Source organism: Collimonas arenae, assembly GCF_000786695.1.
In the GTDB taxonomy this organism is placed as follows: domain Bacteria; phylum Pseudomonadota; class Gammaproteobacteria; order Burkholderiales; family Burkholderiaceae_D; genus Collimonas; species Collimonas arenae_A.
The window spans coordinates 114745-230087 of sequence record NZ_CP009962.1 but is presented as its reverse complement, the minus strand read 5'-3'; the positions used below and the strand labels follow the sequence as shown (position 1 = coordinate 230087).

Genomic DNA, 115343 nt, shown 5'->3' with positions numbered 1-115343 from the left:
TGGGCAAGTTCCGCTTGGGTAAGTCCCGCACTGTGTCGCACACCTTGCAACACCTCACGAAGCGCTTCATATCGTTGACTATAAATCATGGAATGATGCTATAGTCCGTTTTGGAATAATCCATTTTGGACTATTTGTGGCCCAAAAGCTTACGTAGAAAAAGGGGGCGAATTACGGGGAACAGATCAGCCTCGATTCCGTGCTAAGGGACGCAATGGCGAATTGATGAATAACGACGCTGCTACTACAAGGCTAGTACGCCTGAGGTTGTCACGCAGGCGATCCTTATGTGGTGAAAATTAAAGACATAAAGCCCTCCAAACAGCGATCTGCCAAAGCCCGCTTTCATCGTTTTTGGAGTGCCGCAAGTTGCGAGGACCAACATGAACCAACTCAACGCCTACTTCTCCCTCAAAAACAAAGTCGCCCTGGTCACAGGCGCTGCACGCGGCATCGCGCTCCACATCGCCTGCGCTCTCTCCACCGCCGGCGCCCGATTGGCTATCCTGGACGTGCGCGAGCAGGAGGGGCAGGTCGTCGCCTGGTTGCTTGGCAGCGCACAGGGGCGGGCCAGGTTCTGGTCGCTCGATGTCAGCGACCGCAAAGCAGTGCAACAAGTGATGGCGGCGGTGGAGGGCCATTTCGGCCGTATCGATATCCTGGTCAACAGCGCCGGCATCGATGCGGATAATCCGTCGGCGCAGGGACTCTCGCTGGCGCAGTGGGAGAAGGCCATGTCGGCCAACGTCAACGGCAGCATCTTGTGCTCCAAGCATGTGATCGCAGCAATGGAGCGGGCTGGTGGTGGTTCTATCGTCAATGTGCTGTCCTTGTGCGCTTTGGAGGATGAGCGACATGAAGCGGCGGACCATGCGGCGAAAGCGGCGCTCCGGATGGCCAACATGAATGCGATGCGCTATGCGGCGCGCAATATCCGCGTCAATACGATCCATCCTGGGTTTTCACGGCCACCGGCGCTGGTGGAGGCTTTGCGTAAGCAAGGCGATCTGACGCAGAGGCTGGTTGATTTGGCGGAGGTGCAGATGCTGACGGGGCGGGGTTCGGCGACGGATGTGGCGGCGGGGATTCTGTATCTGGCGTCGGATGCGAGCCGGTTTGTCAGCGGGACGGAGCTGGTGATCGAGGCGGGGTATGGCGGCCGCTGAAGCAGAGAGGGAATGAGTTAGGTTTTGCAGCGACACAAAAACAAAGAATGTTTATGTACACGCGTTAGCCAAATTTTTACATTTTTTCTGGTGTAGATAGCGTTATGGCCCCAGATCTGGCGCTTGCAATGCGTTATTGCAATGACCTAACCCCGATCTCCTGCTTGGACCATCGGCATGGATCTTTCAGTATTACTCTTACCATCTGGCCCCTTTTTGCTTGCGGATTCGATCAACTTAGCCAACCTTATACGAAGTATCCCCGCTCAACGCCAACGGCAGCGCTCTCGCCCACCGGTTCGCCGAAAGCGAAAAGGTCAGCGAGCGAACCTGGTGATACCACCCCGCCGGCACATACAGGAGCTCACCAGGCTGCATGATGCATTCGATCATTGCTGCCTGGCGGGCAAGCGGAAATTGCTCGAAATCCGGCGCCTCGGGATCAAACGGCGAGCCGAACAAGATGGCGTTCGCCTCGCGCGGATATAGGAACTCGTCGTGGTGAGGCGGCGACAGGAAAATACGCTTGCTGCCCCAGATCTGTGCGAAAACATTATCGTCGTAGTCGCAATGCAGCGGCGTCACCGTTCCCGATGGGCCAAGCCAAAAGCGTGGCGGGCCCATTTTTTTAAAATAGGCGGGCCAGTAGCACAAGGCATTCAATTCGCGCAATTCGAGATTGCCCAGATACGGTGGCAGGTCCTGCGTGTTATTTGCGACAAGCTCAAGGTACGCCAGCAGCGACATGTCTTGCATCGCCCGGTCAGGCGCGAACGCGGTATTGATATAGTCGCCAACCCGCGCGCGCACGTGCAGCTCGCCAAAGCGGTCGCGCAGCGTTTGTGGCGTGAGAGCGGATAGCGGCCACTTGCCCACGAGCCCGGTGATGACGAATGGCAAGCCTTTTGCTGCATGCATGCGGAAAGCAGCAGCGTCGAGCGTGCCCATGCGCGGCACTTCTGAAATGACAGGCAGGTCGCGGCTCGCGTGCTTGATCGCCTCACGCATTTCCTGTATCGAAGTGACGCCGCGAACCAGCGCGTCCTTTCGCTCTCGCGCCTGTTTTTTGGCAATGGCTTCTTCGGGCGAGATGGCCGTCGATGACGGGCGGGGTGGCAGTAATCTTGGTGATCGGGATTTCTCTGGCCGCTCTTGATTATCGGCTACCTGCTTTTTCATATTTCATTTTCTATCACTGTGCAAATTGTCTATTAATGGAGGAGCTGGGGTCATGTCTTGAAATGACGCATTACCGAAATACGAGTACGAGACGCCTTCTTCGGTCTCACTAACGGTGATCATGGCCAGTCCCTCTCTGGAAATTTGCATAATTCACTTGCGAATTATGCAATTAAGAAACGATAATTTGCCGCAACATTATTAATCTATGGGCTAACCTAGATTTTCGCGAAAGCACAATAAGATTCCAGGGAAATATGATCGCTGATTCAATGAGTGCCGACAAGCCAAATGATATTTCCAATGGGCCGCAGCTTTACAAGACTATTGAAATTGACCCGCCATTTTTTGCGGTGTCTCTTTTCAAACTCGCTATCATGTCTATCTTCACGGCGGGGTTTTATGAGATCTATTGGTTTTATCGAAACTGGCGGATTATCAAAGTCCGCGAGAAGTCCAATATAGCCCCAGGCGTTAGATCCGTATTCTCGATCTTTTTCTGCTATCAATGCTTTTCCCGCATTCACAAATTTGGCGCTCAGATCGGAGTGCGAGCAGTTGTGCCCCCCATCGTATGGACTGCGGGGTGGGTGCTAATTGCAGTCTCGCCCCAACTTGGAGGACGGTGGCTGTTACTCTACTTGCTTTCATTCATTTACTTGCTCCCGGTGCAGGCACATGTAAATCGGATAAATGCGGCAACACCCTCTCCTCACGCTGAGAATTCCAAATTCAGCCGATCGAATTGGATCATTATTGTCATCGGGGCAATCATGTGGACACTCATAATTGTTGGGGTCAACCAACCCAGATTCTAGCGGCTGGATACGTCATAGCTTGTTAAGGGTGAACTGCTAAGACTTCGCTGAGTAAAAACGATAAATAGCCTGATAAGGCACACGCGTTTCCTGCCCAAGATGTGCCTGGTCGCAGCCGTCGGACGGTGCAGCACCACCGAGAGTCTGCAAGCGCTGGATGCTTTTCGTCATGCCGAAAACGCCGATGCCGGAAGTCGATTTGGCGCTCAGCAGCAGCCATGCAATATCGTTTGCATCCGGGCTCTTGCTTTGCGCCTGCACAGCGCCGACCACCTTGCTGCCATCGGTCGATTCCCAGGTCGGGCCGGCATAGTGCTTGCCTATTTTCTTGCCGTCCTGGTCGAACAGATCGGCCTGTGGCGCTACGAAATTCCACACGAATTTTCCGGCGTCGGTTTTCGCTTCGCCGCATTGGTAAATTTGCACGCCGGTCGCCTTGGCTTCCAGCGACAAGGTCTGGCCGGGTGCGACATTCAGGTTGTCCGGGACCGTAATCGGTGCGATCGCCGGCGTGGTTGCGCAAGCGGTCAGCAATGTGCAGCATGCCAGCGTGATGCCCGATATCTTTCTCAACATTTATTTTCTCCGCAATAGGGAATGAACAGGTTTAGTTACCTACAGGCATCAGCATTGTATGCCTATATCTGTCCACCCACTTGCGGCTGCCTAGGCGCGGCTTTTAAACCAGGCGGCAGTCACCGCATCCGCCGGGAAGAACGACTCTATCCGCAGCTCGTGCACGGTGACGTCGTGCGGCGTGCCCATGGTGGTGATCGAGGTGAACAGGTTCAGTTCAACGTCATCCTTGCGGATCGTCATCGCCAGGAACGGCAGCACGCGCGTGTCGAGATTCGGCGCTTGCGTCGCGGCTTTGACGCCAGGAAGCGCTACCAATTGCTCCAGCAATCCGGTGGCTTCGCTGCCGGGGCCGTCGCTCATGGCTTCGCGCTGGATCCAATGCAGCAGATCGGCGCTGACGTCTTGCCAGTTGACGAGGTATTTGCGGATCGCTTGCGGGTCCAGCATCAGCTTGAGGACGTTGACGCCTTCACGCGGGATTGGCTGCGCATCCGGCATGTCCAGCAGCCAGCGGATCATCATGGCGGCCGGGCCGTTGCTCATGACCAGGTTCCACAGCCGGTCTACCACCAGCGCCGGGTACGGTGCCTGCTGGGCCAGCATGAAATCCAGCGCCTGCTTGACCGAGGCCAGTTCCGGATCGGACAATTTACGCTCCTGATAGGCCGGTGCGAATCCCGCCGCCAGCAGCATCACATTGCGCTGGCGCAGCGGGATGTCCAGCACCGTGCCGAGTTTGAGGATCAGTTCCCGGCTCGGTTGCGAGCGCCCGCTTTCCAGGAAACTGATGTGGCGCTGGGAGATCTGGCTTTCGGTCGACAAACGCAGCTGGCTATAGCCGCGTTTGTCGCGCCAGTAACGCAGGGCCGCTGCAAAGTCGTTGAAATAGCGGTTGCGGGCGGCCCGCTCGGAGTCCTCTTTGCTACCCGCTTCCGCTGCCAGTTGTGATGCACCCATAAGTTGCCTCCGAAGAATTATCCGCAGTGTAGCGTGCTATCCGCCGCTATGCAGGAAGCGCCATTGCATCCAGGAAGCCGGTGACCTTGCTGATGCGGCCGTCGGCGGCCACCACCGCGATGTCGGTGCCGTAAGCCACCGGTTCCGCACCGTCGGCCCCTAGGGTCCAGAAAAAGCGCACCACATCGTTGTGGCCATCCTGTTTGCCATGCAGTTTGAAACGCAGCCCGGCAAACTGTTGCTGCACCGCGCCGATCATGGCGTCCAGGCCGTCGTGGCCGGCGCTGCGCGCCATCGGATCGAGATACACGGCTTCGGGCGTGAATACTGTCGCGATCAGGGCGCGGCGGCGGGCGACGTCGGTTTCGCTCCAGGCTGCGATGTAGCGGCTGGCGATAGCGTGGGCCTGGTCGGCAATGGTTGCGCTGTGATTGAGTTCAGTCATGATCGTGCTCCATCAAAGTATCGTTGGTTTAGGGAGAATGTTTTGTCGTTGTCGACAGAAACATTCTCCGCCCGCCAGGGAGCACGGTCGATTACGTCTCAGGTAATCAAACTGAGGAATGCCGGATAGCCTGCGCTATGGCTTGGCAGCAGGCGGTTGCAGCACGCCGGCCATGGAAAACAGCGCCAGCTGCGCCGGCCCGGCACCGGGCGCTTTGAGCAGTGCGGTGATGGGTGCGTCTTCGAGGTTTTTCTCAGATTTGAAATGACGGCCGCCATCGCTGCTGGACAATAGCGTGCCGCCCATGCCGCCAATCGCCAGGTTTTGCCCCGATCCCGATAGCCGGGCGACGTCGGTCAGCGATTGCGTGGTGCCGGAGGCGATCGCTTGCCAGCTCTTGCCATCGTCGGTGCTGCGGATGATGTGGCCGCGCATGCCGACCGCCACCACGGTGCTGACGCCATTGTCGGAAAACGCCACAGCGCTCCATAGCGAGCCTTTCTCGCCAGTGTCGATCACCTCCCAATGCTTGCCGCCGTCTTCCGAACGGAACACCGTGCCGGCCTCGGCCATGATCAGCAGCGCGCCGCTTTGAGTGGCGAGAATCCGGTACAGATGCCGGTCGGCGGCGTCGCCATCGCTCAGCTTCACTTGACCCCATGTCCGGCCGCCGTCGGCGGTGCTCAGCGCCATGCCGAACAAACCCACTGCCAGGCCGTTGCTGGCGTCGCCAAACCAGATCGACAAGATCGGCTGCTCTTCGCCGTATTGCTGGCGCAAGAGCTTCCAGGTATCGCCGCCGTCGGCGGTTTTCAGGATCACGCCATCGTGGCCGGCGGCCCAGCCGTTGTTGCGGTCGATGAAGACCACCGAGGTCAGCATAGTGCGGGTCGGCACGCTGCGGGCCTGGCGATATGTCTTGCCGTCGTCGGAGAGCAGAATGACGCCGTGATCGCCGACGGCGATGATCCGGCCGCCAGGCCCTTCTCCGGCGACGGTTGCCGCCAGCAAGGAAGTGCTGGCGGCCTGCGCACGAATCTGTGCGGGGCGATTGGTGGGCCAATCGGAGGTGACGGACTCCGCGGCGTGAGCAACTGTGCTGAAGGCCGACAGCGCCAAAAAGGCTGCGCTTAGCCAGCCGGTCAATGGCGTCTTGTACTTACGCGAGATGATTGGCATTGATCGCATGGATATTCTCAATGAGCGGCAAAAGATGGCGCGCGCAGTGTGCCGGAACGACGGGGAAACAGACTCTCCAGCACCACCGCAAAAGCCGGCAGCAACGTCACCGCCATCACCATGTTGACCAGGAACATGAAGGTCAGGAGCTTGCCCATGTCGGCCTGGAATTGCAGCGGCGAGAACGACCAGGTCGCCACGCCTATCGATAGCGTCAGCGCGGTAAAGATGGTCGCCACGCCGGTTTCATGCAAGGTGCGCTCTACCGCGCTGCTGATATCGACGCCGGCGCCGAGATGCAATTGCAGGCGGTTGTAAATATAGAACGCGTAGTCGACGCCGATGCCGGTCGCCAGCACCATCACCGGCAAGGTCGCCACGGTGAGGCCGATATTCAAGTCCTTCATGAACCAGTAACCCAGCCAGGTGGCCACCGTCAAAGGCAGGCAGCAAGCCAGCATGGCGCGCCAGTCGCGATAGGCCAGCAGCACCAGTATCAAAATCGCCGCGTACACGTATAGCATCATCGGCAGTTCGCTGCGTTCCAGCACTTCGTTGGTGGCAGCCTGGACCCCGGCGTTGCCGCTGGCCAGGCGGATCTTGACTCCGTTCAGCTGGTTGTTGCGGCGGAATTCTTCGACGGCTGCGACTACGCCTTTGATGGTGGTCGCCTTGTGGTCGCTCAGGTACAGGTTGACGCCTTGCGCCCGGCAATCGGATGAGGAGAAACCATGCAGCTGGTTATTCGCGCTGCCGAACTGCGAGCCAAGACCGCGCGCATCGCGGGTGATGGTGTTCATCTTCGGATTGCCTTCGTTGAGGCCGGCGTTGACGCCCTTCAGCACATCGGCCACAGAGCGCACCGACATCACGCCGGGGACGCCACTCATCTGTTGCGCAAAATCGTCCATGAACAATTGCGCGTCGGGTCGCGCGCAGGCATCCAGCTTGCCGGTCGGCGCTACTTCAAACACGACGGTCAGCCAATCCAGGCCGACATCGAAACGCGCCGTGATATCGGCGGCGTCGCGGTTGAAACGCGCCTCCGGTCGCAGCTCGGCAGCGCCGGCTTGCAGACTGCCGACATGACGTCCCTGGCTTTGCCAGACGGCGACGCCGAACAGAGCGGTTCCCAAGGCCACCACGATCCATGCATTGCGCGGCCGCGCTACCAGCGCCAGCCAGCTCAACCAACGGCTATGCTGCTCGCGGCGGCCGATGGCGCGTTGCGCGTAATCGCGCGAAAAACTAAAGCACGAAGCTGCAATCGGCAGCATCACCAGGTTGGTGACGATCTTGTAGCCGACGCCTATCGATGCCGCAATCGCCAGTTCGCGGATCATCGGAATCGGAATCAAGGTCAGCGTGATGAAGCTGATGAAGGCGGTCACCAGCGCCAGCGTGCCCGGTATCAGCAGGCCGGTGAAGCTGTGGCGTGCTGCCTGTTCGGTATTCTTGCCGTCGGCAATCTCGCGTACGATGAAATTGATCTGCTGTACGCCGTGCGACACTCCGATGGCGAACACCAGGAACGGCACCAGGATCGCCAGCGGATCGAGGCCGAAACCAAGCAGCCGCAAAGTGCCGAATTGCCACACCAGCGAACTGAGCGAACACACCAGCGGCAGCAAGGTCAGCCGCAGGGAGCGGCAATACCAGTACACCGACAAGCCGGTCAGCAGCAAGGCGATGCCGAAGAACACCATGACCTTGCTGGCTTCTTCGCCGATATCGCCGATGGCTTTGGCGAAGCCGATGATCTGGATATCGACGTCGGCATTTTCAAACTGTTTGCGTACCTTGTTTTCCAGCAGTTGGTTGAAGGCGCGGTAATCGAGCGGCTGGCCGGTTTGCGGATCGCTGTCTTGCAGCTCGGCCAGCACCATGGCGCTGGTCTGGTCACGCGACACCAGGTTGCCGAGATAACCGCCGGCGACGACGCGCTCACGGATGTCGGCGATCACTTGCGGATTCAGCTTTTCCGGGATGATGTCGCCGCCGGTGATCGGCAGCGCCTTGAAGCCCTCCTCCGTGATTTCGGTGAAGAACACGTTCGGCGTCCACAGGGACATGACGCTGCTGCGGTCCACGCCTTGCAAATAATTCACCGCATCGGTCACACCCAGCAACTGGCGCAGCACCGGCGGATTCCATATCGTGCCTCGGCGCGCATGCACCACCACGATCAGGCGGTTGGCGCCGAACAGCGCTTCCCGGTACTGGTTGAAGGTCTTGATATATTCATGCTGCTGCGGCAAGGTCTTTTCGAAACCGGCCGACATGCGCAAGCCCAGCGCCAGCACCGCCATGCATACGGTGAATACCGCAAAGGTCAGCAGCACTGCAAAACGCCGTTTGAAGAGAACCGACTCCAGCCCCGCAACCAGCCTGTGCAGCCGGCTTTGCGGCGGGAGATGTTGACTTGAACCGCTCATGCTTGCATCCAATCCGTGATCAGAACGAGGTCGTGAAACTGAAGGTGGCGAAGTCCCGGTCACGCATCAGGTTGGACTGGCCGCCGCCGTAATTGTGGGTGTAGTCGACCCGCATCTTGGTCGACGGCTTGGTCTTGAAGTCAATCGTCAGGCCAGCCACCACCGCGCCGGCGCCCTGCACGAAACCCGGCAAGGCGCTGGCGGAGACGCCGGACATGCCGTATGACAGCGACAGGTCCGGCGCGTAGGATGCCTGGCCGCCGAAGGCTGCCGGATAGTTGACGGCGATCTGCGCCACCAGGCCGCTGGACAATTTGGTCGGCACCTTGTAGTCAGACGTGACTGAATAGGGAATGCCCTGATCGAGGCTGAGATCAGGATAGTAGGCCGCCGCCAGCTCGGAAGTGAATGAACCCTCGGTCGCACCCAGCGCCCGCAGCAAGCCGCCGAAGCTGCCGCCCGGGGTAAAGATATTCAAGGCGGTCAGATGGAACTGGTATTTTTTCTGGTCGACCGCGCCGCGGCAGACATAGCCAGTAGGACGATAGTTGGCCGGATTCAGGTCAGCGTTACAGTAGTACGGATTGGCCGGATTGCTGACAATGGTCGGATCAATGGGAATACTTTCCTTCGGCCGGAACGAGAGCTCGGTGCCGAATGCCCAGTCGCCGGCGCGGGTGTTGTAGGACACGCCGAACAGATTACGGTCTTCGGCATAGTCCAGGTAGATGTCCTGCCAGCCGAACGGATTGGCGGTGGTGCTTTGGTTGACGCGAATGCTGGCGAATGGAATTTTGTCGTGATAGCGCACGTAATAGAATGCCAGCTCATCCCCGCTATCCGGAAACGTGTAGCGCGTGGATAAACCGAACTGGCCACTGTTCTTCGGATTGTGATCGACGCCGCGCGGAATCACGCTGCCGCTGTGAACCAGCGGACCATACAGCGGATTCAGATTGGGATCGGCCAGTTCGCCGGCTGTCAGCTGGCGATTGAACGGCAATCCGGTGCTCGGGTTAATGCCGATGATGCGGGTGCCGGTATCGCCGACCGTGCCGGGCGGCGCTGGCGGCAGGCCAAGCGGGCCAGTGACGGAATTAACCAATGAAGTCGGCAGGAAGGCGCCGGTGGAACCGCGTCCGACAATGTCGCTGGTGGAAAAGAAGGTGCCGACCGGATCGAATTCGTAGCCGTTCCAGCGGGTCTGGTAATAGCCTTCGACGCTCAAGCCTTTTGCCACCTCTGCGTTGAGCGACAGGATGGGCGCCGGCCGGAATATTTCCTTCAACTGCACGCCCGGACTGTGGGCTCGACGGACATCGATAGCGTTGATCGAATTGATCCCGCCCGGAATGAAAATATCCTCGCCCCAGCTGATGACCTGGTTACCGACCCGCACCCGCACCGGATGCTGGTCTATCTCGAATTCCTTGTTGACGTAGGCATCCAGCAAGCGGATATCGTGCACCGCGTGACTGCGGGCATCGGGCTCCAGATCGGCATAGCTGGTATGGTCGGCGGCAAAATCGTAGGACCAGGCGGCGCGCATCAGGCCGCTCCAGCCGTCCGGCGCTTTCAGGTATAGGTCGTGGACGCCGCGCAGGGCGGCGGAGAATACCTGCCCGCTTTTATAGTTGAGATTGCCGTTGTCCTGGTTCAGTCTGGTCAAATCATACGACTGGTTGAAATTGGCCGGATCGCGGCGTGCAATTTCGACCTGGCCGGAACTGGCGCAGCCGCCGTTATCCTGGCCGATGAAGCTACAGTTCGGGCTTGAGGTGCGCACGCCGAGGCCGAAGGAAACCGAAGAATCGAAGCTGCCGCTCAAGCCATTTCCCAGATCGAATTGCTCGGCACGGGCCGAATGGCCGAATACCGTCGTACTGCCCCACACCAGCGCTACCACCATGCCTGGCTTGAAACTGGATAGCCGGCCTTTTCCCCTGGCATTGCCTTTGTCTTTGCCCTTACCATTGCCCGCCATCTTCTTCATTCCTGTCTCTCCCCGGGATGCGAATAAACTGCGCGATTTTTATTGGCGGTGAGCGCTCATGCCGGCGCTGCCGCGTGTGCAAGGTTCAATACGTTGTCAGCGCGTGGCGAAGCGGCGCAAACCGTCGGGTTCAAACATCGATTCCTTGACCCGCCCATCGCGGCCGGCGAGCCAGTCGGACTGCTTTTGCCCGGCCGGAATCCGTTCGGCGATGTAGCGGCCCAGCGACAGGTCATGGCTGGCGTAGCCTTCCTGCACGCAAGCCGGCAATTCGGTCGCCATCACTACGCCGCTTTCCATGACGCGCTGGACTTTGCCCTGGCCGTCGTACAGGTCTTGCACCAGGATCTGCCAGGAATCCTCATCCAGGTAAAAGGTGCGCTTGGGGAAGGTATGGCGCGCGCCCTGCTTGACGGTGGCTTCCACTTCCCACACCCGATGGGTTTCATAGCGCGTCAGGTCGCGGTTGAGGAAGTTCGGCTGCACCACGTCGCTGATCTTGGCCTGCACCGAATTGACCTTGTTCCAGTTGTAGGGAACGATCATTTCCTTCTTGCCGACCAGCTTGTAGTCATAACGGTCGAGCGGGCCGTTGTACATGGTGTACTGGTCGATGGTTTCCAGGTTTTCATCGTTGAGGATAGGCGCATCGTAGGAATAAGTCGGCGCGCGGCGCACCCGGCGCTGGCTGGCGAAGTAGAGCCAGATGTCGTTGGGCTTGCCGATATAACCGTGCGACAGGGTGACGTCGCCGGCGAACTGGGCCGGCGCAATGTAGGGGCTGAGGTAAAGCGACTCGACTCCCTTGGCGCCGGCGATGGTGTTGTTCTTGGGTTCCGACAGCGGGAACATGATGTAGTCTTCCTGGATCAGCGGTTCGCCGATGCTGCTCCCGCCTTTCGGCGGCACCACCGTCGCATAGGCCCAGGTCAGGCCCTCGCCCTGGTAGCGCATCTTGAAATTCCACATGGCTTCGACGCCGTTGGCTGGCAGCGGGAACGGATAGCCTGCTGTCTTGGCTTCCGCCAGCTCATAGCCGTTGGCCGCTATCTTGGCAAAGCCGACGTTTTCCTTGGTACGCTGGTAGACCACGTCCGGATAACCGCAGGAGCGGTGCGTTGGATACACATCCATGCGATAGCCCTTGATGCTCTTGATCAGTTGCACCTGGCCCGGCGACAATCTGGCGGCATATTTATCGACATTGGCGACGGTGATCGAGAACTGCGCCTTGTCTGCGGCATACGGGTCCGGCCGTGGTTGCCCGGCTTTGTAACCGGCTTGCGGATTGACGTCGCCGCCGCTCCAGGCGGGAATGGTGCCGTCCTTGTTGCCCGCCTTTTCCGCGCCTACCGGCGTCAGGTCGGCGCCCAGTTTGGCGGCCTGTTGCGCCCACACCAATGGCGCCAGCAGGCAGGCTACAGATATCATCAGCACGGAAGCTTTCGGTTTGATCGAGTACTTTTTCATTTTTAGTTCTCCTCGCAGGTCAAAGCAAAAAATCGAAATCTTTATTCAATCCGGACCCGCTTGCCCGGCGCAAAGGCAATCGCCACCAGCGGTATCCCCAGCAGCACGGCGATTCCCAGCACCATGCCGAAGTGCGCCGGACCCAGTGCAGTCAGGAGCCAGCCGGCCACGGTAGTGCCGACGGCAACGCCGACCAGCGTCACCACCACGGTGCGCGACACCAACGAACCATCCGCATCAATCTCGGACAGCAGGCCAGTCAGGAACGGCGTCAAGGCATAGAAGCCGACGTTTAGCAGTAACTGGCTGGTGAAGTAAGCGCCACCAGTGCGGGCCGAGAAAAACCACATCACCGACACCGTCATCAGTAACTGCGCCGCAACGATAATCATGCGGCGATGCCGGTGACTGCCACGCAATGAGGACGCCACACATCCGAGAAAGCCTAGAAACGAAGAAAGCGACAACAGGATGCCGATGGTCGAGGTCGCCAGCCCGGCGTGCTGCCCGGCCAGTTCCGTGACCGCCCACTGGCCTGCCTGGACGCCGTAGATAAGAATGGTGAGTAGCCAGACTGCCGCGATACGCAACCACGGCAAACCAGTATCCGACGATTTTTTCTGGTCGGCATGATCGTGGACGATGGCGCGGCCTGCCTGCAATAACACCGGCGCCGTACATACGACCAGCGCCGCCATGGCAAGGAACAACCACTGCGCAGCCCAGCGTTCCGGGAGATAGGAAATGCCGATCAGCAGCGCGCCGTTGACCAGCCCCCCGATCAGCACGATGACGCCCCAGATGCGCTCCGCCGATGGCTGTCTGGCGACCCTGGCGGCCACCAGCATGAACAGCATGCCTTCGAATACGCCCGCCAGTCCGCGCGCGACGCTGACTGCCTGCGTCGTCGCCAGCAACGCGCTGGCTACCTGCATCGCCACGGTGCCGCATACCCCGATCCGGGCAAAGCGGCTGGCGTAGCGCGCCACCCAGTGCGGCAGCAACATGCAGCTGAACGCCATGCCGAGCATTTCAAAACCGGTCATCATGGTGCCCTGGCCTTCATCCAGGCCGAAACGCAACATCAGGCTGGAGACGATGAACGGGGTCAGGATGGTGCCGTTGATGGCCACCGCGTAGACAATCGCCAGCCGCAACATCTCGCGCGGCGCTGGCGCCGAGGGCGACAGTGGCGTACCGGCGCCGGCGGCAGCGACGCCGGTATGCAAGGACGGAGCAGTAGCCGAAGCATGTGCTGCAGTTGAAGCCATGTTGTCATCTCCCTTGGACGGGTGTTTTATGTTTGTACAGCGGGATCATGCGTCCTGCGTCGGCGGCCATCCGTCTGTTGCGGAATTCTGCCTCCTTGTTTGTTACTGAATGTTTGCAGCTACAGCGTTGCAACCACGTCGCTGCCGCTACCAGCGCACCACCTGGCTGGTCAGGCCGCGCTCTTCCAGATAGCGCTTGCGACCGGCCTGGCCCTTCTTTTCAAACCAGTTGATGATCTTGCCAATTTTGTTCGGGAACAGCATCGCCAGCCGGACCAGGATGGCGTCCGACATTTTCGGATAACGTTCATAACGCGGATCCTGCAGCATGCGCAGCATTTCATCCGCCACGTGCGAGGGACTTTGCGGCGGATCGATAAAATTCAGCGCACTGCCGCCGGTCAGCGCTTCATGCCGTAGCTGCGCAGTATCGACCGAGGATGGCAAGATGCCGCCGACCTTGATGCCCTTCTTTTCAAAATCCACCGCAATCGACAAGGTCGCGCCGCGCAAACCGAACTTGGTGGCACTGTACAACGGACTCTCCGGCATCGGCAAGACGCCGCCCAGCGAAATCGTATTGATCATGCGCGGATCGGGCGCCAGCTTGAGCAGCGGCACCATGATGCGCGCCAGCAGCAAGGGCGTGACTAGGTTGATTTGGATATCGCTTTCGATATGGTCCAGCGCATACTCGTCGAAGCGGTCGGTACGCACCACGGCGGCGTTGTTCAGCAGAATATCGAGATGGCCGAATTTTTCCTCTACCGTTGCGCGGATATGTTCCAGCAAAGGCCGCTGGCAAAGGTCGCCGACAATCAGCAACGGCGTCTGCTTGAGGCTGGCCGCCAACTCATCCAGTCCTGCCTGGTTCAAATCGCACAGCACCAGCCGGATGCCGGCGGCGTCCAGCCGCTTGGCGATTTCACGGCCGATGCCGCCGGCGGCACCCGTCAGCAAGGCTACCCGTCCGGCAAATTCTGGACCGAGCTTCATGCCGCTTCCTTCAAGGTGTTTTTCTCGCGTTGCGCCGTCTGTTCCGATTGCGGCTTGAGCATCGGTTTGTAGTCGCCGTCCTGCAAGGCCGGCCAGCCGATGCGCTTATGCAGTTTCTTCAGATAGCGTTTTAGCGCATGCACTTCCAGATAGACGGTATGCCGTTGCGACTTGATGAATTTGATGCCGCCCGACAGATCTGGATCGTCATGGGCGATCAGCTCGTCGAAGGCACGCACGCGTTCAGGCCCTGCGCCTTGCTCGCGCAGATAGCTGGCGATCAGGTGGGCTTGCGCATCGAACAATTTGAAGGCGCTGGAATTGGTTTCTATATAACCGATGCCGAACAGGTTATGGTGGATGCGGCTGAATACCGACAGATACATCTGCGGCCGCCCGCCTTGCCATTCAAAATATTTCCCGGCATAGGGCGCGCTCCATTTGTAACCGGTGGCGTACAGCACCAGGTCCAGTTGCTCGCGGCTGCCATCCTTGAATACCACTTCATCGCCATCGTAGCGCTCGACATCCGGGCGCACCGCGATATTGCCGTGCTGCAGATGGTGCAATAGCTGGGTATTCATCAGCGGATGGCTTTCAAACAGCTTGTGGTCCGGTTTCGGCAGGCCGAAGCGGGTCAGGTCGCCGGTGATCATCTTGAGAATACCGCTAAATACCGGCCGCTCCATCCACATTGGCAGTTGCGGCCCTTTTTCGGCAAACTCGTCGGCAGGCACGCCGAACAGATGCTTGGGAATGAAGTGATAGCCGCGCCGCATGCTGATGAATGCGGTATCGGCGTAGGTGGCGGCGTCGCAGGAAATGTCGGCGCCGGAATTGCCCGCGCCGACCACCATCACCCGCTTGCCCTTGAACTCCTCGCCGCGCTTGTAGGTGACGGAATGGCGGATCTCGCCATTGAACTGGCCCTTGATTTCCGGCAGGCTGGGGTCCCAGTTGCAACCGGTGGCGCAGATCACGGCGTGGTAGGTGCGCTGCTCGCCGCTCTCCAGCGTGACTTGCCAGCGGCCGTCCGGCAATTTGTCGATGGCGCGCACCGAGACGCCGAAACGAATGTTGTCGTAAAGGCCAAACGCACGGGCGAACGATCTTACATAGCTGACAATTTGCTGGTTGGTCGGATAGTCGGGATATTCCTTTGGCATCGGATAGTCGGCGTAGCCGGACAGGTCGCGCGATGAAATGAAATGCGCCGATTCATACATCGGGCTGCCGGGATTGTTCATGTCCCAGATGCCGCCGACATCGCTGTGGCGTTCGAACTGCTCGTAGCTGATGCCTTGCCGTTTAAGGGCGCGGGCGGCGCTCAGGCCGCCGGGGCCGCCGCCGACGATGCACACTGCTGCGTTATTGCTCGACACGGATGAAGCACTCATGGACTCTCTCCTGAACATCGCTGGAAATCATTGGAACGCGGTGTAATTCTTTGGCTTGAATTCATTTATTCGATTTACCTGAATTCTTTGCGTGCCTCAAATGTATCCAAGTCCAAGGCGCGGAGTGAGGGCCGAAACGGACGGCGAAAGGGTCTTAAACGGACAGAATATTGTCCGTTGCATGCTTTGCCACTAGACATCCCTTGCACTTGTCACCACAATGGAAAACATGAAACCGACCGCTAAAGCCGCCGCCAAACCGGAACGCCTCGACCCGCGCTATTCGACCGCATCGATCAATCCGCTAACGCCGCGATACCTGTCGATCGTGGCGCATGAGCGCGGCTACGACACCGCCTCGCTCTGCCGCGGACTCGGCTTCACGGCGGAGGACCTGAACCAGCCCAATTTCAAGATTTCCTACCGCCAGGGCAGCATGATGATTCGCCGCGGCCAGAAGCTGATCGGCGATACCGGGCTGGGACTGGCGGTCGGCAGCCGCCAGACGCTGGTGTCATGGGGGCTGGTCGGCTTCGGCATGATGACCTGCGCCACGCTGGGCGAAGCGAGCGAAATGGGGATCCATTACCAGAAAGGCGCCGGCTCGCTGATCCATATCGCCATGGAACTGAAAGGCCAGCAGGTCGCCATCCAGGCCGACCCGCAATTCTACGATCCCGACATTGAAATGTTCCTCATCGAAGAGGCGTTTTCCAGCATGATCAATATCGTGCGCCACCTGGTGGGGCCGCAGTTCACGCCGTCGGCGGTTGAACTGGTATACCAGGCGCCGCCGCACGCCGCCATCTACGATACGATTTTCCGTTGTCCGGTACGCTTCGGCTGCTCGCGCAACCGCCTGATCACGGACGTCAACTGGATGAATTATCCGCTGCCGACCTACGATGCGCTGGTAGCCAAGACGGCCATAAAACTGATCGAAGAGAATCTGACGGTGGAGCAGGAAAAGGTCGATCTTTCGACCACCATCGAGCGCGCGATCCGTGACAATCTGAAGGATTTGCCGACCCTGCAAAGCATCGCTTCGACGCTCAACATCGGCGAACGAACTTTGCGGCGGCGCTTGAACGATGCGGGATTTTCTTACCAGAGCCTGCTTGAATCGGTGCGTAAATCGCGCGCATTGGAATTGCTGTCGCATTCGAAATTTTCAGTGGCGGACGTGGCTGCCGAAACCGGCTTTAAAGATGTCCGCAATTTCCGCCGTGCCTTCAAACGCTGGACCGGCGTGGCGCCGACTGAAATCAGGGAGTAACATAGCCGCTTCATTCGTGGAGAGAACCGGCATGCGCAACGCATCTTCCTTTTACTTGTCCGCTTTGCTGTTGAGCGCCGTCCTTTCCGCTTCGGCCGCCGAGATTGCGCCAGCCGCAACATACGGGCCCGAACTGCAGGGCTTCGACTACCCTTACCCCCTAAAGCATTACGCTTTCGAATCGCAAGGCGCGCATGTGCAGATGGGTTACATGGATGTCGCTGCCAGCGGCAAGGCTAACGGCCGTACTGCAGTGCTCTTGCATGGCAAGAATTTTTGCGGCGCGACCTGGGAACAGACAATAAAAACCTTGAGCGCCGCCGGCTACCGCGTAGTGGCGCCGGACCAGATCGGCTTCTGCAGCTCCAGCAAACCGGAGCACTATCAATACTCATTCCAGCAACTCGCCATCAATACCCATGCCTTGCTGGAGCAGCTAGGCATACACAAGGCAATCATTGTCGGTCATTCCACCGGCGGCATGCTGGCGACGCGCTATGCGCTGCTGTATCCGCAACAGGTAACGCAACTGGTGATGGTGAATCCTATCGGTCTCGAAGACTGGAAGGCGCTCGGCGTACCTTACCGCACGGTGGACCAGTGGTATCAGCGCGAGTTGAAGCTGAACGCCGACGACGTCCGCAGTTATGAAACGAAGACCTACTATGTCGGCCGGTGGAAGCCGGAATATGAACGCTGGGTGACCATGCTGGCGGGATTGAATCAGGGCCCCGGTCACAAGCTAGTGGCGTGGAATTCGGCGCTGATCTACGACATGATTTTTACCCAGCCGGTGTTCTACGAATTCAAGAACCTGAGCATGCCTACCTTGCTGATGATAGGAGATGCGGATAACACGGCAATCGGCAGTGACATCGCGCCGCCGGACGTCAAAGCAAAAATCGGAAAATATAACGTCCTGGGCAAGCAGGCCGCCAAGCTGATTCCGCAGGCGACGCTGATCGAATTTTCCGGCATGGGGCATGCGCCGCAGATGGAAGATTCGGATGCGTTCCACAAGGCTTTGCTGGAGTGGCTGGCGAAACAGTGATTTGGCGCTGTACCGGCTTGGGTGTAAAAAGCCGGACCAGGCAGTGAGATGAGCGCTGCAAGCAAGAAAGTTCTTGGTGCTTGCAGCGGCCCATGATGGTCGTGTTGCGTTTGTTAGTTGATGTTTGTTAGCTGATGTTTGTTAGTTGATTATTCCAGCCCGTTCAATTTCCCCTCTATCGGGAACAAGGTTCAGCTATCGTTTTGCTTCGCCTTTCCCATTTGCCACAACAAGAAACTATAGATATCGGCAGACAAGGCATAACGCTGTGTTGCCGTACTGCCGATGCCGTGGCCGGCTTGCATGTCCAGCCGCAGCAGGATCGGCTTGCCGCTGTCGGTGGCGGCTTGCAGGCGCGCCGCTGTTTTAGCGCTGTGCCAGACATCGACGCGCGGATCGTTCATGCCATGCACCAGCATGATCGCCGGATAGGCCGTGTTGTCCTTGATGTTGTGATAGGTGCTCATTGCCAGCAAACCCGGGAATTCGGCCGGATTCTTGGCGCTGCCGAACTCGGAAATGTTGGTGATGCCGTTGGCGCTGTCTTCTGCGCGCACGGCGTCCATGATGCCGACATTGAAGATAGCGGCGGCAAACAGCTCCGGCGCTGTGGTCACGGTACGGCCGACAAAGATGCCGCCGGCGCTGGTGCCCATCACGCCCAAGGTCTTGGGCGTGGCATACCCCTCGGAGATCAGGTATTTGGCGCAAGCCACGCCGTCTTTCCAGGTGTTAGGCTTGGTGGCCTTGAAGCCGGCCCGATACCAGTCGTCGCCATAGACGCCGCTGCCGCGCACATTGGCGTACGCCAGCACGCCGCCGCGCTCAAGCCAGGCCATGCTGGCCGGTGAAAAGTAGGCTGTTTGCGAGAATCCGTAAGCGGCATAACCATCCAGCAGGGTCGGATTGCTGCCGTCGCGCTTCAAACCTTTCTTGTAGAGCAGGGTCATCGGCACCATGGCGCCGTCATAACTCGGCACCTTGACGTCGACCACTTCTACGTCGGGCAGGCTAGGCATCGGCGGATTCACGCGCAGGCCGGGATCGCTGGAAACCATGCCCTTCAACAGCAAGGTGCGCGGCAATTCGGTCCAGCCGTTCAGGGTGTACAGCACGTCGCTGTAGGCATGCGCCGGATCGTTCTGCAGGCTGGCGGCGCCTTTGAACGGCGCCGGAATGGCTTGGCCCTTCGTATCGCCTGCGGCATAGCGGCGCAGCACGATCGAAGTGCCTTCGCGTACTTCAGCCATCAGCGCGTCGCGCGTCAGGGAAAACTTCTCCAGCACGGCATCCTTCGGCGCGGCCGCAACTTCACGAGCCAGCTTCAGGTCGGGATGGCGCAGATCCAGCTTCAATACGCGATTGCGCGGCGCACCGGCGTGCGTCAGCAGATACAGGTCGTTGCCTTTCAATGCTGCGTCGGTGATCTTGTCGTCGAAGCTGGAGATTTTCTTCCACGTTACAGTCGGCTTGTTGAGGTCGGCGATATCGGCGACGAACAGATAACCTTCCGGCAAGGTAGTGTCGGTGGTGCGCGCAACCATCCAGCGGCTGCCCGGATTGAAAATGATGGTGCCGACATCGAGACGAGCCAGGCCGAGATCGGTAGTGACGGTCGGGCCGAACACTGCCTTCGCTTGCGACGCTGTATCGCCGACCTTGAGCCACATGACCTTGCTGTCGAGATAAGTTTCGGAGTCAGGCTCGCCCGGTTTCAACGCTTTGAGCTGGTTGTAGGTCAGCGACTTGCTGTCCGGCAGCCAGCCGAGCAACTCTTCATGCACGCGCGGAATCGGCTCGCCGACATTTTTTCCGGTTTGCGTATCGAGGATATACAGCGAGGCGTCCTCGGAACCGCCGGCGGACACGCCATAGGCTACATGCTTGCCATCCCAGGCCGGCACAAAATAGTTGATCGCATGCGGCACGCCGGTGCGTTCGGCTTCGAGTTCCGGATCGACCAGTACGCGTTCCGGGCCTTTCAAGCCGTCGCGCGTCATCAGCTTGAATTGCTTGCCGCCGCGGACGCGCTTGAGATAGTAGATGTGATCTCCCGGCATCCGCGTCACTGCCCGGATATCATCCCCGGTAGCCGCCGAAATCTCGGCGATGCGTTGCTCCAGCGTGTTGCGCAGATCGATACGGTCCAGTTCCTTGCGTGCAGCAACACCCTGCTCTTTCAGCCAGGACTGGACCTTGGGGTCCTTGATATTTTCGAAATAACGGTAAGGGTCTTTTACCGTGACGCCGTCGATGACATCAGTCACCTCTTGCACCGGAGCGACGCTGACCGCACTGGCAGAGACCGGTAAAAAAATTGTCGTCGCGGCCACGATGAACGAGGACGCTGCAATTGATAGCAAGGAAAGCTTGAAAGGGTTGTTCTTCAATGACATGAAAATCCTGCCTGGGTTAATTAAGTTAATCAAGGATGATTGCTTTTCTTGTGAAAAATTAATGTTTGCCGGCCGGGGTTATACCCCATTGCGACAACATCCACGCCATCTCGAATGATCTTTCCTTGATGGCGTCATAACGCCCCGAAGCGCCGCCGTGGCCGGCGCCCATATTCACTTTCAGCAGCAGGGTGTTGTGATCGGTTTTCATCGCCCTTAGCTTGGCGGTGTATTTGGCAGGCTCCCAGTACATGACCTGGCTATCGTTGAGGCCGGTGGTGACCAGCATCGCCGGATAGGCTTTGCGCTCGATATTGTCGTAGGGCGAGTAGCTGCGCATGTAGTCATAGGCGGCCTTCTCGTTGGGATTGCCCCACTCCAGATATTCGCCGGTGGTCAGCGGCAGGCTGGCGTCCATCATGGTGTTCATGACATCGACGAACGGCACTGCGGCATGCACCGCATGGAACAGATCGGGACGCATGTTGGTGACTGCGCCCATCAGCAGGCCGCCGGCGCTGCCGCCTTCGATGATCAAGCGCTGCGGGCTGGTCCAGCCCTGCTTGACCAGACACTCTGCACTGTCGATAAAATCGTTGAACGTGTTTTTCTTGTTCATCAGCATGCCGTCGTCATGCCAGTGCTCGCCCATGTCGTTGCCGCCGCGAATATGCGCTTCGGCAAACACCACGCCGCGGTCGAGCAGGCTGACGCGGCTGTTGGAAAAGGTCGCCTCGGCCGGAATGCCGTAGGACCCGTAGGCATAGAGCAGCAAGGGCGCCGAGCCATCCAGCTTGATGTCTTTTTTAGCGACAGTCCAGAGCGGCACCTTGACGCCATCGCGCGCGGTTGCCCAAAGGCGTTTGGTTTCGTACAGCGACGGATCGTAGCCAGGCACTTCCTGTTGTTTCAGGATTTTCCGCTGGCCGCTTGCCATGTCGACATCGAACACCGTCGGCGGCGTCACCGGCGACTGGTACATCAAACGGTACTGGCGCGAGGTGAATTCCGGCGTACCGCCTGAGTGCGAGGTATATACCGTTTCGTCGAACTGCACCGTCTTCCAGCTATGGTCGGCAAAGTTATAGATGCGCGAACGTTCCTGCGCATCGCTTTTCTCGCTGACCACCATGAAATCCTTGAACAGTTCGAACGATTCCAGCAAGGTATCCGGATCGTGGGCGATCAGTTCTTTCCAGTGCGCCGGGTCCGGCGTCGCCAGCGGCGCCGTCACCAGGCGGAAATTCTTGGCGTCCTTGTTGGTCAGGATGAACAGCTCGCCGTCGCGATGATCGACATGGTAGCGGTGCCCGCTTTCACGTCCCAATACCGAATGAAATTCGCCCAGCGGCTGGTCGGCCGCCAGCAGGCTGACTTCGGTGGTATCGGTGCTTTCCGCCTGGAGTTCGATGAATTTGCGGTCGCTGCTGTTGCCGACGCCGATATTGAATTGCTCCACTTTTTCGCGATAGACCTCCTCCGGCTTGCCGCCCAGCTTCAGGCGCAGCAACAGGTCGGAGCGTTTGGTGGTGGCGTCTTCCTGCGTCATGAACAAGGTCTGGCTATCGGCGGCCCATGCCAGGCTGGTCACGCGCGCCACAGTATCGGCCAGCAGCTTATCGTTGCTCAGATCCTTGATATGCAGCTGGTACTGGCGATAGCCGGTGGTATCGGTGGAGTAGGCCAGGAAACGGTCGTCCGGACTGACGGCGAAGCTTTCGACCTCGAAAAATTTCTTGCCTTTGGCCAGCTGGTTTTCATCCAGCAATATTTCTTCCCTGGCGCTTTCGTCGTAGGCGAAATCCGCATCGGCCTTGGCCAGGCGGCGGCAAATGATCGGATACTGCTGGCCGGCTTCGGTGCGGCTGTAGTAATAGTATTTACCGCGCCGGGTCGGCACCGAAAGATCGGTTTCCTTCATCCGGCCCTTCACTTCCTTGTACAGCGTCTTCGCGACCGGCGTCAGGTCCTTGGTCATGACCTGGGTGTAGGCGTTCTCGGCCTTCAGGTAGGCAATCACTTTGGGATTGGTCTTTTCACGCAGCCAGTGATAATCGTCGGTGACGATCTCGCCATGGCGGCTCTCTTGCCAGGCCTGCTTGGCGGCGACCGGCGGGGTCAAAGGTGTCGAAGGAGTCAAAGGAGATGCCGCGGAAGAGGAAGTGGTGGTCATGAGAGCCAGGATAAATACGCCCAAGGTAGGAGCGCGTTGCTGAAGAAAGAACATATAGTACAGATCCTTGTATGGATAGGCATGGATGTGCGTCAGGACAGGCGCGGATTTCGCGCAATCCGAACATGCAACTCTGTTGCATGTTGCTAAGTTACCTGCAATCTGCCGAAAAGACAATACGCATGGCGACGGAACTCCGCTGCGTCGATTGCATTAGCTGGATTGGCCGGATTGGCCGCCGCGGGTAGAATATCTTTCCACTATTCTTAGCTTGCAGTCAGATGACTACTCCGTCGCCAGATTTACATCTTGTCCGCTCACTGGAAGAACGCGCTCTGAATGCATGGCCCGCGCAACAATCGGCACTGTGCGGCGGCTGGCTGCTGCGTCTCTCCGAGGGGTATACCAAGCGCGCCAACTCGGCCAATCCTCTGCATCCGACTGCGGCCTTCGCCGACACGCTGCGGGTGGTAGAGGATTTCTATGCCCGCCACGGCCTGCCGCCGATCTTCCGTATTACGCCGCTGGCCGCCGCGGGTACTGCAGAGGCGCTGGAACAGGCCGGCTATCGCATGGTTGACCCGACGCTGCTCATGACGATGCCGTTGGCGGCCACCGATTGGTCTGCACGGGATGTACTGATTGAGCCGACCGCCACGCCCGAGTGGAGCAGCGGTTTTGCACAAGCCAATCGTGTGCCGCTGGCGGCGCAGGCGGTGCATGAACGCATGCTCGCTGCGATCGCCATGCCGGCTGCGTTCGCCACATTGATGGATCAGGGCCGTCCGGTCGCCTACGGCTTGGCCGTGGCGGAGAACCGCATGGTCGGCCTGTTCGATATCGTAGTCGCTCCGGAAGCTCGCCAGCGCGGTGTAGCGACCCGGCTGGTGAACGGTTTGCTCGGCTGGGGGAAAACACAGGGCGCAAGCTCGGCCTATCTCCAGGTGACGGCCACCAACCTGCCGGCCACTGCGCTGTACCGCAAGCTGGGGTTTAATACGCTCTATCAATACCATTACCGGATACGTTCATAAGCGATGCAAGCTCACACCCCGCAATCCCAGGCCGCCGCCATCCTGGCCGCGCGCCGTCAACTCGGCGAACAAGGCCCGCGCCTGCCGCTGCACCTGCGGCCGCAGGATGTCGAAGCTGCGCTGGCGATCCAGGCGCAGGTCACCGAACATGCCGGCGACCGCATCGGCGCCTGGAAATGCGGCTTGCCGGTGGAAGGACAGCCGGTCGTCGCGCCCATCTATGCCGGCACCATTTACGACAAGAACCCATGTCTTGCCTGGACCCGTGGCGGCCAGGTAAGAGTCGAGCCTGAGCTGGCGTTTGTCCTCGGCCATGACTTGCCGGCGCGCGCAGCGCCCTATACTGCAGAAGAGGTCGATGCGGCCATCGCCAGCACCCACCTTGCGCTAGAGCTGATCGACAGCCGCTACACCGAACCGGACGCTGCCGGTTTTATCGAAAACCTGGCTGACGGCCTGCTCAACCAGGGACTCTACCTGGGTCCGCAGGTAGACATGGCGCAGGCGCGCTCTGCCAGCGAACTGGCAATCTGCATCAGCACTGGCGACAGCGACCATGAAGTCACACGGCTGCAAGGCCGCCATCCCGCAGTGCACCCACGCGCGCCGCTGTACTGGCTGGCCGAATTCCTGCGCAGCACCGGCCGCGGCCTGCGAGCCGGGCAGGCGGTGATCACCGGTTCGTACGCCGGCAGCTTCGATTTGCCGCCAGCGCAGGAAATCACCATTCACTATGGCGAACTGGGACAGCTGAACGTATTGTTTACGCCGAGATGAGTACAGCAGGCCGTTTCCGTCCACGCCTGACATTGCAAACCCTGAGCCGCGGCGACGGCTTGCTGGGGATGCGTCCTTCCGGCCCGTTTGGACCGCGCGGGCCGAATGTCACGGTGGCGCAGATCATCTGGACCTATGTCGCCGACGATGGCTTCCATTGGGAAACAGCGGCGCCGACCACCTTGCTGAACCGCCGCCCGGCCTCCTCGCAAATCGTTGAAAACAGCCAAGGCCAGCGTGTGCTGGTGCGCGATCTCGGCGCTGAAGCCGACGCTCTGGATCTGGTGTGGGAGCTGGGCCTGCATCCGCTGCCCATCGATACCTTGCAATGGCGCACCGAAAGCGCGGAACAGGATGCGGCCAAGCATCTCAGTTCCTTGTGGACGCTGGTGCAGGAAGATTTTTTCGGCGATTTCTGGGCAGAGCAATTGCCCGATCTGCAGGCCAAGGGCTGGGCCATCGTGGTGCGCCCCGGTTTTGCGCACGAAAGCGTGGCGGTCGATGCCTGGCACCTGACAGTCAGCCCCGATACCGGCGAAGTACTGAGCAAGGAAGTCGCGGCCCGCATGCGCGGTCGTGAACAGACGATCACAGCCTTGGGCTTGCCTGCCGGTGAAGGCTCCTGGCTGCTGACGCTGGGTATCGAAATCGACGGCGAGATGATCGACCTGGTGCCGCTGCTAGCGCATCTGCTGCAACGCGACGGCCGCTGGCTGGACGCAAAGAAGCTTGCCCTGATCGATGATCACGACCTGATCATGTTGCGGGCTCCGGGCGGCAAACGGATCGAAGCGCTGGCCGCACCGCTCAAGGTGATTGTCGGCAGCATGCTGGAACTGCTGAGCGACCCGGTACGCAAGGAAGGGCCGTTGCCACTCTCCTCCTGGGACGCATATCGGCTTGAAAGCATGCGCCTGAGCCTGCTTGAAACGCAGCATGCGCGGGCCGGCGTCCACGGCAGCTGGCAACTGCAAGGAGATGCCGGTTTGCGTGTGCTGGCCAAACGGCTGCAAGGCGCTGGAACGCCGCAGGCTGTGGCCGCGCCGGAGGGACTCGGCGTCACGCTGCGCCCCTACCAATTGCACGGCGTCGCCTGGCTGCAATACCTGCGCGAACATCATCTGGCCGGCATCCTGGCCGACGACATGGGCCTCGGAAAAACCGCGCAGGCGCTGGCGCATCTGCTGATCGAAAAACAGACCGGCCGCCTCGACCTGCCAGCGCTGGCGGTATTGCCGACCTCGCTGATATTCAACTGGCAAGCCGAAGCCAGGCGCATGGCGCCGAGCCTGCGCGTCCTTGCCCTGCAAGGCCCGGAACGGCATCGCGATTTCCCGCATATGGCGGGATACGACCTGATATTGACGACTTATCCGCTGCTGTGGCGCGACCGCTCGGCGCTGGAAGCGCAGGCGTATCACATGCTGATCCTGGACGAAGCGCAAACCGTCAAGAACGCCACCGCCCGCAGCGCCGGCGCAGTACGAAGACTGCGTGCACGCCACCGCCTGTGCATCACCGGCACGCCTTTGGAAAATCATCTGGGCGAGCTCTGGACCCAGTTCGATTTCCTGATGCCCGGCTTCCTCGGCGACATGCGCAGCTTCACGCGACTATGGCGCAAGCCGATCGAAATCGGCGGCCAGACCTTGCGCGCGCAACTACTGGCGCAAAGGGTCAGACCCTTCATCCTGCGCCGGCGCAAGGATGACTTAGCCAGCGAACTGCCGCCGCTGAGCGAAACCATCAAGCGCGTGCAACTGCAAGGACGGCAACGCGATCTCTACGAGAGCGTGCGCGTGGCGGCCGACGAACAGATTCGCGGGGTCCTCAAGCGCAAGGGCTTTGCCGGTGGCCAGATCACGATTCTCGACGCCTTGCTCAAATTGCGGCAGGTATGTTGCGATCCGTTCCTGCTAAAAAACATGCAGCATGAACCGGATATGGAGCGCGCCAAGCTGGAACTGCTGCGCGATATGCTGCCGGCGCTGGTGGCGGAAGGCCGCCGCGTCCTGATATTTTCGCAATCCACCGAAATGCTGGACCTGATCGCTGGCGAACTCGACAACTTGCAACTGCCGTGGCTCGCCCTGACAGGCAAGACGCCGCCCTCGCAGCGCGGCGCGCTGGTGGCACAGTTCCAGAGCAAGAGTGTGCCGCTGCTGCTGATCAGCCTGAAAGCCGGCGGCGTCGGCCTCAACCTGACCGCCGCCGACACCGTGATCCATATGGACCCGTGGTGGAACCCGGCGGTACAGGAACAGGCCACCGCACGCGCCCACCGCATCGGCCAAGATCAAACCGTGTTTGTCTACAAGGTAGTGGTTGAAGGCAGCATCGAGGAACGCATCGTCGACCTGCAAGCCCGTAAGAGCGCCCTCGCCGAAGGGGTATTGGGCAGCGATGCGGCGCTGGCGACCAAATTCAGCAGCGAGGACTTGCAATTGTTGCTGGCGCCGTTGAGCTAGGGTCACTACAGGCAAATGTTACAGATAGGACTTGCGCAAAATTCCGCTAGCGGCGTTATGCCTCCTAGTTGCACCTTCGTACTATCTTCGTCGGCATGCCTTGCTGACGAAATTTTGCGTAAGTCCTGATAGAGATTGCGCCGGACATCAGGCGGCAATCAGCTCAAGTTGCTTACCCAGCGCGCTCATCGCATCTCCGATGCGGTCAATCTTCGTGGTGTGGTTGAGATCTATCAGGCGATTGATTTCCTGCGGCGTGGTGTCCATCATCCGCGCCAGGGCAGAGGGGCCGATCTTTTTTGCAAGCATCTCGTTCAGCAATAGTATTTTTGCGCGGGCGCTGAGAGGCAGATCCACCAGGCGCTCGCCAGGCCGCGCTTTCGACGGCGATGGCACCGTACGTTTTTCATCGAAGTAAACGCGCATTGCTTCGAGCAGTACGTCGCGCGCCATTGCCATGGCTTCCGTTTCATCGTCACCTTGCGTGATCGCTTCAGGAATGTCACGAAACGTCACCACAAAGCCGCCATCCTGGTCGGCGCTAAAGACTGCAGGGTATTTCATGATTGTTCCTTTTGGAGATGAGGGCACTGTCCGCAAGCGACGCTTCCTCGGAAGCGATTCACTTTAGATTGAGTTGTTTTTTTACGCCTTCGACAAGTCCTGTTTTAAGTTCCTTGGAGGGATGTCGGGGCAAGAAGCTTGTCCTGCCTTTCAGGGTCACTTTGGTATGGTTCGCCCCCTCTACGAAAGTCGCTCCTTGCTGTCTGAGCCACTTAACAAATTCGCTCTGCTTCATTAAACGCCTCGCAACCAATATTAATCAAAATTGTTTAAAAAAACAAGAAGACATTAAACATATTTGATTAATATAAAACACCCCTGCGATAATCCGTTGAATTGGATAGCAATACAAGACAAAGCATAAAAATTTGCGGTCAAAGCCATTTTCCAGTCTTGTCTCCGAATCAATTGCCAGTTATCGAATTGAGAGGCATCGCCCTCCGTCACGACGGCGGACACGTGAATGGTAAGATGATTGCCTCGCAAACCGGAAACCGGCGCGCTTTTCACCTCAAACACGTATCAAGCTCCATCTTAAGGCCCTTCATCATGTCATTTTCATCACTGGGTCTGTCTCCCGCTCTCCTGCAAGCTATCAGCGCCCGCGGCTACCTGACGCCAACCCCGGTCCAGACAGCTGCCATTCCGGACATACTGCGCGGCGGCGATGTCCTGGCTGCGGCCCAGACCGGTTCGGGAAAAACTGCGGCGTTTGCGCTGCCGCTACTGCAGTTCTTGCAGGAAGCCCCCGCCGAAAAACCGCGAAGGCTGCGCGTACTGATCCTGGTCCCGACCCGTGAACTGGCGCAGCAAACCGCAGAAACCATCCGGACGCTGGCGCAAGCCTGTCCCTCGTCCTTGAAAATCGCCGCCTTGTTTGGCGGCGTCTCGATCAATCCCCAGATGATGGATCTGCGCGGCGGCGCCGATCTGGTGGTAGCGACGCCAGGCCGCCTGCTCGATTTGATCGAGCACAACGCGCTCAGCCTGTCGTCAGTCGCATCGCTGGTGCTGGACGAGGCCGATCGTTTGCTGGACATGGGTTTCGCCGATGAAATCACACGTATCCTGGCGCTCTTGCCGACGCGACGCCAAAGCCTGTTTTTCTCTGCAACGTTTCCCACAGCGGTGCATGCGCTGGCGGCCAGGATGCTGCACCAGCCCACCCGCATCGCCGTGCCTGCACTGGCGCAGAACCAGCCGGATATCGAGCAGCGCGCGATTGTGGTCGACGCTGGCCGCCGCACCCAACTGCTGCGGCATCTGCTGAAAGAAAACAAATGGGGCCGGGTGCTGGTGTTTGTCGCCACCAAGTATTCCGCCGAACATATTGCAGACAAGCTGCATCGCGCCGGCATCAAGGCCGCCGCCTTTCATGGCGAATTCAGCCAGGGTGCGCGTGATGAAGTACTAGCCGATTTCAAGGCCAGCAAATTGCAGGTGCTGGTAGCCACCGATGTCGCCGCACGCGGCATCGACATTGCACAGTTGCCCGTCGTTCTGAACTACGATTTGCCGCGCTCAGCGACGGACTATACCCACCGCATCGGCCGCACCGGCCGCGCCGGAAAGAGCGGCATCGCCATCAGTTTCGTGAGCGCCGATACCGAAGCGCATTTCCGGCTGATCGAGAAACGCCATCATCTGAAATGCGAACGTGAGCAGATTGCCGGTTTTGAACCGGTCGATACCGCCGCGCCGGCGAACGTTTCATCGGCGACAGATACGGTCAACGGCGGCATCAAGGGTAAGCGCAAGAGTAAGAAGGACAAGCTGCGCGAGGCGGCTGCACAGGATCAAAACGACTAATCGCGCACTACAGGAATGCCGCAGGCGATACCCCAAAGCGCAAGGCAAGCGCCTTGGCCTGCCGTGCGTTAATTACGCGCTTCTCATTGAGAATAGCGCTCACCACGGACTGGCCGCCGATTTCTTCAGCAAGGTCAGTCTGTTTCAATCCGTGCTGCTCCATGATGAAGCGCAGCACTTCATGCGGCGCGGCGCCGGGAATGAGATAACGCGTATTTTCATAGTCGCTGACCAGCTGACCCACGAGGTCAAGAAAATCGGCAAGTTCGTGCTCTTCATTGTCGCCCACCACATCCAGCAAGCCATTCATGAATGCGACGACCTGATCGTATTGCGCATCGTCGCGGATGACGCCGATTTTCACCGGCAGCGATCCTTGGAATGCTTTCCAGGCCGGCGCAACAATCGCGGTATCGATAGCAGATGTATTCATGATTTCCTGCTCCTGTGCACCTTATTCCAGCGGTCATATTCCGAGTGGGTGAATATTTCCCGGATATACAGCTTTTGCCGGTTGTAGTGAATTGCTGTAATTACCCGGTAATTGTTGCCGCCAATATCAAATATCGTATGCGGCGAAACATAAGCCGCAGAGTTGAACGACCGCTTGATTTCAGTAAAGTCCGCGAAACTGGAGATGCTGATCAAGCGGTACCAAGCCTGCAAAGACTGCTGTGCAGACGGATGCTTCAAGCAAAAGACTGCAATCGCTTTCTTGGAGATGATATGCATGAAGAATTTGAATTATAGCAAATTGCTATAATTGGCGCTATGCGATTGATCGGTTTTCCCTCGTTGTGCCTATTACTGCACCCTAGTCGCATGCTGCACTTTTTTGGCAACTAAAATACGATTTATGCAATATTTTGCGTACTATCTTAGCTTCAGTCCACGAACTCAATTGAGTTTCACATAGCGATAAATTACACTCACGCCTGCGTGACACAATCACGGCCTTACCCGCTTGACGGCAACAACCTGCCGGCAAGCACTGGAATTACACCCCTTCCGGTTTGCTGTAGGAACGAGAACAAGGCGCAAAGCCGAAGACAGTGCTTTAGCACGGCTAGGCGAAGCAACGCTGTGATCGCTTCTACTGTGAATTGGAATTAACCATAGAACACCGGAAAAACATAGCCCGCCCTATCCGGACGCGCGAATGCTATCCGTACGGAGCCAAAAGCATGAGCACTTTCATTTTCAATGAACTGAATTTCGACAACCACGAACAAGTGGTCTTCGTTTCCGAAGAAAAATCCGGCCTCAGAGGCATCATCGCAGTCCACAACACCAACCTCGGCCCGGCCATGGGCGGTTGCCGCATGTGGGACTACGCGAGCGAAGCCGTCGCCGTCAACGACGTACTGCGCCTGTCGCGCGGCATGACATACAAGAACGCGGTTGCCGGCCTGCCTATCGGCGGCGGTAAAAGCGTCATCATCGGTAATCCAAAAACAGCAAAGACACCTGCCTTGTTCGAAGCCATGGGCGAAGCGCTGGAGCGTCTGGGCGGCCGTTACATCACGGCAGAAGACGTCGGCACCAGCCCGGCGGACATGGCGCATATCGCCACCAAGACCAAATATGTCGCAGGCCTGGGCGCTAGCGGCGATCCTTCTCCATTCACCGCACTGGGTTGCTTCGTTGGCGCGCAAGCCGCGGTCAAGCACTACCTGGGACGCGATTCGCTGCAAGGCTTGACCGTTGCCGTGCAAGGACTGGGCAACGTCGGCTATGACTACGCACGCCGCCTGCATGAAGCCGGCGCCAAGCTGATCGTGACTGATATCGATCAGGCTGCGCTGGAACGCGCGCGTGCCGAGTTCGGCGCTGAAGTGGTCGCGACCGACGCCATCTATGACGTCCAGGCTGATATCTATGCACCATGCGCACTGGGCGCCACGCTCAATCCGGCTACCCTGACACGCCTGAAAGCGAAGATCGTCGCCGGCGCCGCCAACAACCAGCTGGCTACCGCCGACATCGGCGAACTGCTGCGCCGCAAAGAAATCCTGTACGTACCGGACTTCGTCATCAACGCCGGCGGCATCATCAAGGTCTGCTACGAGTATTACGACAAACCGGAAGCCGACGTCGAAGCGCACGTGCGCGAAATCGGCGTGACCCTGGCTGAAATCTTCAAACGCGCGGATTCGGAAGGTTTGCCGACCAGCGTCGTGGCGGACAAGCTGGCTGAAGCACGCTTCAAACACTAATAATAGATTTTGGTGGTTTAACTCTCCATCCAGCTATTAAGACTGTGTCTTACAAAACGCCCGCTTGCGATAAGCGGGCGTTTTCGTTTCCCGGATCAAAAACTAGCGCTAACGACAAACAAAAAACAGCCACAACTCGGGCCAAAATCATCTGCAATATCGTAGTAAAAAAACTTGATGGCAAGACTATAGACGTCTTTGCAAATCGTACCTGGTGAGCTATAACGACGCCCTGGAAGTCTGGTGTCACTAAATTATTGTCTTTAGTGCCGGAGCTTTATCTAAAATCCTACCATGATAGAATTTTAGAAATCGATTTATCAAATCTCCCATAAAATCCTTCCATAATAGGATTTATATCAGAGTATCATCAATAGTCGTCATAAAACCTATTTTAGTAGGTTTTTATTTGCCCATTAATATCCCGCTCACTATAATCCTGACAAAATAGGATTAATTATGAAGCGAGTTATAAAAACCCCTTTCCCCCTCCTCCCCGTTCTCAGCGATGCTGAAGTGCTGGGCGCTGCCGTTCGTGCCTGTCGCACTGGAGCGAACATGACCATAGAAGAAGCGGCCATGACAATCGGAGTGGCCAAACAAACTCTCTCCGACCTGGAGGCCGGCAAAGCCACAGTAGGGTTAGGGGTTGTTCTCAAAATCACGGAGGCTTTGGGAATAAGCCTCATCGCTGTAAAGAAGCAGGACCTGCCGACGATCCTCAATACTTTAAAGGCAAACGCTAATGAATCGGCTTGGAATATTCCTGGATGACCAAATTGCGGGGTGGGTAACCCACGATCCGGAATCCAATCAATTCGCTTTTAGTTATTCCAGAAACTGGCTCTCTCGACGCAACCCCTATCCGCTGAGTCCATTTATTCCCCTGGAGCCTGAAGCCGGGCAAACGGCTGAAGCGCACAGTGCGGCCGTTCGGCAGTTCTTTGAAAATCTGCTACCGGAGGGACACGCGCTCGACGACGCAGCAACGGCCAATAAACTTTCAAAAGCCAATCTGGTCGGGCTCATGCTTGCGCTAGGCAAGGAAACGGCCGGCGCCTTACGGATTCAACTGGATGACCCTGAACAAGCAAGCGACGACATCAAAGTGCTGGTTCCCGCAGACGAAACAAAGGATGCCCTGCGTCCGCTGACGCGGCCGGAGATGTCCGAGCGCATCAGGTCCCGGCCATATGAGCCATTTTCAGTCTGGGATGGCAAGGTCCGCCTATCTATCGCAGGGTTTCAAGACAAAATCGCCGTCTACAAAGAAAAAGACGAATGGTTTCTGGTTGAAAGTGGCGAGCTGGCCTCTACCGTCATCCTGAAGCCGGAACCCGTTAATCGTGCCCTCGCCGGCTTGCCCAGCAATGAATTCTATTGCATGCGGCTTGCTCGAAACGTGGGATTACCTGTTGCCAACGTGCGTCTGGTACACGTTCCTGAGCCCATACTCGAAGTAGACCGGTTTGATCGCATTCAGGACGGGCAACGCGTGCGCCGGCTACACATCATCGATGGCTGCCAAGCGCTGGGTATCTCGGTAGGCCTCAAATATGAACGGCCATATGGAGATTCTCCCGATGTCAAAAACATTCGAGACGGAGCATCACTGCCGAGAATTTTTAAATTTTTGCAAAGTAGCGCAAATCCAGCTGCACAACGACTTCTCATGCTGCGATGGGCGATTTTCCAGGTCCTGATCGGGAACACGGATGCACATGCAAAAAACATCTCATTTTTCTGCCAGCCTTACGGTTTCGTCGCGGCGCCGGCATACGACCTGGTCAGCATCTTGGCCTGCAGCAATCCTCACATTGAAGATTCATTTGCCATGGCCATTGGAGATGCTTTCACGGAAGGAGAACTCTCCGCCTACGAATGGGCGAACTTTGCCGCAAGTTGCGGTTTGCGGCCACAACTTGTGGCGAAGGAAATGCAAAAACTCATCCGGCGAATGGATAGTTTTAGAGAGCGAACGGCCCAAGAAGTGATACGTGAAGGCGCCGATGCAGAAGTCGCAAAGAATGTATGTAATGTCGTTCAACGCATGTCTCTCCGGCATGCCAGGATTGCGGAGGAAATCACAGGGGTTGACCCCAGTATGTTCTAGTAGGCTGTTCCAGTCTGAAGCTCCGAGCAAACCGAGCTTTAGCGAAAAATTATGTAAATGATTTACCCCTGTATAGAGGCTGTTGCAAACACAGATGGCTAGGCGCTCCGACGAAGACAGTACAGCCAGGAGCGCGTAGCAGGGGTTTCAGACAACACTGTCGTCTGCCTGCGGAACGGCCCGGGCTTGCAAGCCCGGGCGCGCCCTGCAAGGGCAACAACGCCAGGTGTGTTTGCAACAGCCTCTTAGTTTTTATAACAGCAAGCGATGCAGACCGGACAAGAAAATGCGGACATGCGTCGAATTCGACCGCAAGACTCAGAGTGCATAGAATCCCATGTATCTGTAAACTACGATCATCAGCCAAGCAATACTATTCGAGGCTATTTGACGAGAGTACCAACATGAATCTATTTCTGCACCGGATCGCCTCGCCCATCGGCGTCATCCTGCTGGTCACCGACAGCCAGGACCGCGTGCGCGCGCTGGATTTCGACGACTATGAAGCCCGCATGCGGACTTTGCTAAGCACACACTATGGCCATTACTCCCTGAGCGAGGCCACCTCTCCTTCCAGCGCCGAACCAGCACTGCAGCGTTATTTCACCGGCGAACTGGACGCGCTGAAAGACATCGCCGTCGCCACCAACGGCACCGAGTTCCAGCAACGCGTATGGTCGGCACTGCGCCAGATTCCTCCGGCGCGGATGACGACCTACGGCAAACTGGCGCTACAGATGGGCGAGCACAACGGCGCCCGCGCGGTGGGCAGCGCCAACGCCACCAATCCGATCGCCATTATCGTGCCTTGCCATCGGGTGGTAGGCGCCGACGGCAAGCTGACCGGCTTTGCCGGCGGCCTGGAGCGCAAAGCCTGGCTGCTGGGCCATGAGCGGGCAGAAGCCGGTGATCCCGAGACCTTGCGCCTGCCTGGTTTTTAGACTGGCGCCTTGCTCGGCATCAGCCAGCGCGGAAATCCGAGTGCAGTCTTGTACAGGCAATGGCGATAACCGATCTCGCCGCTGATGAGGCCGGCGAAATCCTGGTTGATGCGCTGGTTCAGCACCAGATGAGAAAAAGTCAGTTTTGGAAACCGGTAGACCAGCCGCGCCATCCAGGTCGCCGCGCGCAGTTCGGGCAATAGCTCTCGGCGTAACAGCCGGCTGTACCCGGAACTGTCAGCGCGCAGGCCGTCCTCCGCAATCGCCCTGGCGGCAAGGACGGCGGTCTTCAGCGCAAAATAAATTCCCTCGCCGAACAGTGCTTCCGCCAAGCCGGCGGCATCGCCCAGCAACCACACGCGGCCGCGCTGGAACTCCCGGCGTCGATTGCTTAACGGGATGACGTAACCCTGGTAGGTGATTCTTTGCGGCCGCTGCAGGCCGGCGTAGGCGGCGGCAAAGCGATCCAGATGCTGGCGCAACGCGGTGCCGCCAAAAGGTGAGTACACACCGACATTGAAATGATCGCGCTTCGGGAAAATCCATCCGTAGCCATGCGGCATGCCGTCGAAGTCGAACAAGGCGCGCTGGCCAAACTCCTCCAGCGCGCCGTCCTCCGGCCAGACCAAGGCTTCCAGGGCCGGTACATACGTCACCAGGTCCTTGCCGAACAGGCGGTTGCGCACGGCGCTGGAGGCGCCGTCGGCAGCCAGCAGCAAACGGCTGCGAAACACGCCGCGGCTGGTGGTGACGCTGACCGCATCGGCGGATTCGGTCGCATCGATAAATGCGGTTTCGGCGCAAAAGCGCACGCCTTGGGCGCGGGCGCGCTCCAGCAGCATCTGGTCGAATTCGCTGCGCACCACGGTGCAAGCCGCCATCGACGGCATTTCCTTGAGGACGGTATCGCGATTGCCATAGGTAAGAATCGCGCCGCTGATCGGCTGGTGCATGGTGTCGCCAAGCTCAAACCCCAGCAGGTCCATGGCCTTGCGCGACAGCCCGCCGCCGCACACTTTCGCACGCGGAAAAGCCTGCTTGTCGATGATGGTTACCTGCAGGCCCTGTTGCGCCAGCAGGTAAGCCAGATGCGCGCCGGCCGGGCCGGCGCCGACGATCAGGACGTCGCTGTCGTCAGCAAACATGTCGACGACACGCCAGGGATGACAGAAAGCAGCGTCGTTCCGGATTTCTCCATGACTTCATCAGCGGTACCTCACAAAGGTCTATTTTGCATTGCCTGACGGAACTGTGAGCATAGCTGAAAACCGCAAATCAAGTGGCTGCAGGCGCATCTCTAGCCAGCAGGAATTAGCGCATTTCTTTTGCCACCCAGCTACGTTTCCAATTAGAAATATGTTAGTGTAATCAGTTGCCCAACAGGCAAGCACAAAATGCCTGGGACAAGAAAACTGAACATATATTTCGACTGGCACAGGGAGGCCGCATTCATGACAAGCGTAAAAAAACCGGAAGACAAAGCCATTTTGCAAAAACGCCGCACACTGCTCACCGGCGGGCTGGTAGCCGGGCTGGCGGCAACGGCGCTGGCGCCGAGCGAGCTGCTGGCGAAAGAAGCCAAAGCCGCGGGCCTGACGCTGGACCGCGCCAAATGGAGCCCGCGCAACCGCGAACAATTGCAAGCCCTGCTGGCGCGCAACGGCAGCAGCAGCGCGAGCTACAATCCTAAGCGCCGTCCTTACGCGGTGTTCGACTGGGATAACACCAGCATCATGAACGACACCGAAGAAGCGCTGCTGATGTACCAGATCAATACGCTGTCGTTCAAGCTGACGCCTAAGGAATTGAGCGAAATCATTCGTCAAAACGTGCCGGCCGGCCCGTTTGCCGCCGAGTACAAGAACGCTGCCGGCCAGAGCGTCGAGCTGGATGCGATCTGCAGCGATATCGACGGCGATTATCAGTACCTGTACGACAACTGCGACAAATTCAAAGGCGACAAGAAACTGGAAGAGATCCGCGAAACCGTGCAGTTCCAGGATTTCCGCGCCAAACTTTACTACCTGTATGAGGCCGTCAACGAAACCTATGGCGTCAATGTCGGTTACCCATGGGTGATCTATTTCTTCACCAACATGTCGGTCGCTGAAGTGCAAAAGCTGGCGGAAGCATCCAACGACCACAACCTCGGCCTGGGCCTGGTCAAGACCAAATACACCAGCCCCACGGCGCAGCCGGGCAAGGCCGGTATCGTCAGCGTCACGCATTTCCATGGAATTCGCCTGTGCACTGAAATCGCCACCTTGATGGACGCCCTCCAGCAAAGCGGGATCGATGTCTATGTCAGCTCGGCTTCGCTGGAAGATGTCGTGGCAGTGTTTGCGACCACGCCGAAATACGGCTACAACGTCAAGCGCGAACACGTGCTCGGCCTGCGCCTGGAAAGCGCCAACGGCGTCTTCGTCAACCAGTACAAGGCTGGCTGGCCGCTCAACTGGGGTCCGGGCAAGACCGAGGTGATCAAGAAGGAACTGGTCGCCAGCAAAGGTTACGGACCGATCTTCGTGGCTGGCGACAGCGATGGCGATTACGACATGCTGCGCGATTTTGCCGACACCCAGTTGGGCATGATCGTCAATCGCATGAAGAAGGGCAAGATCGGCGATCTCTCCAAACTGGCTGCCGATCAAATCCCGGCCAAGTCGCCACGCTTCCTGCTGCAAGGCCGTAACGAGCTGACCGGCAACTGGATGCCGGCCGAAGCCAGCATCAAATACGGCAAAGCCAGCGAAACGCTGCTCGGCTGACAACTCAGGCAGTACGGACAAGCGACCTTGTCCGGACTGCATTTCTGTTTTTAAGCATATCGGCCGCGGACCATCTTTCGATGCCCGCGGCCGATGCCACACGTTGCACACGTTCCGCACATTGCACACCTTGCGCACGTTTGGCACGTTTTCCCTCATCACCCGCAATAGTTCGATAGGCAACAATGAAGAAATTACTGAAAACCGCTCTTTTGCTGAGCTCCCTGGTCATGTACAGCGTCGTACCGCGCGCGATTGCCAAGGATGACGATAATCCGCGCAAGATCACCATCGGCCTGATCGCCACCACCACTGCCGAAGATACGCAGAAGCGCTGGCAGCCGGTGATCGACGACTTCGCGAAATACACCAAGATGGAAGTGCGCACGGTGGTTTCCACCAACTACAACGAGATCCTGGCCGGTTTGAAATCCAACACCATCCAGGTGGCGTGGCTGAGCAGCAAAATCGCATTGGAAGCGGTAGAAGACAACCAGTCGACGGTATTCGCGCAGATGGTCAAGAAAGATGGGTCGCGCGGTTACAATTCCGTGCTGATCACGCCAGCCAAAAGCCCGATCAAATCCCTCGAAGATATCTTGAGCAACAAGGGCGTATACAGTTTCTACGACGGCGACAAAAATTCGACTTCGGGTTATCTGGTGCCAGCCTACTATGCGTTCGCCAAGAACAAGGTCGAGCCGGACAGACTGTTCAAGAGCATCGTCGTCGGTAATCACAAGAAGAACCTGCAGGCAGTGATCAACGGCCAGGTCGATGTCGCCACCAACAATACCGAAGAGCTGGACCGCTTGAAAAAGGAATCGCCGGAACAGTTCGGTAAAGTGCGCGTGATCTGGTCCTCGCCGCTGATCCCTAACGATCCGCTGTTGTACCGCAAGGATTTACCGGCCGCCAGCAAGGCCCGCATCGAAGAGTTTTTCGTCACCTACGGCAAGTCGAAAAATCCGGCCAGCCAGCCTGAGGTGCTGCAAAACATCCTCGACCTGTCGGGCTTTCAACACTCCACCGATGCGCAGCTGAAACCGATCGCCGATCTCACCATGTTCGGCCTGTTACGTAGCAATATGTATGACACCAGGCTGAGCACTGCGCAAAAGCAAAAGGCGTTTGAGGACATCACCGCCCGCTTCGGCAAGCTGAGTATGTCGCTGGAAATGGCCCGCCTGCGCTGATGTAGCGTCGGCAAGCCCGGCTCTGCGCTAGCCTGGCAATCAGGCGCGCACGCTGCCTTCCGGAAAACGCAGGCTGAAACGTATCAGCCCGCCCTCGGAACAAGCCACCACCGCCTGACCTCCGTGCACCGTCATGATGGCGCGCACGATGGCCAGGCCCAGGCCATTCGATTCGGTAAATTCGCTGCGCGACTTGTCGCCGCGGTAGAAACGGTCAAACAGGCGATCCAGTTGCTCTTGCGGAATCGGATCGCCCTGGTTCTCGACCTCGACGCAAATCCCTTCTTCCCTCGGTATGCCACATAGCCGCACAATGCTTCCCGGCACCGCATAGCGCACCGCATTGACCACCAGGTTGCTGACCGCGCGCCGCCACATCACGGGATTAGCTTGCAGCACGCCGCTGGCGTCGACCACCAGCCTGATGTCGCGTTCTTCCGCCACGCCCTCAAAATACTCGGCGATCTTGTGCAATTCATCGGCCAGCACCAGCGGCGATTTTTCCACCGACAGGCCGGCGTGGTCGGCATGCGCCAGGAACAGGATGTTTTCCACGATCCGGCTCAGGCGCTGCAGTTCTTCCAGGTTCGATTCCAGCACCTGCTGGTATTCAGCGGCGTTGCGCACCTTGTTCAAGGTGACCTGCGTCTGACCCATCAGCGCGCCGATCGGGGTCCGTATCTCGTGCGCCAGATCGGCCGAAAATTGCGACAGATGCTCGTAACCGTCAGAGAGCCGGTCCAGCATGGCGTTGAAGGAAGCCGCCAGCCGCCGCAGTTCATGCGGCGCATCTTCCTCGCGCAGCCGTATTGCAATATTGGTCGGGCTGACTTCGGCGGCGCGGCTGGCCATTGCCGTCAGCGGCAGGAAACCGCGCTTGAGCACCAGGAAGCCGAGCAGCGCCGCCAGCAACACCGCAATCGCTGCGGCGCCTATCACATGCCAGTAGTACTCCGACAGAATGTGCGATTCCTGCGTCATCACATGAGCACCGATGATCACCACCTTGGTGCCGTCGCTGCCCACCTCGGCTTCGGTCGACACCCAGCGCACGCGCACGCCGTCGGCACGTTCACCTGGCTGCAGCGCCGCCAGCGTCAACGGCTGGTTCAGCCCGACTGGCTTCATCGGCGGCGGCGTCATATTGTCCGGGTTGACGCGCACGAACGGCGCCTGGCCCGGATAACCGAACATCAACACATCCTGCTCGCTGCCGAGCATGGTTTCAAACAGTGCCGGCCGGTCTTCTATCTGTTTGACGTTGTAGAGGTCGTGCAACAGCGTGCGGAAATGCTCGACCCTGCCGACCAGCGAATAATCGGCGCGGGTCTCCAGTGCCTGCCGGGTCGACGAATACAGGTACATGCCGAGGTTGGTGACGATGGCGCAGGCAATCAGCGCAAACAGGATAGTGACGCGCGCGGTCAGCGAACGGGTACGCCAAAAATTCATGGATTTTCAGAAAACATATAGCCGATGCTGCGCACCGTGTGGATCAGCTTGCGCTCGAAGGGATTGTCGATCTTGGCGCGCAAGCGTTTGATGGCGACATCGACCACATTGGTGTCGCTGTCGAAGTTCATGTCCCATACCTCGGAAGCGATGACGGTACGCGACAAGGCTTCGTCCTGGCGCTTGACCAGCAAGTGCAGCAGCAGGAATTCCTTGTTGGTGAGGACGATATCGATACCCTGGCGCGTGACTTTACGGCGCAGCAGATCAAGCTGGAGGTCGGCCACCTGGAAAAAATCAAGCTCATGCGCTTCACGCACCACGCCACGCCGTAGCAAGGTGCGAATCCGCAGCAGCAGTTCGGTAAAGGAAAAAGGTTTGACCAGGTAATCGTCGGCGCCCAGCTCCAGTCCGCGGATGCGGTCATTCACGTGGTCGCGCGCAGTCAGGAAGATGACCGGCAGGTCGCGGTGCGCGCCGCGGCTGCTGCGGATGGCGCCCATGATTTTCCAGCCGTCAGTGCCGGGCAGCATCACGTCGAGCACCACCAGGTCGTAGGAATTCTCCAACGCCATATGCAAACCGTCGCTGCCGTTGCGCGCCAGATCGACCGCATAGCCGGATTCACGCAGACCTTTCTTGAGGTAGGCGCCGGTCTTTGGATCGTCTTCAATGACGAGAATAGCCATACTGAGCCCTTAGATGCTGTTGCAAAATGAGTCTGGCGTTGTTACGTCGGGGCGGCCATCCGCTCCTAGTCGTACTACTCGTACTGTCTTGGTCGACGCGCCTGGCCAGATTCATTTTGCAACAGCCTCTTTGTTGAGATGGATCCATTCTATCAATTCGATTGCCGGGAAGAATGACAATATTGTCATTCAACTGTCACCGATAAGACACTCCGGCGCGCCTAGACTGGGCATCCCAGCAACCACCGAGTCAGTTTCCATGAAAACCACACAACTCTTGCGCCGCCTGGTTCCGGCCCTGCTCGCATCGACTTTCCTCGCTTACGGCAGCGCCGCCGTCGCCCAGACTGCGGCAATGACCGTACCGGTGCGGGTGCGCGCCACGATTGAAAAAGTAAATACCGACAATCTCGAAGTCAGCACCAGGGCCGGCAAGAAACTGACCTTGAAGCTGGCGCCCGACCTGACGCTGTTCTCGGTCACCCATGCCGCCATCACCGATATCAAATCCGACAGCTTTATCGGCAGCGCCGCCGTGCCGCTGCCGGACGGTAGCCTGAAGGCGCTGGAAGTGCATGTCTTCCCGGCCGGCATGAAGGTCGGCGAAGGCCATTACGCCTGGGATCTGGGCAAGAAAAGCAGCATGACCAACGGCACCGTGGGCGATGTGGTGGTGACCAGCGGCCGCACTATCACCGTGAAATATCCCGATGGCGAAAAGAAAATCGTAGTGCCGGCAGATGTCCCAATCGTCGCTCTCGATAAAGGCGACCGCAGCTTGCTGGTGCCGGGCGCGCACGGCGTGTTCTTCGTCACCAAGGCGGCGGATGGCAGCGACGTCGTCGGCCGCGCCACAATCGGCAAGGGCGATGTCGTTCCGCCGATGTAATGTGCATAGCGGGCGGCCCGGCCGCTCGCGCTGATTCTGACAAGGCTTGTCCATGACACCTGCTGACCAACCCCTGCCGCCACAACCAGTCCGGCGGCGCATCATCCATCCGCTGCTGGTGCGCGCCACCCACTGGATCAACGCCTTTGCGATGGTCTGCATGGTGATGAGCGGCTGGGCGATCTACAACGCCTCGCCGCTGTTCGGTTTCGACTTTCCGCGCTGGGCCACCTTGGGCGGCTGGCTGGGCGGAGCGATTGCCTGGCATCTGGCGGCGATGTGGTTGCTGGTGGCGAACGGATTGATCTATCTTTGCTACGGCTTGTCGGCCGGCCATTTCCGTCGCCACTTCCTGCCGCTCCGTCTTCGCGATCTGCTACGCGACATCAAGGATGCGCTGACTTTCAAACTGGCGCATCAGGCGGGCGTCTATAACGCCGTGCAGCGCCTGATGTATATCGTCGTGCTGCTGTTGGGTGTGCTGGTCGTGGCTTCCGGCCTGTCGATCTGGAAACCGGTGCAGCTGGATAGCCTGGTCGACTTGTTCGGCGGCTACGACACTGCGCGCCGCGTGCATTTCGCCGCCATGGCCGGCATCGTCGCGTTTGTGGCTGTGCATCTGGCGCTGGTGCTGATCGTGCCGAGCACCTTGCTGCCGATGCTGACCGGGCGCGCACCGCGCCACTCCCGCAAGAACGCCTCGGAACAGGAGCAGCAAGCATGAGCGAGAAGAAGAAAAACCTGCCAAAGAATAGCGAGCTGCAACCTGAACTGGTGCAGCTGCAGCGCCGGTTGTTCTTGCGTTCCGGCCTGTCTCTGGGCGCTTTGTCGCTGCTGTCCGGTTGCAACCTGCAAGACGGCGACCAGGTCGACAAAGTGCTGTGGGCGATGTCGCGCTGGAACGACCGCGTGCAGGGCATGCTGTTCCGCCCCAATCATCTGGCACCGACCTATCCGGCCAGCATGATCACCAAGCCGTTTCCGTTCAATGCGTTTTATGACGCCGATTCAGCGCCTGAAATCGATGGCGATACTTACACGCTGGAAGTCTCGGGGCTGGTGCGCAACAAGAGCAGCTGGAACCTGGCGCAGCTCAGAGCCTTGCCACAAACATCGCAGATCACGCGCCATATCTGCATCGAAGGCTGGAGCGCCATCGGCCAGTGGGGCGGCGTGCCGTTCCGCACTTTCCTGGCGCATATCGGCGCCGACACGACTGCGCGCTATGTCGGCTTCAAATGCGCCGATCGTTATTATTCCAGTATCGACATGGCGACGGCGCTGCATCCGCAAACCATGCTGGCGCTGGATTTCGGCACGGCGCCCTTGCCCACCGAATACGGCTATCCGCTAAAGCTGCGGGTGCCGACCAAGCTCGGTTTCAAGAATCCCAAGCACATTGCGGCGATCTTCGTTACCAATGAAAATCCCGGTGGTTATTGGGAGGACCAGGGTTATAACTGGTTTAGCGGGTCTTGAATCTTAGAGGCTGTTGCGAACACAGATGGTTAGGCGCTCCGACGAAGACAGTACGAACAGTACGGCTAGGAGGGTGTAGCGGGGGTTTCAGACGATATTGTCGTCTGCCTGCGGAACGACCCGGGCCTGCAAGCCCGGGCGCTCCCTGCAAGAGCAACAACGCCAAGTGTGTTTGCAACAGCCTCTAAAGCTTATTCGCCCCGTCCTGTGCAGCAAGGACATCCATGATGTCCGCTCATCAAATGCGGCGGCGCGACGCCGTCTTCATCCTGTTCCAAGGTTTGCATGAATTCAGCCAGCTGTTTTTCCATGATGGCCAAGCGGTCGATTGCCGCTGGCGGCTTTACGCCGCCGATAGATTGTGGAGGCTTGCTGACGCCGGCCAGCCAATGAGCGGCGATGTGATCGGTACTCATTCTTGCGCTTCCGGCTGGCCGTAAAATTTATCGCAAATCTTGATGCGTTCACGTCCCTGCTCCTTGCGCCAGCGATTACTGTCGCGTAGCGAATAGACGCAGCCGCAATATTCCTGCTGATAGAAATTCTCACGCTTGGAGATTTCGATCATGCGCGCCGAACCGCCTTGCTTGCGCCAGTCGTAGTCCCAATAGGTGATACCGGGGTAATGCGCCGCCGCGCGCGCGCCGCAATCGTTGATCTGCTGCATGTCCTTCCAGCGCGAGATCCCTAGCGAACTGCTGATCACCGGAAAACCGTGCTCATGCGCATACAAGGCGCTACGCTCAAAACGCATGTCGAAACACATGGTGCAGCGCTTGCCGCGCTCCGGCTCATCTTCCATGCCCTGGGCGCGGGCGAACCAGTTGTCGAGACCATAGTCGGCATCGATGAACGGGATGCCGTGCTGCTGTTCTGCGAAGCGGATATTTTCATCCTTGCGCAGGGCGTACTCGCGTTGCGGATGGATGTTCGGGTTATAGAAATAGATCGAGAAATCGATTTCGCTGGCGATCAAGGCTTCCATCACTTCGCCCGAGCACGGCGCGCAGCAGGAATGCAATAGCAGTTTATTGTGCCCGCCCGGCAGCACGAGTTTCTGGCGTTGGGTCATGACAGATCTACCTGAGGAAATGCGCCGCATTGGAAGTAACAATCGAAACAGCAGCGCGAATTGACCAGTTTGTTGTTTCAACCACGCTGCGTCAAGCGACAAACTCTCAAGTTTGTATGAGCGAAATTCATTCAGCCCGCTGTGCACCTGTCAGCCTTGCCAGTCCAAGGCCAGATTGACATGCTGCGGTCATAAATGCGGCATATATTCGGGCGGAAAATAGTGTACCAGAGAAATTTTTCCCTTTTCCCGAATGGAGTCTCCATGAAACTGAATCGCAAGTTGCATCACAATTTATTTTTCACCTTGATCAGCGCCGCCTGTGTCGCACCGTTGATGCTGGCGACGCCGAACGCCATGGCCTGGGGCGATGAGGGCCACATGATCGTCGGCACCATCGCCAACAACTACTTGACCGACGACGTCCGCTCGCAGGTCAACGCCATCCTGGCCAACGACACGACCGGCCTGACTGCGGGTGATATCGCTTCCGAGGCGACCTGGGCCGATAAGTATCGCAACTCACATCGCGAAACGGCGGCCTGGCATTTCGTCGACACCGAAATCAGCGATGGCGATATCGACACCGCCTGCTTCGGTCATCCAAGCCTCCCGGCCAACACGCCTGCATCGGGTGGCGTAGCGCAAGACTGCGTGGTGGATAAGGTCGATCAGTTCAGCGCCGAGTTGCGCGACCCGAACACCGACCCTGCGGAACGCCTGCTGGCCTTGCAGTTCTTGCTGCATTTCGTCGGCGACTTGCATCAACCGCTGCACTCCAGCGACTCCAATGACCGTGGCGGCAACGATGAAACGGTCTCGGCCACCGGCATCGCCTCCGGCAAACTGCACGCTTACTGGGATACGGCGTTCGTCAACAAGCTGGGCACCGACCAGAACCAGGTCGCCTCGGCATTGATCTCCAAAATCACCAGCGACCAGATCGCGCAATGGCAGCAACAGACGCCGCGCGACTGGTCGCTGGAAGCCTTCGCACTGGCCCGCACCGACGCCTACGGCAAACTGCCGACGCCGGAAGCGAGCGGCAAGTACAAGCTGCCGGCCAGCTATGTCAACAACGCCACCAGCGTGGTTGCATTGCAATTGAGCCGTGCCGGCGTGCGTCTGGCGAAAGTATTGAATGACGCATTGGGCGGCAACGCCGGTTCCAGCGCGTCAGTGTTTTCCTCGCCATTCAGCGGGAAGAAATAAGTAGTTGTTATAAATAACTGTCGAATAGCTGTCGAAGTGCAACCCTGAGCGCAATGACGCTCAGGGTTCACGGCTTGCTAGGCAATCAAGCCACGTTTAGCCAGCATCGGCTCCACCTTCGGGTCGCGGCCACGGAAAGCCCGGAACGCCAGCGCCGGATCTTGCTTGTTGCCTGAGCTGTAGATATGCCGCTGCAAGCGTTCTGCAATCGCCGGCTGGAACGGATCGCCGGCCTCGATGAAGGCGTCATAGGCATCCGCATCCAGCACTTCGGCCCACATGTACACGTAGTAACCCGCCGCATAGTCTGAACCGGCGAACAGATGCTGGAAATGGCTCAGGTAATGACGCTGGCCGATGTCTTTCGGAATGCCCAGCAATTCGCATTGCTGCGCTTCGAACGCATCAAGATCGACTACGCTGCCGTTTGGCAGCGAATGCAACGCCATGTCGATCAGCGCCGGGCCGGCATACATGATGGTGGCCCAGGCCTGGTCGAACTGGCGTGCGCGCTTGAGTTTTTCCAGCAAGGCCGAAGGGATCGCTTCGCCAGTCTGGAAGTGCCGCGCATGGCGTTTGAGCACGACTTCTTCCTCGGCCCAGTTCTCGAAAATCTGCGACGGCAATTCGACGTAATCCTGCAACACCTGGGTGCCGGCCAAGCGCTCGTATTTCACCTGCGACAGCAAGCCGTGCAGGCCGTGGCCGAATTCATGGAACAGGGTGCGCACGTCATCGAAACTCAGCAACGCCACATCCGCCTTGGCGAAATTATTGTTGTTGATGACGATCGGCAGCGTGCCGCCGTTATGGCCGGACTGGCTGCGGAAGATGTGCATCCAGGCGCCGCTACGCTTGCTGGCGCGGGCGAAGTTATCGCCGATGAAGAGGCCGATCAGGGCATTGTCGCGGCTGCGCACCTCCCACAGACGCGCCTCCGGATGATGCAGGGCGACGCCATGCTGCTCGACGAAGCTGATGCCGAACAGGCGCTGGGCGCAATCGAACATGGCGCCAATCATGTTTTCCAGCGCGAAGTAAGGTTTCAGTTCGGCGTCGTCGAGATCGTAGCGCGCCTGCCGTACTTTCTCGGCCAGATAACGCCAGTCCCATGCCTCAATCGGAGTCGGCTGGCCCAGGCTGCGCGCCATCTCGGTCAGTGCCACTCGGTCTTCTTCGGCCTTTGCTTTAGCCGGCTCCCACACTTTACCGAGCAGAGCCGACACCGCCTCCGGCTTGCCGGCCATGCGGTCGACCAGTTGATAGTCGGCATAAGAGGCGTAGCCGTGCAGTTGTGCCTGCTCCTGGCGCAAAGCCATGATTTCAGCAGCGACCGGACGGTTGTCGTGGCTGCCGGCATGTGCACCGCGTGCTACCCGGCCGCGCCAGACCGCTTCGCGCAGATCGCGCCGGTCCGAAAAGGTCAGGAACGGTTCGGCCAACGACGGCGACAAGGTAACCACGTGGCTCCCCTCCGGCAGGCCGCGCTGTTGCGCCGCTGCCTGCGCCGACGCGCGCAGGAATGCCGGCAAGCCGGCCAGCGCCGCTTCATCTTCCAGCGCCAGCGCAAAGCCGGATTCATCGGCCAGGACATTTTGCGTGAACTGCGTGCTCAACGCCGCCAGTCTTTCCGTCACCGCGCTATAGCGTGCGCGCGATTGCGGCGGCAGCTTGGCGCCGGCGCGCACAAAATCCAGGTGCACCCGTTCCAGCAAGCGCAGCTGCACCGGATCCAGGTCCAGCTGGGCGCGCTTGGCATGCAAGGCATCAATCCGGGCAAACAGGCCGGCATGCAGGTAGATGGCATTCTTGTGCGCAGCCAGCTTGGGCGCTAGTTCGACTTCCGCCGCCTGCAAGGCAGGCGAGGTTTCGCTGGCGGTCAGGTTTTCGAACAACAGGCTGATGCGGTTGTTGAGCCGGCCCGATTCGTCGAAAGCTGCCAGCGTATTGGCAAAAGCAGGGGCCGCCGATTGCGCGGCGATAGCATCGATCTCGGCCAGGTGAGCTGGCAGCGCAATATCAAAAGCGGGGACAAAATGTTCAGCCTTGACCTGATCGAAAGGCGGCAAGCCGTAAGGGGTATTCCAGTCTTGCAACAGCGGATTGGCGGCGTGAATGTCTGACATGGCAACGGGCATCCTGGCTAATAATGAGGCCACTATTGTATGCCTTGCGCCTTGTTTTAGCGCGCAGATATTCGCCCTGGTCGCAGCCTGTCACATGGGCGTATCAGCCATTACCGGATGTGATCCAATTCTCTATCTTCACGCCAGGGTAGTTTGCAAAATCGCGCTCGTTGTTGGTCACCAGTACCACGTCGAGCGCGAGGGCATGCGCTGCGATCAACTTGTCGAGATGGTCTTTCTTGCGCTCGCTGGTGGCCTCGCGGATCGGACCGTAGGCACTGGCCGCCGCACTATCGAATGCAGCGACAGGAATATCTTCTATCAGCGCAGCCAGGTTCTGCCGCTGGCGCGCGCAATTGGCCGAGGCAGCGACGCCGTATTCCAGTTCAGCGTAGGTAATTGCCGACATCACCACATCGCCGACGAAGCAAGTGGCGAAACGCTCAGCGACCTCGCGCGGCTGATTTTTCATCAGATAGATGCACATATTGGTGTCGAGCATGTAACGCGCCATCACAGAATCTCGCGTTCGCTTTGCTCGTGCTCGCCGCGGCCTTCAGCCATGAAGTCCGGACCGAACTGCGCGAATTTCTTGAGAACGCCGCCCAGAGAGCGGCCGACCGGGCGAATCCGCAACTCATCGCCGATGCGCTCGATCTCGAACTCAATGTCGGTGCGTTCATAGGCTAGGTCGGCAGGAATCCGGATCGCCTGGGAATTGCCGTTCTTGAAAACTTTGGTGGTTTGCATATCCAGCACCGCTTGATGAAAATACGATAAATCCATTCTAGGAGCCTCCTGAAAAAATGTAAATACATGTGTGTACATACGTTGCATGCGAATCAAAATATTCATTGGAAATGTACTTTTTCACAATAGGGTTTTTCTCAGATTCAATTTATACTGTACATATATACAGTTAAATTGAAGCGAGGAAGATTCTTATGGAAGTGGTTAGAAGATTTGAACTTGACGCTATTACCGAAGGATTGAAAACAACAATCGCACGTATTGTGGTTAGCCATCGCAGTGCCGGTGAAATCCTCACCTGGTCGCTGATGCATGACATCGAAAACCAGGCAATGCGCGCCCTTGAACAATCCGGCAATTTCGACCTGACGCACCTGAAGCTGCTGCGCGCCTATCCCACGGCGTATCCGCACACCGACGATCCGGTCAATTTCGGCAACGCCACTGGCTTGCCTGTCGCCCTGTCCCTGATCTACAAGGAATATAGAAGATCGCATTGACGGTCCGCATTGACGATCCGACTCGTGCGCATGCTGAAAACCGGCGTGCGCAGCAGCGTGCACGGATACCGGCTAAAGTGTCGGCTTGTATTTTCAGAGGCACTTCAATATGGCAGAACCACAATCCACCAAACTCAGCGCCGGCCTGGTGATCATGATGTCGATCGCCACCGGCGTCGCGGTGGCCAGCAACTATTATGCGCAGCCGCTGTTGCACACCATCGCTGCGCGCTTTGGCATTTCCAACGGCAGCGCCGGCCTGATCGTGACCGTGGCCCAACTCGGCTATGCGCTCGGCCTGATGCTGCTGGTACCGCTGGCAGACATCCTCGAACGCAAGAAAATGATCGTCGTGATGACCTTGCTTTCCGCTTGCGGACTGGTGATCACGGCAACCGCGCAGAGCATGATTTTTGTCTTGATCGGCACTGCGTTGACCGGCCTGTTTTCAGTGGTATCGCAAGTACTGGTGCCCTTTGCCGCAACACTGGCGGCGCCGCATGAACGCGGCAAGGTAGTCGGCCATGTAATGACCGGCCTGTTGCTCGGAATTTTGCTGGCGCGGACTGTGGCCGGCTATCTGTCGGCGCTGGGTGGCTGGCAAACCGTGTACTGGTTTGGCGCGGTGCTGATGATCATTGTGGCTATCGTGCTGGGCCGCGCGCTGCCACGCCACCACCAGTCGCAAAGCCTGAGCTATCCGCGCTTGCTGACATCGATCCTGGCGCTGTTCGTCGCCGAACCGGTGCTGCGTATCCGCGCCTTGCTGGGCGCGATCATCTTTGCCGTCTTCAGCGTATTGTGGACGTCGATTTCGTTCCTGCTCGCAGCTGCGCCTTTCAACTATTCGGACGGCACCATCGGCCTGTTCGGGCTGGTCGGCGCCGCCGGCGCCATGGCCGCTTCGCATGCCGGACGGCTGGCGGATCGCGGCAAGGCCGGTTTGTCTACCACCATCGGCCTGGCTTTACTGCTGCTGTCCTGGCTACCGCTGGTGTTCGCCAAGAGTTCGCTGCTGGGACTGATCATCGGCATCCTGGTGCTGGACTTGATGGTGCAAGCGGTGCACGTCACCAACCTGAGCGTCATCAATCACTTGCATCCGGATTCAAGAAACCGCCTGACGGCCGGCTACATGACTTGCTATTTCATCGGCGGTGCTTGCGGCTCCTTGCTGTCGACCGCCATGTACGGTTATGCCGGCTGGTTCGGAGTGTCGATGACCGGCGCCGGGTTGAGTGCGGCCGGCCTGTTGATCTGGTGGCTGATTGGACCTAAGGACCAACCGGCGGCAGCGGCTTGAGCCTCCCAGCCTGACCTAGCCGATGCAAGCGCTTATGCGCTCTCTTCGGCCAATATTTCCGACAGCAGTTTTTTTATCTCCGGCACGCAGGAACCGCAATTGCCGCCAGCCTTCAGACAGGCGGTGACCTCGGCTACACTCCCCAACCCCTGCTTGCGGACCGCATCGCAAATAGTGTTGCGGCCGACCGAAAAACAAGAGCACACGGTAGGCCCGGTATCTGCACCCTTTTGTATCGGCTGGCCGATCAGCAGGCCGACCCGGTCGACATCTGCCAGCCGCTCCTTGACGAACAGGCTGGCCAGCCATGCCCGCGACGGCAGGTCCGGGCGTGGCGAAAGGAAAACGCAGGCATGGATACGGTCGTCGACCACATGCACGGCGCGATAGACGCCGGCGCTGGCGTCTTCGTATTCCAGCCAGTCGGCCTCTGCGTCGCTGACGCCCAACAACGAGGCTGCCCATTCGCCATGATCTGCAATCGGACTGCGGCCGGCCAGTTCGTAACGATTGAAGTGCTGCCCCTGGATACGCGTCCAATGGGTGACATCGTCCAGCACGGGCTGATGACGACTCAGCACAAAACCGTACCAGGCAACCGGAAATTCTTCGACCCGCACCGGCGTGTGCTTGAATTCCGGTTCACCGGAAACCGGATCTACCACTGGATTGACCAAGGCGCCAACCCGCGCATCCGAGGCGGTCTGCGCATTCCAATGGATGGGCACGAACATCGTGCCGCGGGCGATGCCGCCGCCATGCTGCACCCTGGCCACCATCGCTCCCCAGCGGCTGCTCACGCGCGCCAGCATGCCTTCGCGCACGCCATACAGCAGGGCGTCCTGCGGATGCATGTCGATAAAGGATTCGGGCACGTGATCGGCCAGCCTGGGTGATTTGCCGGTACGCGTCATGGTGTGCCACTGGTCGCGCACGCGGCCAGTGTTGAGGCTAAGCGGATATTCGCTGTCGATCGCATTCTGCGGCGCTCTTGGTGGCGTGGGGATAAAACGTGCCCTGCCATCGACGTGAGCAAAGCGGCCATCGGCAAACAAGCGTGCAGTCCCTTGTTTGTCACCCGATGGTGCGGTCGCCAATGGCCACTGCACCGGCTGCATGGCATCGAAGCGCGCTTCGTCCATGCCGCGCAAGCCGTCCAGATTGAACATGCGATGCTGACCGTTAGCATGATTGCGATAGGCGCTCAAGCCAGCGTGCTCATCGAATACCTGATGCGCGGCGGTGAAATCGAAGCCGGCGTAGCCCATGCGTTGCGCCACCTGGCAAATGATCTGCCAGTCCGCGCGTGCTGCGCCGGGAACCGGCAAGAAGGCACGCTGGCGCGAGATGCGTCGCTCGGAGTTGGTGACGGTGCCGTCTTTCTCGCCCCAGCCCAAAGCGGGCAGCAAAACATGGGCAAAGGCATTGGTGTCGGTTTTTTCCATGATGTCGGAAATCACCACCAGTTCGCATTTTTTCAATGCGCGCTGAACTTGATCCGCGTCCGGCAGGCTGACCACCGGATTGGTGGCCATGATCCATACCGCCTTGACCCTTCCGGCTTCAATCGCCTGGAACAGGTCCACCGCCTTCAAGCCCGGCCTGTCCGCCATCCGCGGCGAATTCCAGTAAGTCTGGACCGTCTCGCGATGCTGCGGATTATCCAGCTCCATATGCGCCGCCAGCATGTTCGCCAGGCCGCCCACTTCACGCCCGCCCATGGCGTTCGGCTGGCCGGTGATCGAAAACGGACCCATGCCCGGTTTGCCTATGCGTCCGGTCAGCAGATGACAGTTGATGATGCTGTTGACCTTGTCGGTACCGGATGAGGATTGGTTGACGCCTTGCGAAAAGGCCGTCACGACTTTCTGACTGTCTGCAAACCACTGATAAAAAGTCAGCAAATCTTGCGGATCGAGCTTGCAGATTTTTGCTACTGCACCCGGGTCGGCGCAATCTTCCTCTGCCACTTCCAACGCAGCGGCCATGCCGTTGGTATGGGCAGCGACAAAGCCGTCATCGGCAACGCCGGCGCGCGCCAAAAAACTGAGCAGGCCGTTGAACAGCCAGACGTCGCTGCCGGCTTTCAGCGGCAAGTGCAGATCAGCCAGTTCGCAGGTAGCGGTGCGGCGCGGATCGATGACCACCAGCTTCATTTGCGGCCGGCTTTCCCTGATCTTGGCGATGCGCTGGAACAGGATCGGATGGCACCACGCAGTATTCGATCCGACCAGCACCACCAGGTCGGCCAACTCCAGGTCTTCGTAGCAAACCGGCACCAGGTCGGCGCCGAACGCACGCTTGTGGCCGGCGACGGCAGACGACATGCACAGCCGCGAATTGGTGTCGATGTTGGCGCTGCCGATGTAGCCTTTCATCAGCTTGTTGGCAACGTAGTAGTCTTCCGTCAGTAACTGGCCCGAGACATACAACGCCACCGAATCCGGGCCGTGCTGGTCGATGATCCGGCGAAAACCATGCGCCACCTTGTCCAGCGCGGTATCCCAGGATGTCGGCTGCAGCACTTTCCGGTCACCTTCCCCGTCGCGTATTTTCGGATACAGCAGACGGCCGTCGAGCGCCACCGTCTCTCCCAGCGCTGAGCCTTTGACGCAGAGACGCCCCAGATTGGAGGCGTGCGTTTCGTCGCCGGCGATGTCGATCCGGCCGTCATTACCTACCTTGGCGCGCACGCCGCAGCCCACCCCGCAATAGGGACAGGTGGTCTGCGTGCCGGCCATCTTGCCAGCCGCTTGCAACGGGAAAATCCGGGGAGAATTCATACCGGCTTCCGGTCAGGCGGCTTCAGCGCAGAGCGCTTTGCCGAACAGCAGCTGACTACGCAGCCCTGAAATGTCGGCCTTGGTCTGAATCAGCTCGAAATACCAGGGACCATCCTTGACGTCGCCATAAAGCACCGCGCCGACGATGTGCGGGCCGTTGATCACCAGCCGCTTGTAGATGCCACGGCGCGGATCGCGCAGCACCAGGTCTTCGCTGCCTTCACCGCCGATGAAATCGCCGGCGGAATACAAATCGACGCCGGTCACCTTGAGTTTGGTCGCGGTGGCCTGCTGCACGTAGCGCCGATGGCCGGCGCCGGCAAGATGCGCGCCGCAGACGCGCGCCTGATCCCAGATCGGCGCTACCAGCCCGAAGGTCGCCATGCGGTGTTGCACGCATTCGCCAACGGCATAAATACGCGGATCGTAAGTTTGCAAGGTATCGTCGACCACGATGGCGCGTTCGCAATGCAGGCCGGCCTGCTGAGCCAAATCGATATTCGGGCGCACGCCGGCAGTCATGACGATCAGGTCTGCCGGAATCTGGCTGCCATCCTTGAAGCGCACCGCCGTTACTTGCGTATCGCCGACGATTTCGGCTGTCTGAGCGTTCAATAAAAAACGTAGCCCTTTCTGCTCCAGCGCTTTCTTCAGCAACAGAGCCGCCGACTTGTCCAGCTGTCTTTCCATCAGGCTGTCCATCACATGCACCACGGTCACATCCATGCCTTGCCGCAGCAAACCGTTGGCGGCTTCCAGGCCAAGCAGGCCACCGCCAATCACTACCGCATGCCGGTGATTGCGCGCCGCCGTCAGCATGGTCTCGACATCCTGGATATCGCGGAAGGCAATCACGCCCGGCAGCTGATGACCCGGCACAGGAATGATGAAAGGCTTGGAGCCGGTGGCTAGCAGCAGGCGGTCGTAGCGAATCTCGACGCCGGCGCGCGAACGCACCAGGCGGCGGTGGCGATCGATGCTGACCACAGGATCGCCGGCATGCAAGGTGATGCCGTTCTGGACATACCATTCGCGCGGATTGAGCATGATGTCGTCCATATTCTTGTCGCCAGCCAGCAACGGCGACAGCAGGATCCGGTTGTAATTGCCATGCGGCTCGGCGCCGAATACGGTGATGTCGTACAGCTCCGGCGCCAGCTTGAGCAGCTCTTCGACCGTGCGCATGCCGGCCATGCCATTGCCGATCACCACCAGCGAAGGCTTGTTGGCCGAAGACGCTCTGGCGTTCATACGCCGACCCACACCTTGCCATCGGCGATACGGGCCGGATAGGCACTCACAGAATGCTCGGGCGCTTCCAGGCATTCGCCGGTTTGCAGGTCGAAGTGATGTTTATAAATCGGCGAAGCAACCACGATGCGTTCGCCGAGGCTGCCAACCAGTCCGCGCGACAGCACCGATGCCTCGGAATTAGGGTCATAGTTGCCGATGGCGAAAACCCGGTGTTCGCCGTCGATGACATGGAAAATCGCAACCTGCTCGCCATTAATCAAAGCGCAGACGCCGGTATTCGGCACGATGTCGTCCAACGTACAGACGTCAACCCAACGATTGCATTGAAGATCATTGTGCATGGTGTTCCTTTAAACCGTTTCAACCACAACCGGGATATTGATGCGCTTGCGCTCTTCTATGCTGGCCGGACGGATCTGGCCGCGCTCTTCCACGAACACTACGTTGTTGTCGACCTGCTCGCTGTTGACGAAATGCTGGAAGCGCTTGCGCGTCTCCGAATCGGTCACGGCTTTCTTCCATTCGCATTCATAGGTATCGACCACATGCTGCATGTCGGTTTCCAGATCGGCGGCGATGTTGAGCTTGTCTTCCACCACCACTTGCTTCAGATATGCGAGGCCGCCTTCAAGGTTGTCGCGCCACACGCTGGTGCGTTGCAAACGGTCGGCGGTGCGGATGTAGAAAATCAGGAAACGATCGATCGTCTTGATCAGCGTCGCCTTGTCGAGGTCTGCCGCCAGCAGTTCGGCATGACGCGGCTTCATGCCGCCGTTGCCACAAACGTACAGGTTCCAACCCTTCTCTGTCGCGATGATGCCGACATCCTTGCCTTGCGCTTCTGCACATTCGCGGGTGCAGCCGGAGACGCCGAACTTGATCTTGTGCGGCGCACGTAAACCCTTGTAGCGGTTTTCCAGTTTGATCGCCAGGCCGACGCTGTCGTCGAGGCCGTAGCGGCACCAGGTCGAACCGACGCAGGATTTGACCGTGCGCAGGGACTTGCCATAGGCATGCCCGGATTCGAACCCGGCGGCAATCAGCTCTTCCCAGATCAGAGGCAGCTGCTCGACCCTGGCGCCAAACAAGTCGACGCGCTGGCCACCGGTGATCTTGGTGTACAAGCCGTATTTCTTGGCGACCTGGCCGACGGCAATCAGGCCATCCGGCGTCACTTCGCCGCCCGCCATGCGCGGCACCACCGAATAGGTACCGTCCTTCTGGATATTGCCGAGGAAGTAGTCGTTGGAATCTTGCAGGCCGGCGTGTTCCTTCTTCAGCACGAAATCGTTCCAGCAGGAAGCCAGGATGCTGGCCGCGACCGGCTTGCAGACGTCGCAGCCGAGGCCTTTGCCGTGTTGTTCCAGCAAGGCCGCGAAGGTCTTGATCTGGCCGACCTTGATCAGGTGATACAACTCCTGGCGCGAATAGGGAAAATGCTCGCAGACATGGTTATTCACCGCCATGCCCTGCTTCTTCATCTCAGCTTTCATGACCTGCGTCACAAGCGCCACGCAACCGCCGCAGGACGTACCAGCCTTGGTGCAGCTTTTCAACGCGCCGATGCTGGTGGCGCCGGCGCTCACCGCCGCACACAGCGCGCCTTTGGAGACATCGTTGCAGGAACAGATCTGTGCCGATTCGGGCAAGGCATCAACCCCGATGCCTGGTTTCATCTGGCCATCGGCTTGCGGCAGGATCAGGAATTCCGGCGATGCCGGCAACTCGATACGATTCAGCATCATCTGCAGCAACGTACCGTACTCGCTGGCATCGCCCACCATGACGCCGCCGAGCAGATACTTGCCACACTCGGAGACCACAATTTTCTTGTAGATCTGTTTGCGCTCATCGGTAAATTGATAAGAGCGGCTACCAGCTTCTTTACCGTGCGGATCGCCGATGCTAGCGACATCCACGCCCATCAGCTTGAGCTTGGTGCTCATGTCGGCGCCGGTAAATTCCGGCGTGACGGCTGCGGTATCGGCAGAAAGTTCGGCCAACACCTGCTTGGCGGCGATACGCGCCATGTCGTAGCCGGGCGCCACCAGTCCGAATATGCGGCCGTTCCACAATGCGCACTCGCCGATCGCGTAGATATCCGGATCAGAGCTGCGGCAGCTGTTGTCGATGACGATGCCGCCACGGTCGCCGACTTTCAAGCCGCTGTCGCGCGCCAGTTCGTCGCGCGGCCGGATGCCTGCCGAAAACACGATCATGTCGGTATCGAGATGGCTGCCGTCATCGAAATTCATGCGATGCGCCCCGGTCTTGCCGTCGACGATTTCCAGCGTGTTCTTTTGCGTGTGTGCGGTAACGCCGAGTTCTTCGATTTTCTTGCGCAAGATGCGGCCGCCGCTTTCATCCACCTGCACCGCCATCAGACGCGCAGCGAACTCGACCACATGGGTTTCCAGCTGCATGTCGCGCAGGGCCTTGGCGCACTCCAGCCCGAGCAAGCCGCCGCCGATCACGACGCCGGTCCTGGAACGCTTGCCGCATTCCAGCATCGCTTCCAGGTCTTCGATGGTGCGATAGACGAAGCAATCCTTGCGCTGGTTACCGGCCAGGGTCGGCACGAACGGGTAGGAACCGGTGGCGATCACCAGTTTGTCGTAAGGCAGCATTTCGCTGACGCCGTTGACATTGAACGCGACAGTCTTGGCGGCGCAATCGATCAGCTGGGCCTTGGCGTTCAGCTTCAGCTGGATAGCTGTGCGTTCGAAAAATCCCGGCTCTACCAGAGACAGGTCCTGCGCCGATTTTCCGGCAAAGAATTCCGACAAGTGCACACGGTCGTAGGCCGGACGCGGCTCTTCGCACAACACCGTGACTTCCATACCCGGCACTTGCGCCTCCGCCAGGCACTCCAGGAATTTGTGGCCGACCATGCCGTGACCGATGACGATGATTTTCATTCTGCTTTCCCTCAAGCGGTAACGTTACGACTGGCTAGTGCACTGTCATGCAATTCCTGTTCCTGCGCCTTGTGCGCTGCGCCGAAGCGCACGGCGATTGCACACAGCGCCGAGAGCGCTACCAGCACGCCGAGCACGCTCAGGGTCTGCTGGGTATCGCCCAGGCTTTTCATCAGGAAGCCGGCAGCCACTGCGCCGACATTGCCGCCGGCGCCGATGATGCCGGCCACGCCGCCCAATGCCTTGCGGTCGATGAACGGCACCAGCGCATAAGTCGCGCCGCAAGCCATGTGGGTAAACAAACCGAACGTCAGCATCGCGACCACCGCTAGCATGGCGCTCTCGGCATGCGCAAACCACAGCAGACCAAGGCCCTCGCCCAGCATCAATGCAAACAGCAAGGTCGCGCGGCTGTTGAGGCCTGCGCCTGATTTACGGTTAGCCAGCCGGTCTGACAGCCAGCCGCCCAGGGCGCGTGCAAACAAGGCCAGCAAACCGAAGCTGGCGGCCGCCATGCCGGCGCTTTTCAGCGACAGGCCGAAATGGTCGACGTAGTAGATCGCGGCGATGTTGTGGATAAATATTTCGACGCCGAAGCAGGCGCCGTAGGTGACAAACAGCAGCCACACGCGGTAGTTGGCGCTGGCCGCACGAAAGCTGGCCCAACCACCTTTTTTCCCACCTTCCGGCATTACGCCGCGGGCGCGCATTTCTGCATAATTCCCTTCAGGGCAATCTTGCGTGTAACGCCAGTACAGTGCCGCCATGATCAGCATGAACACGCCCGGCACCAGCAAAGCCAGGCGCCAGCCCATAGTGCTGCTGACGCCCAGCATCAGCAAGGCAGCCACCAGCAAGGGCATCAGGCCCTGCGCAGCGCCGCCACCGCTGTTGCCCCAGCCGGCCGAAGCGGCATTCGCGGTGCCAACCACGTTGGGGGCGAACATGACCGAGGTGTGATACTGGGTGATGACGAAGCTGGCGCCCACCGCACCGATGCACAGGCGAAAGAACAGGAAACTTTCATAGCTCTGCACCAGCGCCACGCCAAACACCGGCAAAGCACCGATCAGCAGCAGCCCGGTGTAGGTTTTGCGCGGACCGTAGCGGTCGCACAGCGGGCCGACCAGCAATCGCACCAGAATCGTCACCGCCACTGCGGCGATGTTGATATTGGCGATCTGCGCCATGCTCAGGCCAAGTTGCTCTTTGATCAGCGGCATCAGCGGCGCGCAAGCGAACCAGGCGAAGAAACACACGAAGAACGCCATCCAGGTCAAATGGAAGGCGCGCATTTGCGGCGTGCGCAGGCTGAAGAGCTGAATACTGGTCGCTTTGCTGGTCATGTTGTCCACCGTTTTTGTCTTTAAAAACAAAAAGGCGTCCTCCCGGCTCAACCGGGAGTGCGGTTAAGCCAAGAGGACGCCGTTGTCCTACAGAACCATCATTGGATCTGCGTCAGAATGTGTGGGATCGTCGTTGATCCTGCCTGTTGTTGAGCAAAGGCCGTGCCATCCTTCTAAACCCTTGATTTCATGCGGCTTGCAGCCTTTGATTGCCGGCAAGACAAGCACAATACGCTCTGCGCCGGTGCGGCGGTCAACCATTCCTGCCTGAAAATGGTGCGCCGCACTCTGTTTCAGTGCGCACCTAAATCGCCTGCCACCCCTCGATCCCGGTGAAAACCGCTGCGCCTATCAAGAGTGCGCCAATCAGACGGCCAGTGACTGCGCCGCCACGCGGGTTGCCCTCGAACCAGCCGTTGACGCGGCTGGAAAGCAAGGCAATCGGACCGTACACGGCAGCTTGGGTCATCCAGGTGATCCCCCCCAGCACCAGAGCCTGGCTCCAGATCGGACCGGCGTCGAGTTTCAGGAATTGTGGAAAGATCGCCAGCATGAAGACATAGGCTTTCGGGTTCAGCAAGCTGGTCAGCATGCCGCGTAGAAAAGTCGTCGCAGGCGCCTTGCTCGTCCCGCCGCCCGCCGATCCTGCAGTAAGGCGGAAAGCGTTCTCGCTGCGCAGCAAAGACCAGCCTATCCAGGCGATGTATACGGAGCCGGCCAGCAAGACCAGGTTGAACAGCGCCGGCCACAATTTCAGGATCACCGCCAGGCCCAGCACCGCCATGACGATGTGGCAGACGCCGCCGGCGATAATCCCCGCCACTGCGGCCAGGCCAGAACGGCGTCCGCCCACCAGTGCGCTTGCCATGATGAACGCCATGTCCAGACCGGGCAATACGATGACGCCCAGGACAATCATGAAGTACAGCCAAAGATTTATCGATTGCATTTTGCGCTCTCCCGGTTATGGTCTATCGTTTATTCGCCTAGCCAACGCAAGCGTGAACGCTTGGTTGGATCAAGTATCACCAGCTCGGGCGCTGTCCTGAGCATGCCGCTTGCGACCAGTTCTTTGCTGGCGCGTTCCGCCAGCGGATTGAAGCGGCTTTCCAGCATCCTGTCGTCTTCGACGATCCCCAGCCATACCAGGTAAGGGCCATCTGTCCTGACCGGAAGCTGCGGAAAATTGTTATTCGCATCCAGCGTGACCAGCACGCCGGCTTGCCGGACGCCAGCTTCGCGGTAACCGGCAAAGCTGGCGGCAGCGCGCTCTGCAAACTGCTCCACTTCGCCATTCTTTATCGCAAAAATCTGTGCCAGCACGATACCCTTGGCGCCTTGCATTTCGCGCACAGGATCCACAGCCGGCAACACCGTTACACCGCTGCCCTGGTCCAGCGGACGCAGCAGCATCACGTTATCGCTGTCGACCATCAAGTCATTCAATACGGACTTGTGTTCTTTCCAGACAGGCCCGTAATAGAAAGCGCCATTGACAATGGCGCGGGCATCCATGTTCTTGAAACCGCGTAGCCAGGTGAAGGCGTTCGGATTCTTGCGCTCACCGAACTGACCGAAGGCAATCGCACCGAGTTGCTGGAAAGCTTCTGGAAAGTAAGTCTCGAAATAGGCGGCGAAATTCGCCCGGCCGCCATCCTTGATCAGGTAGCGGCGGAATTCGATCACTTGGAAATCATTGAGATGGCTAATGTTGTTCATGGCGGCCTGTTGGGTGATGGTTGGCGTTTGTGCGAAAACTGCGTGATGGCTTGCTAAAAGAAGAAGAAAACCAGCGATGATGCGATACATGTTTTTTGCCCCCGCATAGGAAATGGGTTGTCGTTTTTTTGTGCTGAAAATCAAGATAAGATATATTTAGGACAGAATTAGCCCTATATATAATTTATTCTCTGCCTCATGTATCACCCAACCACGCGCGTATTGGCAGTACTGGAACTGCTGCAGACTCATGGCCGCATGAGCGGGGCAGAAATGGCTGCGCGCCTCGACATCGATGGCCGCACCTTGCGCCGCTATATCGTGACCCTGGAAGAAATGGGGATTCCGATCACCACCGATCGCGGCCGCCACGGCGGCTATGCGTTGATGGCGGGTTTCAAGCTGCCTCCCATGATGTTCACCGACGACGAAGCTCTAGCCCTGGCTATCGGCTTGCTGGCCGCGCGCAGCCTGGGATTGGCCGAAGCGGCACCAGCGGTGGCCAGCGCCCAGGCCAAACTGGAAAGGATCATGCCGGCCAATCTGAAACGGCGCGTCGGCGCGGTCGATGAAACGGTCAAGCTCGACTTCTCGCAAGCAACCTCGCCCGACAATAATGCGGCACTGGTTGCCCTCAGCGCTGCGGCGCAAAAAAGGCAGCGGGTCCACATGCACTATCGCAGCGCGCAAGGCGACGACAGCGCGCGTGACTTCGATCCCTATGGCCTGGCCTACCGCGGCGGCCGCTGGTATGTTGCAGGCATGTGCCATCTACGCAAGGATTTGCGCTCGTTCCGGCTGGACCGGATCGGTCAGGTGCAACCGTTGGAGCAGGAATTTACGCGGCCGGCGGATTTCGACGCGCTGGCGCATTTGTCGTTTTCGGTCGCCACCATCCCGCGCGCTTTCGCCATCGAAGTACTGCTGAAGACTGACCTGAAATCTGCGCGCGAGCATCTGTTCGACGCCATCGGTATCCTCGAACAAACCGATGACGGAGTGCTGGTGCACAATCAGTCCGATGACCTCGACTGGTTTGCGCGACAGCTGGCGCGCTTGCCGTTTGCGTTTGAAATCCATCATCCGCCGGCGCTGCGCGACGCTGTCAAAAGCTGCGCGCAAAGGCTATTGCTGCTGGCAGAAAAATAGCATCGCAGCAGTAAATACTGTCGCCACATTTTTCTGCGCCACTCTGCACGAAGATGAAAAAAACGCCTGCCAAGAGTGACAGTATTCTTGTAGGGCGCCTCACGGTAAACTGGCGGCAATGCAAATTAGTTGCGCGTTCGCCGCTTTTGAGTTCTCCGCAGAACAACAAGATAAGGAAAAAACATCGTTTAAGGCCTTAAAACAAGGCTGTACAAGAGCTTTGCGACGTCTACGTGATATCCTAAGCGTTCTAAAACACACCGCATTATTTGTTGTCAATGAATACACCTGTTGCTGCTTCTACCCCCAACCCTGTTCAAACTGCTCGCGTTCTGCTCAAGGAACTCCAGGAAAAATTCGCAGTATTTCGCGATTACCTGCCGCTTGCCATCGGCATCGACAAGCAACTCATCGCGCAATCGCCTGAAATTAACCGCAAGACTTTGCGTATCGCCCTGGGCATGCACACCAACTCGCTGCGCTACCTGAAGGGGATGGAAAAGGCCACGCACCGTTTCGATCTCGAAGGCAATAGCACAGACGAAGTCACCGACGTGCACCGCACCCACGCTACCGAGACTTTGCGCGAACGTTTCAAGAAAAATGCGGAACAGCGCAAGCTGCAACGCGCCGCCGAAGCCGCTCAATTGGCGGCCGAAAAGGCAGCGCAGCAGCATGCGGAAAAGCTGAACCAGCTTACTGCGAAATTCTCTCGCAACCGCTGATATAGCAAGGCTGGCTTGCGCAAGGCCAGCCTGGTAGCATCGCCGGCGGTGTTCGGAAGGCCTGGCGCCCACCCGCCCAACTTCAGGCAATGTTAACGATACCAGCGGTTTGATGCCATCTTGCCGCTGGCCATACGCCGACCATCCCCCCTCTCTTACTCCCCTTCATCACGCATTAGCCCAAACCGGGCTGGCCTGGCTCTCTCGCGTTGCGCTACAAGAATCTCCCGGCCTATTTATGCGTCAGTCGCCAGATCCAGTTGGCGTCAGCATCGGCTTTTGCATTTTCTTCACCCGAAGGACAATACCGGGACGGCGTCGCCTTTCCCAGTGTCGCGTTATAGGCACTCCTGTTGTTTCTATTGATTTTTCTTTGTGCTGCGCGTCGCGTGTAACCATCCCCAAAGGCGGCGATGACGTCCAGCATTTCCAGCAATTCGCCGCCAATGCCCTGCTCGCTCGCCATCTGCCGCCAGACGCAGGCTTGATTCCAGCGCATGAACCGCACATAAACGGTTTGCCAGCGGCCGAACTCAGGCGGCAGCGCCGACCATTTGGCATTCCTGGTGGCTACCCACAGAACCGCCCGGAAAAACAGGCGGTTGTCGCGGCCGCTGGCACCCGGGTCGTTCTCGCCGCCGAGCAATAAAGGTTGCAGTTGCTGCCAATGCTTTTCTTGAAGATCCATAGCGCGTTCTGATAATGGCCATTAAATTTGACCACTCCATTCTTGATCATTTCGCGCAAAAAATGCATAAGGGATTTCTGAAATCTGCGAGTGCAGACGATACCAGAGCTATTTAATCAGCTTGAGTATTTCGCGGAATCGGGGATGTTCGCTGTTGCCCATCCATTCAAACATGAGCATTTCGCTGGTGACGATTTCCGCGCCGACGGCGCGGGCGCGTTCGATGGCGGCAGCCTTGTCGCCAGCCTGGCGCGAGCCGACGGCGTCGCTGACCAGCTTTACATGGCGCTGGCGGTGCAATAGGCCCAGTACCGTTTGCAAGACGCAGACGTGTGCTTCGCAGCCAAGCACCACCAGTTCGTCGCAGCCATTCTCTGTAGCAGCAAGAAATTCCGGTTGCGCACATGCATCGAAACTCGATTTCTCTATGGTCTGGTCCAGCAATGCATCAATCGATGGCACTGTGCGTCCCAGGCGCAAGGGCTGCTGCGCCGTACCGATCACAGGAATATCCAGCAAGCGCGCGGCTTGCGCCAGCAGCACGGCACGCCGCAAGACATGCGCGCCGTCGCCGATCACAGGCATCAGCTTTTCTTGCAAGTCGATAACCAGCAAGGTGGAACGCGAGGCGTTACTGAGATAAGACATCGGCCAGGCTGCACATTGATTTAGACATACCGGTTTTATACCACGCCGCGCGCTTTCCTATCCGCACGGCGCATGTAGTCCGACTCAGACTCTTTCCAGCACCAGCGCAATTCCCTGGCCAACGCCGATGCACATGGTGCACAGCGCGTAGCGTCCCTTTATCCGCTGCAATTGATTGACCGCCGTAGTCGCCAGCCGCGCACCGGAAGCGCCGAGCGGATGGCCGAGCGCAATTGCACCGCCATTCGGATTGACGCGTGGGTCATCGTCGCGCAAGCCGAGCTGCCGCAGCACGGCCAGTCCTTGCGCCGCGAAGGCTTCGTTCAGCTCGATCACGTCGAACTGATCCAGCGTCAGCCCGCTCAGCGCCAGTACCTTCAAGGTGGCAGGCGCCGGACCAATGCCCATGATGCGCGGCGCTACGCCGGCGGTCGCCATCGCCACTATCCTGGCCTTCGGCGTCAGGCCGTATCGGGCGGCGTTGACTTCATCGGCCAGCAGCAAGGCGCAGGCGCCATCGTTGACGCCGGAAGCATTGCCGGCAGTGACGCTGCCATCCGGCCTGACCACCGGCTTCAGTTTGGCCAGCGCATCCAGGCTGGTGGCGCGCGGATGCTCATCCTTGCTGACGATGATCGCCTCGCCCTTTTTCTGTGCGATCGTCACGGGCGTGATTTCATTGTCGAAATACCCAGCCTCTTGCGCGGCGACTGTTTTCATCTGGCTAGCCAGCGCCATCAGGTCCTGGTCGGCACGGCTGATGCCGAATTCGGCAGCAACGTTTTCGGCGGTTTCCGGCATCGAATCGACGCCATACTGCTGCTTCATCAGCGCATTGATAAAACGCCAGCCGATGGTGGTGTCTTCCATTTTGGCGCTGCGGGAAAATGCACTCTCTGCCTTCGCCATCACAAACGGCGCGCGGCTCATGCTCTCGACACCGCCGGCAATCATCAACCCAGCCTCTCCACTCTTGATGGCGCGCGCCGCCGTGCCCAAGGCATCCAGGCCCGAGCCGCACAGGCGATTGAGCGTGGCCCCCGGCACCTCCAACGGCAGGCCGGCCAGCAATGCCGACATGCGCGCCACATTGCGATTATCTTCCCCTGCCTGGTTGGCGCAGCCATAGATGACGTCTGCCACCGCTTGCCAGTCGACCTCAGGATTACGCGCCATCAGCGCACGGATGGGCACGGCGCCCAGATCATCGGCACGCACGCTGGATAGTGCGCCGCCGTAGCGACCGAAGGGGGTGCGTTGGGCATCGCAAATGAAAGCTTGGGGCATGGTATCTCCTGAATCAGTTAATTAGCACTGAGCAACACTACGCATCACTGCGCAACACGGCGTCGTCAATGCGCCTTGATGAGCGTTACCGCGGTCAGTTTCTGCAGCTCATCGAATGACAAGCCGTCGACGATGGCGGTTACCTTGGCGCCTTCTGAAGTGAGATCGATCACTGCCAGGTCGGTATAGATCCGGCTCACGCAGGCGATGCCCGTGAGCGGATAGGTGCAATTGTCGACCAGCTTGCTTTCGCCAGTCTTGGTCAGATGCTCCATCATCACATAGGTTTTCTTTGCGCCTATCGCCAGATCCATGGCGCCACCCACCGCCGGAATCGCATCAGCGGCGCCGGTGTGCCAGTTGGCAAGGTCACCGCCTGCGGACACCTGGAACGCCCCCAGCACGCAGACATCCAGATGGCCGCCGCGCATCATGGCGAAGCTGTCGGCGTGATGAAAGTAGCAGCCGCCGGGCAGCAAGGTCACTGGCTGCTTGCCTGCATTGATCAGGTCGTAGTCCTCTTCGCCTTCAGCGGGCGCCGGACCCATGCCGATGACGCCATTTTCGCTATGCAAGATCACTTCACGGCCGGCCGGCAGCTGATTCGCCACCAGCGTCGGCAAGCCGATGCCGAGATTGACCACCGCGCCGTCCGGAATATCCTGCGCCACGCGCGCCGCCATCTGTTCTCTGCTCCATTTGTTCATACTGTTCTCCGCTAGCTTATGCTTGCTTGTTTGCTTACTTATTTGCTTGTTTGAATCCGGCCGGGCCGGTGGCGCTGCGCGGCACTTGCACCACGCGCTGCACGTAGAGTCCCGGCGTGACGACGCTCTCGGGATCGAGGCTGCCCAGTTCCACAATTTCGTGCACCGAGGCGATCGTCACCTTGGCTGCGCTGGCCATGATCGGGCCGAAATTGCGCGCCGTCTTGCGGTAGGTCAGGTTGCCCCAGCGGTCGCCCGCCTCAGCCTTGATGAGGGCGAAGTCGGCGTGAATCGGATGTTCCAGCACATACATCTTGCCGTTGATTTCGCGGGTTTCCTTGCCGTCGGCCAGTTGCGTGCCGTAACCGGTCGGCGTGAAGAAGGCGCCGATGCCGGCGCTGGCGGCGCGTATCCGCTCTGCAAGGTTACCCTGCGGGACCAGCTCCAGTTCGATTGCGCCGGCGCGGTACAAACCGTCGAACACCTGTGAATCAGCCTGGCGCGGGAAAGAACAGATGATTTTGCGCACCCGCCCGGCCTTGAGCAGCGCCGCCAGCCCCGTTTCTCCGTTGCCGGCGTTGTTGTTGACGATGACCAGCTCGCGCGCACCCTGCACAATCAGGGCATCGATCAGTTCTGCCGGCTGGCCGGCGCCGCCGAAGCCGCCGATCATGACCGTGGCGCCGTCATGAATATTGGCCAGGGCTTGTTCTACCGAAGGGATAATTTTGTTGATCATGGCTCTCTACGAACATTTCAGTTGAAAATCACAATAAAGTTCTTATAATGAACAAATATTCGTATAAAGAACTTATCTGAAAAGAATAGTCAGCTGACAGATCAATGTCAACCGCTGATTTGTTGCGTCCGTGCGCCTGCAATTGGCTCTTAATGAAAGATGAACATGCCGCATCCATCCGATCACGACGACCCCAAGCCCGGCGACAGCTACGTCCAGTCATTCGCACGCGGACTCGCCGTGCTGCGCAGCTTCGGCGCCGATGCGCCGGCGCAAACGCTGACCGAAGTCGCGGCCAGCGCAGAGCTGACCCGGGCCGGCGCACGGCGCATACTGCTGACCCTGCTGCACCTTGGCTATGTCGAGATGGACGGACGCCTGTTCCGCCTGACGCCGAAAGTGCTGGAGCTGGGATTTGCCTACCTGTCGTCGCTGCCAGTATGGACGCAGGCGCAACCGGTGATGGAAGACCTGGTGCAGAGCCTGCGCCAGTCCTGCTCCGCCGCTGTGCTGGACGGCGACGAGATTGTCTATGTGCTGCGAGTGCCTGCACACAAGATCATGTCGATCAACCTGGGCGTCGGCAGCCGTTTGCCGGCTTATTCGACTTCGCTGGGACGGGTGCTGCTGGCGGGACTGCCGGACGACATCGTGCAGCAACGGCTGGTTTCGGCGTCATTGCCGGCGCATACGCCGCATACCGTCACCGATCCGCAACGCCTGTACGAGATCATCCGCCAGGTACGGATACAAGGCTGGTGCCAGGTCAACGAAGAACTGGAGCCGGGACTGGTGTCGATGGCGGCGCCGGTAGTCGACCGCAACGGGCGTGTGGTGGCGGCCATCAACATCAGCGGCCAGGTAAATAATCCGCCGCCTGCGCAGTTGCTGGAACATTGTTTGCCGATGCTGCTGGCGGCGGCGGCCAAAATCAACTTGCTGGTGCGGGCGCAAAAATAGCGTTGGCAATTGATTCAACGGATTCGACGGATTCAACGCTTGATTAGTGATGGCGTACCAGCGTCTGTTTCGGCAACTCGCCGAAACGCTGGCGATAGTAGGCGGAGAAGCGCCCCATATGGGCAAAGCCGAATTCAAAAGCGGTTTCGGTGACCGTCGCTGCCGGCTGCTCCAGCAATCGCCGGCGCGCTGCATCCAGCCGTATGTTGCGCAGCAAATCCATGGGCGCCACGCCATGATGCCGGTGGCACAAGATATTCAGTCCGCGCACGCTGACGCCGGTCGCACGCGCCAGATCGGCCAGCGTTACCGGCGCGCATAAGCGCGCTTGAATATAGTTCTCCAATGCTTCCAGCTGCCTGAATTTTCCGTGATCGCCAATCTCGGCAGCCGATTGCTTGCCGGTGTCCGCGAGCGCCGACGACACTGATCCCGGCGCCAGTTGCGACCAAAGAAATTCGACCGCCCCGCGCTCAAAATGATTGATCCATTCCGTATGGCTGGCCGCGGGAGCAGGCAAGCCCAGCACCCCGAGCAAGGACTGCATCAACAGTTCCCAATGCGATGCCACTTGCTGCGGCAGCAACAACAGGGAAGGCGTCCCGGCCAGATCGACATCGCGGCGCAAGTCGATTTCAGAAAACAGCGCCACCGGCACTTTCAATATCAATTGCTCCGAGCCGGCCTGCCACCACAGCCGCAAATTGCGCTTGGGCGCAATCACCGCCGCCTGGCCTTGCGGGATACGTATTTTCTGCCCGTCCGCTTCAATTTCGGCAACTCCGCTCAAGGTCATGTGCACCAACACAAACCCCTGGAACAGGGTCGGCCTGACCACGACTTCAGCGCCATACTTCAGCATGAATATCTGTAGCTGGCGTATGGTCGCCTTGAACAGCGCGGTATCGACGTTATCGCCCTTCCAGTAAAGGTCATGCGCGGACAGCTCACGCGCCACCTGGACATGGCAATCGACCTTTTCGCTGGACTGGAATACGCGGCGCCGGTACAGCGGCGCCAGGCTAACTGACTGGCTATGCATATCAACCTCGTTTAGACCTCGGATGTATATAGTCACTGGCTTTCGCGCATAGTGTAAGCCTTGCCGCAGAAAACGTACAATATTGATTCTGTCGCCCACTATGCTCGGGAGGTATATTGGAACTTCGTCATCTCAAGTATTTCAGTGCGCTTGCCAGCGAACTGAATTTCAGCCGTGCCGCCGAGCGCTTGCACATTGCACAGCCGCCGCTGAGCCGGCAAATCCGCCAGCTGGAAGAAATAATCGGCGTCGAGCTGGTCGACCGCGCGTCGCGCCCCATTGCGCTGACCAAGGCCGGCAAGTTCTTCTACGAACAAACGGTGCAAGTGCTGTCGCGCATCGACGAAATCCAGGCGGCCACGCAGCGTATCGGCAGCGGCCAGCAACACTGGTTCAGCATCGGTTTCGTGCCGTCTACGCTATATGGCTTGCTGCCGGAACTGATCAAGCGCTTTCGCCAGGACAATCCCAGCATCGAGGTCGGCTTTTCAGAGCTGATCACGATGGAGCAAACCGAGGCGCTGAAATCGGGGCGCATCGATGTCGGCTTCGGCCGTCTGCATATCGATGACCCTGACATTGTTTGCCAGACCATTATCGAAGAACCTTTGGTCGCGGTATTTCCGATCGGTCATCCGCTCTCGAAAAAAGCCAAAGTGACGCTGACCCAGCTGGCTGCCGAAAATTTCATCCTGTACCCGGCTAAACCACGCCCCAGCTACGCCGACCAGGTACTGAAAATCTTTGCAGAGAAAGGCCTCAGGCCGGCGATCGTCAAGGAAGCCAACGAAATGCAAACCGCCATCGGTCTGGTCGCCGCCGGCGTCGGCGTGGCGCTGGTGCCGGCATCGGTGCAGGGCTTGCATCGGGCCGATGTGGTCTATCGTCCGCTTTCCAACAAGGGCGTATTCTCGCCCGTGATCATGAATTTTCGGGCTAATGACAATTCACCGGCGCTGCAAAACTTCCGCTCGCTGGTGGCCGGGATTGCGCCAACACTCACGCCAGAAAATCCTGCAACAGACGATTGAAACCCTCGCTCGCTTCGATATTCGACAAGTGCGATGCCGGCAACTCGGCATAGCTGGCATCGCCTATGCGGCTTTGCATGAAGCGGGCGTCGACGGTGGTCGTCACCGGATCATGCAGGCCGGCGATCAGCAAAGTCGGCGTTGTGATTGCGGCAATCTCCTCCCGCAAATCTGCGCCAGCCAATGCCTGGCAGCAGCTGGCGTAACCAGCCGGCGAACAATCACGCAAGCTCTGCACATATTGCGCAACCTGGTCCGGCGCCTGCGCAATAAAAGCAGGCGTAAACCAGCGGCCGGCAGCGCCGTCGGCGACACCGTCCATGCCGTCGGCCAGTACCTGTTGTGCACGGGCATGCCAGCCTTCCGCCGTACCTATGCGCGCCGCACTGTTGGCGATCACCAGCTTTTCCAGTCGCGATGGCGCATGAATACCTAGCCACATACCGGTCATGCCAGCCATGGAGATGCCGCAAAAGCCGACTTTCTCTATCGCCAGTGCATCCAGCAAGCGCAGCACATCGTTGCCCAGTTGCGGCAATGCGTAAGGGCCGGTCGATACTGTCGACTGACCATGGCCGCGCGTGTCGTATCGCAGTACCCGGTAACGCTGTTGCAGGAAGCGCGCTTGCCGGTCCCACATCGCCATAGTGGTACCTAACGAATTCGCAAGCATGACGACCGGTGCGCCGGCGGGGCCATCCAGGGTATAGGCAAAGTTCTCGGCGCCAAGTGTCAATATTTGCATTCGGCGGGCTCTTTATGCGCTGGCTCTCGGCCGCACTATTTCAGCGTGCGGCAAGGCTGGCCGGTCGACATGCAAGGTGAAATTGAAATCGATCGAAGAGAACGGCGCGCTGACCTGATACGCATCCAGGATAGCCGGATCGGTGACGCGCACCAACGCGGGTACCAGGCCTTCGCGGGTGGCGAAAGCGAAATCATCCCATAGCAACGGATCGCCTTCGATGTTGATCTGCGTGGTCAGTTTGCGATGACCTGGCGCGGAAACGAAGAAATGGATATGCGCAGGCCGTGAACCGTGGCGTCCCAGCTGCTTCAACAGCGCGTCGGTTGCGCCGTTCGGCGGCACGCTATAACCCAGCGGCACCACGCTGCGGAAACGATAACGGCCTTGTGCATCGGTGCGTATGCTGCGGCGCAGGTTGAAAGCCGGCTGACTCTGGTCAAAGTGGGAATAGCCGCCCAGATGATTCGCATGCCAGACTTCTACCAGCGCGCCGGCCAGCGGCTTGCCGCCATCATCCAGCACCTGGCCTTGCATGAACAGCACCTCGCCCGGTTCGCTGCCGTTGTCGAGTCTTGCTTCGCCCAGTGTTTCCGGCGCACCGGCGACATATAGCGGGCCCTCGATGGTACGCGGGGTGCCGCCGACGACGCCGGCGCGGGCTTCCGCTTCATCCATGCGCAGATCCAGGAAATGTTCGAATCCCAGGCCGGCGGCAATCAGGCCGTACTCGCCGGAGCGGCCGGCTTCGGTCAGGTAATTGACGGCTACCCAGAATTCCTCCGGCTGCACATCCAGGTCCTCTATCGTATAAAACAAATCTTGCACGATGCGATTGACGATTTCCTTGGTGCGCGGATTGCCTTTGGCCGTTTCCGTGTCACGAATTTTTTTCAGCACCGCATTGATAGCGTTCTTGTCCATGTTGTCTCCTCAAACGTTGAATAGGTATTGGGTGGGTTAGTTCAACAAGCCAGCAATCAGCGCTCGTCCGCGTGGATGGAAGACGGGTGGCGGCACAAGGCTTCCACCTCGATCGTCATGTAGGGAAATAGCGGCAAGGACGTCAGCAAATCGTGCAGTTCGCTTGCACTGTCGACATCGAAGATGCTGATATTGGCGTACTGGCCGACGATGCGCCACAAATGCCGCCATTTGCCAGAATGCTGCAAGGCCTGCGCCAGTTCGCGCTCGGTTCTTTTCAATTCGTCGGCAGTTGCCTTCGGCATGTCTGCCGGCAGCCGGACATCCATTCGTACCTTGAATAACATATTGTCTCCTTGGTCTTTACATCATGATAGGGCGAATACGCTGGCGGCCTTCTTGTCGCGCCGCAGGAAATTCAGGCGGTCCTGGTCGAGCGCGATGCCCAAACCCGGGGTCGCCGGCAACTGCAAACAGAAATCTTTGTACACCAGCGGCGTCTGCAAAATTTCTTCTGTCAACAACAAGGGACCGAACAGCTCGGTGCCCCACGCTAGCGTTGAAAAACCGGCAAACAACTGAGCCGAGGCAATCGTGCCGATGGCGCCTTCCAGCATGGTGCCGCCGTAGAGATCGATATGTGCCGCCTCGGCAATCGCCGCTACCTGCTTGGCGCCGCTAAGGCCGCCCGATTGGGTGATCTTGACGGCAAACACGTCAACTGCGTGACGGCGCGCCAACGCCATGGCGTCAACCGCGCCATGCAGGGCTTCATCGGCCATCAGGGGAATGCTGCTTTTAGCGCGCAGATGGCGCATGCCATCGTGGTTTTTCGCTGCAATCGGCTGCTCTGCCAGATCCACTCCAGCCTGCGCCAGCAAGGCCATACCCAGCATGGCTTCGGTTTCGCTCCAGGCCTGGTTGACATCGACCCGGACGCTGGCGCGGTCGCCGAGCGCGCGCTTGATCGCCGCCACGTGCGCCACATCTTCCCGCACCGAGCGTAAGCCGATCTTCAGCTTGAAAATATTGTGACGGCGCAGGTCCAGCATCTTTTCAGCTTCGGCGATATCGCGTCCGGTATCGCCGCTGGCAAGCGTCCAGGCTACCGGCACGGAATCCCGCAGGCGGCCGCCGAACAGTTCGCTGAGCGGCACGCCAAGGCGCTGGGCCTGCGCGTCGTACAAGGCCGTCTCGATTGCACATTTGGCAAAGCGGTTATCCTGCACGGTGCTGCGAATCAGCGCCATCAGCTGTGCAATACGGCTGGCGTCGCGCCCCGTCAGCAAAGGCGCGATATACGTATCGATGTTGATCTTGATGCTTTCCGGACTTTCCCCGCCATAAGCGAGGCCGCCGATGGTAGTGGCTTCACCCCAGCCGCTGACGCCGTCGTTGCTGTCTATTCGCAGCAACACCAGGGTCTGGTGATGCATGGTCGCCATCGACAGCTTGTGCGGGCGGACGGTCGGCACGTCCACCAGCATGACTTCTATTTTTTCAATGACAGGATTCATTATTATGATCTCAATTCGGCGATCTCAGGTCTAGTTCCTCATCATAGAAACAGAGCCGCGCCCCTGTCCAAGACCATTTTTGAAGGCTTCCATACCGCCAGAGTATGGAGGGACGAGTTTGCAAAATTCGGATAGTGGACATCATCAATCATGCAAGCGGCGGCTATTGCGTGGCGCTGCATTTGCCTACTATTAACCGAGCAGCGGCACGCCGCCAATTGACAAAAATACCGAAGGAAACATGATGGAAGAGACAACCATTCAAAGCAGGCCGCCCGGCTACGCCCCTTTAGTGCAGTTTCCGCGCAACGACGGCTCGCGCACTCCCTACAAAGTATTCAGCGCACAGGAAGTCTACGATCTGGAACAGGAACGCATCTTCCGCGGGCCGGTCTGGAGTTTCCTGGCGCTGGAAGCGGAGATTCCCAACAACGGCGATTTCAAGAGCACTTTCATCGGCGACACGCCGGTAGTGGTCACTCGCACCGACGACGGCACGCTGGCGGCCTGGGTCAACAAGTGCGCGCACCGTGGCGCGATGGTATGCCGCACCCCGCGTGGCAATGCCAGTTCGCACAGCTGCGCCTATCACCAATGGAGTTTCGATTCGCGCGGCAACCTGCAGGGCGTGCCATTCCGGCGTGGACAAAAAGGCATGAGCGGCATGCCCAAGGATTTCGATCCGAAATGCCATGGCCTGCGCCAGTTGCGGGTAGACAGCTATCGCGGCCTGGTATTCGCTACTTTCAGCGAAATCGTCGAACCGCTGGCTGACTATATAGGCGCTGAAATGCGTCCCTGGATCGACCGCATTTTCCACAAGCCCATCGTCTATCTGGGCTGCACCCGCCAGTATTCGAAGTCGAACTGGAAGCTGTACCTGGAAAACGTCAAGGATCCGTATCACGCCAGTCTGCTGCATCTGTTCCATACCACCTTCAATATCTTCCGGGTCGGCATGAAGGCGCGCTCGCTGGCGGATAAGCGGCACGGTTTGCACAGCATCATCACCGCCACCAAGAACGAAACTGAAACGTCGGACGCCTACAAGCAGCAAGCTATCCGCTCCTTTGACGAGGGTTTTACGCTGGAAGACGATTCGGTGCTGGGACAGATCAAGGAATACGAGGAAATGACGACCAATCATATCCAGCCGATCTTTCCGCAACTGGTGGTGCAGCAAATCCACAACACGCTGGTGGCGCGCCAGCTACTGCCGAAAGGGCCGAAGAATTTCGAACTGATTTTCCATTTCTTCGGCTACGCCGACGACACGCCGGAGCTGCGCGCCTTGCGTATCAAGCAAGCCAATCTGGTCGGGCCGGCCGGCTATATCTCGATGGAAGATACCGAGGCGACCGAGTTGGTGCAGCGCGGCACCGTGCGCGATCCCGACGACTGCTCGGTGATGGAAATGGCGAAAGACAATCCAGAGCAGGAAGACACGCTGATTACCGAAGGCCTGATCCGCAAGTTCTGGCTCGGGTATCAAAAACTGATGGGTTTTGAAAAGGCGTAAACCATGGAAAACGCGATGGAAAAAATGATTTTGTGGTTTGAATTGCATCAGTTGCAGGAAGCCTATGTGCACGCACTGGATAATGACCGCCTGGAAGAATGGCCGGAATTTTTCGTTGACGACTGCCTGTATGAAATCATCCCGCGTGAAAACGCCGACGCCAGCCTGCCGATCGGCATCATCTATTGCGACAGCAAACGCATGCTGCGCGACCGCGTTCTGTCGCTGCGACACGCCAACATCTACGAAGCGCACAGCTACCGCCACATGACTTCCGGCCTGATGATCAAACGCATCGACGCCGACACGGTCGAAACCGAATCCAGTTATGTGGTGATACAAACCCTGCAGGATGGCGAATCGCATGTGTACCAGGCCGGCCGCTACCTGGATCGGGTGATCCGAACCGGTGCCGGCTGGCGCTACGCGAAGCGGCGTGTGGTGTACGACACGCTGCGTGTGCAAACCTTGCTGGCAACCCCGATTTGAGAGAGATCATGAGCGCATGGCACGATATCGGCACGGCCGAAGATTTCAACGAGGACGAGCCGGTTGCGGTCATCGCCGGCGGCCAGCCGGTGGCGGTATTCCGCCTCGGCGAAGAACTGTTTGCGTTACGTGATTTATGCACGCATGGCAATGCCAGGCTGTCTGACGGCTATATCGAGGACGGCTGCATTGAATGCCCCTTGCACCAGGGCATGTTCGACATCAAGAGCGGCGCTCCGCGCTGCGCGCCGGTGACCGAGGCGGTACGCAGCTTTCCGGTGCGAGTGGTGGCAGGACGAGTCGAGGTGGAAGTGAGCGCCACGCCGCAACTGCCGCATGAGGCGGCGATCCGGCATGTACAGATGGTGGTTGAAACGGTTCAACGGGCGGCGTCGGATGTCGCTGTCATCCGCCTGCGCGCTGAAGATGCGGCAACGCCCGCGCTGGACTATATCGCCGGCCAGTATGTCGACGTCTTGCTGGCCGATGGCCAGCGGCGCAGCTATTCGATGGCCACTCCGGCCGGCGGCGGCCTGGAATTGCATGTGCGGCACATGCCTGGCGGTTTGTTCAGCGACCAGGTGTTCGCCAGCTTGCGCGCCGGCGACACGCTCAAACTCGAAGGTCCCTGCGGGAGTTTTTTCCTGCGCGACGGCGATCATCCGGTCATCCTGCTGGCCAGCGGCACCGGCTTCGCGCCGATCAAAGCGCTGTTGGAAGACGCGATCAGCAACGGCAGTACGCGCAGCATGTGCCTGTACTGGGGTGGCCGCAGACAGCCGGACCTGTATATGGACGCGCTATGCCGCGGCTGGGCCGAAAGCCTGCCGTGGTTCCGCTATGTGCCGGTGCTGTCGGAACCGGAGCCGCACGGCGGCTGGCAAGGCCGTACCGGCTTCGTCCATCTGGCGGTCATGGAAGATCATGCGGACCTGTCGCAGCACCAGGTGTATGCGTGCGGCGCGCCGGTGGTGGTGGAGGCCGCACGGCGCGATTTCAGCGCCAGTTGCAGCTTACCGGCCACGCATTTTTTTGCCGATGCCTTCCTCTCCAAAGCGGACAGCCGTCCATGAAAGCGCTGTAGTCTTTCAACTAGCGCTCACCTTACGATGGAAGATGACGGCCCGTAGAAAACACGGTATGCGGAAATAAAAAGCATGACTGGCAAGCCGGTAAATCAGTAAGCGACGGTAAAGCGCTGCTTTAGGTGCTTGGGCTGCTCGATTTCGTCCAGCAAGGCAATCGCATAATCTTCCATCGAAATGTGACTTTTTCCTTGCGCGTCTGCCATCAGCTGGTTCTGGCCGACGCGGAATACGCCGGTGCGTTCGCCCGGTGCAAACATGGCTGGCGGCGACAGGAAAGTCCAGTCCACCTCGGTTTCCGCACGCAGATCGTCCAGGAACTGCTTGCCTGGTACGGCTTCCACCTTGTACTCGGCAGGAAAATTCGGGCTATCCAGCAAGGTCACGCCAGGCGCGGTTTCCAGGCTGGCCGCGCCGCCGACCACCAGCAAGCGCTTGACGCCTGCGCTCTTGACGCCTTGCAGCAGCGTTGCTGCTTTCAACACGCTGAACTTGGCGGCGCTGACCACCACGTCTTGACCGCGAATCAATGCCGCCAGTTGCTCCGGCTGGGTGGCGTCGCCCTGACGTAGTTCGACGCCGGCTGGCGCTTTTGCCGGATCTGCGGAACGGGCGATGCCGGTCACGCTGTGGCCGCGCCGTAGCGCCTCGGCGGCAATCCGGGAGCCGGCATTGCCGGTAGCGCCGATGATGGCAATTTTCATGATGGTTTCCTTTAAGTGATGATTAAGAGGCTGTTGCAAACACACCTGGCGTTGTTCCCCTTACTACACCCTCCTAGCCGTACTACTCGTAGTGTCTTCGTCGGAACGCCTAGCCATCTGTGTTTGCAATAGCCTCTAAATGATGGCCGACTGCGCTGGCCGTGGTGGTTATTTAAAGTAACCAGTATAATTATTTGAAACTTAAGCGCAAGAAGGCACTTTGATGAACGATAGGAACATGCAGGTAACCACCCTCTCCGCCATACCAGCAACTCCCGCAGCGGCACGCGGCAGAGGGCGGCCCAGCGCTCTCGAAGACCTGCCATGCCCGATCCGCGATGTGCTGGACCGTATCGGCGACGCCTGGAGTGTGCTGGTGCTCACTACGCTGGAATCCGGCCCTGCACGGTTTAACCAGTTGCGACGCCAGGTCGACGGCATTTCGCAACGTATGCTGACGGTGACTTTGCGTCACCTGGAACGAGACGGTCTGGTATCGCGTACGGTGATCCCGAGCACGCCGCCGCAAGTGGAATATGCGCTGACCGTACTGGGATGCTCGCTATGCATGCCGCTCAAGGTGCTGGCTGACTGGGCTGGCAACCATCAAACAGTGATTCGCGGCGCGCGACGGCAATACGATATGACTGACAACTGAGTGCAGGAAGGCTTCCCGGCCGCCGCTGCAATGGCAAATCGGCGGGAAGCCGCTGTTACTCGCGCTGTTACTCGATTAAGTGGAAACGGAAACGCCTGCCTGCCGCGGCACTACGACCTTGCGGCGGCTTGAAGACCAGTCGGCCAGGCGCACATTCTCGCGAATATTGGCGCATGCCTGCACAATCCTTTGAATCTCAACCTCGGTCAGGCCGGAGTTGATCGTCAGCCGTACCAGGGAACGATTTTTCGGCGTCGCCGGCGCACAAAATACAGCGCCGAAAATACCCTCTGCTTCCAACGCCTTGCGCAGAACCAGCGTCATCGGCTCGGTGCCGGCTTCCAATGCGATGATCTGCTCGCTACCGTCGCTGACGTTGTAGCCCAGGGCGCTTAGCTCGGTACGCAGGCGGTGCGCATTACGATGGAGTGCCTGGCGGCGGTCATCGGCTGCGCGGATAAAATCAAGCGCGGCATCGAACCAGGCTAGCTCATGCCCTAGCAGGCAGGAACTGAAAATGGCAGGCCTGGATGTCGATAGAAAGTAGCCTTTGAATTTATGCGAACAGGTAATGAAACCGGCCCGTCCGCTAAAAGCCTTGGCCAGCGAAGCAGTACGGAAGTGCACCCGCTCGGACAATCCCATCTGCGCTACCAGGCCGGCTCCTTCAGGGCCATGCGTGCCGAGTGAATGCGACTCATCCACCACCAGGATACTGCCGCTGTCTTCGGCTACCGCCAATATCTCGTGCAAGGGACACACGCTGCCATTGGTGCTGTACAAGGCGTCAACCACGATCACACCTGCACCGTGTTTTTGTACCTGGCGTCGTAGATGTTCGGTTTCATTGTGCAGGAATGGCACCGCGCGCGCCTGCCCTGAATTCACTCCCTCCCATAATGAAGCATGGGCTTGCATATCGAGATACACCGGCACGCCGGGTTCTGCGATGCTTTGCATCAGCCCCACGTTCGCACTCCAGCCGGATTGTGTAATCAAGCCATCTTCCGAGCCCATGAAATTCGCCATTTTTTGTTCCAGGCGATGCTGCGGGCTACCTTCCTGCAGAAAAACCGTAGACATCAACAAATCGACTTCGCCTCGCTTCAGGCATGCAGCCTGCGCCTCGATCAGCACCGGTTCCCCGGCAATGCATAGATAATCGTTGCTAGAAAGATAAATCGCATCCGGACCCGGCGCATGCCATTTATGCAGATGCTCGCCGCCCAGCAGCTTTTCTATACGTTCGATGTAGTGCTCGTCCATACGCGCAGATACAAAAGCGGGTAAATGTTGCTCCGCTGCAGAACTTAATTCCGCGTGGTAGCTTGTAGTTAGTGGCATAATTTTCTCCCAGTACACTCTGTTAATAAGCCAAACAGAGTAGCCAGAGCTCCCCCGTCTGGAATCTGGCGCCAAACAAGGCATTTCACGTGGAAGCGGGTATTTGGCCGGCTCCGCAACGAACTGCCTAATGACAATTTATGATAGACCATTAACCGACCCACATGAGTGAGCACACTAACAGCTGGATAAGCGAACGTTGGCCGGTCTGGCGGCAAGCCACGGGCAAGTGGTGGGCCGGGTTTTACCGTCAGTACGACAGCAATATCGAGCGCATGATGCTCTTGGCATGGATCGCCGTGATCGGCATGCCGCTGTATTACGTCGTGTGGGCATACTGGTTCCCGCAGCCATACGAAAACCTGGGCTTGCGGATTTTCGGCATCGTGCTGTGCCTGCCGGCCATCGCCCTCAGGCATCAGATTCCCAAAAGGTGGCTGACCGCGTATTTCTTCATCAGCCTGACCTATATAGCCCCGTTCTTCTTCACCTTCATGTTTTTGATGAACGACGGCTCTCCGGTTTGGGGCCAGTCGCTGCTGATCGCCGTGATTATCTTGTTCCACTTCGATACAACGCTGGCATTTTTGTCTTATCTGACAGGCACGATGTTCGCCTACTTTGCTTTTGCCGCGCTCCATGGCGGCTTGGTTCCGCCGAGCTTTCACGCGCTGGAGCAATGGCCGATACAGCTGTTCGCCATAGTGACGGTATCGATCGCCAAGGTCGGCAGAAAAGTCCTGGCGCAGGAAAAACTCGCAGGCATGGCGACCGCGCTGGCGACGGTGTCGCACGAGTTGCGCACGCCGCTACGCAGCATCAATGCCAATGCGCGGGGCCTGAGCCGTCTGTTGCAGGAAAATGCCGTACCAAGCTCGCCCAGCCAGGTCCCGATGGAAAAAGCGTTGGCCAGAATCGAATTCGAAGTGCGGCACATGAACAACGTCATCGATCTGTTCCTGCTGAGCGCCTCTACCGGCAGGGAAAACCTGGTCGCCACGGATATCGTCTCAATGACGGCGGCAGTTGACCTGATGATGCAGCGCTATCCCTTCGTCAACCAGGAACAGCGCGATCTGGTCGCCATTACCGTTCGCTCCGATTTTCGTTTGCTTGGCCAGACCGAACTGTGCTCGATGGTCCTGATCAATTTATTGCGTAACGCATTGACTTCCATCCAGCGTATCGGAAAAGGCCGCATACGGATCGTGCTGGACGGTGCCAGGGCGCGGCCAAGGCTGTTGTTCATCGACACCGGCAGCGGTATTGAACCTGGCCGCACAGAACAGATTTTCGAGCGTTTCTATGCCTATCCCGAACACAACGGCACCGGCATCGGGCTGGCATTTTGCAAAGATGTGCTAAGTGCCTGGGGTGCCCGCATTCGCGTGGTTTCGCGACCGCTGGGCTATACGATTTTCGTGTTGGAATTTCCGCCTGTAGTGCAACAAAAAGCGGCAGAGATGCGCTCTCTGTTAAATTAGCAGTCTTAACCAATCGAGCGCAAGTAGAGTCATTGCGCCTGCAATGCGCCAACATGAACATTTCATTACCTGTTTATCAACACCCTACTTTGACTATCCTGATCGACGATAGTCAGAGTTTCCTGGACAGCCTGGCTTTCCAGCTGCCGCCGCAGATGGCGCGCAAGGTCTTCCACGATACCCAGGCCGCCCTGGAGTGGCTGCGCGACGCCTATCGCCAATCGCCCAGCAAAACCCAGTCGATCCGGGTGAATTATGACGAGCAAAGCTTTTCCTTCGACCGCCGTACCGTTGCGGTCGATATCGACCAGATCTATCGGCAATCGCTGAACCGCCGCCGTTTCATGCTGCCGTCGGTACTGGTGATCGACTATGCGATGCCGCAGATGAACGGCCTGGCGTTTTGCCAGGCGGTCCAGGACCTGCCCTGTAAAAAGATCCTGTTTACCGGCCAGGCAGACGAAAAGATCGCCATCGAAGCGTTCAACAGGGGCCTGATCGATCGTTTCATCAAGAAAGGCGATCATGACGCCCTTGATCACCTGGAAGCGGAAATCCGCACCCTGCAGAAAGAATTCTTCCACGCGCAATCGCTGACGCTGAAAGATCTACTGTCGCGCCACTCTTACACCTTCCTGTCTGACCCGGCCATGGAAGCGCTGGTCGAGCAACTTTGCAAGCGGCATGGCTTTGTCGAGTATTATTTGTTTCCTAACCCAACCGGTATCCTGTTCTTTGATATCCAGGGCAAGGCGACGCTGATGGTGGTGGAAACCGAAGCCAGCCTGATGTCGCAGCTGGAAGTGGCGCAAGACTATGGCGCGCCGCTGGAATTGCTGACCGGCTTGCGGGAAATGCGGCTGGTGCCGTTCTTTTCCGATAGCGGCGGCATGTACACCGACGCGCTGCGCCACGATTGGCTATCATATTGCCTGCCGGCGCAGATTTGTTTTGGTACGCAAGATTATTATTGGGCGCTATTTGATTTCCCGGCACATTATATGCGTGAGTCTTTTTATTCCTTTGCGGAGTTTTTGCGCGATCAATCCGCTGACGTAAAATCATAACCAAAGAAAATCCCATGGTGCGAAGCGAAACCGTTCTCCGATTATCCACGCCCGATCTGCTGCAGATCGCACAAGCTCCCGACTGGGAGCAGTTGCGCGCACGCGCCCAGCGCCTGCTGGCGCAGCTCGGCATCTGCGATTTCATGCTGAAGATGGACGTCTCAGGCGCCAACGGCGCATCGCTGGTGCAAATGTTCGGCACCCTGCCCGGCGCCACGCTCCAGCTCTTCAACCAGCCGGCAGACGACAAGACCGATCCCATCCAACAACACCTGGCACGTTCCTGCCTGCCGCTTAACTGGCAGGTGGAGCAGCTCTGTTTGCTGCATGGCGGGCAGATCTATCCGCTGCTGAAAACCATGGGCATCACGCAGGGCATGAGCCTGGCGCTGCATACAAAACAGTCCGTGAACCGTCTCGACTTTTATTGCAACGCGACGCCGCCGCTGGCGCTGACTGCCAGCGCCCAGGCTGACGCCCTGCTGCTGGGCTTGTATCTGCAGGAAGCCGCCGAACTGCTGTGGCGTAAAGCCACGCCGAACCAGGAGTCGCTGTTGTCTGCGCGCGAGCTCGAATGCCTGCGCTGGAGCGCCGACGGCAAGACCAGCAGCGAAATCGGCCTGATCCTGGGGATATCCCAGCGCACCGTTTATTTCCACATGAAGAACGTGGCGATGAAGCTGGGCGTCTACAGCACCCGCCATGCGATCAGCCGAGCGGTCATGATGGGCATTATCAAACCGAATAACTAACGTTTAGCAAGCGCGTAACGGCATTCCGCATTGATGGCGCCGCCATCGACTGTTTCCTGCTGCAGCCAGCTGCAACATTTATCAAAGGAACTGTCCATGGATCGTCGTATCTACCTGCTGGCGCTGGTGGCTTTCATTGCCGGCCTCGATGAGAATATCGTCGGCGGAATTTTGCCTTTGCTGGCGCATGACTTGAAGGTATCGGTCAGCGTCGTGGGGCAACTGACCAGCATCTTTTCCCTTTCTTTCGCCCTGTGCGCGGCGCTGCTGTTGTCGCTCACCGCCCGTTTCGAACGACGCACCCTGCTACAAGCTGCACTCGCAATATTCGCCACCAGCAACCTGGCGGCCGCGCTGGCGTCCAATTATGCAAGCCTGTTTGTCCTGCGTATCGTTTCGGCGGCAAGCTGTTCGCTGATCGTGGTTCTGTGCACCACCTTTGCCTCGGCGCTGGTAACGCCTGACTATCGCGGCCGCGCCATCGGCGTCATCTTCATGGGGATCAGCGCCTCGCTGGTGCTGGGCATTCCTTTCGGCATTGTGCTCAGCGAGCATCTCGGCTGGCGCCTGCCCTTTGCCGCCATGGCGATGCTGGCCGCCGCACTGATCTTCTGGCTACAGGCCAGCCTGCCGCAAATGACCGCCCGCCAGCCTTTGCCGCTGCGCCGCTACTGGCAACAGCTCACGGTTCCCAGCCTGGCGCTGGCGCAGCTGGTGTCGATTCTGATGATCGCCGGTCATTTCACCTTGTTCGCCTACCTGGCGCCTTATCTCGGCGCCACGCTTGGACTGCATGGCGGCAACCTGAGCCTGATGTATGCGTTGTTCGGCGTCTCGGCGGTGAGCGGCGGCTATCTTGGCGGCTGGCTCTCCGACCGGCTTGGCGCGCGACGCACCATGTGGCTTGTGCCCGCCGTGTTTACGCTGGTGCTGGCCAGTTTGCCGCTGTTCGCCGGCTCGCTCTGGCTGTTCCTGCCGGTAATGATGTTATGGAGCAGCCTGAGCTGGAGTATTTCGCCAACGGTGCAAAGTTACCTGATCAGCACAGCGCCGGCTGCCAGCGAAGTGAATATCGGCCTGAATACTTCCGCCATGCACCTCGGCGTGGCGTTGGGAGCGGCCTGCGGCGGCCTCGTGATTGCCTCGCGATCGCTGGCTGACACGCCCACGGTCGGCGCAGCAATATCGGGGACGGCGTTGCTGTGCGCCCTGCTTTCCCTGTATCTCAGCCGCGCCCCCTCACTCGCAAGCTCGCGCCGCTTATCGCAGCCGGTCGAACCTGGCGACGGTACTTTCTAAGAGGCTGTTGCGAACACAGATGGCTGGGCGCGCCGACGAAGACAATACGAGCAGTACGAGCAGTACGGCTAGGAGGGTATAGCGGAGGTTTCTGACGACATTGTCGTCTGCCTGCGGAACGACCTGGCTTGCAAGCCAGGGGGCGCCCTGCAAGGGCAACAACGCTAGATTAATTTCGCAACAGCCTCTACATCAGGCTCAAGCAGATTCAAGCAGGATCGCGGCGCACTCATGGCTGTTCAAAAAAATGTTTCTCTGCCAGTACGCTGAGATTGCCGCCTAACTGGGCATAACGGAAAGGCGCTTGCACCATCAATTCTTGCGATTGCGCGGTAAGTTCCGGCGCGGTCTGGCGGTAGAATGCGATCCAGCCGAGTATCCCGCCTTTCGGTATCTCCTGCTGGGCGCCGGTTTTTTCGACGAACCAGGCCGGGTCGGCGATGCCGCTCAGGACCAGCTGCGCCAGCTTTTGTAGCCGCTTGTGCCGGCGCTGATACCAGTCGTCATGGTTGAGCCGCGACAGTTCCGCCATCATCACCAGCGGCGCCAACGCGTAATTGTGATAAGCCAGCGCCCGCCCGGCGCGATTCAACTCCTGCGGCAAGCTGCCGTCTTCGCCGATGTCGTTGAGTGCGCTGTCATAGATCTTGCTGGCGGCATTGATGTAGCGCGTATCGCCGGTGGCGACCCCGGTCGCCATCACTGCCAGGCCAACCCAGTAGTAGTGATTGTTGCGCTTGTGCCTGGGATCATCAAAGAACGCCAGCGACGCATCCGCCAACTGCGGTAGCCATGCATCGATATGCGTGCGTTGCGACGGTTCGGCCAACGGCCGCAGTTTGATATAGGCCAGCGCCACGCCGGCCAAGGTCCATTTGCGCTCGTACTGCGCCTGGCTGCTGACTACCTTGCCCAGCATCGCGCCATCTACCGCCCAGCGGTCCAGCCATTTCAATGCGCATTGACCGGCGGCGCTATCGCCGTTGGCGATATAGCGGTCAGCGTTGGCGCTAACGTTGGCGAGATAATCGCTGAACGGCTTCACCGCAGCTTCATTCTTGGCCTTAAGTACCGGATCGACGATCGAATAATGCGCATCCGAGTAGTAACCGTTTGCTTCGATATCACGCAAACCTGCTGGCGCATCAGGACATGCAGCTAAAGCGCTGCCGCTGCACAGACACAGACACAGCGGCAGCATCAATTGGAATAGTCGGCGCGGCATGCGGCTTCCTCGAAATGTGCGTTGAAAAAAACAATGCGGCGGCAGCGCTTCCTGCGCAATGCCAACCCACCCGGGAATTTAAACACAGGCTCGCGCGGCCTACTTCCGATGTATCTTCTTGTTGCAATTTTATGGCGCCATGCCTGTACAGGACGACAGTATGGCAACCAGCGCAGATTGATGGCGCGCCTCGCTGCTCAGTTGCTGCCGGTCGATGCCTTGTTCGGCGGCATGCGCCGCGATGCAAGCCTCCTGCACTGTGGACGCATCTGATCCGGCGAGCAAGTAACAAAAGATGCCGAACAACAAGAGTGCGAGGACAAGCGTTGCGTATTTTGCATATCCGGTGAAACGAGGCGTAGTTTTCTGCTGATTTTCCGAAATGGCTGGCATGGCGGTTCCTTGTCGAAAAGAAGTTAGCTAAACAACTAAATGGCGAAAATAATGCGCCACGCTGGCGCATTTGCTTTCTGTCGCATCTTTCACTTGCATGACGCGCAAGCCGTCTTCAGGAAGGCGGGATCAGCGCGGCATCAGCGGATGCTTTCCCGGATACCACGCAGGGCCGCGATCGAGCCATCAAAACGGTCGTCGCCAACCTGCGCCCGCAAACGCTGCGCCACTTCTGCGCTGACGGCGTTGATAGGCACATCCAGCGCCAACCCCGCGGCCGTGGGAAAGATATTCCATTCACGGCCATCGTCCGCCGAGGGTCGGCGTTCGATAAGTTGCTTGCTCAGCAAGGCATCCAACAAACGGGTCGCAGTTGGCCTGGCGATACCGAAGACATCAGCCACTTCGCTGCTCAGCAAACCCGGCCGCCGCAACACAGTACGCAACACAAAACCCTGCGGCGCAGTCAAGTCGAATGGCCGGTAGGCAGCGTTCCACTCGCGCTCGACGATGCGCGCCAGCGCGGTGGTATTGAAATAGAGACAGTGATCAAACATGAAAGAAGTGTAGGCAGCTATAGTTAGCTAGGCAATCATTATTTTATATAAAGCCTGTTGTTTTTATCTTTTCGCGCACTGCGTGCTTGCTGTTTTGGCATTCCGGCACTACATTGATAACAACGAACATTCGGTACAAATCACCATGGCTAGCCCTACACTTACCCGCGACGAAGTCATTGAACGCATCCTGGCCGCTTTCCGCCGCTTCGGCTACGAAGGCAGCAGCCTGTCGCGCCTGTCGGACGCTACCGGGCTGGGCCGCTCCAGCCTGTACCATTACTTTCCAAACGGCAAGGAAGACATGGCCAGCGCAGCCATGGCGTCGGTTGGCGCCTGGGTCACCCACAATGTACTGCCTACCTTGACCGGCAGTGAATTGCCTGCTGTCCGTGCGCAGCAATTCGCCGGCAAGCTGGCGGAGTTTTACGCCAACGGCATGACGCCTTGCCTGACCGATGTCTTCACCATCGGCGAGGCCGGTGCGCTGTTCCAGCAGCATCTGGGTAGCCGCATGCGCAGCCTGATGGCCTTGCTAGCAGCACTGGCCGAGGATGCCGGCATCGATAAGGTTGACGCCGCCATACGCGCTGAAAATGCCGTGATAGCGATCCAGGGCTCGCTGGTGGTGTCGCGTGCCTTGGGCAGCAACGGCCCGTTCATGCGTATGGTTGAGAATTTCCCCGGTATCCTTCTCGGCGAGTCTGCCGCCTGATTTTCCAGACTGGCTTTAACAACGGTTTTTCAGATTTTTCCTTGACAGGTGCGTGTTCGCTTTGTATTGTACCGATTGTTCGGTACAAAAACGCGCATCATTTTCGTGGTGTTCGTGCCGCATGTAGTCAGCATCCAATTCAATCCCATCAGGAGATTTGCCATGCCAGCCGTCCACCCAAGCCAGCCCATTCGTCTTTATCGCTCGCCGTTTTCGGGCCACGCCCACCGCGTCGAACTGTTCTTGTCGCTGTTGGGCTTGCCATATGAAATGATCGATGTCGATCTACGCGCCGGCGATCAGAAAAAGCCGGAATTCCTGGCGAAAAATCCGTTTGGCCAGGTACCGGTGATTGAAGACGGCACGGTCACGCTGGCCGATTCGAATGCCATCCTGGTCTATCTGGCAAGCCAATACGCCGACGCCAGCTGGCTGCCACGCGATCCGCTTGGCGCCGCCGGCGTGCAGCGCTTCCTGTCATTGGCAGCCGGCGAGATTTACCGCGGTCCCGCCAGCGCCCGTATGGCCACCTTGTTTGGCGTGCCGCTGGATCGTGATGCTGCGCACGCCACCGCCATCCGGCTATTCGGGATCCTGGAGCCGCATCTGGCCGATCAACCGTTCCTGACCGGTTCTCACGTCACGATCGCCGACATTGCGACATATAGCTACACCGCGCATGCGCCGGAGGGCGGCATTGCGCTGGACGGCTATCCGCATATCCGACGCTGGCTGAGCCGGATCGAAGCGCTGCCAGGCTTCGTTCCCATGCGCGCCAGCCAGCAGCTGGCCGCGTGAATACACGAGGGTCCGAGGCGGGCAGTTCGCTTAACCATATGATGAGGTGAGCAATCATGATCAACCCCGAAACGATTGACCCGGGTGCCGGAAAATCGGTATTTCATCGTGGTGAACAGGCCGTGCAGCAGCGCGCCGGCGTACTGGAAAAAATGGCGGCGCGCAGCCAGTTCATCCGCAGCAGCATGCCTGACCAGCATCGCGAATTTTTCAGCCAGCTGCCGTTCATGATCGTCGGCAGCGTCGACCGGCAGCAACAACCGTGGGCGTCGATCGTCACCGGCGCACCCGGCTTCGTGACGTCGCCGGATGCGGAACATCTGGAAGTCCATGCGCATTTGCTGGCTGCCGATCCGCTGCAACACACGTTGGCCGGTAACGCCGCCATCGGTTTGCTGGGCATCGAGCCCCACACCCGACGCCGCAACCGCATGAACGGCAAAATTGAAAAATGGGGTGCAGACGGATGGACCGTGAAAGTCGAGCAGAGCTTCGGCAATTGTCCCAAGTACATCCAGGCGCGCCGGCCGAGCCTGGCCGCCGGGACGGACATCGCCACGCCGGTGATCCACCGCGCCAGCGAACTCGACAGCGCCATGCAAGATCTGATCGAAGCGGCAGACACTTTCTTTATCGCCACCGCATATCTGGGCGATAAATCCGTAGCGGGCGGCGAAGGGCAGGGCAATGGCTACGGCGTAGACGTCTCGCACCGCGGCGGCAAGCCAGGCTTTGTCCGCATCGATGACGCGAAGACGCTGACCGTGCCGGACTTCGTCGGAAATTTTTACTTCAACACCATCGGCAACCTGGTCGAGCATGCGCGCGCCGGCCTGCTGTTCATCGATTTCGTCAGCGGCGATCTGCTGTATCTGGCGGTGACTGCAGAGCTGATCTGGGACGGCCCGGAAGTCATCGCATTCAAGGGGGTAGAGCGCTTGTTGCGCTTCCATGTAGAGCAGGCGATACGGGTGGAAAGTTCGCTGCCATTGCGCTGGAGCGCGGCGGAACAGTCACCGTTCCTTGCGCCCATGGGTTCCTGGTAACGATGTGAAAAAGCCGGCTACCTTTTCCAAGGCCGCCGGCTTTCTTTATGCTCCATCCAATCGTCGTTCCTGAGCGGAACTAACGATAAATTACTGAATTACTCCTGCGGTACCGGCATCAAAGCGCCGGTCAGGTCGCCCATCGGCTTTCCGCCATTGGCCACCAGCGCCTTGTCGCGCGCCGTGATGCCAGCCAGCACCGGCAGCGAATAGCGATGCGTGATGAAACGCAGGATCGAGGCCGTGTCGTACTGCGTATGGTCGACAAATCCTTTCTTCGCATATGGCGACACCAGCAATGTCGGCAGGCGCGTGCCCGGGCCCCAGCGGTCGCCCTTAGGCGGCGCCACGTGATCCCAGAAGCCGCCGTTTTCATCGTAAGTCACGACGATCAGCATGTTCTTCCACTGCGGGCTGGCTTGCAGCTTGGCGATCACGTCGGCGATATGCGCGTCGCCATCGGCGACGTTGGCGTAACCGGCGTGCTGGTTCAGGTTACCTTGCGGCTTGTAGAACGCCACCGCGGGCAATTTGCCCGCCGCCGCATCTTGCAGGAACGAGGCGTCGAAATCCTTCAGATGGCTGGCGCGTTCCGCTGCGCCGGTTGCTGTCGCCGGATCGAAACGGCTGTAGTAATTAAACGGCTGGTGATGCGGCTGGAACTGGATCTTGCCGCCGTAGATCACGCTGCGGCTGGCGTTCGGCGCATCCGCCAACGCGGCATTCCAGGCGCCGGCATACCAGGCCCAGTTGATACCCTTGGCCGTCAGCTGGTCGCCGATGGTGGTTTGCGATTGCGTCGGCAAGGTGGTGGCCTTGCTTGGATCGGCGTAGGCTGCCACGGCAGCCGCGTTATTGCCGCTCGGCTGATACGGCGGCTGCATGGTGTTGACCGCGTAGAACATGCCGGCAGCATCTTTCGGCGTGAGGGTGCTGTCCTTTTGGTAGACCGCCGCGCCGTTCAGGACCGACGTCGGGTTGCCGGTACCTGGGACCAGGCCGATCAGGTTGCCGCTGGCGTCCAGATTGACGGCCGAGATGCTGTTCTTGGCCGGCGAACTGGCGGCGTCAGCATTCGGATAGGTCGGCGCGCAAGCGCAGATCAGGTATTGGTGCGTCAGGAAAGAACCGCCGAAGGTGCCCATGAAGAAATTATCGGCCAGCGTGTATTGCTTGGCGATATTCCACAGCTTCATCTTACTGCCGTCGTAGTAGCCCATGCTGAGGCCGCCGGCGTCGGAGTAAGCAGTGAACTTGTCGTTCTTGCCGCCGTTGATCTGCATCTGGTTGTTGTAGAAGCGATGCACCAGGTCGCGCGTGATGACCGCCGACGACATATACAGCGGACTGTTGACGTTATCGATCTGAAACGGTTTGTTCGGCAGATTGGCCGACTGCGCCTGGGTGATGATCGTGCTCTGGCCAGCCAGGGTCATGCCGCCCCAGGTCGGCGGCAGGACGGGCAGGGTGCTGCCGTCGAAATCTTTTTGCGGAACGTAGGCCGATGTTGAAGTCGGATTGACGCCAGGAATACCGTTAGCGCCTGGATACAAACCGTACAGATTGTCGAAACCGCGGTTTTCCGCAAAGATCACCACCACGTTTTGAATATTGTTCATGGCCAGCGCGCTCCCCAACGCCTGTCCAAGATCAACCGTTCCTCCCTGCGCCACAGCGCTGGCGATGGCTGCATTGACTGCTGCGGCTTCCGCTTTCAGCAGCGCCAAGTCCTTGCTGCCGAGCTTGTTGATATCGGCCAGCAGGTTGGCTTCGGCAGTGCCGATCTTGGCAGCCAGTTTTTTGCTGGCGTCGTCGAAATTACCACCGTTGGCATCCATTGCAGCTGCCAGTTCGGTAGAAATCGCGCTGACGTAAGCGCTGCGGCCTAAAGGTGCGCGGAACACCAGTTTTTGTGCGACGGCAGTGCCTTTGTCGCCCAGCACTTCATGATGGACCGTGCTGGTGTCGATGGTCGCCACGACAGCGCCCTGGCCGCGTAGCGCATATGAACCGTCAGCGCCGGTCTTGACTACTTGCGACGCTGCATCGCAGGTCGCCTTCTTGGTTTTGTCTTCAAAACAGACTTGCGCATTTTCGTAGTAGCTGCCGGTCACCTGGCCGCTGGTGACTCCGCCGGTATCGCCGCCAATTCCTCCGCCCCCGCCACCGCATGCGCTCAATCCCACCGATAATGTCACTGTCGTCACTACAGCCGCCGTCGCCGGCAGCCACTTTGTGGTCCGCGTCATAACCCCTCCCCGGGTGATAAAAAATGCAATCCTATGCCTCGATTATTTCCGCTGTGTGAAATACTGGCTTTCAATCAATATTTATTTTTTGCAAAAATTCGTCATCGTTCTGTCACAGAGCAGTGCTAGCCTTGCCCGTCAAATAACCACAACAACCACAACGTTAGCCGCAGTTCCATCACCATCTCGCTTTCCAGCCAATACCATGAAACCAGCGGTCATCGCATTCCTGAGCGGCATCGGCGCGCTCCTCCTGAACGGCTGCGGCCAGCAACATGCCGATGCCGGTCCTGTAGCGGCAGCCGTAAAGCCGGCGGCGCCGGCCTATGCCGATGCGACTTACGCGCCGACGCTGAAAAAGCAGCCGTCGGTGGCCGCCATGACCGCGCTGGGCCGCACCATGTTTTCCGATCCGTCGCTGTCCGCCTCGGGCAAGATGTCCTGTGCTTCCTGCCATAGTCCGGACCATGCTTTCGGGCCGCCAAACAACCTGGCAGTGCAACTGGGCGGCAAAGACATGGACACCATCGGGACCCGCGCGGCGCCGTCGCTGCGCTACATACAGAACGTACCTGCGTTCACCGAGCATTTTTTCGATGACGACGGCGACGACAGCATCGACGCCGGCCCGACCGGCGGCCACAACTGGGACGGCCGGGCGCCATCGACCCACGACCAGGCGCGGATTCCTTTGCTGTCGGCGCATGAGATGGGCAACGCAAGTCCGGCCGAGGTAGTGGAGAAGTTAAAGAAAGCGCCTTATGCAGCGCAGTTCCGCGAGACTTTTGGCGAAGATATTTTCGACAGCAGGGAACAGGCTTTCAAATGGGCCTTGATGGCGCTTGAGGTATTTCAGGAAAGCCCCACCGAGTTTTATCCCTACAATAGTAAATACGACGCCTTCCTGCGCCAGCAAACCCAGCTCAGCAAGCAAGAACTGCGTGGCCTGCAGCTATTCAACAATCCCGCCAAAGGCAATTGCGCCTCTTGCCACCTCAGCGCAATCAGCCCCAGCGGCGCGTTTCCGCAATTTACCGACTACGGCCTGATCGCTATCGGCGTGCCGCGCAACAAACATATCCCGGCCAATGCCGATCCGAAGTACTACGACATGGGCCTGTGCGGTCCGGACCGTACAGATCTCAAGGACAAGACCGAGTATTGCGGCCTGTTCAAGACGCCGTCCTTGCGTAATGTGGCGATGCGCAAGGTGTTTTTCCACAACGGCAGCTTCACCAGCCTGGAACAGGTGATGAGGTTCTATGTACAGCGCGATACCCAGCCGCAGAAATGGTATCCGAAGGCGAAAGACGGCAAGGTACAGAAATTTGACGATCTGCCAGAGGCATACCACGGCAACGTGAATGTAGAAGCACCGTTCGATCGCAAGCCGGGCGACCAGCCGGCGCTGACGGAAGGCGAGATCAAGGACGTCATCGCCTTCCTGAAAACACTCAACGACGGTTACCGCCCCTGAACAAATAGGAGCGGCAACCGTCGCATTGCTTACTCCTTACCCTTACTCTTATTTACCGTTGTCGCCGAACCAGAAATCGAGCGTCGCTTTCCTCGAAGGCGACTGCACATACTTGGCCAGCCAGTCTGCATCGTCGGCCAGATGGTCCCATGGCTGCTTGCCCTGCTTGGCGCAATCGGCGACGTACTTGCGCCAGCGATAATGGTCGTACACCGCCTGGCAGTTGGCCACATAGGCATCGGCCAAAGCTTGATTGCCATGCACCACGACATAGTTTTCATCGTTTTTCTGGCTGGCGGTATTGCTGAAATTATGCGAACCGGTGATGACCAGGGCGTCGGGCGTACCGGCATCGAGCACGATCGTCTTCGAATGGATGATCGCATGGCCGATGGCGCCAAACTGACCGCGCGTCACTTCTTCCGCCCAGTAGGCAAACGCATTCGCCACACCGGTAGGCTCGATCACTTCCAGCGAAAAATTTGTCTGCGCTGCGCCGTCGACCAGGCCAACCTGCACCGTGCCCGGACTACCCTTGGGTATGGTGTTGGCGACGCCTCGTACATACAACGACTGTCCCTTGGCGATCACTTGCTGGAACAGATCGTTGCCGGGCATGAACATCAGGAAGAAAATGCTTTTCTTGGCATAGGCAATCAGTTGCGACAATTCCGTCAGGTCGATCTTCTTGTTGGTAGCCGTAAAGCGGGCGAAGGCGTTCGCGCCAGGATTGCCCTTGTCGATGGCATGGACCACCGGCAGCACCGAATTCCCCTGTTTCAGGGTGGCGTCGCTGAGATTGCCGGCCGCTTTCAGCCGTTGCCAGGCGGCGAAGTAGTCGGCCGCGACGTCGGCGTTTTCCAGCATGATGCCGTTATTGACCTGGGTGCAAAGACCGGTCGGCTGCCAGTTGGTGCTGCCGGTCCAGGCCTGGTACGGCTGGCCGTTACGACAAAACACGGCAAACTTGTTATGCGCCAGGAATCCCGGTGCAGTCATGCGGTCGATGATGTCTGCGCCGGCTGCCCGCAATTGCGTCCGCATGGCCAGGTTTTCATCGTCGGTTTTAGCCTTGACCGCACCGTTGCCCAGCACGCAATGCAGACGTGGCCCCAGCTTTGCCAACTCCGCGCCAAGTTCCGGATCGGACAGCTCGAACAGGGCGGCATAGACTTCCACGCTGTGGTCCTGCTGCGCCTGCTGCAGCATGTCCAGCATCGCCACGCGCAGATCGCCCGACAGGAATTCCCGCAACTGGTCATGCGCCAGCGCCGCATGCGTCTTGATATCGGCGACTTTCCAATTATTCTTTTTCATCAGACGCGCGACAAACTGCGACAGCACGATGCCGCGATTGAAGTGCGCGGAGATGCCGTCGCCGCATTCCGCCGTCAGCTTGACCGGCGCGGTCCAGTCGCTGGCGACGCCTTCAGTGAGCGCATCAGGCTTGCCCACCATCGCCACAATCCTGTATGACAGGGTGTCGCCGATCTCGCTGCCGTGGTCGGTCCAGGAAATGCGCTGGAAAGGCCAGACGCTGGATGGCTGCGGTTGGTAGTCTTGCTGCGGCTGGGCGCTGAAGCCAACCCGGTTGGGCAACAACTCCGGCGCGGCGCCGTTGCGTTTTCGATAAATAGCAAAGCCGAGACAATCCGCGATGGCGGCCTCGGGTTGCCAGATCAGATAGACATCATCGCAATTTGAAATTACTCGTACAGAAATGGTCGTCATTTTCAATCCTCCATTACGTCACGTTAATATGCTGAATATGCTAGGGCACGCAAAAACGGCTGAGGCGCCCTTGTGGTGCAGCCTCAGCCGAACGATTGATCTGTTACAGATATTGCTACTTCTTGGCTCTGCTTCTTACCTCTATTTCTTGGATTTTTTCGCTACCTTCGCTGCTTTTCCGCCTGTCTTGTCGCCGGCAACGCCCTTGGCGCCGCCAGCCCCTTTTTCAAACTGGGCATGAAATTCTAACGCGAGTTTGCGAATCGCCGTGCCGATGTTCGCATAATCGTATTCGTTCAGGTTCGCCAAAGAGACGCGCGCCGACGCATGCGCCGTGCCGAAACCGCGGCCGGGCAACAGGATGACGCCGGTTTCTTCCGCCAGCCGGAACAGCGCCTGGTTCGGCTTCAGGTGTTTCACCATCCACTTGGCGAATGGCGCACCGTACATTTGCGTGGCCAGCGTTTCCAGGTCCAAAAGGTGGTAATAGCTGACCGAATCCGGATCCGCCGGCAACGGCAGGCCGAGCGCCCGGTACAACGCTTCCTTGCGGCGCAGGACAATGCGTTTCATCGACTTCTTGTAGTTCTGCGGTTCATCCATCAGCGAATACAGGGAGAACAAGGTCATCTGCGCCTGCACCGGGGTCGAGACGCCGGCCGTATGGTTGAGCGCGACCGTACGGCTGTCAGCCACCAGGCGATCGATGAACTTCAGGGTGCGCGGCTCGGTCGTGATCGAATTGTAGCGCTGGTCCAGTTCTTTGCGGCGCGCTTCCGGCAGGGCAGCGATCTTGTCGTCCAGGATATTCTGTTCGTGGGTGGCGACCACACCCATGCGCCAGCCGGTAGCGCCGAAATATTTCGAGAACGAGTAGACCAGGATGGTGTTGTACGGACAGATCGCAAACAGAGAAACGAAGTTGTCGGCGAAGGTGCCGTAGACATCGTCGGTGAGGATGATCAGGTCCGGCCGCTTCTTGATGATCTCGGCGATATACGCCAGCGTCTCGTCGTTGATCTTGACCGATGGCGGATTGCTCGGGTTGACCAGGAAGAACGCCTTGACCTTAGGATCCAGCAGCTTGTCCAGTTCCTTCTTGGTGAACTGCCAGTTGTTTTCCGGCGGCGCATCGATCAGCAGCTCGACCAGCTGGTAGTCGTTGAGATGCGGGATCTCGATGTAAGGCGTGAAGATCGGCATGCCAAGGGCGATCGTGTCGCCAGCCTTGAGGATATGGTTTTCGCGCAGGCTGTTGAAGATGTAAGTCATGGCAGCCGTACCGCCTTCGACGGCATACATGTCGAAGTTGCCGACAAACGGATGATTGCCGATCATCTCGCGGCGGATATACTGGCCGACGATTTTTTCGCTCAGGCGCAGCATGCGGTCCGGCACCGGATAGTTACAGCCGAGGATCGCTTCGCACATTTCATAGATGAAAGCGCCGGCCGACAATCCCAGCTGGTCGCGCACATACGACACCGCAGCCTCGATGAAACGGATGCCCTCGACGCCTTGATGGGCTTTCGCGAAAATTTCGAAACGCGCTTCGATACCGTCGCGCTGCGGGAAACCGCCGACGCCGTCCATATAGATATAGGAACGCTCGGCTTCAGTCATGGCGAACAGGCCGAACTGGAAGAAACCGTGGCGTGGCGTCGTGGCCAGGAAATTCGGGTTGCCGCGGCCTGCGTTCAACATCGAACGATCGCTTTTCGAGGCGACCTGGATCAATGCATCTTTCAATTCAAACGGGCTTAGCAGCGCGAGTTTGTCTGGGTTACTGAAATCCATTTCCGATACTCCTTATTGATGAATGTCAATCCGCCGCAGCGGATCCGAGATAAAGCACGAGATCAAACCAGCGCCACGACCAGCGGTCCCAGCAAAGTCAGGAACACGTTGGCCAGTGCATAGGTAATGGCGAACGGCACGGTCGGGATCGAATTTTCTGCCTTGTCCAGCACTTCGCCGAAGGCCGGATTGGCGCTGCGCGAGCCGCTCAGGGCGCCGGCGAAAATGGCCGTATTATCGTAACGCAGCACATAGCGGCCGATCAGCATGGTCAGGATCATCGGCAAGATGGTCACCACCATACCGACGCCGAAGATGGTGAAGCCCTGTTGCTTGACGGTTTGCACCGCCTGCAAACCGGACGACAAGCCAACCACCACCACGAAACCGGCCAGGCCGAGGTCTTTCAGTATTTGCACCGCCGCCACCGGCATGGCGCCGAAGGACTGGTGCTTGGAACGGAACCAGCCGAACAGCAAGCCGGAGAGCAGGGCGCCGCCGCCGCTGCCGAGGGTCAGCGGAATCGAGCCGACCTTGGCCACCAGCAAGCCGGCCAGCAGACCCACCACCAGGCCGGCGCCAAGATAGACGAAATCGGTTTTGGCGGTAGGCACCAGCACATAGCCGACGATGTCAGCAACCCGCTTGACGTCCTGTTCAGCGCCATAGATCGACACCACGTCGCCTACCTGGACGATGGTTTCCGGCTGCATCGGCAGTACCTGGCCCATGCGGCTAAGCTGCACCACGTAGATGCCGTGGCGTACCTTGCCGGCAGTCTGGGTACGAATCTCCACCACGTTCTTGTTATGGAATTCCTTGTTGGTCAGCACCACTTCGCGGTGCTGCATAGTCAGCTCCATGCCTTCCACCGCATACACTTCCTTGCCGAGGAAACCGGAAGTGCTGACCACCGCCTCGCGGCGGCCGACCACCAGGACGATGTCATCCGGCAGCAGCAGCAACTGCGGATTGACTTCGATCACCTGGTTGCCGCGCTTGACGCGCTCGATCGTGATGGCCGTTTCCGGGTCGAGATTCTCCACTTCGTCAACCGAGATCTTGCCCTGCGTGACTTGATACAGGCGGCCGACCAGTTCCGGCAAGGCCGCATGCTGTTCCGGCCCGAGCACCTTGATCCCGGCTTGCAAGGCGGTCTCAGCCTTGATCGCATCTTCGCGAATAGTGCGTCCCATCAGCTTCGGCAGGATATTCACGCAGACGATGATGGCGCCGAAGGAACCGAATACATACGTTACGGCATAGCCGACGGCGACATTGCCCTGTAGACGCGCCACTTCAGCCGCTCCCAGCCCGAGCTTGGTGATGGCGTCGCCGGCGGTGCCGATGATCGCCGACTGCGTCAGGCCGCCGGCCGCGATACCCGCGGCCAGTCCTTTGTCGAGACCGAACAGCCGCGCCATGACCACCACCGTCGCCAGCCCGGTGATCGCCAGGATCGCCGCCAGGATGATTTCGCGAATCGACTGCTTGCCGAGGGAATTGAAAAATTGCGGGCCGCTTTCATAACCGACCGCATAGATGAACAGAGCGAACAGCACTGCTTTGACGCCCGGGTCGACCTGCACCCCGACCTGGCTCACCAGTACCGCCACCAGCAACGATCCGGCGACGCCGCCGAGCTGGAACTTGCCGAATTTGATCTTGCCGATGTAGTAACCGACTGCCAGCGACAGGAACAACGCTATTTCGGGAGATTTCTTGAATAGGTCATGCAACCATTCCATAAAAGACATCCTTTCATGACAAGCATAGACAATGGAAATTGCGTTTTGGCAAGTTGCCAAAAGGAATTTTTATCATAGCAGAGTTGCTATTTCCAAAAGGAAAATCATCTACGTTTGAAAGGTGAAATGGCCGTTATTCGCCAATGCTTTGCGCCAGATCAAATGCATTGCGTCATTACGCAATGCATTTACTTCGCTACCGGCTTCTTGGCGAGCCGCCGCTGCAAAGTGCGGCGATGCATGTTCAAGGCGCGCGCAGTGGAAGACACATTGCCCTGATGCTGGGCCAGTACATACTGGATGTGCTCCCATTGCAAACGGTTCACCGACAACGGCGTTGCCGGTTCCGTCACAGGCAGCGACGCCTCTCCGGCGCCATCGTGATGCAGCGCCAGCAGGATGGAGTCTAGATTGGCGGGCTTCGCCAGGTAATTGTCGGCGCCCAGCTTGATCGCCTGCACCGTGGTGGCGATGCTGGCGTAGGCAGTCAGCACCAGCAGGCGCGCCTGTGGCAGCGCCTGGCGCAAAGGTGCGATCCATTGCAGGCCGGAATCCTGCGCCAGCTGCAAATCGATGGTGACCAGATCGAAAGCAATCCGGCTGGCCGCTGCCAGCGCTTGCCGGCCGTCATTGGCGACTGTCACGGCATAGCCGCGCCGGACCAGCGAACGCGCCAGTGTCTCGGCAAACACCTGGTTATCGTCGAGGATCATGAAAGAGAGGGCGGAGGCAGTCATGCCGGTCATGGCAGCGCCACCGTCAATTCGGCGATCGTGCCATCTGCCGGTGTCGCACTCAGCCTGATCGCGGCGCCGATCTGGCGCGCACTCTCGAACGCCAGCAGCAGGCCGATGCCTTTGCCGTCGGCGCTGCTGGCCACCGGCTGGTAGCCGAGTCGCATCAGCAGTTCGCTATCGATGCCCGGGCCATTGTCTTGCACCCGGATCAACGCGCTGGCGGCGGCAATCACCAGCGTGACTTGCACCCGGCCGGCGCCAGCCTTGGTCGCCGCCGCGCGCGCCGCATTGTCGAGCAGGGTCAGCAGAATCTGGCCCAGCACCTGGGTATGGCTGCTCAAGCCATCCTGCTCCGACAATGTCAAAGACAGATGGACTGCCGGATAACGCAGACGCCAGGCATCAATGAATTTGTCCAGCCACTCTTTGAGGGCATGCGATCCCAACACCGACTGCGGATCGGCATCGACGCGCATGCGGTCAAGCGCGTTCTTGCACACCGCGATTTGCTGCTCGATGACAGCCAGGTCGGCGCCATACGCCGCCAGCGCCGGAGTCTGCCGGACTTCATTGCGCAACTCGCCGGCGATCACCGCGATGGTCGACAGTGGCGTGCCCATTTCATGCGCAGCACTGGCCGCCTGTGCTCCCAGCGCGATCATTCGTTCGCCTTGCAACTGACGCTCGCGTGCCTGCGCCAGTTGCGCCTCGCGCTGCCGCAGGTTGCCGGAGATACGTGTCACGAACCATGTAATCAACGCTGCCGATACCGCAAAATTGACCCACATCCCGGCCAGGTGATAGGCCATGCCTCGGCTGCTGTCATGGATATGCAGCGGCTGGTAGACATAGGTCAGCAAGGAATAGCTGGCAAACGCGTACAGCGCCAGCGCGAACGCCAGTCGCCATGGCAAGATCGCGGCGGCGACCGCTAGGGCCGGCAGATAAAAGGAGACGAAGGGATTGGTCGCGCCGCCGGAAAAATAGAGCAGCAATGACAGGCCGGTGACATCCACCAGCAACTGCATGAACAACTCGGAATCGCCGGCTGGCCGCGCAAAGCGCATGCGCCACCAGCTCAGCAAGTTGAAAACGCAGAGAAAGGCGATCACGCAAAACAGTGACTGCAGCGCACCGCGCGACAGCCCGACATCGATCGTGAAATGCACCGCGGCGATTACCAGCAGCTGCGCCACGATGGCGATCCAGCGCATTCCTGTCAGGCGGCTGAGGATCTGATGTTGCGGCAGGATGCTGAAGATCGGGGGTAGGTCCATCGCCGGATTATATCCTTGCCAGCGCTGGATCTTGGCGGATTGCTATTTCCTCAGGCAACCATCAGCTCTGCATCGAGTTCGGTCTGGCGCCACGCGTCGAGCTCCTGCACGCGGCTGAACCAGGCTTGCAGATGGCGGTACTGCGCCAGCGGCGCCCGGCCCGGACCAGCCGCCATCAGCGGCGCAGCGATGGAGAAATCCGCCAGGGTCAGGCCGCCGCCACACACCCACTGGCGTCCTGCCAGATGGCCGTCCAGCACCGTGGCGAACGATTCCAGATCGACCTCTCCGCGCCTGAGTTCCACCGGATCCGGCTGGCCGGCGCCGATCAGGTCTTTTATGAAATTTTCCCAGTAAAAGATTGCGATCGCCGGCGCCAGGTGCTGGCCCGACCAGAACATCCAGCGGTTGACGTCAGCCCGTGCCTGCAATTCGGTCGGATAGACGGTCTGGCCCGGGGTCTTGTCAGCCAAGTATTGCATGATGGCGCAGGATTCCCACAAGATGAAGTCGCCATCCACCAGCACCGGGATTTTCTCGTTCGGATTAATGCTCAGCAGATGCTTGCGCTGATCCCCGCTGGATAGATCCAACAGCACCAGCTCGACCGGTTGCTGCAAATGATGCGCGGTCATGACGGCGCGGCGGGCATTCGTTGAAATGGGATGGTGATAGAGGCGCATGCTGGAATCTCCGGGTGGTTGAAGCGATGAAGCATCTTAGTCCCCGGCTGCTGACAGTCTGTGTCAGTAGTGTTATGACAAGTCTTTGTTATTGCTCTTCGGCGAACTGGTTTTCACGACGCCAGGTTTGCAGCAGCACATTGCGGTGCTGCGGGTAACGCTGCCTGGTCACTGTCAGCAACGCGATCCGGTCGCAGCGGAAGTGCCGGAATCCGCTACGCAGTTCACACCAGCCGATCAGCAGTCGCTTGCCCTCGAAAAAAGCCAGCGCAACCGGCCAGATCAGGCGTTCGGTGGCGCTGCCGTGCTCGTCGCTGTAGTTGATGCTGAGTTTATGCTGACGCCGGATCGCCTCACGGATCGGCCCCAGCGCCAGGTGGTGAACCGGTTCCTGCTGCCAGCTGGCGGCCCACAAACCCATGTTGGCCATGCTGTCGCGCAGGTCGGCCGGTGAAGCGGTGGCGATCTTGCTGAGCGCGTTGGCGGCCGCTTGCGTCAAGCCGGCATCGCCCTGACGCTGGACCCAGCGCGCGCCCAGCACCAACGCTTCCAGCTCATCCTCGTTGAACATCAGCGGCGGCAGGAAAAATCCGGAGCGCAGCACATAGCCCAGCCCGGCTTCGCCCTCCAGCGGCGCGCCGAGCTCGATCAGGGTCTGCACATCGCGATAGATAGTGCGCACCGAGACCGACAAATCCTCAGCCAGCCGAGCGGCGGTCACCGGCCGCCGATAGCTGCGCAATGCATCCATCAGCATGAACAAGCGTCCGGTGCGGCTTGCTGCCTGTGCCAATATCGCCTCCTGATAGTCCCGTCGCGCCGGCGGCGTTAAACGGTGGGCCTTACTTGGTCAACGATAGCAAAACCTGCTGGCCGTTGCGGAAGGTGTAAATCGACAACGTGCCGTTCTTGATATCGCCCTTGTCGTCAAACGCGATCTTGCCGGTGACGCCGGTGTACTGGATCTTGCCCAGCTTCGGCAAATATTGTTTCGGATCGACCGAATTCGCCTCTTGCATGGCCTTGGCGATGATCATCACGGCGTCGTAGGTATAAGGCGCGTACTGAACAATGTCGGCATTGTATTTCTGCTTGTAGGCGGCCTTGAAGGCATCCAGCGGCGCCTGGTTTTCAACCCCACCGGCGATCGCGCAATACACCTGGTCATCCAGCAAACCCTCGCCGGCCAGACGTGGCAACGCTGCGGTACAGATCGCATCGCCGCCCATAAACTTGGCGGTGATGCCGAGCTGGCGCATTTGCCGCAGCATGGTGCCTGCGCTGGCGTCGATGCCGCCAAAGAAAATCAGGTCGGGCTGCTTGGCTTTGACGGCGGTCAGGATGGCGCTGAAGTCGGTGGCGCGATCGTTGGTGTATTGAGTCGAGACGATATCGACGCCGTTGGCTTTGGCATCCTTGAGGAATTCGGTCGCCAGACCCTGGCCGTAAGCGGTACGGTCATCGATGACCGCGACCTTCTTGGCGTGCAGGACCTTGGCCGCATAGCGTCCCATCGCTGCCCCGAGCTGGGAATCGTTGGCCACCACGCGGAAAGTAGTGTTGAAACCTTGCTCGGTATATTTGGCGCTGGTAGCGGAAGGCGAAATCTGCGGGATGCCGGCATCGAAATAGATCTTCGAAGCGGGGATAGAGGTGCCGGATTGCAGGTGGCCGATCACCGCCGCCACTTTCGCATCCACCAGTTTCTGGGCGACGCTGGTCGCCTGCTTCGGGTCGCTGCCGTCATCTTCGGCCTGCAGCACGAATTTGATCTTTTTACCGCCGATCACCAGATGTTTGGCGTTGAGATCGTCGATCGCCATGCGCGCGCCGTTTTCATTGTCCTTGCCGACGTGTGCGACCGGACCTGTGATCGGACCGACGTGAGCGATCTTCACAACCTGCTCCTGCGCCTGCACGGCAGTCGCCATCGTCAAGGTCATTGCGGCGGCCAGCAACGTGTTTTTGGCATTGATCTGCATTTTCTCTCCCGGGTTCAAGTGGCTGAAGTACAGCATTATCCCCGCCTTGCGCCAACAGCTCCACGTTTTATGCGGATTTGTCGCCTGGCGGCGGCTTCGGCAATGGCTTCAGTAATTTTGTTTACCCATGGATTCTACCTAAAAGCGGCATTGTGTTTATCGCTATAATGACAACCGGATACAGGTAGTCCCGCCACCACCATTTTCAAGGTAGCCACCGTTATGAATCACAATCCATACGAGTGCAACAGGGTTCCAGAAATGACCGCATGCAAATGCTGCGGCCAGACATCTACGCTGGCCGGCCTGGTTGATTTTTCCAGATGCGGCGCCGATGTCCATGCGGGGAAAAAAATCGATCCCTATGCGGGCTGGCCGGTGTACTTTTACCGCTGCGGCAGTTGCGGCTTTACCTTCACCCGGGCGCTCGACAAATGGCGGACCGAAGACTTTGCCGCTCACATTTATAACGACGATTACGTGCGCCATGATCCGGATTACCTGGGCTCACGGCCACAGTCCAACGCCGACATGATCATGAACAACATGGGTCGCATGAAGGAGCAGATCAGCCTGCTCGACTACGGCTCCGGCATGGGCATGATGACCGAGATCCTCGGGAAAAACGGCTTTGCTTCAGTAGCCAGTTTCGATCCGTTCTCCTCTACCCAACGCCCTGAACGGCAGTTCAATATGGTTACCTGCTTCGAAGTATTCGAGCACGTGCACGACCCGTTGGACCTCGTCAAGGATATCAACAGTTTCTTGAGTCCGGATGGTGCCCTGCTATTCAGCACCTTGCTCTGCCCGCAGCAGATAGTCGACGATGGCTTGCATAACTGGTGGTATTGCGCGCCTCGCAACGGTCACATTTCATTTTATACATTGCCGGCCTTGACCGCATTGGCGACACATTTCGCGCTGCGCGTACACAGTTTCAACGATGGCTTGCACGCAATGTACCGCCCGCATGTCGCTGAATGGCTGAAGCCGTTCATACCGGCTCAGGATGAAGTCCCGGAGCTGCCGTCGGCGACGGCAGGTCATGGACAAAGCTGAAATAAAGCCGAGTGAGTTTAAAACTAAGCAGGATCCCGATCTGACAAAGAGGCGATCATGGCGGCAACTACCGACTGCCAGTCGCCGAGTTTAGCTTGGCGATACAGGCGCATTGAGGAATACCATGGCGTGAAGCGCTGGCAATCGTACCAGCGATAGTCGCTGGCCCGTGCCAGCATCAACCACACCGGCCGCTTGCGGGCCCCGGCCAGATGCGCCGGCGCTGAATCAATCGACAGCAGCAGATCAAGCTGCTCCAGCACATGCGCGCTGTCTTCGAACGATTGCAAATGCGGCGCCAAATCTACCATTCGATACTGCGCCATCAGCATTCTTTCCTGTTCGCTCAAGGCACCGACTTGCAGCGAGAAAAAATCGGCGTCTACGCTTGCCAGCAACGGCGCCAGCGCTGCCAGATCCATCGATCGGTACGGTTCATGACGTACTCGCGTTTCACTACGCCAGACCAGCCCTATCCGGCGCTTGCCGCTGTTGTGCCGGCGAAGCTTTTCCTGAAGCTCGCCGGGTAAAACATGACTGGCAGAGAGCGCCAGATAATCTTCTTCCATGACGGGGAAGTACGGACTCTGCTGGTAGCGGGTGAACAACGCGAAAAAAGAGGTAAAGAAATCACATTCGACCATCTGGCTGGTCGCGTAGTCGACGACAACAATCGGCAACCCGCTATTGACCATCAAGCTCTGAAGCGCCGGCGGCGCAGAGCAATAAATCAGCGCGGCTCCTTCTTGCTGCAATCTTTTGACGTACCGGGACAATTGCAGCATGTCGCCAATTCCACCTTCGGCACCGATCAAGATGGTTTTGCCTGCCACAGGCTGATCGTAAAGCACCTTGTCCTTATGACGCAAAAACCAACTGTTGTCGCGATTGTGCGAACTCAGCCGACTCCACACTTCACCCCATCTTGGTCCGTACAGCGGACGTTGCAGCACGTGCGCCTGATGAAATTTCCCCAGGCAATATTTCACGACCGCCAGTTCCAACCGGACCTGATAGTACGTATCGTCATCCGATTCTACTTGCGGAAGCACTTCTTCCAGAATACGCTCTGCCGGCGCAAACATGCCAAGGCAACTCATGAAATAAGCCAGTTGCGCACGCGCTATCGGTTCAGTCGTTTTATCCGACCATTTCAACGCCAGGTCGATAGCATCTTCCGCCTTGCCGGCAAGGCGGAGTTTGTCGATAAACTCGAGCGCTGTCCTGATGTTTGTCTCTCGCTGATATGCGGCGTAGAAAGTGGTGATTTCGTCGAGAGAAGACATATTGGTTAGGCGAACCTTATTGGAGGATATTGGCGGCGCCGGCCGGTGATAAAAATGGCCGTACAGGTTGTAAGCGGATATTGGCGTTATTTTAACGGAATTCAATTGCCTTCCTTGCAACTGGCAGGTCGTTTCTCATGGTCCTTTCACGGCGGCGGCGATACCGTCCCAGGAAACCCCGCCGCATTTGCCGGTCTGCATCAGCAACCAGCCTTGCAATTGCCTGCCGATCACCACCGGATTGCTGATAAAACATTCTCCTTTTGGCGGCGCCGACATCTGGCGCACTGACACGAACAAAGGTCCTCGCGGCTCGATGATCGGCTCGCTGCTGCGCACTTTTCCAGTCCCAAGATCGGCGCTGCAATCATAGCGGCGGCCGGAGCTGTCAGCGGTGACGACGCCCACCAGACCGCGGTTCATCGGATAGACGTTCTCAACAAAAATATTGTCGCCTTTCGGATGCCTGGACAAACAAGCGTTGGCAGCTTGCATCACGTCCTTATCTGACAGCATGTCAACCATCGACATCGACATATCGTCGGCCAGCACCTTGTCGGAAACCAGCAAGGCAAGCAGCAGCAAGGGCAACGGAGACATTTTCATAGATTACCTTTTATTTCCACTTGGCAATTACATGCAACACAATAATTAATCCAGAGCAAGGGACGATCTACTCTAAACGGTTTGTTGTTTTTCGCAAACCTTAACGCGTTCTGACATCAGGCAGTCATATATGGTTGCGACAATAAAAATTTGCTCAAATGCACGCCGCACACGCCCATCGCGCTTGCCTTTCAGCCTGATTACTCAACCATCTGATAACAGGATAATCCATGAAACCTCATTCCCTGGCGCTGGCTTGCGCGACGCTGGTCTATCTGTGCGGCTGCAGCGGCGGTAGCGGCAACTCGTTCAACGGCGGAACCGCTATGGTCAGCGGCGTCGCAGCGACAGGCAAGGCGCTGGTGGGCGTGACTATTACGATTACCGACAGCAGCGGCCAGAACGTGCAGACGGCATTAACCGATGGCAATGGCAAATTCACCCTGCCGCTGAAAGGCACCGGACCATTTATCCTCACCGCACCGTTTAACGACGCCGACGGCAGCGCCGCCACTTTGTCCTCGGTCATCAATCCAAATGGCGGCAACGCAATACAAGCCAACCTGAATCCGCTGACTTCGCTGGTAACCCAGCGCGTGCTGGGCCTGGTCCCTGGCGGCAACCCGACTCCTGCGCAAATCAGCGCGGCGAAAATTAGCTCTGCCAGCATTGCACAAGCCGTCAGCGATGTCTCCTTGCCGCTGCAAGCGCTATTCACCGCGCTGGGCGTGCCCGCCAGCGAAACCGCCGACCCGATCGGCAGTACAACGTATCAGGCGGTCGCCAGCGATCCGCTCGACAACCTGTTCGACCTGACCCGCTTTACCGTCCACACCGGTCAGGTTGCGGTGGGCGCCGACGCCAATCGCGCAGTGCTGACGATTCCGCCTACCGGCAATGTCAGCGGCTCCTTGCCGGCAACAGCGATCCAGTCAGTAGTGGCGCTGAACAACGGCCCGACCACCACGCCGATCCAGAACGTCATCGTAGTCGTCGGCGAAAACCAAACCTTCGATGCGGTGTTCGGTGCGTACCAGCCGCCAAGCGGCCAGACCGTGAAAAATTTGCTATCGCAAGGGATCATCAACGCCGACGGCACGCCAGGCCCGAACTTCAGCCTGGCCATGCAAAACCAGGGTGCAACCCAAACCGCCTACACGATCAACCCGACGCGCTCGACTGCCTACGCCACCTTGCCGCAACCGACTGCGATCGGCGAACTTGCACCGCCAACCTTCCAGGATCCAGGCGGAGTGCCGGATACCCGTTTCCCGGGCAACCTGCCTAGCGGCCCGTTCCAGCTGACCAAATATGTACCCTACGGGACGGCGACCAGCGCCCAAACGGGCGATCCGGTGCATCGTTTCTTCCAAATGTGGCAACAGACCGGCGGCGACAATTCCAAGCTGGATTTGTTTACCTGGGTGGCGGCGACGGTCGGCCAGGGCGGCGATACCAAGGGCATCACGCCGAGCAATCCAGGGCAGGGCGGCGAGCTGATGGGCTTCCTCAACATGGCTAGCGGCGACGCGCCTTTCTTCAAATCGCTGGCGCAGCAATATGCGCTGAGCGATAACTATCACCAGGGCATCATGGGCGGCACCGGCGCCAACTTCTACACCATCGCCACCGCCGACCTGCCTTATTTCAACAACGGCGGCGCCGTAGGCACGCCGCCGGCCAACCAGATCGAGAATCCGAACCCGCTGGCGCAAACTCCGAATTTTTATTCGCAGGATGGCTACCAGGGCGGCTCCTACGTCAATTGCTCGGACGCCAGCCAGCCCGGCGTCGCCCCGATCTTGAATTTTCTCAACGGCAAGAAGGTCAAGAGCAATTGCGACGCCGGCAAATACTACCTGGTCAACAATTACAATCCAGGCTACGACATGAACGGCAACATCCAGCCGATCGGTCCCAACAACTATAACTATCCGCCGCAAACCGTGCCGACCATCGCCGAAGGCCTGGCCAAGAAAAACGTCGCCTGGAAATGGTATACCGGAGGCCGCGACATTTCCGACGTGACCGCCGATGCCGTCTCGTTCGGTTTTCCGGTGTCGGTCGCCCAGTTCGCGCAGTACAACGCCATCGGCGACCCGCTGGTGGCATCCAGCAATGTCATGAACAGCAACCTGAAATCCAGCCTGGCCGGCCTGACCACGTTCTATAGCGATGTCGCCAAGGGCACTTTGCCGGCAGTATCGTTCGTCGTGCCGAAGAATCTCGACAGCGGCCATCCGGGCTACTCTGCGCCGGCCCGCTACGAAGCCTTCCTGCAAGACCTGATCGCCAAGGTCAAGGCCAATCCAACACTGTGGGCGCATACCGCGATCCTGGTCACCACCGATGAGGGCGGCGGCCATTTCGACAGCGGCTATATCCAGAACGTCGATTTCTTCGGCGACGGTCCGCGCATTCCATTCCTGCTGGTATCGCCGTATGCCCGTACCGGTTTTATCGATCACACCTACTACGACCATTCGTCGGTGACGAAATTCATCGAACGCAACTGGCGCCTGCCGCCGCTGTCGCCACGCAGCCGCGACAACCTGCCCAATCCGGTCAGCGTCGCAGCCGACCAGTACCGTCCGGTCAACACCACCGCCATCGGCGACCTGATGGCCATGTTCAACTTCTAAGCGCCTTCAAACGGGGCAGAGCCGCTCAGGTAGAGTCGCTCGGCCCCGATTCAGGCAGAACAGCAAATAGATCGGAACGGATTGAAAGTCTTCGGCAGCAATCATAGCGAGTTTGATTTCAGGTACTTTGACAGCGCTGCCGGATGGCAGGCGCTGGTTGCGGTTGCGGTTGCGGCTGCGGCGCTGTTGAGCGGCTGCCACGACAGCAACGGTCCGGCGCGAACGACTACTGCGACGGCCACGCCAGCGATCGTTGCGGTTGCTGTTGCGGTTGCTGTTGCGGTTGCGGCTGCGGCTGCGGCTGCGCCAAAGCCTGCATTGAAAATGTGGGTACGCTACCCTGAGCCGCCAGCCACCTTGAGCCCGGCTGCGCAACTCGGCAAGCAGCTCTTTTTTGATACATCGCTGTCGGCTTCTGGTAAGTTGTCCTGCGCTACCTGCCACAGTCCCGATCACGCTTACGGCCCGCCGAACGCCCTGGCGGTGCAACTGGGCGGCGCCGATATGCAACGGCAGGGCACGCGCGCAACACCGTCGTTGCGCTACCTGGGATTCACGCCCAAGTTCACCCGCCATTACTATGTGCCGGGGCCGGATGAAACCGAAGACGAAGGTCCGACAGGCGGCTTTACGCATGACGGTGCGGTCGATTCCTTACACCAACAGGCCTTGATCCCTTTGCTCAATGTGAACGAAATGGCGAACCTGAGTCCTGCAGAGGTAGTCGCCAAATTGCAGAAGACCGCCTATGTGGCGCAGTTCCGGCAAGTATACGGCGCCGATATCTTCGATCATCCGACAGTGGCGCTGGAAAAGGCGACGCTGGCGCTGGAAGCGTTCCAGACTGAAGACGCCAGCTTCCATCCCTACACCAGCAAATTTGATGCTGCGATGGCCGGCAACGCCGATTTCACGCCAGCCGAACTACGCGGCTACGGCTTGTTCAACAATCCAAATAAAGGCAATTGCGCCAAGTGCCATGTCGATACGCCTGGGCCGGGAGGTCGGCCTGCGCAATTCACCGATTTCGGGTTCCAGGCGCTGGGCGTGCCGCGCAATCCGGAGATCGCAGCGAACCGCAATCCGAACTACGTCGATCTCGGCATCTGCGGACCGGATCGTAAAGACATGGCGAAGGAATCAGAGTTCTGCGGCATGTTCAAATCGCCCACCTTGCGCAACGTGGCGACGCGCGGAGCGTTCTTTCACAACGGCCGTTTCCACACGCTGGAAGACATGCTGCATTTTTACGTAGAGCGCGACACCGATCCCGCCAAGTGGTACCCCAAAGTCAAAGGCAAGGTCGCCAAGTTCGACGATCTGCCGCGGCGCTATCGCGATAACATCGATCGCCTTGACGCCCCTTTCAACCGCAAGGCAGGCCAGGCGCCGGCGATGAATGACGCTGAAATCGGCGACCTGATCGCTTTCCTGAAAACACTGAACGACGGCTATTCGGCCAAGTCTGGCGCGAAGCGTATTGAATAGTTGAGCGGGACTGCTCAGGGGTGCGCAAGCGGATAGGGCGCCTTGCCCTGGCCTGGCATACGCACATTAACGATCACGCGTTCCACATCGGTTTCGACGCGGATAAACGCCTCCAGCGCGGCGGCATTGATGGCGGGATCAGCGCTGCATCCTTCCACCCAGACAAAACGCCGCTGGAACGTCAGCCACAAGCTGCTGCGGGCGAACGCCGGATCATTGGAGAAATGCGCTTGCACCGCATGTGCGATCGGCGCGTCGTACAGATAGGAATTCGGCTTGCTGCACTGGCCGGCAAGCCAGCAACTGGTGCCGCGTTCAGTGCGCCAATGAGATTCCTTGCGCGCCTCTTCCTCGCTCACCAGCGGGCCTAACGGCAACGGGCAATCCGGCACGGCGTTACGGACCTGGATGAATGGATCGTTGAACCAGTTTTTCATGGTTTCGGCCCAAGCTGACGAGGTCAACGCGAGCGTCGCCAGCAGGGCGATCAATATATATTGCAAACGAGGTGGTTGCGACATACCGATCCCTTTGGACAAACCATCATCGCTCGGCACACATGCCGGAGCACGTGACGCACTCCGGCATGGTCATCGCCGATTTCAGTTGCCGCTGCTATCCATCAGCCAGCGAATTTATCGGTCGCCTTGATGAGCTGATGCAAGATACCCGGTTCGCTATACGCATGGCCGGCATCCTCGACGATATGCAGCTCCGCTTCAGGCCAGGCCTTATGCAATTCCCACGCCGTTTTCGGTGTGCAGCAGACATCGTAGCGGCCCTGCACTATGACGCCGGGAATACCACGCAGCCGGCCGACATCGCGCAGCAATTGCTGGTCTTCAAAAAAACATTCGTTGATGAAATAGTGATTTTCGATACGTGCAAAAGCAATAGCGAATTCCGGATCTTCATGCGCCTCTGCCAGCGACGGATCGGGCAACAGCTTGACCGTACTACCTTCCCACACGCTCCAGGCTTTAGCCGCAGCCAGCTTGGCCGTCTCATCGCTGCCGGTCAGGCGACGATTATAGGCCTTCACCATTTCATGCCGTTCCGCCGGCGGAATCGGCGCGATGAAATCTTCCCACTTGTCCGGAAACTGGCGCGATGCGCCGTCCTGGTAATACCACTGAATCTCTTCCTGGCGTCCGGTAAATATCCCGCGCAAGATCAATTCGCTGACATGCCCGGGATGTTTCTCAGCATACGCCAAGGCCAGGGTACTCCCCCATGAACCGCCAAACACCTGCCACTTATCAACCCCGGCCATTTCACGCAGCCGCTCGATATCAGCCACCAGATGCCAGGTAGTATTCGCCACCAGATTAGCGTGCGGCGTAGAACGCCCGCAACCACGCTGATCGAACAGCATGACGCAATATTTTTCCGGATTGAACAAGCGACGATGATCAGCATTGCAACCCCCGCCCGGTCCACCGTGCAAGAACACCGCCGGCTTGCCCTCAGGATTACCGCACAATTCCCAATAAACCTGATGACCGTCGCCCACATCCAGCATGCCCGACTTGAACGGTTCCAGCGGCGGATAAAGACCCAGTAATTGAACAGAAGGAGTTTGCTGCACAGCGGGTTGGCTGGTAGTCATGAATTGGTTTCCTTGTGGGAGTGGAGAACAAAGATCATAACAAATCTGGCGATGCAGTTCAGCAGACAAAAAAGACAACACAAGAAAATCGCACCGAGGACAGTAGCTTTTGCTTTTGAAGTTGTTGTCGTTTTTGACGTTGCCGTTGCTTTTGAAGTGCCCCCGCATTGAGAACTTGCCAAAAGAGGCACGGGGCAGTCGGGAATTGTGAGGCACATGTCTGAGCGCAGCGAGTTTGTGCCTCACCCGACTGCCCCGTGCCTCTTTTGGGGACCTGACCGAAGGGAAGGCAAGAGCTTTGCGGTCGCCTTCTTTTTGGTTACTTTTTCTTGGCGAAGCAAGAAAAAGTGACTAGCTGCCGGGCTACCCCCGGCTTGCATCCACGGAGTAACCACCGTTTCGAATGCAAATGCATGTACTTCGTAGCCCGTTAAATGGGGTCGGAGTAATTTTCGCAAAAGCCGCGAAAAAAAACTCCGACCCCATTTAACTACAGCGTTGCTGCAAGTTCCGCACCCTCGCGTATCGCCCGCTTAGCATCCAGCTCACTGGCAAACGACGCCCCACCAATCACGTGATACCGCAAGCCCGTCTGCTGAGACTTGGTTTTAACCGGCTCACCAGGCTTCCCAGCCAAAATCGCCTCAGCCGGAATCAACTCACGCAACGACTCCTGCCCCGCACAAATCACGACGTTATCAACCTCCAGCACACGGCTAAAGCCCCCCACCGTGATATGCAACCCCTGATCGTCAACCCGCTGATAATCCACCCCCGCCAGCATCTGCACGCCATTCCGCTGCATCACGCTGCGATGCACCCAACCCGAGGTTTTACCCAATCCAGCCCCGACTTTGCTCTGCTTACGCTGCAGCAAATGAATTTCCCGCACCGGCACGACCACCGCTGCCGGCCGCAATCCGCCCGACTCGGCAGCCAATGGATCCACGCCCCATTCATTCATCCATTCAGCAATCGGCACCGGTAGCGGTACATGCGCATCGTGCAGCAAGAATTCGCACAGATCGAAACCGATCCCGCCCGCCCCGATCACCGCAACCCGCTTGCCAACCGCAACATTGCGCTGCAATACATCCAGATACGACAACACCATAGGATGGTCAATCCCCGGAATGCGCAAATTACGCGGCGTAACGCCGGTCGCCACAATCACGTCGTCAAAACCAAGCGCCTCCAGATCCTGCCGACTGACCCGTTGATTCAGCTTGAGCTCGACGCCAGTCCGCTTGAGGCGGTGCTGGAAATAGCGAATCGTCTCGCTGAACTCTTCCTTGCCCGGAATCCGCATTGCGATATTGAACTGTCCGCCAATCTGCGCGGCGCCCTCGAACAAGGTCACTCGATGTCCCCGCTCAGCCGCCACGCTGGCCGCCGACAAACCTGCCGGCCCGGCGCCGATCACCGCTACTCGCCGCTGTTTCACAACCGGCCGGTAAACCAGCTCGGTTTCATGGCAAGCCTGCGGATTGACCAGGCAGCTGGCGCGCTTGTTCTGGAAAGTATGGTCAAGGCAAGCCTGGTTGCAGGCGATACAGGTATTGATTTCATCGGCGCGATTCTGCTGCGCCTTCAACACGAATTCCGGATCGGCCAGGAACGGCCGCGCCATCGACACCATATCGGCGTCGCCTTCGGCCAGGATCTGTTCGGCCACTTCCGGCGTGTTGATGCGATTCGAGGCAATCACCGGGATCCCGACGCTGCGCTTGAGACGGGCAGTCGCTTCGCGGAAAGCGCCGCGCGGCACCGAAGTGACGATGGTAGGAATCCGCGCTTCGTGCCAGCCGACACCGGTGTTGATCAACGTCACACTGGCCTTTTCCAAGGCTTGCGCCACCGCCACCACTTCTTCGCCGGTATTGCCGCCCTCGACCAGATCGAGCAGCGACAAGCGATACATGATGATGAAGCGTTCCCCCACCGCCTCACGCATGCGCTGCACAATCTCGACCGCCAGCCGCATGCGGTTTTCGATATTGCCGCCCCAGCGATCGGTACGGCGATTGGTGCGCGGCGACAAGAACTGATTCAACAGATAACCTTCGCTACCCATCACCTCGACGCCATCGTAATTGGCGCGCTGCGCCAGCTTGGCGCTACGCACATAGGCATCGATGGTGGACTGGATTCCGCGTTCGCTCAGCGCGCGCGGCTTGAACATCGAAATCGGCGATTTGATGGCCGAAGCCGACACCACCAACGGTTGATAACCATAGCGGCCGGCATGCAAGATCTGCATCACGATCTTGCCATCTTCTTCATGCACTGCACTGGTCAGTCGCCGGTGATTATAGACATCGCCAAAGCTGTTCATGGTGCCGCCGAAGGGCAGCAGCCAGCCTTGCCGGTTGGGCGAGAGGCCGCCGGTCACGATCAGGCCTGCGCCACCTTTGGCGCGCGCCCTGAAATACTCGGCCAGCTTGCCATAATGAAAAAAGCGATCTTCCATTCCAGTGTGCATCGAACCCATCACCACCCGGTTTTTCAGCGTGGTGAATCCGAGATCGAGTGGCGCGAGCAAGTGGGGGTAAACAGGATGGGACATAGGTCTTTTATAGGTTTTTTGACAGGCCACGGCAATTTCTTCTACCGGCTACTGGGCTGGAATCTACCTGAAAAGTCGCTGAAAATCGCTGAAACGACGCCGTTTTGGCGCCGATTAGAGGCAAAAACCTATTTCAAACCGGCGCGCTCCTATTCTAAAACGGCCATCGCAATACTCGCTCAGCGTTGATCATTCCGCAAAAGACTCGTCAAATCGATCGCCTCCGCCATAGCCTGGTAGCCGGCATCACCCGGATGCAAATGATCGCCAGAATCATAGGCAGACAGAAAGCGTTGCGGATGTTGCGGATCCCTGGTGACGGCGTCGAAATCGATCACTGCATCAAACTCGCCGCTGCTGCGTATCCATTGGTTGACCGCTTGCCGGCTTTGCTCCTTGGCCTGCGAATAGTAGTTGTGCAGATCCGAGCCCTGCAAGGCATCTTCGAACGGCGTCAGGGTGGCGCCGACTATCCGCACATGCCGCATGTGGGCACGCGCAATCAATTGCCGGTAGCCGGCGATCAGCTGCTCGACCGGGATCGTGGGCGCGTCCGGCGCCAGGCTGCTGCCCGGCCAGCCGATATCGTTGATGCCCATCAGCAGGATCACCGTGTCGAGGTTCGGCTGGTTCAACACGTCGCGGTCAAAGCGTGCCAGCGCATTGACGCCCATCTTGTCGCTCAACACCCTGGCGCCGGAGATCCCGGCGTTCAACACTGCGATCTGCCGTCCGGCCAGGCGTTGCGCCAGCAAGTCGGGCCAGCGCCGGTTGCGATTGGAGGTGGAACCGGCGCCGTCGGTAATCGAATCGCCGTAGGTCGCCACTACCCTGGTGGCGGCTGGCGCGTCCACCAGGATCGTACTTAAGAACAAGCGCGCTTCAATATTGGAGTCGCTCTTGATCGCAACGGCGGCGACCTGGTTGCCCGGCGCAATATAAGCGCTCTGCTTGCCATCCCAGTGAAAAGTGCTAAGCGCGGTGGTTTGCGGCAGGTAGAGACTGATTGCTACCTCAGCCAGCGGCGCAAGCGCCAGATCGACCGGATCGCTGATCACCGGCGCGCCCGGTGCAATCGTCACTGAACTACGGCCGCCGAAAGTAAGAACCCGGTCCGAGCCGCCAACGATTGCCGAACCGTCTCCAGCGAGCACGATATGCGCCGCGCCGATCACCAGCGGCGTGGTTCCATATTCATTCGACAAGGTAACCCGGACGCGCTTGCCGCCAACGCTGATCCGGGCGACCTGGCGCACGGTCTGATTCGATAAGGTCGCCGGAATATTGGTCGGCAAAGCGAAGCCGGGCTCCCATATCGGTTGTGGATTGGCGCTCCAGCTGGAGACCCAGTGCTCTACTGCCGGGGGCGCTTCCGCCACAGGTGCGGCTGCCAATGCGGCGCTAGTGAATAAAGGCAGGCAGGCCAGGGTTGCCAGAATTTTCCGAGTGTTCATGCGATGCTCCCAGTGGACAAATCGAGGGTTCGATATGAATCAAGTCAGGCATCAAGATAAGCCATTCCAAATAACTGTACTAGGGATCATAATTTCATATCACTTATTCCATATTGGAATGGCATGGATCAAATCAAAGCCTGCCGCAGCTTCGTGCGTGCGGTGGAACTCGGCAGCCTGTCGGCAGTGGCGCGCGAACAGCGCAGTACCCAGCCGACTGTCAGCAAGATCATCGCCGCGCTGGAGAAAGAACTCGGCGTACGGCTGTTGGAGCGCAGCACCACCAGCCTGACGCCGACCGAGCAGGGGCGGCGTTTCTATGCGCGCGCCAAACGCGTGCTGGAAGAATTCAGCGAAGCGGTCAGTGACGCCCGCGGCCTGACTGAACGACCGGCGGGCCTGTTACGCGTCAACGCTCCGCTGGGCTTGGGCCAGCTGCGATTGAATGCGTTGGTGCTGGAGTTTCTGGCGTTGTATCCGGAGATCGAAGTCGAACTGATATTGAATGACCGTTTTGTCGATCTGGTGGAGGATGGCGTCGATGTTGCGCTACGGCTCGCGGGCTCGCTGCCGCCGAACATGATCGCCCGCAAGATCGCCAGCGCAGAACGCTATCTGGTGGCGGCGCCAGCCTATTTACAACGCCACCCTGAGATCCTGACGCCCGATGATCTCGCCGCGCACCGTTACATTGGCTTTGCCCGTCCTGCCAACGGCGAAGTGACTACGCTTAGCGGTCCCGAAGGGACGCTGGAAATTGTCACGCGCAGCCGTTACCAGGTGAACAGCTCAATGGCGATACGCGAGAGTTTCCTGAAGGGCGCCGGCCTCGGGATCTGTCCGTCCTGGCTGGTGCATGATTTGCTCGAATCGGGCCAGCTGCAGCGGATTCTGCCGGCCTGGAGCACACCCGGACAGGAAGCTTCTCTACTATATCCCTCGCGCCGCTATCAATCCTTGCGCGCCACGGTGTTCATGCAATTCCTGACCGAAAGAATTCCCTTGCTGCCGGGCTTTTCAGCGCCGTCGTTTCGGCGCTGACGATGCGGCCGCCGAACGACGGCCGCGCAGGTACTTAGAACCTGTTCGAAATCTGTAGCCTCAGCTACGCTGACTTGGTCGTCAGCGGGGTAAAGAGCAGCGCAAAAAGCGGAGCATACTTGAGTATGTGAGCATTTTGAGCAGCGCATGCGCCCCGTTGACGGCCTCGCAGTAAGATTTCGAATAGGTTCTTAGAGGCTGTTGCAAACACAGATGGCCAGATGGGCCGAGGAAGACGGTACGAGTAGTACGGCCAGGAGGGCGTAGCAGGGGGTTTCAGACGACACTGTCGTCTGCCTGCGGAACGACCCGGGCTTGTAAGCCCGGGCGCCCTGCAAGGGCAACAACGCCAGATGTGTTGCAACAGCCTCTTACTTCTTGGCGCTGGCTGTCACGGCCCGCTTGGCCTGGTTGAACGCAGGCCCCCATAGCGGATGACCCTTTTCTCCCGGCGC

General features: G+C 58.7%; 103 protein-coding genes (2 of these 103 only partly in view). 39 read left to right on the top strand and 64 right to left on the bottom strand.

All coding sequences use genetic code 11. From position 1 onward, the window contains the following. Window positions 1-89: the beginning of a helix-turn-helix domain-containing protein gene (locus LT85_RS25745; protein ID WP_038484220.1), read on the bottom strand. The gene continues 130 nt to the left of window position 1, outside the view; the window shows 89 of its 219 coding nt (coding positions 1-89); its start codon is at window positions 87-89; the stop codon falls past the left edge of the window. A 294-nt stretch (window positions 90-383) separates the two neighbouring features. Here LT85_RS25745 and LT85_RS01020 point away from each other — a divergent pair, with 294 nt between their 5' ends. Next, window positions 384-1166 carry an SDR family NAD(P)-dependent oxidoreductase gene (locus LT85_RS01020; protein WP_038484217.1) on the top strand — a complete coding sequence of 261 codons (783 nt, stop codon included), beginning with the start codon at window positions 384-386 and terminating at the stop codon, window positions 1164-1166. Window positions 1167-1403: 237 nt separating this feature from the next. On the opposite strand, the gene LT85_RS01015 is transcribed toward LT85_RS01020, so the two are convergent. From LT85_RS01015 to LT85_RS00960, 11 genes are all read right to left on the bottom strand, one after another. Next, complete coding sequence (locus LT85_RS01015) at window positions 1404-2345, bottom strand: cupin-like domain-containing protein (RefSeq protein ID WP_038484214.1); 942 nt, start codon at window positions 2343-2345, stop codon at window positions 1404-1406. Between the two features lie 854 nt (window positions 2346-3199). Then, the gene (locus LT85_RS01005) at window positions 3200-3739 is read right to left on the bottom strand and encodes a DUF3455 domain-containing protein (protein ID WP_038484207.1); all 540 of its coding nucleotides are present in this window, start codon (window positions 3737-3739) and stop codon (window positions 3200-3202) included. 90 nt (window positions 3740-3829) lie between these two features. Further along, complete coding sequence (locus tag LT85_RS01000) at window positions 3830-4699, bottom strand: helix-turn-helix domain-containing protein (protein ID WP_081991885.1); 870 nt, start codon at window positions 4697-4699, stop codon at window positions 3830-3832. A gap of 46 nt (window positions 4700-4745) precedes the next feature. Next, window positions 4746-5144, bottom strand: coding sequence for a nuclear transport factor 2 family protein (locus LT85_RS00995; RefSeq protein ID WP_052134480.1), 399 nt, complete (start codon window positions 5142-5144; stop codon window positions 4746-4748). Window positions 5145-5279: 135 nt separating this feature from the next. Beyond that, on the bottom strand, window positions 5280-6332 hold the full coding sequence (locus LT85_RS00990; protein ID WP_156117388.1) for a WD40/YVTN/BNR-like repeat-containing protein: 1053 nt from the start codon (window positions 6330-6332) through the stop codon (window positions 5280-5282). A gap of 8 nt (window positions 6333-6340) precedes the next feature. Continuing rightward, complete coding sequence (locus LT85_RS00985) at window positions 6341-8758, bottom strand: efflux RND transporter permease subunit (RefSeq protein ID WP_038484204.1); 2418 nt, start codon at window positions 8756-8758, stop codon at window positions 6341-6343. Window positions 8759-8777: 19 nt separating this feature from the next. Next, a complete protein-coding gene (locus tag LT85_RS00980) occupies window positions 8778-10751 on the bottom strand; it encodes a DUF1302 domain-containing protein (RefSeq protein WP_253273636.1) in 1974 nt (657 codons plus the stop codon). Between the two features lie 96 nt (window positions 10752-10847). Then, window positions 10848-12221: a DUF1329 domain-containing protein gene (locus LT85_RS00975; protein WP_038484201.1), complete on the bottom strand. Its 1374-nt coding sequence runs from the start codon at window positions 12219-12221 to the stop codon at window positions 10848-10850. Window positions 12222-12262: 41 nt separating this feature from the next. Further along, window positions 12263-13492, bottom strand: a complete 1230-nt coding sequence (locus LT85_RS00970; protein WP_052134476.1) for an MFS transporter — start codon at window positions 13490-13492, stop codon at window positions 12263-12265. A 147-nt stretch (window positions 13493-13639) separates the two neighbouring features. Further along, complete coding sequence (locus LT85_RS00965; protein ID WP_038484198.1) at window positions 13640-14488, bottom strand: SDR family NAD(P)-dependent oxidoreductase; 849 nt, start codon at window positions 14486-14488, stop codon at window positions 13640-13642. After that, window positions 14485-15885, bottom strand: a complete 1401-nt coding sequence (locus LT85_RS00960; RefSeq protein ID WP_081991883.1) for a flavin-containing monooxygenase — start codon at window positions 15883-15885, stop codon at window positions 14485-14487. The genes LT85_RS00965 and LT85_RS00960 overlap by 4 nt, the downstream gene beginning before the upstream one ends. 229 nt (window positions 15886-16114) lie before the next feature. Between LT85_RS00960 and LT85_RS00955 the strand changes: the two genes are divergently transcribed. Together LT85_RS00955 and LT85_RS00950 are read left to right on the top strand one after the other, a co-directional pair. Next, complete coding sequence (locus tag LT85_RS00955) at window positions 16115-17161, top strand: AraC family transcriptional regulator (protein WP_052134474.1); 1047 nt, start codon at window positions 16115-16117, stop codon at window positions 17159-17161. 31 nt (window positions 17162-17192) lie between these two features. After that, window positions 17193-18212 (top strand): alpha/beta fold hydrolase, encoded by a 1020-nt coding sequence (locus tag LT85_RS00950; RefSeq protein ID WP_038484195.1) that lies wholly within the window; start codon window positions 17193-17195, stop codon window positions 18210-18212. Window positions 18213-18403: 191 nt separating this feature from the next. On the opposite strand, the gene LT85_RS00945 is transcribed toward LT85_RS00950, so the two are convergent. Together LT85_RS00945 and LT85_RS00940 are read right to left on the bottom strand one after the other, a co-directional pair. Then, window positions 18404-20608, bottom strand: coding sequence for a prolyl oligopeptidase family serine peptidase (locus tag LT85_RS00945; protein WP_052134472.1), 2205 nt, complete (start codon window positions 20606-20608; stop codon window positions 18404-18406). Window positions 20609-20666: 58 nt separating this feature from the next. Continuing rightward, window positions 20667-22835 carry a S9 family peptidase gene (locus tag LT85_RS00940; protein ID WP_081991879.1) on the bottom strand — a complete coding sequence of 723 codons (2169 nt, stop codon included), beginning with the start codon at window positions 22833-22835 and terminating at the stop codon, window positions 20667-20669. 227 nt (window positions 22836-23062) lie between these two features. Here LT85_RS00940 and LT85_RS00935 point away from each other — a divergent pair, with 227 nt between their 5' ends. Genes LT85_RS00935 through LT85_RS00925 form a run of 3 tightly spaced genes read left to right on the top strand, consistent with a single transcriptional unit; the run spans window position 23063 to window position 27060 of the window. Next, a complete protein-coding gene (locus LT85_RS00935) occupies window positions 23063-23815 on the top strand; it encodes a GNAT family N-acetyltransferase (protein ID WP_038484192.1) in 753 nt (250 codons plus the stop codon). Between the two features lie 3 nt (window positions 23816-23818). Continuing rightward, window positions 23819-24592, top strand: a complete 774-nt coding sequence (locus LT85_RS00930; RefSeq protein ID WP_038484189.1) for a 2-keto-4-pentenoate hydratase — start codon at window positions 23819-23821, stop codon at window positions 24590-24592. Beyond that, window positions 24589-27060, top strand: coding sequence for a DEAD/DEAH box helicase (locus tag LT85_RS00925; RefSeq protein ID WP_038484187.1), 2472 nt, complete (start codon window positions 24589-24591; stop codon window positions 27058-27060). The genes LT85_RS00930 and LT85_RS00925 overlap by 4 nt, the downstream gene beginning before the upstream one ends. 147 nt (window positions 27061-27207) lie before the next feature. Here LT85_RS00925 and LT85_RS00920 read toward each other — a convergent pair whose 3' ends face one another. Next, window positions 27208-27624 carry a type II toxin-antitoxin system HicB family antitoxin gene (locus LT85_RS00920; protein ID WP_038484184.1) on the bottom strand — a complete coding sequence of 139 codons (417 nt, stop codon included), beginning with the start codon at window positions 27622-27624 and terminating at the stop codon, window positions 27208-27210. A gap of 58 nt (window positions 27625-27682) precedes the next feature. Further along, window positions 27683-27859 carry a type II toxin-antitoxin system HicA family toxin gene (locus LT85_RS00915; RefSeq protein WP_038484181.1) on the bottom strand — a complete coding sequence of 59 codons (177 nt, stop codon included), beginning with the start codon at window positions 27857-27859 and terminating at the stop codon, window positions 27683-27685. A 314-nt stretch (window positions 27860-28173) separates the two neighbouring features. Between LT85_RS00915 and LT85_RS00910 the strand changes: the two genes are divergently transcribed. Continuing rightward, window positions 28174-29433 (top strand): DEAD/DEAH box helicase, encoded by a 1260-nt coding sequence (locus LT85_RS00910; RefSeq protein WP_038484178.1) that lies wholly within the window; start codon window positions 28174-28176, stop codon window positions 29431-29433. A 7-nt stretch (window positions 29434-29440) separates the two neighbouring features. Here LT85_RS00910 and LT85_RS00905 read toward each other — a convergent pair whose 3' ends face one another. After that, entirely contained in the window at window positions 29441-29866 is a 426-nt protein-coding gene (locus LT85_RS00905) for a helix-turn-helix domain-containing protein (RefSeq protein WP_038484175.1), read from the bottom strand. Continuing rightward, on the bottom strand, window positions 29863-30165 hold the full coding sequence (locus LT85_RS00900; protein WP_038484171.1) for a type II toxin-antitoxin system HigB family toxin: 303 nt from the start codon (window positions 30163-30165) through the stop codon (window positions 29863-29865). The genes LT85_RS00905 and LT85_RS00900 overlap by 4 nt, the downstream gene beginning before the upstream one ends. Window positions 30166-30617: 452 nt before the next feature. Between LT85_RS00900 and LT85_RS00895 the strand changes: the two genes are divergently transcribed. The 4 genes from LT85_RS00895 (at window position 30618) to LT85_RS00880 (ending at window position 34703) form a co-directional block, all read left to right on the top strand. Continuing rightward, window positions 30618-31649 (top strand): Glu/Leu/Phe/Val family dehydrogenase, encoded by a 1032-nt coding sequence (locus tag LT85_RS00895; protein WP_038484168.1) that lies wholly within the window; start codon window positions 30618-30620, stop codon window positions 31647-31649. 459 nt (window positions 31650-32108) lie between these two features. Then, on the top strand, window positions 32109-32423 hold the full coding sequence (locus LT85_RS00890; RefSeq protein WP_052134470.1) for a helix-turn-helix domain-containing protein: 315 nt from the start codon (window positions 32109-32111) through the stop codon (window positions 32421-32423). Continuing rightward, window positions 32395-33762 (top strand): HipA domain-containing protein, encoded by a 1368-nt coding sequence (locus LT85_RS00885; RefSeq protein WP_052134469.1) that lies wholly within the window; start codon window positions 32395-32397, stop codon window positions 33760-33762. Before LT85_RS00890 ends, LT85_RS00885 begins: the two co-directional genes overlap by 29 nt. 404 nt (window positions 33763-34166) lie before the next feature. Continuing rightward, a complete protein-coding gene (locus tag LT85_RS00880) occupies window positions 34167-34703 on the top strand; it encodes a methylated-DNA--[protein]-cysteine S-methyltransferase (protein WP_038484165.1) in 537 nt (178 codons plus the stop codon). On the opposite strand, the gene LT85_RS00875 is transcribed toward LT85_RS00880, so the two are convergent. Then, window positions 34700-35848 (bottom strand): geranylgeranyl reductase family protein, encoded by a 1149-nt coding sequence (locus LT85_RS00875; RefSeq protein WP_038484163.1) that lies wholly within the window; start codon window positions 35846-35848, stop codon window positions 34700-34702. The genes LT85_RS00880 and LT85_RS00875 overlap by 4 nt on opposite strands. Window positions 35849-36154: 306 nt before the next feature. On the opposite strand from LT85_RS00875, the gene LT85_RS00870 reads away from it, so the two are divergent. Continuing rightward, complete coding sequence (locus LT85_RS00870) at window positions 36155-37471, top strand: haloacid dehalogenase-like hydrolase (protein ID WP_052134467.1); 1317 nt, start codon at window positions 36155-36157, stop codon at window positions 37469-37471. Window positions 37472-37656: 185 nt separating this feature from the next. Then, window positions 37657-38667: a phosphate/phosphite/phosphonate ABC transporter substrate-binding protein gene (gene phnD / locus LT85_RS00865; protein WP_052134465.1), complete on the top strand. Its 1011-nt coding sequence runs from the start codon at window positions 37657-37659 to the stop codon at window positions 38665-38667. 39 nt (window positions 38668-38706) lie between these two features. Here the strand turns inward: phnD and LT85_RS00860 are convergent, their stop codons facing one another. Both LT85_RS00860 and LT85_RS00855 read right to left on the bottom strand, forming a co-directional pair. Further along, window positions 38707-40119: a heavy metal sensor histidine kinase gene (locus tag LT85_RS00860; RefSeq protein WP_038484160.1), complete on the bottom strand. Its 1413-nt coding sequence runs from the start codon at window positions 40117-40119 to the stop codon at window positions 38707-38709. After that, the gene (locus tag LT85_RS00855) at window positions 40116-40808 is read right to left on the bottom strand and encodes a heavy metal response regulator transcription factor (protein ID WP_038484157.1); all 693 of its coding nucleotides are present in this window, start codon (window positions 40806-40808) and stop codon (window positions 40116-40118) included. Before LT85_RS00855 ends, LT85_RS00860 begins: the two co-directional genes overlap by 4 nt. Window positions 40809-41067: 259 nt before the next feature. Here LT85_RS00855 and LT85_RS00850 point away from each other — a divergent pair, with 259 nt between their 5' ends. Genes LT85_RS00850 through LT85_RS00840 form a run of 3 tightly spaced genes read left to right on the top strand, consistent with a single transcriptional unit; the run spans window position 41068 to window position 43176 of the window. Next, window positions 41068-41697, top strand: coding sequence for a hypothetical protein (locus LT85_RS00850; RefSeq protein WP_038484154.1), 630 nt, complete (start codon window positions 41068-41070; stop codon window positions 41695-41697). Between the two features lie 52 nt (window positions 41698-41749). Then, window positions 41750-42421 (top strand): cytochrome b/b6 domain-containing protein, encoded by a 672-nt coding sequence (locus LT85_RS00845; RefSeq protein ID WP_052134464.1) that lies wholly within the window; start codon window positions 41750-41752, stop codon window positions 42419-42421. Then, on the top strand, window positions 42418-43176 hold the full coding sequence (locus LT85_RS00840; RefSeq protein ID WP_038484151.1) for a molybdopterin-dependent oxidoreductase: 759 nt from the start codon (window positions 42418-42420) through the stop codon (window positions 43174-43176). Before LT85_RS00845 ends, LT85_RS00840 begins: the two co-directional genes overlap by 4 nt. 191 nt (window positions 43177-43367) lie before the next feature. Here the strand turns inward: LT85_RS00840 and LT85_RS00835 are convergent, their stop codons facing one another. Further along, window positions 43368-43592 (bottom strand): hypothetical protein, encoded by a 225-nt coding sequence (locus LT85_RS00835; protein WP_038484148.1) that lies wholly within the window; start codon window positions 43590-43592, stop codon window positions 43368-43370. Next, window positions 43589-44248: an epoxyqueuosine reductase QueH gene (locus LT85_RS00830; protein ID WP_038484145.1), complete on the bottom strand. Its 660-nt coding sequence runs from the start codon at window positions 44246-44248 to the stop codon at window positions 43589-43591. The genes LT85_RS00835 and LT85_RS00830 overlap by 4 nt, the downstream gene beginning before the upstream one ends. Window positions 44249-44512: 264 nt before the next feature. Here LT85_RS00830 and LT85_RS00825 point away from each other — a divergent pair, with 264 nt between their 5' ends. After that, a complete protein-coding gene (locus tag LT85_RS00825; RefSeq protein ID WP_052134463.1) occupies window positions 44513-45460 on the top strand; it encodes a S1/P1 nuclease in 948 nt (315 codons plus the stop codon). Between the two features lie 77 nt (window positions 45461-45537). Here the strand turns inward: LT85_RS00825 and LT85_RS00820 are convergent, their stop codons facing one another. From LT85_RS00820 to vapB, 3 genes are all read right to left on the bottom strand, one after another. Next, window positions 45538-47586, bottom strand: coding sequence for a M3 family metallopeptidase (locus LT85_RS00820; RefSeq protein ID WP_253273635.1), 2049 nt, complete (start codon window positions 47584-47586; stop codon window positions 45538-45540). Between the two features lie 103 nt (window positions 47587-47689). Then, the gene (locus LT85_RS00815; RefSeq protein WP_038484139.1) at window positions 47690-48100 is read right to left on the bottom strand and encodes a type II toxin-antitoxin system VapC family toxin; all 411 of its coding nucleotides are present in this window, start codon (window positions 48098-48100) and stop codon (window positions 47690-47692) included. Beyond that, the gene (gene vapB / locus LT85_RS00810) at window positions 48100-48336 is read right to left on the bottom strand and encodes a type II toxin-antitoxin system VapB family antitoxin (RefSeq protein ID WP_038494602.1); all 237 of its coding nucleotides are present in this window, start codon (window positions 48334-48336) and stop codon (window positions 48100-48102) included. The genes LT85_RS00815 and vapB overlap by 1 nt, the downstream gene beginning before the upstream one ends. A gap of 194 nt (window positions 48337-48530) precedes the next feature. Between vapB and LT85_RS25120 the strand changes: the two genes are divergently transcribed. Both LT85_RS25120 and LT85_RS00800 read left to right on the top strand, forming a co-directional pair. Next, window positions 48531-48836: a DUF2471 family protein gene (locus LT85_RS25120; RefSeq protein ID WP_052134462.1), complete on the top strand. Its 306-nt coding sequence runs from the start codon at window positions 48531-48533 to the stop codon at window positions 48834-48836. Window positions 48837-48945: 109 nt separating this feature from the next. Continuing rightward, window positions 48946-50139, top strand: coding sequence for an MFS transporter (locus LT85_RS00800; protein WP_038484136.1), 1194 nt, complete (start codon window positions 48946-48948; stop codon window positions 50137-50139). 32 nt (window positions 50140-50171) lie between these two features. On the opposite strand, the gene LT85_RS00795 is transcribed toward LT85_RS00800, so the two are convergent. The 7 genes from LT85_RS00795 to LT85_RS25115 all read right to left on the bottom strand — a co-directional run bounded on the left by LT85_RS00795 (window position 50172) and on the right by LT85_RS25115 (window position 60159). Continuing rightward, window positions 50172-52922 carry a nitrate reductase gene (locus tag LT85_RS00795; protein WP_038484133.1) on the bottom strand — a complete coding sequence of 917 codons (2751 nt, stop codon included), beginning with the start codon at window positions 52920-52922 and terminating at the stop codon, window positions 50172-50174. 12 nt (window positions 52923-52934) lie between these two features. Beyond that, a complete protein-coding gene (locus LT85_RS00790) occupies window positions 52935-54173 on the bottom strand; it encodes an NAD(P)/FAD-dependent oxidoreductase (RefSeq protein ID WP_052134461.1) in 1239 nt (412 codons plus the stop codon). Next, on the bottom strand, window positions 54170-54517 hold the full coding sequence (gene nirD / locus LT85_RS00785; protein ID WP_038484130.1) for a nitrite reductase small subunit NirD: 348 nt from the start codon (window positions 54515-54517) through the stop codon (window positions 54170-54172). Before nirD ends, LT85_RS00790 begins: the two co-directional genes overlap by 4 nt. A gap of 9 nt (window positions 54518-54526) precedes the next feature. Continuing rightward, window positions 54527-57094, bottom strand: coding sequence for a nitrite reductase large subunit NirB (nirB, locus tag LT85_RS00780; protein ID WP_038484127.1), 2568 nt, complete (start codon window positions 57092-57094; stop codon window positions 54527-54529). A gap of 11 nt (window positions 57095-57105) precedes the next feature. Continuing rightward, on the bottom strand, window positions 57106-58440 hold the full coding sequence (locus LT85_RS00775; protein WP_038484124.1) for an MFS transporter: 1335 nt from the start codon (window positions 58438-58440) through the stop codon (window positions 57106-57108). Window positions 58441-58744: 304 nt separating this feature from the next. Beyond that, entirely contained in the window at window positions 58745-59389 is a 645-nt protein-coding gene (locus LT85_RS00770; protein ID WP_038484121.1) for a LysE family translocator, read from the bottom strand. Between the two features lie 29 nt (window positions 59390-59418). Then, window positions 59419-60159, bottom strand: coding sequence for an NIPSNAP family protein (locus LT85_RS25115; RefSeq protein ID WP_172656924.1), 741 nt, complete (start codon window positions 60157-60159; stop codon window positions 59419-59421). Window positions 60160-60357: 198 nt separating this feature from the next. On the opposite strand from LT85_RS25115, the gene LT85_RS00760 reads away from it, so the two are divergent. Together LT85_RS00760 and LT85_RS00755 are read left to right on the top strand one after the other, a co-directional pair. Further along, window positions 60358-61308, top strand: a complete 951-nt coding sequence (locus tag LT85_RS00760) for a helix-turn-helix transcriptional regulator (RefSeq protein WP_038484118.1) — start codon at window positions 60358-60360, stop codon at window positions 61306-61308. 278 nt (window positions 61309-61586) lie between these two features. Next, complete coding sequence (locus LT85_RS00755) at window positions 61587-62033, top strand: ProQ/FINO family protein (protein WP_038484115.1); 447 nt, start codon at window positions 61587-61589, stop codon at window positions 62031-62033. Window positions 62034-62265: 232 nt separating this feature from the next. Here the strand turns inward: LT85_RS00755 and LT85_RS25110 are convergent, their stop codons facing one another. The 5 genes from LT85_RS25110 to LT85_RS00730 form a co-directional block, all read right to left on the bottom strand. Beyond that, complete coding sequence (locus LT85_RS25110; RefSeq protein WP_052134459.1) at window positions 62266-62721, bottom strand: transposase; 456 nt, start codon at window positions 62719-62721, stop codon at window positions 62266-62268. A 108-nt stretch (window positions 62722-62829) separates the two neighbouring features. Further along, window positions 62830-63369 (bottom strand): isochorismatase family protein, encoded by a 540-nt coding sequence (locus tag LT85_RS00745; RefSeq protein ID WP_038484112.1) that lies wholly within the window; start codon window positions 63367-63369, stop codon window positions 62830-62832. Between the two features lie 84 nt (window positions 63370-63453). Beyond that, a complete protein-coding gene (pcaF, locus tag LT85_RS00740; protein WP_038484109.1) occupies window positions 63454-64656 on the bottom strand; it encodes a 3-oxoadipyl-CoA thiolase in 1203 nt (400 codons plus the stop codon). Between the two features lie 65 nt (window positions 64657-64721). After that, window positions 64722-65363: a 3-oxoacid CoA-transferase subunit B gene (locus LT85_RS00735; RefSeq protein ID WP_038484106.1), complete on the bottom strand. Its 642-nt coding sequence runs from the start codon at window positions 65361-65363 to the stop codon at window positions 64722-64724. Window positions 65364-65397: 34 nt separating this feature from the next. Further along, window positions 65398-66102, bottom strand: coding sequence for a 3-oxoacid CoA-transferase subunit A (locus LT85_RS00730; protein ID WP_038484103.1), 705 nt, complete (start codon window positions 66100-66102; stop codon window positions 65398-65400). A 159-nt stretch (window positions 66103-66261) separates the two neighbouring features. Between LT85_RS00730 and LT85_RS00725 the strand changes: the two genes are divergently transcribed. After that, on the top strand, window positions 66262-67062 hold the full coding sequence (locus LT85_RS00725) for an IclR family transcriptional regulator domain-containing protein (protein ID WP_038484100.1): 801 nt from the start codon (window positions 66262-66264) through the stop codon (window positions 67060-67062). 43 nt (window positions 67063-67105) lie between these two features. On the opposite strand, the gene LT85_RS00720 is transcribed toward LT85_RS00725, so the two are convergent. After that, on the bottom strand, window positions 67106-68104 hold the full coding sequence (locus LT85_RS00720; RefSeq protein WP_038484097.1) for an AraC family transcriptional regulator: 999 nt from the start codon (window positions 68102-68104) through the stop codon (window positions 67106-67108). A 116-nt stretch (window positions 68105-68220) separates the two neighbouring features. On the opposite strand from LT85_RS00720, the gene LT85_RS00715 reads away from it, so the two are divergent. Beyond that, entirely contained in the window at window positions 68221-69135 is a 915-nt protein-coding gene (locus tag LT85_RS00715; protein ID WP_052134458.1) for a LysR family transcriptional regulator, read from the top strand. On the opposite strand, the gene pcaD is transcribed toward LT85_RS00715, so the two are convergent. The 4 genes from pcaD to LT85_RS00695 are packed head-to-tail and all read right to left on the bottom strand — an operon-like array spanning window position 69104 to window position 72321. Then, window positions 69104-69880 carry a 3-oxoadipate enol-lactonase gene (gene pcaD, locus LT85_RS00710; protein ID WP_038484094.1) on the bottom strand — a complete coding sequence of 259 codons (777 nt, stop codon included), beginning with the start codon at window positions 69878-69880 and terminating at the stop codon, window positions 69104-69106. The genes LT85_RS00715 and pcaD overlap by 32 nt on opposite strands. A gap of 12 nt (window positions 69881-69892) precedes the next feature. Beyond that, the gene (catA, locus tag LT85_RS00705; protein ID WP_038484091.1) at window positions 69893-70804 is read right to left on the bottom strand and encodes a catechol 1,2-dioxygenase; all 912 of its coding nucleotides are present in this window, start codon (window positions 70802-70804) and stop codon (window positions 69893-69895) included. A gap of 56 nt (window positions 70805-70860) precedes the next feature. Further along, entirely contained in the window at window positions 70861-71151 is a 291-nt protein-coding gene (gene catC, locus LT85_RS00700; RefSeq protein WP_038484088.1) for a muconolactone Delta-isomerase, read from the bottom strand. A gap of 21 nt (window positions 71152-71172) precedes the next feature. Beyond that, window positions 71173-72321 carry a muconate/chloromuconate family cycloisomerase gene (locus LT85_RS00695; protein ID WP_172656923.1) on the bottom strand — a complete coding sequence of 383 codons (1149 nt, stop codon included), beginning with the start codon at window positions 72319-72321 and terminating at the stop codon, window positions 71173-71175. A gap of 241 nt (window positions 72322-72562) precedes the next feature. On the opposite strand from LT85_RS00695, the gene andAc reads away from it, so the two are divergent. From andAc to andAb, 3 genes are read left to right on the top strand one after another with little or no spacing between them, the layout of a single operon-like run. Beyond that, window positions 72563-73840, top strand: a complete 1278-nt coding sequence (andAc, locus tag LT85_RS00690) for an anthranilate 1,2-dioxygenase large subunit AndAc (RefSeq protein WP_156117385.1) — start codon at window positions 72563-72565, stop codon at window positions 73838-73840. Between the two features lie 15 nt (window positions 73841-73855). Beyond that, the gene (gene andAd, locus LT85_RS00685; RefSeq protein WP_156117384.1) at window positions 73856-74329 is read left to right on the top strand and encodes an anthranilate 1,2-dioxygenase small subunit AndAd; all 474 of its coding nucleotides are present in this window, start codon (window positions 73856-73858) and stop codon (window positions 74327-74329) included. Between the two features lie 8 nt (window positions 74330-74337). Then, window positions 74338-75402 carry an anthranilate 1,2-dioxygenase ferredoxin subunit AndAb gene (gene andAb, locus LT85_RS00680; protein ID WP_038484077.1) on the top strand — a complete coding sequence of 355 codons (1065 nt, stop codon included), beginning with the start codon at window positions 74338-74340 and terminating at the stop codon, window positions 75400-75402. 104 nt (window positions 75403-75506) lie between these two features. On the opposite strand, the gene LT85_RS00675 is transcribed toward andAb, so the two are convergent. Further along, window positions 75507-76118 carry an NAD(P)-dependent oxidoreductase gene (locus LT85_RS00675; RefSeq protein WP_038484073.1) on the bottom strand — a complete coding sequence of 204 codons (612 nt, stop codon included), beginning with the start codon at window positions 76116-76118 and terminating at the stop codon, window positions 75507-75509. Between the two features lie 223 nt (window positions 76119-76341). Here LT85_RS00675 and LT85_RS00670 point away from each other — a divergent pair, with 223 nt between their 5' ends. Continuing rightward, complete coding sequence (locus LT85_RS00670) at window positions 76342-76776, top strand: winged helix-turn-helix transcriptional regulator (protein ID WP_253273634.1); 435 nt, start codon at window positions 76342-76344, stop codon at window positions 76774-76776. Window positions 76777-76851: 75 nt separating this feature from the next. Here the strand turns inward: LT85_RS00670 and cqsA are convergent, their stop codons facing one another. Continuing rightward, window positions 76852-78120: an alpha-hydroxyketone-type quorum-sensing autoinducer synthase gene (gene cqsA, locus LT85_RS00665; RefSeq protein ID WP_038484070.1), complete on the bottom strand. Its 1269-nt coding sequence runs from the start codon at window positions 78118-78120 to the stop codon at window positions 76852-76854. Between the two features lie 164 nt (window positions 78121-78284). On the opposite strand from cqsA, the gene LT85_RS00660 reads away from it, so the two are divergent. From LT85_RS00660 to LT85_RS00645, 4 genes are all read left to right on the top strand, one after another. Next, a complete protein-coding gene (locus tag LT85_RS00660; RefSeq protein ID WP_038484068.1) occupies window positions 78285-79604 on the top strand; it encodes a sensor histidine kinase in 1320 nt (439 codons plus the stop codon). Between the two features lie 53 nt (window positions 79605-79657). Further along, entirely contained in the window at window positions 79658-80671 is a 1014-nt protein-coding gene (locus tag LT85_RS00655; RefSeq protein WP_038484065.1) for a response regulator, read from the top strand. A 14-nt stretch (window positions 80672-80685) separates the two neighbouring features. Next, window positions 80686-81423, top strand: a complete 738-nt coding sequence (locus LT85_RS25105) for a helix-turn-helix transcriptional regulator (protein ID WP_052134457.1) — start codon at window positions 80686-80688, stop codon at window positions 81421-81423. A gap of 96 nt (window positions 81424-81519) precedes the next feature. Further along, window positions 81520-82722, top strand: coding sequence for an MFS transporter (locus LT85_RS00645; RefSeq protein ID WP_038484062.1), 1203 nt, complete (start codon window positions 81520-81522; stop codon window positions 82720-82722). Window positions 82723-82951: 229 nt separating this feature from the next. On the opposite strand, the gene LT85_RS00640 is transcribed toward LT85_RS00645, so the two are convergent. From LT85_RS00640 to LT85_RS00630, 3 genes are all read right to left on the bottom strand, one after another. Further along, complete coding sequence (locus LT85_RS00640) at window positions 82952-83947, bottom strand: alginate lyase family protein (RefSeq protein WP_052134456.1); 996 nt, start codon at window positions 83945-83947, stop codon at window positions 82952-82954. A gap of 129 nt (window positions 83948-84076) precedes the next feature. Next, window positions 84077-84340: a hypothetical protein gene (locus LT85_RS00635; protein WP_038484059.1), complete on the bottom strand. Its 264-nt coding sequence runs from the start codon at window positions 84338-84340 to the stop codon at window positions 84077-84079. Window positions 84341-84480: 140 nt separating this feature from the next. Further along, entirely contained in the window at window positions 84481-84897 is a 417-nt protein-coding gene (locus LT85_RS00630; protein ID WP_038484056.1) for a MarR family winged helix-turn-helix transcriptional regulator, read from the bottom strand. Window positions 84898-85042: 145 nt separating this feature from the next. Here LT85_RS00630 and LT85_RS00625 point away from each other — a divergent pair, with 145 nt between their 5' ends. The 3 genes from LT85_RS00625 (at window position 85043) to LT85_RS00615 (ending at window position 87456) form a co-directional block, all read left to right on the top strand. Further along, window positions 85043-85612: a TetR/AcrR family transcriptional regulator gene (locus LT85_RS00625; RefSeq protein WP_038494578.1), complete on the top strand. Its 570-nt coding sequence runs from the start codon at window positions 85043-85045 to the stop codon at window positions 85610-85612. Window positions 85613-85774: 162 nt separating this feature from the next. Further along, the gene (locus tag LT85_RS00620; RefSeq protein ID WP_038494575.1) at window positions 85775-86410 is read left to right on the top strand and encodes a glutathione S-transferase family protein; all 636 of its coding nucleotides are present in this window, start codon (window positions 85775-85777) and stop codon (window positions 86408-86410) included. Window positions 86411-86466: 56 nt separating this feature from the next. Further along, window positions 86467-87456, top strand: coding sequence for a pyridoxamine 5'-phosphate oxidase family protein (locus LT85_RS00615; RefSeq protein ID WP_052134455.1), 990 nt, complete (start codon window positions 86467-86469; stop codon window positions 87454-87456). Window positions 87457-87554: 98 nt separating this feature from the next. Here the strand turns inward: LT85_RS00615 and acpA are convergent, their stop codons facing one another. After that, entirely contained in the window at window positions 87555-89705 is a 2151-nt protein-coding gene (acpA, locus tag LT85_RS00610) for an acid phosphatase (protein ID WP_038484053.1), read from the bottom strand. A gap of 205 nt (window positions 89706-89910) precedes the next feature. Here acpA and LT85_RS00605 point away from each other — a divergent pair, with 205 nt between their 5' ends. Continuing rightward, a complete protein-coding gene (locus LT85_RS00605; protein WP_038484050.1) occupies window positions 89911-91182 on the top strand; it encodes a cytochrome-c peroxidase in 1272 nt (423 codons plus the stop codon). Window positions 91183-91230: 48 nt separating this feature from the next. On the opposite strand, the gene LT85_RS00600 is transcribed toward LT85_RS00605, so the two are convergent. The 8 genes from LT85_RS00600 to LT85_RS00565 all read right to left on the bottom strand — a co-directional run bounded on the left by LT85_RS00600 (window position 91231) and on the right by LT85_RS00565 (window position 101137). Beyond that, on the bottom strand, window positions 91231-92913 hold the full coding sequence (locus LT85_RS00600; protein WP_052134454.1) for a phospholipase D-like domain-containing protein: 1683 nt from the start codon (window positions 92911-92913) through the stop codon (window positions 91231-91233). Between the two features lie 141 nt (window positions 92914-93054). Further along, the gene (locus LT85_RS00595; protein ID WP_038484047.1) at window positions 93055-94710 is read right to left on the bottom strand and encodes a bifunctional aspartate transaminase/aspartate 4-decarboxylase; all 1656 of its coding nucleotides are present in this window, start codon (window positions 94708-94710) and stop codon (window positions 93055-93057) included. A 62-nt stretch (window positions 94711-94772) separates the two neighbouring features. After that, on the bottom strand, window positions 94773-96458 hold the full coding sequence (gene aspT / locus LT85_RS00590; protein WP_038484044.1) for an aspartate-alanine antiporter: 1686 nt from the start codon (window positions 96456-96458) through the stop codon (window positions 94773-94775). 188 nt (window positions 96459-96646) lie between these two features. Next, complete coding sequence (locus LT85_RS00585) at window positions 96647-97204, bottom strand: response regulator transcription factor (RefSeq protein ID WP_253273633.1); 558 nt, start codon at window positions 97202-97204, stop codon at window positions 96647-96649. Continuing rightward, window positions 97201-98472, bottom strand: a complete 1272-nt coding sequence (locus LT85_RS00580; RefSeq protein WP_038484042.1) for an ATP-binding protein — start codon at window positions 98470-98472, stop codon at window positions 97201-97203. Before LT85_RS00580 ends, LT85_RS00585 begins: the two co-directional genes overlap by 4 nt. Window positions 98473-98522: 50 nt before the next feature. Then, window positions 98523-99155: a glutathione S-transferase family protein gene (locus LT85_RS00575; RefSeq protein WP_038484039.1), complete on the bottom strand. Its 633-nt coding sequence runs from the start codon at window positions 99153-99155 to the stop codon at window positions 98523-98525. A gap of 88 nt (window positions 99156-99243) precedes the next feature. Further along, window positions 99244-99948, bottom strand: coding sequence for a helix-turn-helix transcriptional regulator (locus LT85_RS00570; protein WP_301280488.1), 705 nt, complete (start codon window positions 99946-99948; stop codon window positions 99244-99246). A 49-nt stretch (window positions 99949-99997) separates the two neighbouring features. Next, a complete protein-coding gene (locus LT85_RS00565) occupies window positions 99998-101137 on the bottom strand; it encodes a branched-chain amino acid ABC transporter substrate-binding protein (protein ID WP_038494563.1) in 1140 nt (379 codons plus the stop codon). Between the two features lie 261 nt (window positions 101138-101398). Here LT85_RS00565 and LT85_RS00560 point away from each other — a divergent pair, with 261 nt between their 5' ends. Then, entirely contained in the window at window positions 101399-102196 is a 798-nt protein-coding gene (locus tag LT85_RS00560; protein WP_081991864.1) for a class I SAM-dependent methyltransferase, read from the top strand. Window positions 102197-102219: 23 nt separating this feature from the next. On the opposite strand, the gene LT85_RS00555 is transcribed toward LT85_RS00560, so the two are convergent. Beyond that, the gene (locus LT85_RS00555) at window positions 102220-103482 is read right to left on the bottom strand and encodes a hypothetical protein (RefSeq protein WP_052134453.1); all 1263 of its coding nucleotides are present in this window, start codon (window positions 103480-103482) and stop codon (window positions 102220-102222) included. A 135-nt stretch (window positions 103483-103617) separates the two neighbouring features. Then, a complete protein-coding gene (locus tag LT85_RS00550; RefSeq protein WP_052134452.1) occupies window positions 103618-104088 on the bottom strand; it encodes a hypothetical protein in 471 nt (156 codons plus the stop codon). 230 nt (window positions 104089-104318) lie between these two features. On the opposite strand from LT85_RS00550, the gene LT85_RS00545 reads away from it, so the two are divergent. Next, window positions 104319-106730: an alkaline phosphatase family protein gene (locus LT85_RS00545; RefSeq protein ID WP_052134451.1), complete on the top strand. Its 2412-nt coding sequence runs from the start codon at window positions 104319-104321 to the stop codon at window positions 106728-106730. Window positions 106731-106811: 81 nt separating this feature from the next. Then, the gene (locus LT85_RS00540; protein ID WP_081991863.1) at window positions 106812-108218 is read left to right on the top strand and encodes a cytochrome-c peroxidase; all 1407 of its coding nucleotides are present in this window, start codon (window positions 106812-106814) and stop codon (window positions 108216-108218) included. Window positions 108219-108232: 14 nt separating this feature from the next. Here LT85_RS00540 and LT85_RS00535 read toward each other — a convergent pair whose 3' ends face one another. From LT85_RS00535 to LT85_RS00520, 4 genes are all read right to left on the bottom strand, one after another. Beyond that, window positions 108233-108739: a hypothetical protein gene (locus LT85_RS00535; protein ID WP_052135456.1), complete on the bottom strand. Its 507-nt coding sequence runs from the start codon at window positions 108737-108739 to the stop codon at window positions 108233-108235. Between the two features lie 101 nt (window positions 108740-108840). Further along, window positions 108841-109827 carry a prolyl aminopeptidase gene (pip, locus tag LT85_RS00530; RefSeq protein ID WP_052134450.1) on the bottom strand — a complete coding sequence of 329 codons (987 nt, stop codon included), beginning with the start codon at window positions 109825-109827 and terminating at the stop codon, window positions 108841-108843. A gap of 490 nt (window positions 109828-110317) precedes the next feature. Beyond that, window positions 110318-112393 (bottom strand): NADPH-dependent 2,4-dienoyl-CoA reductase, encoded by a 2076-nt coding sequence (locus LT85_RS00525; RefSeq protein WP_038484036.1) that lies wholly within the window; start codon window positions 112391-112393, stop codon window positions 110318-110320. A 179-nt stretch (window positions 112394-112572) separates the two neighbouring features. After that, a complete protein-coding gene (locus LT85_RS00520; protein ID WP_052134449.1) occupies window positions 112573-113847 on the bottom strand; it encodes an SGNH/GDSL hydrolase family protein in 1275 nt (424 codons plus the stop codon). Between the two features lie 123 nt (window positions 113848-113970). On the opposite strand from LT85_RS00520, the gene LT85_RS00515 reads away from it, so the two are divergent. Then, complete coding sequence (locus LT85_RS00515; RefSeq protein ID WP_038484033.1) at window positions 113971-114888, top strand: LysR family transcriptional regulator; 918 nt, start codon at window positions 113971-113973, stop codon at window positions 114886-114888. Window positions 114889-115259: 371 nt separating this feature from the next. Here the strand turns inward: LT85_RS00515 and LT85_RS00510 are convergent, their stop codons facing one another. Further along, a protein-coding gene (locus LT85_RS00510; protein ID WP_052134448.1) for a TssQ family T6SS-associated lipoprotein crosses the window boundary here: on the bottom strand, window positions 115260-115343 show its final stretch. Its footprint extends 399 nt past the window's final position; 84 of the gene's 483 nt are visible here — the last part of the coding sequence; its start codon lies beyond the right edge, outside the window; it ends in the stop codon at window positions 115260-115262.

Excerpts from the sequence above, each read along its gene's own strand:
- LT85_RS01000 (WP_081991885.1), bottom strand. The coding sequence starts at position 4,699 with ATGGGTGCATCACAACTGGCAGCGGAAGCGGGTAGCAAAGAGGACTCC.
- LT85_RS00920 (WP_038484184.1), bottom strand. The coding sequence starts at position 27,624 with ATGAAATACCCTGCAGTCTTTAGCGCCGACCAGGATGGCGGCTTTGTG.
- LT85_RS00550 (WP_052134452.1), bottom strand. The coding sequence starts at position 104,088 with ATGAAAATGTCTCCGTTGCCCTTGCTGCTGCTTGCCTTGCTGGTTTCC.
- LT85_RS00970 (WP_052134476.1), bottom strand. The coding sequence starts at position 13,492 with ATGGCTTCAACTGCAGCACATGCTTCGGCTACTGCTCCGTCCTTGCAT.
- LT85_RS00625 (WP_038494578.1), top strand. The coding sequence starts at position 85,043 with ATGGCTAGCCCTACACTTACCCGCGACGAAGTCATTGAACGCATCCTG.
- LT85_RS00965 (WP_038484198.1), bottom strand. The coding sequence starts at position 14,488 with ATGAAGCTCGGTCCAGAATTTGCCGGACGGGTAGCCTTGCTGACGGGT.
- catC (WP_038484088.1), bottom strand. The coding sequence starts at position 71,151 with ATGTTATTCAAGGTACGAATGGATGTCCGGCTGCCGGCAGACATGCCG.
- andAb (WP_038484077.1), top strand. The coding sequence starts at position 74,338 with ATGAGCGCATGGCACGATATCGGCACGGCCGAAGATTTCAACGAGGAC.
- LT85_RS00775 (WP_038484124.1), bottom strand. The coding sequence starts at position 58,440 with ATGACCAGCAAAGCGACCAGTATTCAGCTCTTCAGCCTGCGCACGCCG.
- LT85_RS00730 (WP_038484103.1), bottom strand. The coding sequence starts at position 66,102 with ATGATCAACAAAATTATCCCTTCGGTAGAACAAGCCCTGGCCAATATT.
- LT85_RS00840 (WP_038484151.1), top strand. The coding sequence starts at position 42,418 with ATGAGCGAGAAGAAGAAAAACCTGCCAAAGAATAGCGAGCTGCAACCT.
- LT85_RS00825 (WP_052134463.1), top strand. The coding sequence starts at position 44,513 with ATGAAACTGAATCGCAAGTTGCATCACAATTTATTTTTCACCTTGATC.
- andAd (WP_156117384.1), top strand. The coding sequence starts at position 73,856 with ATGGAAAAAATGATTTTGTGGTTTGAATTGCATCAGTTGCAGGAAGCC.
- LT85_RS00925 (WP_038484187.1), top strand. The coding sequence starts at position 24,589 with ATGAGTACAGCAGGCCGTTTCCGTCCACGCCTGACATTGCAAACCCTG.
- LT85_RS00830 (WP_038484145.1), bottom strand. The coding sequence starts at position 44,248 with ATGACCCAACGCCAGAAACTCGTGCTGCCGGGCGGGCACAATAAACTG.
- LT85_RS00535 (WP_052135456.1), bottom strand. The coding sequence starts at position 108,739 with ATGTCGCAACCACCTCGTTTGCAATATATATTGATCGCCCTGCTGGCG.
- LT85_RS00935 (WP_038484192.1), top strand. The coding sequence starts at position 23,063 with ATGACTACTCCGTCGCCAGATTTACATCTTGTCCGCTCACTGGAAGAA.
- LT85_RS00725 (WP_038484100.1), top strand. The coding sequence starts at position 66,262 with ATGAACATGCCGCATCCATCCGATCACGACGACCCCAAGCCCGGCGAC.
- LT85_RS00515 (WP_038484033.1), top strand. The coding sequence starts at position 113,971 with ATGGATCAAATCAAAGCCTGCCGCAGCTTCGTGCGTGCGGTGGAACTC.
- LT85_RS00635 (WP_038484059.1), bottom strand. The coding sequence starts at position 84,340 with ATGCCAGCCATTTCGGAAAATCAGCAGAAAACTACGCCTCGTTTCACC.
- LT85_RS01020 (WP_038484217.1), top strand. The coding sequence starts at position 384 with ATGAACCAACTCAACGCCTACTTCTCCCTCAAAAACAAAGTCGCCCTG.
- nirB (WP_038484127.1), bottom strand. The coding sequence starts at position 57,094 with ATGAAAATCATCGTCATCGGTCACGGCATGGTCGGCCACAAATTCCTG.
- LT85_RS01015 (WP_038484214.1), bottom strand. The coding sequence starts at position 2,345 with ATGAAAAAGCAGGTAGCCGATAATCAAGAGCGGCCAGAGAAATCCCGA.
- LT85_RS00580 (WP_038484042.1), bottom strand. The coding sequence starts at position 98,472 with ATGGACCTACCCCCGATCTTCAGCATCCTGCCGCAACATCAGATCCTC.
- LT85_RS25105 (WP_052134457.1), top strand. The coding sequence starts at position 80,686 with ATGGTGCGAAGCGAAACCGTTCTCCGATTATCCACGCCCGATCTGCTG.
- cqsA (WP_038484070.1), bottom strand. The coding sequence starts at position 78,120 with ATGCCACTAACTACAAGCTACCACGCGGAATTAAGTTCTGCAGCGGAG.
- LT85_RS00850 (WP_038484154.1), top strand. The coding sequence starts at position 41,068 with ATGAAAACCACACAACTCTTGCGCCGCCTGGTTCCGGCCCTGCTCGCA.
- LT85_RS00755 (WP_038484115.1), top strand. The coding sequence starts at position 61,587 with ATGAATACACCTGTTGCTGCTTCTACCCCCAACCCTGTTCAAACTGCT.
- LT85_RS00735 (WP_038484106.1), bottom strand. The coding sequence starts at position 65,363 with ATGAACAAATGGAGCAGAGAACAGATGGCGGCGCGCGTGGCGCAGGAT.
- LT85_RS00890 (WP_052134470.1), top strand. The coding sequence starts at position 32,109 with ATGAAGCGAGTTATAAAAACCCCTTTCCCCCTCCTCCCCGTTCTCAGC.
- LT85_RS00905 (WP_038484175.1), bottom strand. The coding sequence starts at position 29,866 with ATGAATACATCTGCTATCGATACCGCGATTGTTGCGCCGGCCTGGAAA.
- nirD (WP_038484130.1), bottom strand. The coding sequence starts at position 54,517 with ATGCACAATGATCTTCAATGCAATCGTTGGGTTGACGTCTGTACGTTG.
- LT85_RS00845 (WP_052134464.1), top strand. The coding sequence starts at position 41,750 with ATGACACCTGCTGACCAACCCCTGCCGCCACAACCAGTCCGGCGGCGC.
- LT85_RS00645 (WP_038484062.1), top strand. The coding sequence starts at position 81,520 with ATGGATCGTCGTATCTACCTGCTGGCGCTGGTGGCTTTCATTGCCGGC.
- LT85_RS00695 (WP_172656923.1), bottom strand. The coding sequence starts at position 72,321 with ATGAATCCTGTCATTGAAAAAATAGAAGTCATGCTGGTGGACGTGCCG.
- andAc (WP_156117385.1), top strand. The coding sequence starts at position 72,563 with ATGATGGAAGAGACAACCATTCAAAGCAGGCCGCCCGGCTACGCCCCT.
- LT85_RS00770 (WP_038484121.1), bottom strand. The coding sequence starts at position 59,389 with ATGCAATCGATAAATCTTTGGCTGTACTTCATGATTGTCCTGGGCGTC.
- LT85_RS25110 (WP_052134459.1), bottom strand. The coding sequence starts at position 62,721 with ATGGATCTTCAAGAAAAGCATTGGCAGCAACTGCAACCTTTATTGCTC.
- LT85_RS00980 (WP_253273636.1), bottom strand. The coding sequence starts at position 10,751 with ATGAAGAAGATGGCGGGCAATGGTAAGGGCAAAGACAAAGGCAATGCC.
- LT85_RS00520 (WP_052134449.1), bottom strand. The coding sequence starts at position 113,847 with ATGAACACTCGGAAAATTCTGGCAACCCTGGCCTGCCTGCCTTTATTC.
- LT85_RS00670 (WP_253273634.1), top strand. The coding sequence starts at position 76,342 with ATGAACGATAGGAACATGCAGGTAACCACCCTCTCCGCCATACCAGCA.
- LT85_RS00915 (WP_038484181.1), bottom strand. The coding sequence starts at position 27,859 with ATGAAGCAGAGCGAATTTGTTAAGTGGCTCAGACAGCAAGGAGCGACT.
- LT85_RS00545 (WP_052134451.1), top strand. The coding sequence starts at position 104,319 with ATGAAACCTCATTCCCTGGCGCTGGCTTGCGCGACGCTGGTCTATCTG.
- pip (WP_052134450.1), bottom strand. The coding sequence starts at position 109,827 with ATGACTACCAGCCAACCCGCTGTGCAGCAAACTCCTTCTGTTCAATTA.
- LT85_RS01005 (WP_038484207.1), bottom strand. The coding sequence starts at position 3,739 with ATGTTGAGAAAGATATCGGGCATCACGCTGGCATGCTGCACATTGCTG.
- phnD (WP_052134465.1), top strand. The coding sequence starts at position 37,657 with ATGAAGAAATTACTGAAAACCGCTCTTTTGCTGAGCTCCCTGGTCATG.
- LT85_RS00720 (WP_038484097.1), bottom strand. The coding sequence starts at position 68,104 with ATGCATAGCCAGTCAGTTAGCCTGGCGCCGCTGTACCGGCGCCGCGTA.
- LT85_RS00525 (WP_038484036.1), bottom strand. The coding sequence starts at position 112,393 with ATGTCCCATCCTGTTTACCCCCACTTGCTCGCGCCACTCGATCTCGGA.
- LT85_RS00575 (WP_038484039.1), bottom strand. The coding sequence starts at position 99,155 with ATGCGCCTCTATCACCATCCCATTTCAACGAATGCCCGCCGCGCCGTC.
- LT85_RS00565 (WP_038494563.1), bottom strand. The coding sequence starts at position 101,137 with ATGCAGATCAATGCCAAAAACACGTTGCTGGCCGCCGCAATGACCTTG.
- LT85_RS00800 (WP_038484136.1), top strand. The coding sequence starts at position 48,946 with ATGGCAGAACCACAATCCACCAAACTCAGCGCCGGCCTGGTGATCATG.
- LT85_RS00760 (WP_038484118.1), top strand. The coding sequence starts at position 60,358 with ATGTATCACCCAACCACGCGCGTATTGGCAGTACTGGAACTGCTGCAG.
- vapB (WP_038494602.1), bottom strand. The coding sequence starts at position 48,336 with ATGCAAACCACCAAAGTTTTCAAGAACGGCAATTCCCAGGCGATCCGG.
- pcaD (WP_038484094.1), bottom strand. The coding sequence starts at position 69,880 with ATGCAAATATTGACACTTGGCGCCGAGAACTTTGCCTATACCCTGGAT.
- LT85_RS00815 (WP_038484139.1), bottom strand. The coding sequence starts at position 48,100 with ATGGCGCGTTACATGCTCGACACCAATATGTGCATCTATCTGATGAAA.
- LT85_RS00835 (WP_038484148.1), bottom strand. The coding sequence starts at position 43,592 with ATGAGTACCGATCACATCGCCGCTCATTGGCTGGCCGGCGTCAGCAAG.
- LT85_RS00555 (WP_052134453.1), bottom strand. The coding sequence starts at position 103,482 with ATGTCTTCTCTCGACGAAATCACCACTTTCTACGCCGCATATCAGCGA.
- LT85_RS00900 (WP_038484171.1), bottom strand. The coding sequence starts at position 30,165 with ATGCATATCATCTCCAAGAAAGCGATTGCAGTCTTTTGCTTGAAGCAT.
- LT85_RS00860 (WP_038484160.1), bottom strand. The coding sequence starts at position 40,119 with ATGAATTTTTGGCGTACCCGTTCGCTGACCGCGCGCGTCACTATCCTG.
- pcaF (WP_038484109.1), bottom strand. The coding sequence starts at position 64,656 with ATGCCCCAAGCTTTCATTTGCGATGCCCAACGCACCCCCTTCGGTCGC.
- LT85_RS00955 (WP_052134474.1), top strand. The coding sequence starts at position 16,115 with ATGAAACCGACCGCTAAAGCCGCCGCCAAACCGGAACGCCTCGACCCG.
- LT85_RS00820 (WP_253273635.1), bottom strand. The coding sequence starts at position 47,586 with ATGTCAGACATTCACGCCGCCAATCCGCTGTTGCAAGACTGGAATACC.
- LT85_RS00615 (WP_052134455.1), top strand. The coding sequence starts at position 86,467 with ATGATCAACCCCGAAACGATTGACCCGGGTGCCGGAAAATCGGTATTT.
- LT85_RS00960 (WP_081991883.1), bottom strand. The coding sequence starts at position 15,885 with ATGAGTGCTTCATCCGTGTCGAGCAATAACGCAGCAGTGTGCATCGTC.
- LT85_RS00930 (WP_038484189.1), top strand. The coding sequence starts at position 23,819 with ATGCAAGCTCACACCCCGCAATCCCAGGCCGCCGCCATCCTGGCCGCG.
- LT85_RS00605 (WP_038484050.1), top strand. The coding sequence starts at position 89,911 with ATGAAACCAGCGGTCATCGCATTCCTGAGCGGCATCGGCGCGCTCCTC.
- LT85_RS00895 (WP_038484168.1), top strand. The coding sequence starts at position 30,618 with ATGAGCACTTTCATTTTCAATGAACTGAATTTCGACAACCACGAACAA.
- LT85_RS00945 (WP_052134472.1), bottom strand. The coding sequence starts at position 20,608 with ATGTCATTGAAGAACAACCCTTTCAAGCTTTCCTTGCTATCAATTGCA.
- LT85_RS00560 (WP_081991864.1), top strand. The coding sequence starts at position 101,399 with ATGACCGCATGCAAATGCTGCGGCCAGACATCTACGCTGGCCGGCCTG.
- LT85_RS00985 (WP_038484204.1), bottom strand. The coding sequence starts at position 8,758 with ATGAGCGGTTCAAGTCAACATCTCCCGCCGCAAAGCCGGCTGCACAGG.
- LT85_RS00875 (WP_038484163.1), bottom strand. The coding sequence starts at position 35,848 with ATGTTTGCTGACGACAGCGACGTCCTGATCGTCGGCGCCGGCCCGGCC.
- acpA (WP_038484053.1), bottom strand. The coding sequence starts at position 89,705 with ATGACGCGGACCACAAAGTGGCTGCCGGCGACGGCGGCTGTAGTGACG.
- LT85_RS00855 (WP_038484157.1), bottom strand. The coding sequence starts at position 40,808 with ATGGCTATTCTCGTCATTGAAGACGATCCAAAGACCGGCGCCTACCTC.
- LT85_RS25115 (WP_172656924.1), bottom strand. The coding sequence starts at position 60,159 with ATGAACAACATTAGCCATCTCAATGATTTCCAAGTGATCGAATTCCGC.
- LT85_RS00940 (WP_081991879.1), bottom strand. The coding sequence starts at position 22,835 with ATGTTCTTTCTTCAGCAACGCGCTCCTACCTTGGGCGTATTTATCCTG.
- LT85_RS00995 (WP_052134480.1), bottom strand. The coding sequence starts at position 5,144 with ATGACTGAACTCAATCACAGCGCAACCATTGCCGACCAGGCCCACGCT.
- LT85_RS00640 (WP_052134456.1), bottom strand. The coding sequence starts at position 83,947 with ATGCCGCGCCGACTATTCCAATTGATGCTGCCGCTGTGTCTGTGTCTG.
- LT85_RS00990 (WP_156117388.1), bottom strand. The coding sequence starts at position 6,332 with ATGCGATCAATGCCAATCATCTCGCGTAAGTACAAGACGCCATTGACC.
- LT85_RS00660 (WP_038484068.1), top strand. The coding sequence starts at position 78,285 with ATGAGTGAGCACACTAACAGCTGGATAAGCGAACGTTGGCCGGTCTGG.
- aspT (WP_038484044.1), bottom strand. The coding sequence starts at position 96,458 with ATGGAATGGTTGCATGACCTATTCAAGAAATCTCCCGAAATAGCGTTG.
- LT85_RS00795 (WP_038484133.1), bottom strand. The coding sequence starts at position 52,922 with ATGAATTCTCCCCGGATTTTCCCGTTGCAAGCGGCTGGCAAGATGGCC.
- LT85_RS00675 (WP_038484073.1), bottom strand. The coding sequence starts at position 76,118 with ATGAAAATTGCCATCATCGGCGCTACCGGCAATGCCGGCTCCCGGATT.
- LT85_RS00870 (WP_052134467.1), top strand. The coding sequence starts at position 36,155 with ATGACAAGCGTAAAAAAACCGGAAGACAAAGCCATTTTGCAAAAACGC.
- LT85_RS00620 (WP_038494575.1), top strand. The coding sequence starts at position 85,775 with ATGCCAGCCGTCCACCCAAGCCAGCCCATTCGTCTTTATCGCTCGCCG.
- LT85_RS00600 (WP_052134454.1), bottom strand. The coding sequence starts at position 92,913 with ATGACGACCATTTCTGTACGAGTAATTTCAAATTGCGATGATGTCTAT.
- LT85_RS00910 (WP_038484178.1), top strand. The coding sequence starts at position 28,174 with ATGTCATTTTCATCACTGGGTCTGTCTCCCGCTCTCCTGCAAGCTATC.
- LT85_RS00790 (WP_052134461.1), bottom strand. The coding sequence starts at position 54,173 with ATGAACGCCAGAGCGTCTTCGGCCAACAAGCCTTCGCTGGTGGTGATC.
- LT85_RS00595 (WP_038484047.1), bottom strand. The coding sequence starts at position 94,710 with ATGGATTTCAGTAACCCAGACAAACTCGCGCTGCTAAGCCCGTTTGAA.
- LT85_RS00880 (WP_038484165.1), top strand. The coding sequence starts at position 34,167 with ATGAATCTATTTCTGCACCGGATCGCCTCGCCCATCGGCGTCATCCTG.
- LT85_RS00630 (WP_038484056.1), bottom strand. The coding sequence starts at position 84,897 with ATGTTTGATCACTGTCTCTATTTCAATACCACCGCGCTGGCGCGCATC.
- LT85_RS00655 (WP_038484065.1), top strand. The coding sequence starts at position 79,658 with ATGAACATTTCATTACCTGTTTATCAACACCCTACTTTGACTATCCTG.
- LT85_RS00885 (WP_052134469.1), top strand. The coding sequence starts at position 32,395 with ATGAATCGGCTTGGAATATTCCTGGATGACCAAATTGCGGGGTGGGTA.
- LT85_RS00585 (WP_253273633.1), bottom strand. The coding sequence starts at position 97,204 with ATGACCGGCATGACTGCCTCCGCCCTCTCTTTCATGATCCTCGACGAT.
- LT85_RS25120 (WP_052134462.1), top strand. The coding sequence starts at position 48,531 with ATGGAAGTGGTTAGAAGATTTGAACTTGACGCTATTACCGAAGGATTG.
- LT85_RS00950 (WP_038484195.1), top strand. The coding sequence starts at position 17,193 with ATGCGCAACGCATCTTCCTTTTACTTGTCCGCTTTGCTGTTGAGCGCC.
- catA (WP_038484091.1), bottom strand. The coding sequence starts at position 70,804 with ATGGACAAGAACGCTATCAATGCGGTGCTGAAAAAAATTCGTGACACG.
- LT85_RS00745 (WP_038484112.1), bottom strand. The coding sequence starts at position 63,369 with ATGTCTTATCTCAGTAACGCCTCGCGTTCCACCTTGCTGGTTATCGAC.
- LT85_RS00975 (WP_038484201.1), bottom strand. The coding sequence starts at position 12,221 with ATGAAAAAGTACTCGATCAAACCGAAAGCTTCCGTGCTGATGATATCT.